Origin of the sequence: Dyadobacter flavalbus (genome assembly GCF_006149045.1) — a bacterium.
In the GTDB taxonomy this organism is placed as follows: domain Bacteria; phylum Bacteroidota; class Bacteroidia; order Cytophagales; family Spirosomataceae; genus Dyadobacter; species Dyadobacter flavalbus.
In genome coordinates, this window is record NZ_VBSN01000038.1 from 1 (window position 1) to 115,343 (window position 115,343).

At 46.5% G+C, this 115,343-nt stretch carries 71 protein-coding genes and 1 tRNA gene (1 of these 72 running past the window's edge); 35 read left to right on the forward strand and 37 right to left on the reverse strand.

Annotated elements, in window-relative coordinates:
- From FEM33_RS27035 to FEM33_RS27040, 3 genes are all read left to right on the forward strand, one after another.
- The gene (locus tag FEM33_RS27035) at positions 1 to 99 is read left to right on the forward strand and encodes an integrase core domain-containing protein (RefSeq protein ID WP_374756432.1); all 99 of its coding nucleotides are present in this window, start codon (positions 1 to 3) and stop codon (positions 97 to 99) included.
- A 53-nt stretch (positions 100 to 152) separates the two neighbouring features.
- Positions 153 to 3,311 (forward strand): response regulator, encoded by a 3,159-nt coding sequence (locus tag FEM33_RS11910; protein WP_139012247.1) that lies wholly within the window; start codon positions 153 to 155, stop codon positions 3,309 to 3,311.
- Positions 3,312 to 3,549: 238 nt separating this feature from the next.
- On the forward strand, positions 3,550 to 3,675 hold the full coding sequence (locus FEM33_RS27040) for a LytTR family DNA-binding domain-containing protein (RefSeq protein WP_374756429.1): 126 nt from the start codon (positions 3,550 to 3,552) through the stop codon (positions 3,673 to 3,675).
- Between the two features lie 592 nt (positions 3,676 to 4,267).
- Here FEM33_RS27040 and FEM33_RS11920 read toward each other — a convergent pair.
- The 3 genes from FEM33_RS11920 to FEM33_RS11930 all read right to left on the reverse strand — a co-directional run bounded on the left by FEM33_RS11920 (position 4,268) and on the right by FEM33_RS11930 (position 13,762).
- Positions 4,268 to 8,110: an ELWxxDGT repeat protein gene (locus tag FEM33_RS11920; RefSeq protein ID WP_139012248.1), complete on the reverse strand. Its 3,843-nt coding sequence runs from the start codon at positions 8,108 to 8,110 to the stop codon at positions 4,268 to 4,270.
- 307 nt (positions 8,111 to 8,417) lie between these two features.
- Positions 8,418 to 11,936, reverse strand: a complete 3,519-nt coding sequence (locus tag FEM33_RS11925) for a CBM96 family carbohydrate-binding protein (RefSeq protein ID WP_139012249.1) — start codon at positions 11,934 to 11,936, stop codon at positions 8,418 to 8,420.
- Between the two features lie 749 nt (positions 11,937 to 12,685).
- The gene (locus tag FEM33_RS11930) at positions 12,686 to 13,762 is read right to left on the reverse strand and encodes a spore photoproduct lyase family protein (protein WP_139012250.1); all 1,077 of its coding nucleotides are present in this window, start codon (positions 13,760 to 13,762) and stop codon (positions 12,686 to 12,688) included.
- 418 nt (positions 13,763 to 14,180) lie between these two features.
- Between FEM33_RS11930 and FEM33_RS11935 the strand changes: the two genes are divergently transcribed.
- Positions 14,181 to 14,591, forward strand: coding sequence for a GlcG/HbpS family heme-binding protein (locus FEM33_RS11935; RefSeq protein ID WP_139012251.1), 411 nt, complete (start codon positions 14,181 to 14,183; stop codon positions 14,589 to 14,591).
- 278 nt (positions 14,592 to 14,869) lie between these two features.
- Complete coding sequence (locus FEM33_RS11940; RefSeq protein ID WP_139012252.1) at positions 14,870 to 15,544, forward strand: DUF1345 domain-containing protein; 675 nt, start codon at positions 14,870 to 14,872, stop codon at positions 15,542 to 15,544.
- Positions 15,545 to 15,753: 209 nt separating this feature from the next.
- Here FEM33_RS11940 and FEM33_RS11945 read toward each other — a convergent pair whose 3' ends face one another.
- Positions 15,754 to 17,493 (reverse strand): M56 family metallopeptidase, encoded by a 1,740-nt coding sequence (locus FEM33_RS11945; protein ID WP_139012253.1) that lies wholly within the window; start codon positions 17,491 to 17,493, stop codon positions 15,754 to 15,756.
- An 11-nt stretch (positions 17,494 to 17,504) separates the two neighbouring features.
- A complete protein-coding gene (locus FEM33_RS11950) occupies positions 17,505 to 17,879 on the reverse strand; it encodes a BlaI/MecI/CopY family transcriptional regulator (protein ID WP_139012254.1) in 375 nt (124 codons plus the stop codon).
- A gap of 414 nt (positions 17,880 to 18,293) precedes the next feature.
- Here FEM33_RS11950 and FEM33_RS11955 point away from each other — a divergent pair, with 414 nt between their 5' ends.
- Positions 18,294 to 21,605, forward strand: a complete 3,312-nt coding sequence (locus FEM33_RS11955; RefSeq protein ID WP_139012255.1) for a glycosyl hydrolase — start codon at positions 18,294 to 18,296, stop codon at positions 21,603 to 21,605.
- A gap of 286 nt (positions 21,606 to 21,891) precedes the next feature.
- Here the strand turns inward: FEM33_RS11955 and FEM33_RS11960 are convergent, their stop codons facing one another.
- Complete coding sequence (locus FEM33_RS11960; protein ID WP_139012256.1) at positions 21,892 to 24,243, reverse strand: ABC transporter permease; 2,352 nt, start codon at positions 24,241 to 24,243, stop codon at positions 21,892 to 21,894.
- 343 nt (positions 24,244 to 24,586) lie between these two features.
- Positions 24,587 to 27,385 (reverse strand): CBM96 family carbohydrate-binding protein, encoded by a 2,799-nt coding sequence (locus tag FEM33_RS11965; RefSeq protein ID WP_139012257.1) that lies wholly within the window; start codon positions 27,383 to 27,385, stop codon positions 24,587 to 24,589.
- A gap of 420 nt (positions 27,386 to 27,805) precedes the next feature.
- Between FEM33_RS11965 and FEM33_RS11970 the strand changes: the two genes are divergently transcribed.
- Positions 27,806 to 28,306 (forward strand): cupin domain-containing protein, encoded by a 501-nt coding sequence (locus FEM33_RS11970; RefSeq protein WP_139012258.1) that lies wholly within the window; start codon positions 27,806 to 27,808, stop codon positions 28,304 to 28,306.
- A gap of 222 nt (positions 28,307 to 28,528) precedes the next feature.
- Positions 28,529 to 30,127 carry a DUF4394 domain-containing protein gene (locus FEM33_RS11975; RefSeq protein ID WP_139012259.1) on the forward strand — a complete coding sequence of 533 codons (1,599 nt, stop codon included), beginning with the start codon at positions 28,529 to 28,531 and terminating at the stop codon, positions 30,125 to 30,127.
- Positions 30,128 to 30,344: 217 nt separating this feature from the next.
- On the opposite strand, the gene FEM33_RS11980 is transcribed toward FEM33_RS11975, so the two are convergent.
- Positions 30,345 to 30,935: an HD domain-containing protein gene (locus tag FEM33_RS11980; protein ID WP_139012260.1), complete on the reverse strand. Its 591-nt coding sequence runs from the start codon at positions 30,933 to 30,935 to the stop codon at positions 30,345 to 30,347.
- 459 nt (positions 30,936 to 31,394) lie between these two features.
- Here FEM33_RS11980 and FEM33_RS11985 point away from each other — a divergent pair, with 459 nt between their 5' ends.
- From FEM33_RS11985 to FEM33_RS11995, 3 genes are all read left to right on the forward strand, one after another.
- Positions 31,395 to 32,417 carry an LLM class flavin-dependent oxidoreductase gene (locus FEM33_RS11985; protein ID WP_139012261.1) on the forward strand — a complete coding sequence of 341 codons (1,023 nt, stop codon included), beginning with the start codon at positions 31,395 to 31,397 and terminating at the stop codon, positions 32,415 to 32,417.
- Between the two features lie 702 nt (positions 32,418 to 33,119).
- Positions 33,120 to 36,137 carry a SusC/RagA family TonB-linked outer membrane protein gene (locus FEM33_RS11990; protein ID WP_139012262.1) on the forward strand — a complete coding sequence of 1,006 codons (3,018 nt, stop codon included), beginning with the start codon at positions 33,120 to 33,122 and terminating at the stop codon, positions 36,135 to 36,137.
- Between the two features lie 14 nt (positions 36,138 to 36,151).
- The gene (locus FEM33_RS11995; RefSeq protein ID WP_139012263.1) at positions 36,152 to 37,651 is read left to right on the forward strand and encodes a RagB/SusD family nutrient uptake outer membrane protein; all 1,500 of its coding nucleotides are present in this window, start codon (positions 36,152 to 36,154) and stop codon (positions 37,649 to 37,651) included.
- A 168-nt stretch (positions 37,652 to 37,819) separates the two neighbouring features.
- On the opposite strand, the gene FEM33_RS12000 is transcribed toward FEM33_RS11995, so the two are convergent.
- Positions 37,820 to 38,494: a hypothetical protein gene (locus FEM33_RS12000; RefSeq protein WP_139012264.1), complete on the reverse strand. Its 675-nt coding sequence runs from the start codon at positions 38,492 to 38,494 to the stop codon at positions 37,820 to 37,822.
- Positions 38,495 to 38,698: 204 nt separating this feature from the next.
- Here FEM33_RS12000 and FEM33_RS12005 point away from each other — a divergent pair, with 204 nt between their 5' ends.
- On the forward strand, positions 38,699 to 40,240 hold the full coding sequence (locus tag FEM33_RS12005) for an alpha-N-arabinofuranosidase (protein WP_139012265.1): 1,542 nt from the start codon (positions 38,699 to 38,701) through the stop codon (positions 40,238 to 40,240).
- A gap of 117 nt (positions 40,241 to 40,357) precedes the next feature.
- Here the strand turns inward: FEM33_RS12005 and FEM33_RS12010 are convergent, their stop codons facing one another.
- Positions 40,358 to 41,332 (reverse strand): bifunctional helix-turn-helix transcriptional regulator/GNAT family N-acetyltransferase, encoded by a 975-nt coding sequence (locus FEM33_RS12010; RefSeq protein ID WP_139012266.1) that lies wholly within the window; start codon positions 41,330 to 41,332, stop codon positions 40,358 to 40,360.
- A 338-nt stretch (positions 41,333 to 41,670) separates the two neighbouring features.
- The gene (locus FEM33_RS12015; protein ID WP_139012267.1) at positions 41,671 to 44,415 is read right to left on the reverse strand and encodes a CBM96 family carbohydrate-binding protein; all 2,745 of its coding nucleotides are present in this window, start codon (positions 44,413 to 44,415) and stop codon (positions 41,671 to 41,673) included.
- 721 nt (positions 44,416 to 45,136) lie between these two features.
- On the opposite strand from FEM33_RS12015, the gene FEM33_RS12020 reads away from it, so the two are divergent.
- Both FEM33_RS12020 and FEM33_RS12025 read left to right on the forward strand, forming a co-directional pair.
- Complete coding sequence (locus FEM33_RS12020) at positions 45,137 to 45,385, forward strand: hypothetical protein (RefSeq protein WP_139012268.1); 249 nt, start codon at positions 45,137 to 45,139, stop codon at positions 45,383 to 45,385.
- Between the two features lie 227 nt (positions 45,386 to 45,612).
- On the forward strand, positions 45,613 to 47,688 hold the full coding sequence (locus tag FEM33_RS12025) for an ATP-binding protein (RefSeq protein WP_139012269.1): 2,076 nt from the start codon (positions 45,613 to 45,615) through the stop codon (positions 47,686 to 47,688).
- Positions 47,689 to 47,954: 266 nt separating this feature from the next.
- On the opposite strand, the gene FEM33_RS12030 is transcribed toward FEM33_RS12025, so the two are convergent.
- The 7 genes from FEM33_RS12030 to FEM33_RS12060 all read right to left on the reverse strand — a co-directional run bounded on the left by FEM33_RS12030 (position 47,955) and on the right by FEM33_RS12060 (position 55,772).
- On the reverse strand, positions 47,955 to 49,304 hold the full coding sequence (locus FEM33_RS12030) for a hypothetical protein (protein ID WP_139012270.1): 1,350 nt from the start codon (positions 49,302 to 49,304) through the stop codon (positions 47,955 to 47,957).
- A 207-nt stretch (positions 49,305 to 49,511) separates the two neighbouring features.
- Complete coding sequence (locus FEM33_RS12035) at positions 49,512 to 50,510, reverse strand: glutaminyl-peptide cyclotransferase (RefSeq protein WP_229214212.1); 999 nt, start codon at positions 50,508 to 50,510, stop codon at positions 49,512 to 49,514.
- 246 nt (positions 50,511 to 50,756) lie between these two features.
- Positions 50,757 to 50,828 (reverse strand) — tRNA-Arg (locus FEM33_RS12040).
- A 103-nt stretch (positions 50,829 to 50,931) separates the two neighbouring features.
- The gene (locus FEM33_RS12045) at positions 50,932 to 51,606 is read right to left on the reverse strand and encodes an NUDIX hydrolase (protein ID WP_139012272.1); all 675 of its coding nucleotides are present in this window, start codon (positions 51,604 to 51,606) and stop codon (positions 50,932 to 50,934) included.
- 17 nt (positions 51,607 to 51,623) lie between these two features.
- Positions 51,624 to 52,307: a hypothetical protein gene (locus tag FEM33_RS12050; protein WP_139012273.1), complete on the reverse strand. Its 684-nt coding sequence runs from the start codon at positions 52,305 to 52,307 to the stop codon at positions 51,624 to 51,626.
- Positions 52,308 to 52,403: 96 nt separating this feature from the next.
- On the reverse strand, positions 52,404 to 54,386 hold the full coding sequence (gene glgB, locus FEM33_RS12055) for a 1,4-alpha-glucan branching protein GlgB (RefSeq protein WP_229214248.1): 1,983 nt from the start codon (positions 54,384 to 54,386) through the stop codon (positions 52,404 to 52,406).
- A 177-nt stretch (positions 54,387 to 54,563) separates the two neighbouring features.
- Positions 54,564 to 55,772, reverse strand: a complete 1,209-nt coding sequence (locus FEM33_RS12060) for a dipeptidase (RefSeq protein ID WP_139012275.1) — start codon at positions 55,770 to 55,772, stop codon at positions 54,564 to 54,566.
- A 236-nt stretch (positions 55,773 to 56,008) separates the two neighbouring features.
- On the opposite strand from FEM33_RS12060, the gene FEM33_RS12065 reads away from it, so the two are divergent.
- Entirely contained in the window at positions 56,009 to 57,019 is a 1,011-nt protein-coding gene (locus FEM33_RS12065; protein ID WP_139012276.1) for an alpha/beta hydrolase, read from the forward strand.
- A 20-nt stretch (positions 57,020 to 57,039) separates the two neighbouring features.
- Here FEM33_RS12065 and FEM33_RS12070 read toward each other — a convergent pair whose 3' ends face one another.
- The 5 genes from FEM33_RS12070 to FEM33_RS12090 form a co-directional block, all read right to left on the reverse strand.
- On the reverse strand, positions 57,040 to 59,079 hold the full coding sequence (locus FEM33_RS12070) for a beta-L-arabinofuranosidase domain-containing protein (RefSeq protein ID WP_139012277.1): 2,040 nt from the start codon (positions 59,077 to 59,079) through the stop codon (positions 57,040 to 57,042).
- 111 nt (positions 59,080 to 59,190) lie between these two features.
- Complete coding sequence (locus FEM33_RS12075; protein WP_139012278.1) at positions 59,191 to 60,138, reverse strand: glycerophosphodiester phosphodiesterase family protein; 948 nt, start codon at positions 60,136 to 60,138, stop codon at positions 59,191 to 59,193.
- 298 nt (positions 60,139 to 60,436) lie between these two features.
- Complete coding sequence (locus FEM33_RS12080) at positions 60,437 to 61,771, reverse strand: APC family permease (protein ID WP_139012279.1); 1,335 nt, start codon at positions 61,769 to 61,771, stop codon at positions 60,437 to 60,439.
- Positions 61,768 to 62,823: a dipeptide epimerase gene (locus FEM33_RS12085; RefSeq protein WP_139012280.1), complete on the reverse strand. Its 1,056-nt coding sequence runs from the start codon at positions 62,821 to 62,823 to the stop codon at positions 61,768 to 61,770. The genes FEM33_RS12080 and FEM33_RS12085 overlap by 4 nt, the downstream gene beginning before the upstream one ends.
- Complete coding sequence (locus FEM33_RS12090) at positions 62,820 to 63,860, reverse strand: N-acetyltransferase DgcN family protein (RefSeq protein WP_139012281.1); 1,041 nt, start codon at positions 63,858 to 63,860, stop codon at positions 62,820 to 62,822. The genes FEM33_RS12085 and FEM33_RS12090 overlap by 4 nt, the downstream gene beginning before the upstream one ends.
- Before the next feature lie 127 nt (positions 63,861 to 63,987).
- On the opposite strand from FEM33_RS12090, the gene FEM33_RS12095 reads away from it, so the two are divergent.
- Positions 63,988 to 64,440: an Lrp/AsnC family transcriptional regulator gene (locus tag FEM33_RS12095; RefSeq protein ID WP_139012282.1), complete on the forward strand. Its 453-nt coding sequence runs from the start codon at positions 63,988 to 63,990 to the stop codon at positions 64,438 to 64,440.
- Between the two features lie 75 nt (positions 64,441 to 64,515).
- Positions 64,516 to 65,592 (forward strand): serine hydrolase domain-containing protein, encoded by a 1,077-nt coding sequence (locus FEM33_RS12100; RefSeq protein ID WP_139012283.1) that lies wholly within the window; start codon positions 64,516 to 64,518, stop codon positions 65,590 to 65,592.
- 112 nt (positions 65,593 to 65,704) lie between these two features.
- Here the strand turns inward: FEM33_RS12100 and FEM33_RS12105 are convergent, their stop codons facing one another.
- Complete coding sequence (locus tag FEM33_RS12105) at positions 65,705 to 65,944, reverse strand: hypothetical protein (protein ID WP_139012284.1); 240 nt, start codon at positions 65,942 to 65,944, stop codon at positions 65,705 to 65,707.
- A 739-nt stretch (positions 65,945 to 66,683) separates the two neighbouring features.
- On the opposite strand from FEM33_RS12105, the gene FEM33_RS12110 reads away from it, so the two are divergent.
- The 3 genes from FEM33_RS12110 to FEM33_RS12120 all read left to right on the forward strand — a co-directional run bounded on the left by FEM33_RS12110 (position 66,684) and on the right by FEM33_RS12120 (position 69,372).
- Entirely contained in the window at positions 66,684 to 67,433 is a 750-nt protein-coding gene (locus tag FEM33_RS12110) for a TIGR04290 family methyltransferase (RefSeq protein WP_139012285.1), read from the forward strand.
- Between the two features lie 11 nt (positions 67,434 to 67,444).
- The gene (locus tag FEM33_RS12115; RefSeq protein ID WP_139012286.1) at positions 67,445 to 68,329 is read left to right on the forward strand and encodes a glycosyl hydrolase; all 885 of its coding nucleotides are present in this window, start codon (positions 67,445 to 67,447) and stop codon (positions 68,327 to 68,329) included.
- Between the two features lie 119 nt (positions 68,330 to 68,448).
- Positions 68,449 to 69,372 carry a glycosyltransferase family protein gene (locus tag FEM33_RS12120; protein ID WP_139012287.1) on the forward strand — a complete coding sequence of 308 codons (924 nt, stop codon included), beginning with the start codon at positions 68,449 to 68,451 and terminating at the stop codon, positions 69,370 to 69,372.
- A 25-nt stretch (positions 69,373 to 69,397) separates the two neighbouring features.
- Here FEM33_RS12120 and FEM33_RS12125 read toward each other — a convergent pair whose 3' ends face one another.
- Both FEM33_RS12125 and FEM33_RS12130 read right to left on the reverse strand, forming a co-directional pair.
- Entirely contained in the window at positions 69,398 to 70,783 is a 1,386-nt protein-coding gene (locus tag FEM33_RS12125; RefSeq protein ID WP_201747739.1) for a Coenzyme F420 hydrogenase/dehydrogenase, beta subunit C-terminal domain, read from the reverse strand.
- Positions 70,767 to 71,867, reverse strand: a complete 1,101-nt coding sequence (locus tag FEM33_RS12130; protein ID WP_139012288.1) for a polysaccharide pyruvyl transferase family protein — start codon at positions 71,865 to 71,867, stop codon at positions 70,767 to 70,769. The genes FEM33_RS12125 and FEM33_RS12130 overlap by 17 nt, the downstream gene beginning before the upstream one ends.
- Before the next feature lie 273 nt (positions 71,868 to 72,140).
- Here FEM33_RS12130 and FEM33_RS12135 point away from each other — a divergent pair, with 273 nt between their 5' ends.
- Positions 72,141 to 72,743 carry a histidine phosphatase family protein gene (locus FEM33_RS12135; RefSeq protein WP_139012289.1) on the forward strand — a complete coding sequence of 201 codons (603 nt, stop codon included), beginning with the start codon at positions 72,141 to 72,143 and terminating at the stop codon, positions 72,741 to 72,743.
- Positions 72,744 to 72,773: 30 nt separating this feature from the next.
- Here FEM33_RS12135 and FEM33_RS12140 read toward each other — a convergent pair whose 3' ends face one another.
- Positions 72,774 to 73,337, reverse strand: a complete 564-nt coding sequence (locus tag FEM33_RS12140) for a DUF1003 domain-containing protein (RefSeq protein WP_201747740.1) — start codon at positions 73,335 to 73,337, stop codon at positions 72,774 to 72,776.
- A gap of 621 nt (positions 73,338 to 73,958) precedes the next feature.
- Here FEM33_RS12140 and FEM33_RS12145 point away from each other — a divergent pair.
- From FEM33_RS12145 to FEM33_RS12205, 13 genes are all read left to right on the forward strand, one after another.
- Positions 73,959 to 75,077 (forward strand): NAD-dependent epimerase/dehydratase family protein, encoded by a 1,119-nt coding sequence (locus FEM33_RS12145; protein WP_139012290.1) that lies wholly within the window; start codon positions 73,959 to 73,961, stop codon positions 75,075 to 75,077.
- A gap of 66 nt (positions 75,078 to 75,143) precedes the next feature.
- Entirely contained in the window at positions 75,144 to 77,168 is a 2,025-nt protein-coding gene (locus FEM33_RS12150; protein ID WP_229214213.1) for a GDP-mannose 4,6-dehydratase, read from the forward strand.
- Between the two features lie 12 nt (positions 77,169 to 77,180).
- The gene (locus FEM33_RS12155) at positions 77,181 to 78,134 is read left to right on the forward strand and encodes an MDR/zinc-dependent alcohol dehydrogenase-like family protein (RefSeq protein ID WP_139012292.1); all 954 of its coding nucleotides are present in this window, start codon (positions 77,181 to 77,183) and stop codon (positions 78,132 to 78,134) included.
- A gap of 10 nt (positions 78,135 to 78,144) precedes the next feature.
- On the forward strand, positions 78,145 to 79,149 hold the full coding sequence (locus tag FEM33_RS12160) for a Gfo/Idh/MocA family protein (protein WP_229214214.1): 1,005 nt from the start codon (positions 78,145 to 78,147) through the stop codon (positions 79,147 to 79,149).
- On the forward strand, positions 79,136 to 80,269 hold the full coding sequence (locus tag FEM33_RS12165; RefSeq protein ID WP_139012293.1) for a glycosyltransferase family 4 protein: 1,134 nt from the start codon (positions 79,136 to 79,138) through the stop codon (positions 80,267 to 80,269). Before FEM33_RS12160 ends, FEM33_RS12165 begins: the two co-directional genes overlap by 14 nt.
- Positions 80,266 to 81,381 (forward strand): CgeB family protein, encoded by a 1,116-nt coding sequence (locus tag FEM33_RS12170; protein WP_139012294.1) that lies wholly within the window; start codon positions 80,266 to 80,268, stop codon positions 81,379 to 81,381. The genes FEM33_RS12165 and FEM33_RS12170 overlap by 4 nt, the downstream gene beginning before the upstream one ends.
- Complete coding sequence (locus FEM33_RS12175) at positions 81,378 to 82,466, forward strand: CgeB family protein (protein ID WP_139012295.1); 1,089 nt, start codon at positions 81,378 to 81,380, stop codon at positions 82,464 to 82,466. The genes FEM33_RS12170 and FEM33_RS12175 overlap by 4 nt, the downstream gene beginning before the upstream one ends.
- Positions 82,463 to 83,557: a CgeB family protein gene (locus tag FEM33_RS12180; protein ID WP_139012296.1), complete on the forward strand. Its 1,095-nt coding sequence runs from the start codon at positions 82,463 to 82,465 to the stop codon at positions 83,555 to 83,557. Before FEM33_RS12175 ends, FEM33_RS12180 begins: the two co-directional genes overlap by 4 nt.
- 127 nt (positions 83,558 to 83,684) lie before the next feature.
- On the forward strand, positions 83,685 to 85,901 hold the full coding sequence (locus tag FEM33_RS12185) for a xanthine dehydrogenase family protein molybdopterin-binding subunit (RefSeq protein WP_139012297.1): 2,217 nt from the start codon (positions 83,685 to 83,687) through the stop codon (positions 85,899 to 85,901).
- A gap of 557 nt (positions 85,902 to 86,458) precedes the next feature.
- On the forward strand, positions 86,459 to 89,650 hold the full coding sequence (locus tag FEM33_RS12190; protein ID WP_139012298.1) for a SusC/RagA family TonB-linked outer membrane protein: 3,192 nt from the start codon (positions 86,459 to 86,461) through the stop codon (positions 89,648 to 89,650).
- A 24-nt stretch (positions 89,651 to 89,674) separates the two neighbouring features.
- Positions 89,675 to 91,516 (forward strand): RagB/SusD family nutrient uptake outer membrane protein, encoded by a 1,842-nt coding sequence (locus FEM33_RS12195; protein ID WP_139012299.1) that lies wholly within the window; start codon positions 89,675 to 89,677, stop codon positions 91,514 to 91,516.
- Between the two features lie 1,012 nt (positions 91,517 to 92,528).
- Positions 92,529 to 95,048 carry a malectin domain-containing carbohydrate-binding protein gene (locus FEM33_RS12200; RefSeq protein ID WP_139012300.1) on the forward strand — a complete coding sequence of 840 codons (2,520 nt, stop codon included), beginning with the start codon at positions 92,529 to 92,531 and terminating at the stop codon, positions 95,046 to 95,048.
- 870 nt (positions 95,049 to 95,918) lie between these two features.
- On the forward strand, positions 95,919 to 100,118 hold the full coding sequence (locus tag FEM33_RS12205) for a M4 family metallopeptidase (RefSeq protein ID WP_139012301.1): 4,200 nt from the start codon (positions 95,919 to 95,921) through the stop codon (positions 100,116 to 100,118).
- Between the two features lie 249 nt (positions 100,119 to 100,367).
- On the opposite strand, the gene FEM33_RS12210 is transcribed toward FEM33_RS12205, so the two are convergent.
- Both FEM33_RS12210 and FEM33_RS12215 read right to left on the reverse strand, forming a co-directional pair.
- Positions 100,368 to 100,862: a DUF6644 family protein gene (locus FEM33_RS12210; RefSeq protein WP_229214215.1), complete on the reverse strand. Its 495-nt coding sequence runs from the start codon at positions 100,860 to 100,862 to the stop codon at positions 100,368 to 100,370.
- Positions 100,859 to 101,212: a DUF6152 family protein gene (locus FEM33_RS12215; RefSeq protein ID WP_139012302.1), complete on the reverse strand. Its 354-nt coding sequence runs from the start codon at positions 101,210 to 101,212 to the stop codon at positions 100,859 to 100,861. Before FEM33_RS12215 ends, FEM33_RS12210 begins: the two co-directional genes overlap by 4 nt.
- A gap of 141 nt (positions 101,213 to 101,353) precedes the next feature.
- Here FEM33_RS12215 and FEM33_RS12220 point away from each other — a divergent pair, with 141 nt between their 5' ends.
- Entirely contained in the window at positions 101,354 to 103,654 is a 2,301-nt protein-coding gene (locus FEM33_RS12220; protein ID WP_139012303.1) for a glycosyl hydrolase family 95 catalytic domain-containing protein, read from the forward strand.
- A 205-nt stretch (positions 103,655 to 103,859) separates the two neighbouring features.
- On the opposite strand, the gene FEM33_RS12225 is transcribed toward FEM33_RS12220, so the two are convergent.
- The 8 genes from FEM33_RS12225 to FEM33_RS12260 form a co-directional block, all read right to left on the reverse strand.
- Complete coding sequence (locus FEM33_RS12225) at positions 103,860 to 105,380, reverse strand: RagB/SusD family nutrient uptake outer membrane protein (RefSeq protein WP_139012304.1); 1,521 nt, start codon at positions 105,378 to 105,380, stop codon at positions 103,860 to 103,862.
- Between the two features lie 25 nt (positions 105,381 to 105,405).
- Positions 105,406 to 108,789, reverse strand: a complete 3,384-nt coding sequence (locus FEM33_RS12230) for a TonB-dependent receptor (protein WP_139012305.1) — start codon at positions 108,787 to 108,789, stop codon at positions 105,406 to 105,408.
- A gap of 60 nt (positions 108,790 to 108,849) precedes the next feature.
- Positions 108,850 to 109,962: a FecR family protein gene (locus FEM33_RS12235; RefSeq protein ID WP_139012306.1), complete on the reverse strand. Its 1,113-nt coding sequence runs from the start codon at positions 109,960 to 109,962 to the stop codon at positions 108,850 to 108,852.
- A gap of 96 nt (positions 109,963 to 110,058) precedes the next feature.
- Positions 110,059 to 110,667, reverse strand: a complete 609-nt coding sequence (locus FEM33_RS12240; RefSeq protein ID WP_139012307.1) for an RNA polymerase sigma factor — start codon at positions 110,665 to 110,667, stop codon at positions 110,059 to 110,061.
- A gap of 239 nt (positions 110,668 to 110,906) precedes the next feature.
- Positions 110,907 to 112,415, reverse strand: a complete 1,509-nt coding sequence (locus FEM33_RS12245) for an outer membrane beta-barrel protein (protein WP_201747741.1) — start codon at positions 112,413 to 112,415, stop codon at positions 110,907 to 110,909.
- 355 nt (positions 112,416 to 112,770) lie between these two features.
- Positions 112,771 to 113,310: an SRPBCC family protein gene (locus FEM33_RS12250; protein WP_139012309.1), complete on the reverse strand. Its 540-nt coding sequence runs from the start codon at positions 113,308 to 113,310 to the stop codon at positions 112,771 to 112,773.
- Positions 113,311 to 113,699: 389 nt separating this feature from the next.
- Positions 113,700 to 114,059, reverse strand: a complete 360-nt coding sequence (locus FEM33_RS12255; protein ID WP_139012310.1) for a hypothetical protein — start codon at positions 114,057 to 114,059, stop codon at positions 113,700 to 113,702.
- Positions 114,060 to 114,888: 829 nt separating this feature from the next.
- A protein-coding gene (locus FEM33_RS12260) for a response regulator (RefSeq protein WP_139012311.1) crosses the window boundary here: on the reverse strand, positions 114,889 to 115,343 show its 3' portion. The gene runs 442 nt beyond the window's last position; only the last 455 of its 897 coding nucleotides appear in the window; its start codon lies off the right edge, out of view; it ends in the stop codon at positions 114,889 to 114,891.

The window sequence follows — 115,343 nt, forward strand, 5'->3', positions numbered from 1 at the left end:
ATTCAAGATTGGGTAGATGACTACAATAATTTCGCTCCCCATTCAGCTCTAAAAATGAAGACACCAAAAGAATATTTTATCTTTAAAATCGCTGCTTAACTAGTCCAGGTTTTAAGCGGAAAGAGCACAAGGAGCTGTTATCTACACAACATATGCTGCTTCAGACCAATGAAGTGGCCCGGATCGGAGGCTGGGAAGTAGATCTTGCAAGCCAGAAAGTATACTGGACTGAGATCACCCGCAAAATTCATGAAATTGATGCGGACTATGAGCCGGATGTAGCAACAGGAATCAGTTTCTTTAAAGAAGGGGAGAACAGGGAAAAGATCCGGCAGGCCGTTCAGGATGCAATAACCCAGGGCAAGAGTTATGATGTGGAATTGCAGTTGATTACAGCTAAGGGCAAAGAAATCTGGGTACGGGCGATTGGAAATGCCGAGATGAAAGAAGGCAAATGCACCCGGCTTTACGGCACTTTTCAGGACATTGATGAAAAGAAAAAAACCGAGTTGCAGATAATTCAGTCCAGAAGCCTGCTGAGCAACGTGCTCCGTGCAGCCTCCGAGGTCAGTATCATTGCATCCGATACCGAAGGCATTATCAATGTATTCAATCAGGGTGCCGAAAAGCTCCTTGGTTACAAGCCGGAAGAGGTAATCGGGAAAGCTGTAGTTGACCTCGTACATGTGGAGCACGAGCTTCGTGAGCGTAGCAGCCAGCTAAGCAGCGAGTACGGAATGCCCCTTGAAGGCTTTCAGGTTCTTATCCATAAAGCGCAGCGGGAAGGGTCCGAAACCAGGGAATGGACTTATAGAACAAAAGAGGGTTTGCTTAGACCAGTCTTGCTCGCCGTAACGCCGATTCTCGGTCATCAACAGCAGATCATGGGGTACCTGGGCGTTGCGATTGATTTAACGGGCAGAAAAGAAGCAGAAAAGGAACTCGCCACAGAAAGGTCCCGGCTTTGGGCCTTCGTTGAGCATACGCCCGCTGCGGTGGCCATGTGCGACACCGGATTCAAATACATTGCCACCAGTCGTAAATGGCAGCAGGAGTACAGCCTGGCAAGCGGCCATAATGGCGGCCTTGACCATGACCAGATCTTTGGTGCCGGAACGGGCAAATGGAAGGACATCTATCAGAAATGTCTTTTGGACGGGATTGTTTCCGATGGGGAGGAGGTATACAGGCCCGATGGCTGGGCGCATGACAAGCATGTGAGCTGGAAGGTGAGGCCCTGGTACGACAAATCAGCTATTGGAGGGATAATGGTTTTTGTGCAGGATGTAACGCTGATAGCCATTCAGAAGCAGGAATTAAACCAGGCGCGGTTGCATGCCGAGCAGGCCAGCATGGCAAAGTCGGAGTTTCTGGCCAACATGAGCCACGAAATCCGGACGCCTTTAAACGGTGTGATCGGGTTTACCGATCTGGTGTTGAAGACAGAACTGAATGAAACCCAGAAAAATTATCTGGACATTGTCAATAAGTCTGCCCATGCCTTGCTGGGCATTATCAATGACATACTGGATTTTTCCAAAATTGAAGCGGGCAAACTGGAACTGCAGAAGGAAAAGTGTGACATCTATGAAATTGCTGCCCAGGCTGCGGCCATTATATCCTTTCCCGTGCAAAGCAAAGGCCTGGAAATGCTTTTGAATATGGATGCCGGCCTGCCGCGGTTTATATGGACCGATGAAGTCCGTCTGAAACAGGTGCTGATCAACCTGTTGAGCAATGCATCCAAATTCACGGATCAGGGTGAAATCGAGCTCCGGATCAATATGCTGGCTTATGATCCGGCAGAAACCGGACAGCTGACCTGCCGTTTTACCGTCCGGGATACGGGGATCGGGATCCGGGCAGAAAAGCAGGACAAGATCTTTGAAGCTTTTTTACAGGAGGACGGCTCTACGACCAAAAAATATGGTGGTACCGGCCTGGGGCTGACCATATCCAACAAGCTGCTGGCCATGATGGGCAGCCGGCTGCAACTCAGCAGTGTTCCCGGAATGGGGAGTACTTTCTATTTTGACCTGACCATGAAGGCTGAGCCAGGTGCGCCTATCATCTGGGAAAATGCAGACCATATCAAAAATGTGCTTATTGTCGATGATAATGCGACCAACCGCATGATCCTGCAACAGATGCTGGCATACCTGAAAATAAACACGTTCCTGGCCAGGGATGGCTATGAAGCATTGGACGCACTTTCCAAAGGAGCGGTTTACGATGCAGTGCTGATGGATTATCACATGCCGGATATGGACGGGCTGGAAACCATCCGGAAGATTCGGGAGGAATTCTCACCGGCTGAGCTTCCGGTTGTTTTGCTGAACAGCTCAGCCGATGATGCGATGGTTATAAAAGGGTGTGAAGAACTACGGGTCAATTACCGCCTGTTAAAGCCTGTCAGCTTAGGGGATATCTCGCTGGCGCTTTCGCGACTTTCCCAGAAGGAAAGTCCAAAGCTTCCGGCCAAAGAACCTGTTCGGGAGATTATTGACATTCCGCTTACGGTATTGATAGCCGAAGACAATCCTGTTAACATGTTCCTGGCTAAAACAGTTATCGGGCAAATTGCTGTAAATGCAAGGATTATCGAGGCGGTAAATGGCGCTGAGGCGCTGGCATTGTGCCTGCAGCAATTGCCGGACCTGATTTTTATGGATATTCAGATGCCGGAGATGAATGGCTACGAAGCGGCCATGCAGATTCGTCAGATTCCAGCAGCAGGGCATATTCCGATCGTTGCACTTACGGCCGGTAACCTGAAAGGGGAGAAGGAAAAATGCATTCAGGCCGGAATGGATGATTTTGTCACCAAGCCTTTTGCTCAGCAAACAATCAGGGATATAATTGGGAAGTACATCCTTAAATCCGGGTTTAAAGAAAACCTCAGCATTTTAACCGAGGAAAATGGCCGTAACCAGCAAACAGCTCAGCCCGATCCGGATCCTGCATCCAGCCGCTTCGATATTCAGCAACTCGATGAAATGTACATGCAGGACTATGCATTTATAGCGGAGTTTTTGTTGTTGACCCGGCAGGCATTGCTAAAAGGATTGACCGAATTGAAAGAGCACCAAATTCGCCGGGACCTGAGCGGGATCAGGGCAGCAGGGCACAAACTGAAAGGTGCAGCAGCATCTGCTTTCATGCCTGTAATCACCAGTCTGGCTGCCCGGCTTGAACACCTGGATCACTATGACCCACAAACAGTACAGGAGCTTTTAGGCGAACTTGAAAATGAAACTGAACGGGTACTGCCGGTGATTGACACGTTATCAAAGCGGACAGCAAGCTATTGATTAGCAGCTTAAATCCAGATTGTTTTAGTAAATAAAGCTTGCATAACCTATTGACAATGGAAACGGGTTTTCAGGCGGAGGCTCGGATACCGGCATGGTTTAAAACTTACCCGTAAACGGATAGGGTTGTTAAATAAGTTGAGCCGTAGCCAGCCAATGGTATTTGAAACAGCGTCTTGCTCGTCCGAAGTCAATGAGTTAATCTTCTACTTTAACCATTGATTGTAAAGCTTTGCTGGTGTGCAAGCCTATTTATGATTTTAAAGAACTCCTGAAAGATTACGGGTTTCTGCACTGTCATTTGTCTCATTTGGTCAATAGAAAATGGATAACCAGCGGGAAGAAAGAATTTGGTGATTTTTGAATGCTTACTGAAGGAGCTCAGTTCCGGTTTCACGGGGTCAAAAAGAACTGATCAAAAAGGCTCTCAATCCGATTTGACAAAATAAGATTGAGAGCCTAAGCCGGACTACACATTGATAGTACATGGATATAAACTTATTCATTTTACGGTATTCTGCCGGAATAGGTTGTCGGAAATACAACATCAAAGACCCGGATTTGCTGCTGGACTACATGACGTAATCTTACTCCTTTGTCCTTTTCTCCCATCTGGTTTAAAGATTACATCCAAGCCGAACGTATTTTATTCATCATGTATTGTCAGAACAAACTAGTTAAGGGTTATTTAAAAGGCTTCTTTTCGAGATATAAGCCGAATAATACATTGTTGAATAACGTATGTTTTGATCATCAGGCATTTGGGAAATATATCATTACAAGATGTTAATATTTACCGCAGTATATGTTAAAAGTTGTATTAACCTTTGCGAACAAAAAACGGTAAACCTGTTCCGGTAACATACGCCTGGTGTATGATAAAAAGAACCGTCCATAACGCACTATGAACGGCTCTTGTGTTTTCATTTCAATGGCTGCTTTTTCCGTTAAGCTAACTACTCCGTTACGAGCAATTTGAGGACTTCTGTTGCAGCTGCTGAATGTATTTTCAAGAGGTATATGCCCGGGTTTATCGCCAGACCGGAAATATCGGCTTCTGCTTTCTGTCCGGCCCTGGCTTTTTGAAGTGTAATAACCGGATCGCTCTGGCCTGTACTGTTTAGCAGATACAGGGAAATATCTTCGCTGTGCCGGCTGGACACGGATATGGTAAACCGGCCTTTGACCGGGTTGGGGTAAACCGCAGATTCCTGCGCATCCTGTGCTGTTTCCAGCGCAATAGCTTCCTGATTCCACCGGGCCACGTTACTGTTTTCAGGAGGCGTCTGAACGATCAGTTGAGGAAGGTTGTCGCTGTTTTCCTTACTGTTAAAAACCACTTGGGTATTTCGTTTGTCGGGATCTTCCAGGAAGAGACTCACCATTGTTTCACCGGCTTGCTGGCGCGCTTTCACGTAACCGGACACATCTATTTCATAGTATTTGTATACCTCATTGACCACTGCATAGCCCAGGGACGGCGTGAATGGTTCCGGCGCGTTGTTATTGGAAATCAATTCTTCTCCCCACCTGTTTTCATCGACTCCATATGCATGAACGGAAACCTCGTTGCTGTTTTCATGGTTATGCCCGTACACCCGCAGTATGGCCGAGGTGATGGCTGCTTTCGGGAGCTGAAACCGAAGATAAGATGAGCGTCTTGTTGAAAGATCATCGGCATCGTTGTTGTTCTTTATTTCCAGGCTGGCAGCATAGCCAAACCTTCGATTTTTGTATGTGCCATTGCGTACATAGGCGTCTGCAACCGGCTTCAAAGCCAGGCTTGTCTGTACAATTTCAATCGCCGATACTCTGGGCATATCCGCTGCGCCGCTCGTGAAGTCGATGCTGAGCATGCCGTCCGTAACCGTAACCGGAACGGATTTCTGAATTGCCCGCATGGCTCCGCCCGCAGCGGCAAAGATGTCGAAGTTGGTCAGTTTGCGGCTGCCTTCCATGGTGACATTGAATTGTCTTTTTCCGGCTCCGCCTGCCCCTTTGCCCGGCACCCCGTACCAGATTTCAGCAAAGTGCAGGATCACATTTACCTTGCCGTTTGGAACCGGAATGTTGTAGCTGAATGATGGCGAGCAGCGGCCTGAGCGGTACAGTTCATCATCGTCTGTATGGAGGATATCCCCGCCTGCAACCGAGCTGGTACGGTCTATGCCTTCATAATGCTGATCCGCACTGAACTTCCTTCCGCCGGAAGCCGTGAAGGTTGCTCCGCCTGCATTGATGAGCATGGAATTTTCGGTGTTTGTCTTGATTTTGAAAAGCTCGGCGCCGTACCGGCCATTATCGGCCGATATCAAAAGCTGGTTATTTAAGGCAGCAATCTCGTAGAACAGCGTGGAGCCCTTCGGGTTTAAATCGTAAGCCAGGCTGGTGGATCCGGCTGTACCCTGGGTTTTCCAGAGTTTAAGCCGGTGGGTTTCATCAAATGCGCTGAAATACAAGGTATTTCCTACACTGGCTGTAAGCTGGATAGATGCCCCATACTCTCCTGAGCCGATCTTTGAAATTTGCTGTGTGCCTTTCACTGTACCATCGCTTTTCCATAACTGTTCCTGTCTTTTAGGTACACAATAGAAGTTTCCATTCACTGCCAGCATGTTATGTGTAAATATGGTGCTGATCCGGTCGTAATCGTAAAATTGAAAACCTGCCACTGAAAAGGTTCCCTGCTCGGTGCCATCCGTTCTCCATAATGCTTCTCCATCGTAATCATCCCCGCCATGAAAGGCCAGGTAGAAAACCAGGTTGTTCACTGTTGTGAGTTTAGAAAATGAAGAGTTGACTTTTGTAATGAACGTTGTCCCTGCTGCAGTGCCATCACTTTTAACCAAGCGGTTTCTCCGGGCAAAGCCTTCGGTATCCGTTACAATATAATAAACCAGGTTACCTGCTACGGTAATGGAAGTATACAGGCCTTCAACATTGTTTCTACTCCGGCTGACTGCCAGATCCTTGACCAGCACGGTTCCTGCTGCCGTACCGTTGCTTTTCCATAGGTCTACACTGTTGATGCCGTCATAGGCACCAAAGAAGACGAGCCCGTTCATCGTTACAGGAAAAAAGGTAGGTGTTTGGGCAAAGGTTCTGACCAGCTGTGTGCCGGCTGTACTGCCGTTGCTTTTCCAAAGCTGCATGCTGCCGCTGCCATTGACGATCCCGAAGAACAGGGTGCCATTTACATTGATCAGCCCTTGCAGCGTGTCTGCTTTGGTGAAGTCTTTTACTTTGATGGTCGTCGTCTGGGTTCCGTTGCTTTTCCAAAGACTGTGCACCTGTGATCCTTTTCCGGTTACAAAGTAAGCGGTTCCATTTACATTCGTGATCTGCTCGGGATAAGAGCTGTTTGCCCCGCTGACAATATCACTGACCAGCATGGTACCGGCTGCGCTGCCATCGGTTTTCCAGAGCTCGCGGCCATGAATGCCGTCATCAGCCGTGAAGTAGGAAACCCCGTTGACCTGGGTAAAACCCAGCGGCATGGATCCCGGTCTGGCAAGCTCGGTCACGGCATGGGTGCCGCCTGTGACTATGGTGCTGTTGAAAAGCTCCGGGCCGCGGCCTGTGTTGCCGTTGAAGTACAGGGTGCCCTGGACGTTCAGCAGCCGGGACGCAGTCAGCTCAGCGAGTAACTTGGTGCCATAAACGTTGCCGTTGCTCTGCCAGAGCTTTTCGCCTGAGCCATCATTGGCAACAAAGGCGGCTTTGCTGCCTACGGCAATAAGTTCCCGGATATCCGAGCCTGCGCTGCCCGGCCGGATGTCTTTGACCAGCTCCGTAGCAGTAGCGTTGCTTTTCCAGAGTTCGGGGCCGTTCACGCCGTCATTCGCCACAAAATAAAGCTGTCCCGCTATGGCAGTCAGCATGGAAGGTTCCGACGAAGCCGCGCCGGGATTAATGTCTTTGACCAGAACCGTTCCGGTTGTGGTTCCATCGGTTTTCCAGAGTTCATTGCCAGTAGTGCCGTTACTGGCAGTGAAATACAGGCTGCTTCCTATTCTGGTAAGGGAAAGCACACCAGATGAAAATGCCTTGACCAATGTAACTCCGGCCGTATTGCTGACCTTGTACAAGCCGGTTCCCTGCGCATTGGAAACACTGAAGTATACATCGCTGCCAATTGCCACAAGCGAAGAGTAAACCTTTATAGCGCCAGTCAGATTATCTTTGAGTTCTACGGTGCCATTTTCGGTACCGTTGGATTTGTAAAGTTTGTGATAAATTCCGTTCTCAATGGTGATAAAAAACACGGTGCCATTGACATCGACTGCCTCCTTTAAAACTTCATTATTCAAGGTGAATTTTTTCAGTAATACCGTCCCGAAAGCAGTTCCATCTGTTTTCCTTAACCCTGTTGTACTAAAAAAATACAAGGTGCCATTCAGATTTGCATACGGCATGGTAGTCAGGTTTTGAAAAAGGATTGTGCCTTTGGAGGTTCCGTCGCTCTTATATAAATTTAATTCATAAAAGCTTGCAACAGGGCGCACCACAAAATAAACCGTGCCGTCAAACGCGCTCAGGCTGCCTACAAACTCGGCACCCGGGAACTCTTTGACCAGCACTGTCCCATTTGCCGAGCCGTCGCTTTTCCATAATCCCTTTTTAACGGGACCATTATCAGCAATCATATAAATCATATTGTCCGCTGCAATAGATTCATGGATCACAAAGCCGCTGTCAGAGCGGGTCACGTTGATATCTTTTACAAGCCCGCTTTCCTGCGCCAGCAGGGCCTGTACACTGATCAGTGAAAAGGCCAGAAAAAGTACAATTTTGTTCATCGTTTTCTATGATTAAATGGTGAGTTAAACGTTACGTATTGTCAAAACAATGGACTTCAAAGTGCCTGCTTTTGCAATCCCAGCACTACGGATTCACAAGCCCATTTCAGGCATCATGCTCCATGGCTAGGCAATTGCATATCGATACGATAGCATAGTGTGTGACTGTAAAATCAGGTGTACAAGCCAGTCTGGCTGAATCGTTTTTGCTGATGGGGAGAAGAAGTAAGTTTTACGTTAGGCTTTGATAAATACTTTTATAAATCGCTGTTAGAGGTTAAACAAGTACTATTTACAATACTTCTTATCAGTTAGAAACAACCACATTGAGTGTTTCCTGATGTGATTCAGACTTGATCTGCAACAGGTATTTTCCAGCTGTCAGCTTCATGGATGAGATATCGATCTGCATCATTGCAGTGTCTTTTGCTGCATTAAGCTGCTGGGTTTTGCCATTTGGATTAATGAGCATGAACTGCGCGGTGCCTTTGTGCTGTTCAGAAAGCTGAACGGAAAACCGGTCCCTGACCGGGTTGGGGTATAGTACCGAGGCATCTTTACGCTTTATTTCAGGTTCGTTCAATGCTGCCATTCTTGCCCCGGAACTGCTTTGAGTGGACAGGATCAGCTCGGGAGGATTTACCTTGTTTTCACGGCTGCTCAGAAACAGACGAATATTATTCTCGGTAGGATCGGTCAGTACAAAAGTGGCTGTTTTGTCTCCGGCAAGCTGCGTTTGCACAAAGCCGGTAACATCCATTTCATGATAACGCGGCAGATGATTAACATAGGCTGAATCCAGAATTTCACCTGTCACCGAGGGTGCATTGGGCCATATGATACCGGTTTCCGTCCAGTTGTCGTTTTCGATGCCTGTTATCGAAAGATTAACATTTTGTTCATTCTGGTCATTATACCCATAAACCCTGAGCTTTGCCGATGTGACGTTGCCTGTGCCGGTAAGGGGGAATTTCAGGTATGTTTTCCGCTGATAGCCTTCCCGGCTGCCTGCTTTGACGCCCAGTTCTTCGCTGGTTCCGAAATTGGTTTTCTCATAAGGAACATTGCGTATATATGCGTCCGCAACAGGGTAAACGGTTTGATCCTGATCTGGTGACTGGATGTATCTGTAAAGTTCCACGCCTGTGTTGCCGTTACTTGCAGCCATCAAAAGGGTACCGCCTATTACGGCCAGCTCTGTATTGACTTCGCTGCCTTTCGGATTTAGACCTATAGTAAAGTGCGTGCCTTCCGGTGTGCCGTCGCTTTGCCAGAGCTCCGTTCCGGTTTGCTGACCGGGCATGGTAAAATAGAAAAGATTTCCGTAGCGGACTGCCGATGCAAAATTGAAATAAAAGGGTTTAGAAACCGTTTCCGCAAGCATGTTGGTGCCTTCCGGTGTTCCGTCTGTCGCCCAGAGCTGATTGCTGAGTTGCCGGCTGAGCAGCACAAACAAAAGCTTGCCGTTTACTTCTCCTTTGATGCGGATGGCCGGCCCGTCTCTTGTGTAATCACCAGGCTCATATGCATCAAAACTGCCGAGCTGATACGTGCCTGCTTCGGTGCCGTCGGTTCGCCATAAGAGTTCCAGGTTATGGTCCGAATCGTGAGCCGTAAGGTATACAAGTCCTGAACCCGTGTACAGATTGAAATTTTTCAGATGCATGCCGGGGAACAGGGTTTTGATCACCTTGGTGCCGGCCTGGGTTCCGTCCGTTCTGACCAGCGGATAGCTACCGGCAGCATTCGTAATGTAGTACAGGTAATTGCCGGCAGCAAGTATGGTTCCGGGCTCTTCAAGAATTTTGCCCATACTTTCGGTAACATGGCTGACGACCCTGGTGCCGTTTGTGGTCCCGTCACTTTTCCAGAGTTCCACGCTGTTGGTTTCATCCCAGGCTCCGAAGTAAAGCTCACCTTTAAATGCAACCGGATTAAAGGTTGCATGCGGCTTGAATGTCCGCAGCAGGATACTTCCTTCCGTTTCGCCATTGGTTTTCCACAGATCTGTATAACGCTGATATTCACCGGTAAGTGGATTGATTCTTTCTTTCAGTGACCCGAAGAATACGGTTTCGTTTACGTTCGTCATTCCGGAAATCTCGCCAAACTGTACGTAATTTTTACCTATAAAGCGGTTTGTTCCTTCCGTAGTCCCGTCCGTTCTCCATAGATTATGGTCATCTTGTTTAATTATAAGCGTTTTGTCGGTCTCAATGAATTCATTGAAATAGTTAGCACCAAATCGATCATTGTCCTTGTAAACCTGCACAGTACCCTCCGTTGTGCCATTGCTTTTCCAGAGTTCGTTCCGGTTTACCACAAAATATAAGCCACCCTTGACAGGGGTCAGTAAACCGGGCGGATTATCACTTCTGTTTGTGTGGATGCTTTTGATCTGGATGGTGCCGTCCGGCGTACCGTTACTCTTCCAAAGGTCAAATTTACCTTCATGAGGAGAAGCTATGAAAAATGCCGTGCCGTTCACGTCGGTGAGTTGCCGCGGGTTGGAGTCTGCTGTAGAGTATTTGTTTCTAATCACTTTTGTACCGGCTGTCGTCAGGTCTGTTTTGTAAAGTTGATTGCCGTTTCCATCTGAGCCTGAAAAGTAGACTTCATTTCCAAGCCGGCCATGGATTCTGACACCAAACGAAGTCAGCTGCTGCGTTCCTGCTTTTGTTCCGTCTGATTTATAGAGTTTACCGGATTCATCCGGAAACACGATCTGGTTTCCAACAGCAGTAAATTCGGAGGGATAGTAACTGCTCTCGCTGAGCTTGGTACTGGATACCTGAATGGTTCCTTCCGCAGTGCCGTTGCTCTTCCACAAGTGTATCCCGTTTGCAGTTCGTGCTTTAAAATAGAGCGTTCCATTCACATTGGTCAGATCCATAGGGAAGGATGAATTACTCGTTCTAGGATAGATATTCTTTACCATAAACGTTCCTTCCGCAGTGCCGTCAGACTTCCAGAGCTCTGTTCCATCCTTTACAACATGTGCTGCAAAGTAGATGGTCTTGCCAATAACCACAGGTGCCTGTTTTATACTCAGACCTTCCTTGACCATTGTGACTGTTTTCCCATCGGATTTGTAAAGGCCGTTACCTTGGCCAAAATACATGACGTCTCCCAGAATCACAGGCTGCGAGTAGCCGCTTGTTAATGTATCCACAGGCTGGGTGCCTGCTTCGGTTCCATCACTTAGCCATAGTACTGAAGTTAAACTTGAATTAATATATATTACAAAAGAAAGCTTTCCGTTGAAGTCAAAAAAATCAAATAGTTGTGGTATATCGTTTAGATGTGGTTCACCGTCCGCATAAATGCCTAAGGCTTTGACCAGCTTTGTTCCGGCAGCAGTTCCATCCGTCTTCCACAACTCTGGACCAAAGCGATTACCGGGGTAAGATATACGTACAGAAAAGTATATAGTCCCTTTTACATCTGCAATCAGGTTGTATATGGAAGAAGGCGTTTTGTGGATAGCATAAGTACCCTCGACCGTGCCGTCACTACGATATAACCAGGTTGTGTCTTTGTAGAATTTGGAAAAAACGACATAGCTGTTTACACTTATAAGGTGCCCGCCACTTAAAGTTTGATCGTCTGTTAACTGGATTGTGCCATCAGTTGTACCATCTGTTCGCCAGAGCTTATAAGTATTTCCCTCATACAAATTCATAAACAGCATATTATTAGCTATAACACTTCGGTCAATACTAATGCTGGTTTGATCCTGGTTAATGTCTTTTAACAGTTCCATGCGCTGGGCAATTAAAACCCCTGGCAGCAAAAACAAAACGGTAAGTAAAAGTCTGGAGTTCATGATGTTACGAATGTAGAGTTATTAACATATTTATCTTTTTTCTATTAATTTACATATTTTCTCATTGATAAGATAATTTAAGTAAAAGTAAAAATATGTGTAACAAACTAGTAACCAGATATTTACTTTAATAAGGATTGTATTTGCTGAGAATTGGCATTTATTATCACAAATCGGAACTTCATTCCTGACTTTTGTCAAAAAAGAGCATAGGAGAAGTTGGAGCGATCAATGATCCCTGATCGTGATTGTACTGGATTTTACAAAGGGCAGAATATTAATGAAGCGTGAAAGCGACGATGACCGATTATCTCCGATTGTGGTTAAAGATATAGTAAAACGCGGCTACTGACTATCTGGATTGGTTTTAGTAGTACCAACAGGAATAACCGAAATGATCCTGAAACGCTATTTCTCATCATGATAGCTATCCAATAAAGGGACTTGCACAAAAATAGCTCTATGTTGGTTTTTAATTTTTTGATTACTAGTGCATTTGTTCATGAATATATTTTGTGAAGTAACTTGTTACTGTTTTATAAATGGCAAATCCGCTCATCGATCAAGATCAGCGGCTTTCCCGTTCATTCTCCTTTTAACCTGACTATTTCGTTACGAGCACTTTAAGCACTTCTGAAAACTCGGTGCAGCGCTTGCATAGCGCTGCGTGTCCGGTAAAAGCATCTTTCCGGTTCTATCCAGCTGATCTGTAATTTACGCTGATCCGGAAATAGATAAATGCCAATTTCCTAAAATGCATAACGTATTTTGCAGTATGGAAGCTGTGTCTTCACAGCATCGACCAGTTCCGTAACCATCTCTCTCTTGACGTTATTTTTATATCGGACATTTCGCTGACCGGTCTGGCTGTACTTGACCTGCTGGATTTCAGGTTTCCAAAGCACTTCTTCCGCTTTGGGGTGCCAGCCAAGATTTACTTCATGCAGGCGGTCATTGTGCGTCAGGCAAATGATTTCCGTTGCGAGCTGTGCCTTGGTTTGTTCATTCAAAACATCATTCATTTCCTCGAACAGCGCATGCCAGTCATCCAGCCAGCCATCATAATAAATTACCGGCGCAAAACTGACATTGACCTCATATCCGGCTTCATGAAAATCGTTCATAACCGCAATGCGCTCGCTGATAGGCGTTGTGCGGACATCCACCAGACGTGACATTTGATGCGGCATCAGACTGAACCGGATGCGCGTCTTCAGTTGCGGGTCGTAACTGAGCATCTCCCGGTTGACAAATTTGGTGGCAAATGTCAGCTTGGCATTGGGCAGCTCTCTGTAAAGACCGATCAGATCTTTCACATTGTCACAAATGGCTGCATCTGCTGAGCAGTCGCCGTTCTCACCGATTTCATACACCCAGTATTCTGGGTCAGTTTCATCGGGTTCCGGCTTTGTTCCCTGACGCTCTGCATGCCTTCGCAGATGCCCCATAATCTGCTCTATATTGACGAAAATAGAAATAGGATTGGCAAAACCTTTACGCCTCGGCACATAGCAGTATGAGCACGACATTGTGCAGCCGTTGGACTGTGAAGGTGCAATCCAGTGTGAGCTGCGCGTATTTGGCCGGCAAACAATCCCTTTCTTCAAACCAAGTATCAGCACATTCTTTTTGTTCCAGAGCCAGTCGTCTACCGAACCTTCAAAGCCGAAAAGTTCGGGTATTTTCCAGTGGGATTCTACCTCAATATGCTCTGCATGCGGATATTTGGTCAGGATTTCCCGTCCGCGTTCGTATTTGGTCACATCCGGTTCCAGATAAATTTGATGAATGCTCAGAAGGTCGTCAATGGTTTTTTGATGAAGCATAAGCAGGTTGTGTTTTACAAATTTGTATACTAAAATTTTGCCAGCTATGTTACTGTAAGAAAATTTGATGCTTGTTTTTCATGCATTTCTTACTGCTATTTTTAAAATGTTCCCGCATTCGGTCTGCCAGTTAGGCATAAGAAAGTATTACCGTTGAATAATAACCGCCGAATCTGTTAGGAAAATAGATTCAGATCAGCTCAGAAATCTTTTTTAATTCCCGAAAAACCAGTTTGCAATAACATTAACTTTTCCAAAGCCATCCTCCACTAACCTTGGTCCGGATTAGGCCCATAAAATTTTTCAGGACCAAAGGCGCTGTTTGGTACGGCAATTTTAGTGTGCAACGAGATTCACCGGCAGGTCCGGATTAAAAAACAGTCGTTCAACGTCTCATTTACAATCAACCACGTTCCAAATGAATATTTCATTACAGCAAGCAGAAAAAGCAATTACGGCTGCCAAAGCGAAGGCCGCAGAAACAGGTACATTGATGAACATTGCCGTTGTTGACGCCGGCGCAAACCTGGTTGCTTTCGTTCGGATGGACAATGCCTGGCTTGGATCGGTCGAAATTGCTCAGATCAAAGCACGCACCGCACGTTATTTTGACATGCCGACCGGAGAGATCGGAAAATTGTCCCAGCCCGGCGGACCGCTCTACAACATTGAACATTCCAACAGGGGATTGATTACTTTTCCGGGAGGATTGCCGATTAAGGACAGTAACGGTACCATTATAGGAGCAATCGGCGTTTCAGGAAGCACGGTGGAGAATGATCATATCGTTGCACAAGCCGGCGTGGATGGTGTGTATGCTGATCAGTAATTGATTTGCCGGGTTTTAACCTGAATGGACAATTTCCTGATCTGAATGATTTTTTTATTCTAGAAATGCAGGAATTTTGTAAAGAAAAGGAGAAATCAGCTCAGCATTTGGAATATCCGGTTACATTAGGGATTACATTACGCTGTCTTGGCAATAACCAGTAAAACGGAATGGACCCAATTGGTTTTTACAATTTGCTGTTTTTCATGTTTCCACTTTCCAAAAAGCGGAAAGCTGATCGCCAATCGCTGCATGGCATAAATTGAACTGCATTTTACATGAAATGGATAAACAGGCTGGATGCGCATCATAAATTATATATTTCTCTCTTTTCCGGATTAATTGCCTCCTTTGTATCAAACGGGAAATTTTCAATGCCCGTGCATATCATGCTGACGTGGCTTGCTTATGCTCTGGTGAGCCTTTTGCTTTCATGGATAACGATCCTGAGTTCACATCCCGCTGAGGTCAAAAAAGAAGTAGATGCGCAGGATTCCAGCAGAACTCTCATTTTTTTATTCACGGTAACTGCCGCATCTGCCAGCATTTTTGCCATACTGATCTTGTTGCAAAGCAGCAGCCAAACTGCATCGCAAGCTGATCTTGACGGCCATATCATGTTATCGCTGGCATGTGTAATTTCTTCCTGGTGGCTGGTTCACACAACTTTTACCATGCGGTATGCCCATCTTTATTACCGTAATCTCAACAACCGGGGCAAAAAAACTGAGGTGTCCGCCGGACTGGATTTTCCGGATGATGACCAGCCTGATTATCTTGATTTTACCTATTTTTCATTCGTTCTGGGAATGACTTTTCAGGTTTCGGATGTTTCGGTCCGGTCCAAAGAAATCAGAAGACTGGTACTGATACATAGCCTGTTGTCTTTTGCATTCAATACAGTCATTATTGCCCTGAGCATCAACATTGTGTCGGGATTGATGCAGAAATAAGTATTGTCATAAAGGTCATGATATCGTCATAAGTGAACTGTCAGAAATTGTCATGAAGTGGTGATTGGTGAATTACTTCTGAGTTGTTTTCAGGCGCTTCATCTTTATTATATTTATTTTGAAATAAGCGTGTTGGGCTAATTGTTGATGCATTGTAGTTTGGCCAGCTGAATTGGTAATTCATGGAACGGTAATGCCATTTCCATATCCTAGTTTTTCTTGGTGGTAATCAGGATCACGCCGTTCCGGCCTTCATTCCCGTATGGCGCAGTGGCGCTCTGGTTTTTCAGTACGTTTATCGACTGGATTTTTTCAGGATCAAGCGTTTTCGTGATAAAGCCGCGTTTTTGTTTTACGCCATCAATTATATACAAGGGTTCGGAAAACAGGGATTCCTTTTCTTTAACCTGCACTTTCATGTCGGTTGGAGAACCCGGACCAGGCTTGTCTGTTTTAACTGCCGCTTTGCTTTCTGTATTGCTTGGATCGGAAATATGCACGATGGTAGCCTGCCGGGCTGCGTCCGGTTTGGCCGGCTTTGTGCTGATCTCGATGACTCCGTTCTTTCCCTTGCTGCTGTAAGCAGCCACTGCCTTTTCATCCTTGATCACACGGACGGAAGCGATTCTGTGAGGAGGGACATGTTTTGCCACATCTTCCTTCTTCATTTCCTGACCATCGACCAGGTACAACGGATTGTTTTTGATGCCTGCGGTCGAAAGTTTTTCAGATGCGTTTTCTTCCAGCATAAAGTGGATCGGCAGGGTGAGTTTTACATTTACCTTGTTTCCGTTTTGCTTGCCGGGCGTCCAGGTCGGAAAGCTTTTGATTACCCGGGCCGCTTCCTCGTCACAGCCGAAGCCGATGCCTTTTTCAACTGCTACATTCTGGATTGCGCCCGTTTCACTAACTATAAAGGAAACAAAGACTTTCCCCTGAACTCCCGCCTTTGCTGCAGCTGTCGGATATTTGACGTTTTTTCCCAGGAACTGGAACATGGCCGTTTCTCCTCCTGGAAACTCCGGTGTTTCGTCCACTTCGGTAAAAACCTTCTCAGGCATCTTTTCTTCGCCTGCATCGGCCGTTTCCGGCTGCTTGTCGTCTTTCTGTTCACATCCTGCCACCAGCACAGCGGTAGCGCCGATCAGCGTAGCAACTGCCAGGTAAGTGCCCAGCAACCATTTCGAGCTTCTGTTTTTGTAAATCATTTGAATCCGGGATTTAATTTGAGATGGTTTGAAAAAGTGGTTTGTCAAGGAAGCGGCTGGCACGTTCAGTGTGTAGCTTACCAGAAACCGTGCATAATTTTCACGGTTGGAAGCTTTGGAATCTGCCAGAAATTCGTGCACTTCCTGTAAATCCCGTTTGTATAACAACAGAATCGGGCTGAACCAGAAAAGTACTTTCATGATTTCGACAAAGAGGATGTCTGCGCTGTGCCACTGCCGGGTGTGGATCATTTCGTGCGACAAAATGTCGTCAAAATGACTTTCGTAATCGTTCCGGTTGATTACAATCCATTTCAGGAAAGAAAAAGAACCGATATGACTGGAATTTATCATCACCACCGAGCAATCATCGAGCTCAATCATTTCACCGGATCTGATGAACCTGCGCAGCTGAAAAATATTCCGGAGCAGGATATAACCCGCCACAGCCAGGCCTGTCAGGTACGTTACCCAAACAGCATCCATCCAGGTGAAAAGCTGCTGCTCCTGCTGTACAAAGGAAATATCGGCCATGGTGGTACTGACCTCATAAATAACCGGAATAGGCGGTGCATCGGCCGGATAGATCACAAAGGGCAATGCAAATGCGGCAACGACGGAGCCGAGCAGATAAATGCGGTTATACTGGAAAAAGGTATGGTTCCGGAGCATCAAACGGTAACAGGCCAAAAGCAGAACCCAGTACAGATTCACTTTGCCGATGTACAATAGCATTTCCATGGCGTGCAGATTTATTGTTCGTTTTTATGCCGGTTGATCAGCTTCATGATTTCGTCCAGATCCTTTGTTTTCAGATCATTGTCTTTCACGAAAAAGGAGACCAGATTGGGCAGTGAATTGTCAAAATAATTGACCATCAATTGTTTTATTTCGTGCCGCTTGTATTCTTCTTCGCTGATAAGCGGAAAGTATTCGTGCGTTTTCCCGTAAGCCGTATATCCGACGACTTCCTTTTTTTCAAGGATGCGGATAATCGTTGAAACCGTGTTATAAGCCGGTTTCGGTTCAGGCATTTCGGCCAGGATGTCTTTAACAAATGCCTTTTTCAATTGCCAGAGAATCCTCATTACTTCTTCTTCGGCGCGCGTCAATGTGCGGATTTCCATGATGTAGAAATGGTATTAAACTTTGATAGGATTGTAAGATCAAATGTAAGACTATTTATTTAGTTTCAAAACTATTTTTTTAGTTATTTGAAATAAACACACTTTTTTCCATTGCAGATGGCTTTTGGCTGTTTGCAAGCAGTCATAAGTTGTTCGCCAATTAGTCGCTATTGTTTGCTAATGGTCATGCGTAGTCATGTGTAGTCATGTGTGGTTTGGCTGTTAATGATGAGTTGGTGATTTGGTGCCGGTAGCCAGTGGCCATTTGCTTTAAGTCAGTGGAATTTAGTCAGCAGCCAACAGCCAATAGCCAGCAACAACAAACATCAATTCGACAGGTAAGTTGACGGAGAAATCTGCTTTTGAATACAGTTCTGATTGCGTCATCAGGTTTATCATCCAAATCGATTTTCCATGAAAAAAGTGACTATCCTGGCCTGGATCTTTTTTCCGGCACTTGCATTTGCACAGCCATCCGTACTGCAGCAAGGTTTTCAGGCACCGCCGAATGCCGCAAGGCCGCGCGTATGGTGGCACTGGATGAACGGGAATATTACGAAAGAAGGAATTACCAAAGATCTGGAATGGATGGACCGTGTGGGCATCGGCGGTTTTCAGAATTTTGACGCCAGTCTTTTTACACCGCAGGTTACACCTAAGAAGCTGGTGTTCATGACGCCGGAATGGAAAGACGCTTTCAGGCACACAACGGATCTTGCCCAAAAACTCCGCCTTGAAATGACCATTGCGGCCTCTCCGGGATGGAGCGTAACGGGTGGTCCGTGGGTTGCAGCCAGTGATGCAATGAAGAAGTACGTATGGACAGAAACCAGATTGACCGGCGGACAGGCGTTTTCAGGAAAACTCTTATTACCGCCCAATACAACAGGAAGCTTTCAGAATGTGCCGATGGGAAACAATATGCTGGATATGCCCGTGGGTGAGAAAAAGACTTTTTATGCGGATGCAGCAGTAATTGCATACCGCTTGCCGGCAACGGAAATACAGTTAGAGGCATTGAATCCGAAAATATCATCAAGCGGCGGCACGTTCAGCCTTGCCGGACTGACGGATGGCGATCTGGCAAAATCGACGTTGTTGCCGCCGATGGAAGTAGGGCAGGACATGTGGATTCAGTATGCCTTTGACAATCCGCAAACTGTTAAGGCTTTCACGATTGCAGGCGCCAGCAGCGGAGGAGAACTGGCGGAATTCAGAGGTGCACCCGATAACCGGACCTTGAAAGTGAGTGATGACGGCGTGAATTTCCGGGATGTCGTGGCGATCAAAGGCAGTACCGTTCCCCAGAATACGATGAGTATTGTGCCGGTTACGGCAAAATATTTCCGGTTTACATTCAAAACACTGGAGCCGCAAGGCAATCCGTTTGCCGAAATGTTTGGAGGAAAGCAGGAGACGCCCAAACCGGAAGGTGTGCAGGTTGCTGAAATTGTGCTTCACAATACTGACCGTGTGGATTTGTTTGAAGAAAAGGCAGGTTTCAGTCCGTGGAAAGAAAATACGCATACACTGGTCAGGAAGGATGCAGAGGCCGTTCCAATGACAGAAATCGTGGATCTGACTTCCAGAATGGCTGCGGACGGAACGCTCAGCTGGACACCGCCCGCAGGAAACTGGATTGTACTGCGCCTGGGATACTCGATGACGGGCAGACAAAATCACCCGGCTTCTCCGGAAGCAACCGGTCTGGAAGTGGATAAGCTGGACAAAGTTGCCGTTGGCAAATACATTGAAACGTATCTGGACATGTACAAGGATGCAACCGGCGGACAACTCGGTGCGCAGGCACTGAGCCACATGGTTCTGGATAGTTACGAAGCAGGTCATATGACGTGGACGAAGGCGATGCCGGAAGAATTCAGAAAACGCCGCGGTTATTCCATTACGCCATGGATTCCCGTACTGACGGGACGTGTGATCCAAAGTGCCGAGGCAAGTGAAAAATTTCTCTGGGATTTCCGGAAAACAATCGGTGAAATGATTGTTGCCAATCACTATGAGGTCATCGGCGACGCACTGCACGCACGCGGAATGAAACGCTATACCGAATCGCACGAAAACGGGCGCATTTTTCTGGCCGACGGGATGGACGTGAAAAGAAAAGCCGATATTCCGATGTCCGCGATGTGGACGCCCGGCAGCCTGGCGGGCGGTGCCGACGAAGAAGTACGCAGTGAAGCCGATATTCGGGAAGCTGCGTCTGTGGCGCATATTTACGGACAGAATCTTGTAGCCGCCGAATCGATGACTTCTGTCGGCAATGCATTCAGCTGGCATCCGGAGAAACTCAAACGGACGGCAGATCTGGAAATGGCTTCGGGACTGAACCGCTTTGTGGTTCATACTTCCGTACATCAGCCGCTGGATGATAAAAAACCCGGGATTTCGCTGGGGCCTTTCGGGCAGTATTTTACAAGGCAGGAAACCTGGGCAGAACAGGCAAAAGTCTGGACGGATTATCTCGCACGAAGCTGTTTTCTGTTGCAGCAGGGAAAACCGGTTGTCGATATTCTGTATTACTATGGTGAAAACAACAACATAACGCAGGTTTTTGCCCAAAAACTACCAGCAATGCCTTCGGGTTATGCGTATGATTTTGCCAATGCAACGGTTATCAAAGAGGCAATGAAAATCGAAAATGGAAAGATAGTGGCTCCAAGCGGTCAGGAATACCGCCTGCTTGTGCTGGATTCTACTGCAAAAGCTATGACTCTGCCCGTACTGAAAAAACTGGGTGAACTGGTCAAAGCGGGCATGAAAGTAGCCGGCACAAAACCGGAATACAGCCCGGGCCTCGGCGACAATGCTGCGGAATTTACAACGATGGTCAATGAAATCTGGAGTAACCCGAATGTTTCAGTAAAGCCGGTAGATGCGGTTTTGAATGAACTTGGAATAAAAAAAGATGTGGACATTTCAGGAGCCGGATCTAAAATCCTTTACGTACACCGCCAGACCGCGGATGCTGACATTTACTGGCTGGATAACAGAAGCGAAAATTCCAGTGAAGCTGAAATCAGCTTTCGGGTAACCGGAAAAGTGCCGCAACTATGGCATCCGGAAACGGGTAAAATGGAGAAAATAACGTATCGTATTCAGGACGGACGGACCGTTATCCCCTTAAAATTTGAATCCTGGGAAGCCTCTTTTGTCATTTTTGAAGGCAAGAGTACGGCAACTTCCTTTACAAAGCCTGCGGTTACGGAATCGGAAGTGGCGGTTGTAAAAGGCAATTGGAAAGTCCGTTTTCAGCAGGGCAGGGGAGCTCCGCCGCAAGCTACCTTCAAAACGCTCGTATCACTTTCGGAAAATGCCGACACTGGAATAAAATACTTTTCCGGTACTGCCGGTTATGAAAACAGGATTATGCTGAAAACAGTCGGCAGGAACAGTTCATACGTGCTTGATCTGGGCGATGTGAAAAACATTGCCGAGGTTACCGTAAACGGAAAAAGGATGGGTACAGTATGGAAAAAGCCTTTCCGGATAGACATTACAAATGCTTTGAAACCGGGTGAAAACCTTTTGCAAATCAGTGTGACAAATTTGTGGGTAAACCGGTTGATCGGCGACGCACAGCCCGGGGTAACGAACAAGGTTACATTTACAACCATCCCTTTCTATAAGGCAGATGCGCCACTGCTTCCATCCGGTCTGATCGGACCGGTGCGCCTGCTGGAAACCAGAGAAGTTGCAGGGAAATAAAAACCGGTACCGCAATGTACGGGGCTTGCACGTTTCCGTCTGATTCAGGCGGAAACGTGCAACCCCTTCAATTTCTTTCCGGATGCTCCGGAACGGATGCGGACTGCGTGCTGAAAACAGACATTTGATGTATAGTATTTAATTGCCTGAAATTAGCCCGGATGATCAGTTTTTATAACCTGTTACTCCTTAGACAGCCATTCAGCTAAAAGCAAACAGCCAACCGCTGAAAGCTTTCAGCCGTCAGCAATTGGCCGGAAAATATCCGATTTCAAGGCCGGATTTGCTAATCTGCTTTCAGGGATTTTACCGGATTTACAATCGCGGCTTTGATGCTTTGGAAACTCACTGTAAATAAAGCGATGCCAATGGCAATGGCGCCGGCAATTACAAAGATTTCCCATGACAAATCGATGCGGTATACAAAACTTTCCAGCCAATGACTGGTTGCATACCAGGCCAGCGGGGTTGAAAGAACGATGGCAAGCAGGACCAGCTTTACCAAATCTCTGGAAAGCAAAGCGACCACATTGCCGACATTTGCGCCCAGTACTTTTCTGATCCCGATTTCTTTCGTGCGCTGCTCAGCGGTAAAAGCGGCAAGTCCGAGCAGGCCGAGACAGGAAATAACAATGGCCAGCAATCCGAAACATTTGATCAGCGTATTGACAACCATTTCGGAACGGTACATTTTTTCATAATCCTGATCGAGGAAGTGATAAGAAAACGGGTAATCGGGATTCAGGCTTTTGGCCACTTTTTCAACATGGCCGAGGGCTTCCCTTGTTTTTCCGGGACGCGCTCTGATCATCAGGTATTCGGTGTTGATGCCTTTGTAATTAACCAAAATCAATGGCTTGATCGCTTCATGGAAAGTGGAAAGGTGAAAGTCTTTCATCAGGCCGATAATCGTTCCTTTTCCCATCCAGAATGTTACCTGTTTTCCGACCGGATCTTTCATTTTCATCATTCGGGCAGCGGCTTCATTGATGATATAATTGGCCGTGTCCGCAGCGAAGTCTTTTGAAAAATCCCTTCCGTCAATCATTTTAATATTCATGGTTTTTGCAAAGTCATATCCGACGAAAGTCGCATTGACCATATTGTCAAGATCCTTGTCGCGCCCTGGCCAGTCAAGGTCACCGGAATTGCTTGTAATGCTGGTTGGTATGGAACCGGTGGACGTAGCTGCCATCACGAACGGGGAATTGATGATTTCCTGCCGTGCGACTTCCAGCTTGTCAATGAGAACGCCTTCAATCGGAATGTACAGCACGTTTTCCCTGTCAAGTCCCAGTCTTTTGGTCTGAATATAGTGCATCTGACGTCCGATGACCAGCATGCCTGTAATCAGGAAAATGGAAAGTACAAACTGGAAAACAACCAGCCCTTTTCTCAGATAAGCGCCCTGTGCGGTAGAAGTAAGCCTGCCTTTAAGGATGCGGATGGGCTGCAGTGCGGACATGTACAATGCCGGGTAACTTCCGGCCACCAGACCGGTAATCAGTAACAAGCCTGTAACCGAAAGCCACAGGGATGGATCAGACATGGAAAGTGTGATCTGTTTCTGAACGACTTCATTGAAAAACGGTAATGCTGCAATTACAAATAGCATTGCAAGGATGCAGGCAAGAATGCTCACGATCAGCGATTCGCCCAGAAACTGCATGGCCAGGTACTTCCGTTCGGCACCGACCACTTTGCGCACGCCTACTTCTTTTGCCCTCTTAACGGAACGTGCCGTGGCCAGGTTCATAAAATTGACGCATGCAATGAGCAGGATAAATATGGCTACAATTGAAAATACCCGCACATACTCGATCCGGCCGCCAGTGGCTTTCAGCCCATCATAATCCGAATACAAGTGAACATCCTGAAAACGCTGAAGCAATGGAAAGCTGAGCAGTTCGGGCGGCGCACTTTTTTTGATAACCTGCCGCATGACTTTTTCGGCATGGACGGGATCGGCACCCGGCGTGAGCAGTGCGTAGGTTTTAAAGCTGGAATTTCCCCACCATTTCATCCAGTCCTGTTCCTGTACCTTGAAATTAATGATCCAGTCGAAACGCTCGGTGGCGTTTTCCGGAATGTCCTCGAATACAGCGCTCACAATAAAATTGGTCTTGTTATCCACTTTCATCGTTTTGCCGACTGCATTTTCCGTACCGAAATACTTTTCTGCCAGCTTGCGCGAGATCGCAATGGAAGTCGGTTGTGCAATGGCGTTGGCGGCGGTCCCGTTGATAAAAGGTGTATCAAAGACCTTGAAAAAATCACTGGTGGCGTAAATCCCGTTTTCTTTGGTGGATTTTTCGCCGGCTTTGATGAGCAGGTCGCGGTTCCAGGTCATTTTGGTAATGGCTGCCACTTCGGGAACCTGCTTCTGAATGGCTTCCTGCCACGGTCCGGGCGTTGCCATGCCGGCACCTGTCTGTCCCTTCCAGTCGAAACCCGACCGCAGGAAATAGATGCGGCTTAAATTGGGATAGAAGCGGTTATAGGAAATTTCATCCCGCACCCACAGCCAGATCAACAGGCTGCAAGACATGCCGAGCGCCAGTCCAAATATATTGATGAATGAAAAGAGCTTGTTCTTAAGCAAACTCCTTACCGCAACTTTAAAGTAATTTTGAAGCATGATCCGGATGTTAAAGAAAGGTTACAGTGATAAAAACAGGTAAGTACATTTTGCATGTTAAAAAATATACCAGTTTTTAAATCGCTGTATTTCAACAAGTTTCTGTTTTGTTATTGTCCGTTAATGAACATTGCAGTTACAAACTGAACATGATGAATCCGTTAAGCTAAAGGAAAGCCGTCCATAATGCCGGATGAACAACTTTCTTGTAGCGGATAAGTATTTGATTGAAATGAATTGCGGTTTTTGATCTTTGTGATTCCATCTAAATAAAAGTCAGGCTGATCAATTCGCTGTAAGCTAATTGCCAACAGTTGCCTGGCTTTAATTGCTTGCAATCTGATTAGTCATTCACCAGAATTTTGATGACCTCGGTTGCAGCTTGGGAATGAATTCTGAGCAGATAGATTCCTGATTTTAATGAAAGTGCAGAAATATCTGCTTCTGCTTTCTGGCCTGCTATTGCCATGTGAGTAGTCATAATCGGATAACTTTGTCCGGCATTGCTTAAAATATCAAGGGAAATACTTCCGCTGTGCTTTGTAGATACCGACACTGTGAACTGCTTTCCGGCCGGGTTGGGATAAACGGACGATTGCTCCGTTTCCGGTTCTGTACTGATTTCCTGTTGATTAAGCCTGGTGTTGTTTTTAATAACAGGCGGAGTCTGAACGATGAGCTGAGGAGGATTTATACTGTTTTCCCTGCTGTTCAAGATCACTCTTGTATTACGGTTATTCGGGTCGGCCAGCATCAGACTTACCAAAGTTTCGCCAGATTGCAGCTGGGCTTTCACATATTTGGTTACATCGACTTCGTAATATCTGTAAACATCATTAACAGCTGCATAGCCCAGTGAAGGCGTAGAAGCAGCCGGTGCATTGCTTTTGACAATCCCGTTTTCCGTCCAGCTGTCATTATCCACACCATAGGCATGCACCGAAATGTCCTTGCTGTTTTCGTGATTATGGCCATAAATCCGCAATTTGGCAGCGTTGATGACAGTAGCTGCCGGCAGCTGGAAGCGGAGGTACGACGTGCGTTTGGCTGAAAGATCGCCGGCAATATTCTTGATGTCCAGATTGGCAGCAGCTCCAAAGTTTGTCATCCGATAGCTTCCATCACGCACATAGGCGTCGGCAAGAGGCTTCAGCGTCAGGCTTGTTCTCACAACTTCAATGGCTGAAATGCGTGGCAGATCGGCTGCACCGCTTGTAAAATCAATGTTCAGCACGCCGTCCGCAATGGTGACCGGAATGGATTTCTGGACAGCAAGCATGGCACCGCCGGCAGCGGCAAAGATGTCGAAGTTGGTAAGTTTTCGGCTGCCTTCCATTGTTACATGGAATTGCCTTTTTCCTGCTCCGCCCGGTCCTCTTCCCGGCACACCGAACCACGTTTCGGCAAAGTGCAGGATTACATTTACCTTGCCGTTGGCCATCGGAATGTTGTAGCTGAACGAAGGTGAACAGCGGCCCGAACGATACAATACGTCATCAGTTGTATGCAGAATGTCGCCGGAAGCAATGGAGCTGGTGCGGTCAATACCGGCAAAGTACTGATCCGCAATAAACTGCCTGCCGCCGGAAGCTGCAAAGGCCTGTCCGCCTGCATTGATCCGGACCGAAGTTTGCGGAAATGGCTGTTGCTCAGCTGCAAGTTTTACTACCCAGTAATCGGAGCCTGTGCCTTTTTTGCTTTCGGCTTTATCAGCGCTTGCACTGGAAAAGGAACTGCCTGCCAGGAAACAGCCGCCGTCCGACGTCTGGAAAACACTTCTTAATTCATCGTTGTCATTACCGCCAATTGTTTTGTCCCAGAGCTTGCTTCCCTTTGCATCAATTTTTACTATCCAGTAATCGTTTTTGCCTTTGTTGTTTTCTGTTTTACTCCGGCCTTGCCGGGCATTGGAATGTCCGCCCAGCAGATAGCCGCCATCGGTTGTCTGGTATGTGCTTCTGAGATAGCTCTCGCCGCTAAAATATCCTCCCTCATCGTAAATTGTACCTCCAATGGTCCGGTCCCACTCTTTGGTGCCATCCGGCGCTAATTTCAATATCCAGTAGTCAAAAAACCGGCTATAATCTTCATCAGGGTGCACTTGTGGTGCTTCACTTTTATCACCACCTGCAAGGCTGTTTGAATAGCCCGCAACCAAATAGCCTCCGTCACTTGTAGTAATGATATTATGTAATTCGTCCACGCCAGTGCCGCCAAATATCTTTTCCCAGATTTTAGTGCCATCTGGAGCGATTCTGATGACCATGTAATCAGCACTGCGGTCAGGCTGGTAATCGTTGGTGGTACCACCCAGAATATAGCCGCCATCGCCGGTTTGCTTTATATAACTATTCTGCTCAAAGCGGGAAGTTCCGTACGTTTTATCCCATTGCTTATCTCCGTTTGCTGCAAGCTTGACGACCCAGAAATCCATACCACCCAGTACCGGACCGGTTTTATCCAAGCCAATATCCGAATTGGATGTTCCTGAAAGAATATATCCGCCGTCCGTGGTTTGAACAATAGCATTCACAGACTCGCTTCTGGAACCGCCCAGTGTTTTATCCCACACCCTGGTGCCGTCCGCAGCTATTTTAATTACCCAGATGTCATACGTACGAAAACCATCACTGTTTAAACCGCCCCTGTAATTTTCACTCTTGTCGCCTCCTGCGTCCGAGCTTGAATACCCGGCCAGTATATAGCCGCCGTCAGCAGTCTGTTGCATTGTTGTGAAATTATCCTCTCCGGGTCCTCCATATGAATGGTCCCATTGCTTTACCCCATCAGCAGACAGTTTGACAATCCAGTAATCCAGATCACCTTTTCCGGGATCTGTTTTGTCCAAACCAGTTTTGACAGAGGAGGTACCTCCCAGAATATAACCGCCGTCAGCAGTCTGCTGACTGGAAGCAAGGCCACTGCTAACAGGACCGCCAATCGTCCTGTCCCACTGAATGGCAGGCTGGGCCATAAGATTGAGTGACGATATAAAAAAGAGTGACAGGGATAACAAAAATACCCGGAATGCATTTTGCGGCCTGTATATACTGCTGTTGTTTTTCATGGATCCAAACCACATGAATTTCGCCCGGATATAGCCTTTCGGAAAGCAGTAGTCAGTTTGTAAAGATAGTTGCATGGAGTTTTGCTGAGTTGTTAAGTAGTATAAAGTATCCGTTTGTAACCTGTAAGTTATAAAGATTTGGTTCAAACTTTATACAAAAGTTACTTGACGCTGACATTACTACACATTGAGTTTCAGGCCCTATAAAGTAGTTGTAAAAAGAGCGTGTAATTTATTTAATGACAATGAAGCATAAAATATGGCGGCTGCCGGGATGCATGACGAATGGTTGTTGTACGGGTCTTGGGAAAAAATTTACATACCGCATTTGTTTCCACCGGATTTTGGTTCCTGCAAACATGGCACTCCTCCGGAGCGGCTTTTTGAAATCCGGTCAATGGCTTTAAAACAGGCAATCAGCAAATGCAAATCATGGTTCCTGATTGTTTGCAGGATAAAATAGGGGCTAATTTGCAGGCCAAAAACAGTAAAAAAATGAAAAACGAAAAAAAACTTCCGATTCTCCTTGATACAGAGCAAGGCAACAGCATTTCCGTAGTTGGCAACACGTACCGGATACTGGCCAGTGGAAAAGACACAGATGGCGCATTTGCAACGATTGAGATGCTTGTTCCGCCCGGCGGCGGTCCGGGCCCGCATGCACATGCCGGTTTTGAAGAGTCTTTCTACGTGGTCGATGGCGAGGTCGAGTTTACGACAGAAGCAGGCAGATACACTGCCGTTAAAGGTTCATTTGTCAATATTCCCAAAGGCGGTATGGTGCACTGTTTTAAAAATAAAACGCAAAATGCCGCCCGGCTTCTATGTACCGTTGTGCCGGCGGGTCTGGAACAGTTTTTCGAAGAGGTCGGACAGCCTGTTGACAATGGCCGGTTCCTGCCGCTGCCTGTCATGGACAAAGCATATATTCAGCATTTGCAGCAAGTTGCGGAACGTTATGGTCAGCAGGTATTTGCTCCTGACTATTTTGACTAACGGCCATTCAAGCCAGGAATATGTTCGATATAGTCAAATCCCGTTTTGTCATTCATCTGTGATTTCCGGATCTGTTTGTATGTAAATTCCGATACAAACTTTTAATTATACCTGAATTAAAATATGATTAAAACAGAATTAAAAAATTATCTGAGTTTTTAATCTGATACACGGTTTCAGACGTAGGTTGAAAAAACAATTGCTCATTTAACCAATCTGCCAATGAAATTTTTTAAGCAACATTTGAAACGAACGGCACTTGCCGCAGGCCTTGCTGCTTCTTTTTCTTTGTTATCATGCGAAGATCACCGGGTACCTCCAACCGAACAGGCCCTGCCGGACAGAATCTTTTATGCGCTATCCGATAATAACCAGCTTCACGAAATCAACGTAAAAAATACCGGTACGCCTCTCAGATCTTTCCCGGTGACAGGAATGGAAAGTGGCGACAAGCTTGCCGGGATTGATTTCAGGCCTGCTAACGGACAGCTTTATGCGATCAGTGTCCAGAGTAATTTGTATCAGATCAATGTAAAATCCGGTGACCAGCAGGGTAAAGCGACTCGCATCGGAACTGCTCCGGTTGCTGTAACCTTAACGGGTAACATCGGTTTTGATTTTAATCCGACTGTTGACAGGATACGTGTCGTGTCCAGTACGGCACAAAACTTGCGTTTGCATCCCGAAACGGCAGTAGTGGTTCCGGGCGATGCGGCACTGAACGGTCCGGCCAATCCGCAGGTCGGGGCGGTGGCGTATACCAACAGCCGTGCGGGCGTGGTTGCGGCTCCGGCCGGCGCAGGTACGACATTGTACGACATTGATCCTGTTACGGACATGTTGTATATTCAGAATCCTCCCAACCCGGGTGCATTGGTGGAAGTAGGTTCACTCGGAACTAATATTCAGGAAGTCGGCGGATTTGACATTTCTCCCGATATAGAGGCTGCGGATGTTTATCCGATCGCTTCCGTCAAAGTCGGTGATGCATGGGAACTGGATTATGTGGACCTGACTTCCGGCAAATTGCAGAAACTCGGAAACTTCCCTGCGGGCGTGAATATCGTCGGTATAGCCATCCCTTCATTGCCGGTAGGATACTCGCTGGACGGTTCAAACAATATCAAAATATTCAACCCGCAATCGGGAAGCGAATATGGGACCAAAGCAGTGACCGGATTGCCGGCGGAAGTCATGTTGCATGGAATTGATTTCAGGCCTGCCAATGGACGCCTGCATGCGTTGGGAAGCAACAGCAGGATTTACGGAATAGATTTGGGCTCCGGTGCTGCCACAGAACTGGCAGCCTTGAAACTGGCTGACAATTCGCCCGTAACACTCAACGGAACGATGTTCGGTGTAGATTTCAACCCTGCGGCGGACCGATTAAGGGTTGTCAGCAACACAGGACAAAACCTGCGGATCAACGTCATGGATGGCGTGACCATTCTGGACGGCCCGCTTAAAATCGGAAGTGCTGCAGGCGCAACGCCGGCGATAACCGCAGTGGCATACACCAACAGTTACCCGGGTGTTGTTGCTGCCAATACGACATTGTTTGATCTGGACAGCAGCTCGGATATCCTCTACAAGCAAAGCCCACCAAATGACGGAATTCTGATCGAGCCCAAGCCACTGAATATGGATGTGGCAGCAGGTATCGGTTTTGATATCGGCAATGTTTCGGGTACGGGATATGCGATCTTTACCGTAAATGGAACTACCAGCTTTTACTCTATTGATCTTGCTACGGGTGTTTCTCAGCTGAAATACAGTTTCAGCACGGCATCAAAGGGCCTTGCATTAGGAAACGGTTTATAGAAAGTTGAAAATTGTTTCTGTTAAAAACAATGGCAGGAACGGTGTATACTTTTTTCGGGGTCAGGCAAATCTTTCAGCCTGACCCCGATTTTTATACAAATTGTCAGATTCAGCTTCGGGCAATTACTGGATTTATCTTCCTGTTCAGAAGGTTGTGCTGATTTTAAAATACTGTCTTTAATTTAACGACATATTCGGCCCGTGCCGGTTCGCAGACCTATTTTTTTAAAATCCCTTTTTCAACACTTTCGTTTATAAGTTGTTCTGCGAATTTCCAGATTGAATCGGAACCGTTTTTTATAACCTGTTTCTTACTGTACACTTTGTCGTAATTCACGCCGAATTCGTTCCATGTGCCGCCTTGATTAGAAGTATTTTGCAAAAGGGGTTCCAGTCGGTCCATTGTCCGGGCGAACTTTGCTTCATTGGTTTGCTGCTCTTCAAATTCTTCCCAGATAGCTATCAATTCAGCGGCTTGATGCTCCGGCAATATTCCGAAAATCCGCTGGGCAGCTTGTCTTTCCTGAACCGTATTTTCATGGTTTTTTTCAGTGTCATAAATAAAAGTATCCCCCGCATCAATCTCCACAATGTCATGGATCAACAGCATCTTGACAACTTTAAGCAGATCAATCTTGAAATTTGCATGATCGGCCAGCACTATGGCCATCAGCGCTAAATGCCAGCTATGCTCGGCATCATTCTCGTTTCTGTTACTGTTGAACAGCCTGGTTTTGCGGAGAATATATTTCAGTTTGTCCACTTCCTTTATAAACTCGATTTGCCTTTGCAGATCAGTAAATTCCATTTTTGTTTTTTGAGGCTAAGATAACAGAACCTGACTAGAAAACCCATCTTCCAAATAGCCTTTTGGCATTGTTTGAAACCGGCATTCTTAAACAACTTCTATGAGTAATAACAAGACAAAACCATAAATATCCAAAAATGACCATCAATGATTATTAATGACCACAAATGACAATTAATGACCACAAATGACTATTAATGACCACCAATGACCAAACATGACTATGAATAACCACAAATGACCAAACATGACTATGAATAACCACAAATGACTACAATTGACCATCCATGACAAAAAATAACCAACCATATCCAAACTTAATTCTTTCCAAGGTTCATCTTTTGAGGATAAGAATGATCAACGAACCGGGGGTATCCTGCAAAATCATGGCTGACAAAGGAACTCACAAGCTGTTTAAATGCTTTTTACTAGCAGCATTCTTATAGATGATATACAACTATGGCAGATAAACTCATTCAGGATATTCCATTTTCCATTCTGGATCTTGCGCCGATCACGGAAGGAAACAATGCAGCCACAACATTCAGGAACAGTCTCCGGCTCGCACAGCGTGTCGAAGAGCTTGGCTATAAACGATACTGGCTTGCAGAGCACCACAATATGGAAAGCGTGGCCAGTTCCGCTACTTCCGTTCTGATCGGCTACATTGCCGGCGGTACCAAAACAATCCGTGTAGGCAGCGGCGGTATTATGTTGCCAAATCATGCGCCGCTGGTCGTTGCCGAACAGTTCGGTACCCTTGCGTCACTATACCCGGACCGCATAGATCTTGGCCTCGGGCGTGCACCGGGAACGGATCAGGTTACAGCCCGTGCGCTCAGACGCAACTACATGGAATCCGCTCAGGATTTTCCGAATGATGTAATGGCATTGCAGACTTACTTTTCGGCAGAGAACCGGAATGCCAAAGTACGTGCTGTTCCCGGGGAAGGACTGGACATTCCGATCTGGATACTGGGTTCGAGTACCGACAGTGCACAGCTCGCGGCCCATCTGGGTTTGCCTTATGCATTTGCGAGTCACTTTGCGCCCAACTATTTTATGAACGCCATTGAACTTTACCGCCGCAATTTCAGGCCGTCGCGCTACCTTGCGCAGCCTTATGTAATGGCTTGTGTGAATGTGATCGCGGCGGACACAAATCAGGAAGCTGAACGGCTGGCCACCTCTTTTTTCCAGCTTGCAACCGGAATCATTACAGGCAGGCGAAGGGCTTTACAGCCGCCTGTTGAAAGTATGGACGGACTCTGGGGCGAATATGAAGAAGCTGCGGTAAGGCAAATGATGAAATACACCTTTATCGGTGACCGGAAAAAAGTAGGCAGCGAGCTGGCCTATTTTCAGAAACATACGCAGCTTGACGAGCTGATGGTTACGAGCCACATTTATGATCCGGAGGCACGTATCCACAGCTACGAAGTCCTGAAAAGCGTGCAAAATGAAAGTATTCTTACAGCATGATGCTGTTTCGGCTGCATCCATTCCGGCCTTTGTTCAGGAAGGATGCAGCCGGATTATTACTTAATAAGCTACTTGAATGTCTTCAAACAGATCTGCTATGCTGCTTTGATTCTCTATTCTGCCGAATCCAAATTGCTGATCTTTAACCTTCCTGTTTCAGCGCATCGAAGCGCTCACAAGGAAACCCGGGCATTGGTAAATAAAAAGTTTCCGGTAAAGTAACGTATATAATCCCACGGCTTTCCGATCGGATGTACCCGACAGCACCCGGCATTATTTCTGCGCTTTTTACATACATGGCTTGCGAGCAACCGTAAGTATTTACCCAAACATTTTCTTTCTGAAAATAAAAGCCAAACTTTTCATCCGGTTCAGGAAACCATCCGGTTACATGCTTTTCATTTCAGGTAAATTTCCATGCGTGTACGTGCACGTTTTTGTATTTACCCTATTTTGCGTAGTAATAAATTTAGAAGTTAAGTCAGGAAAAGTCGAAATAATATTCCTTTGTAATTGATTTTTATAAAATTTTATTACATTACTCAAAGATAATTATTCCTAAACCTTAGTCCGAAATATGCCTATGCCAAAGCCCAAGCTGCAACTGCTTAGTTAAGTTCTGCATGTTCCCTCCGGGGTTCAAATTCCTGTTCTCTAAACTCTTATTAAAACCTAAAACTTAACAGATTCATTTCCTCAGTTATGAAAGACCGATACAATTTTCTATTCAGGCGGACATTGCTTACGGCAACTGTGCTGTCTGCTGTACTGCAAACTTCCTGGGCGCTAAGTCCGGATAAAAAGGCCGGAAAGATGACCAGAAATGTGGTCAGGCAACTGGATTATACCGTAACCGGAAAAGTAATTTCCAGTGAAAAGGAAGCGCTGCCCGGCGTCAGCATTGTGGAAAAAGGAACGAATAAAGGTACAACCACGGATATCGACGGCGCATTCAGTATCAATCTTGTAAACCCGGGTACTACGCTCATTTTCAGCTTTATCGGGTACGTAACCAAAGAAGTGGTTGTAGACGGCGCTACGAATCTCGATATCGTTCTCGAATCAGATGCAAAGGGGCTGGACGAAGTGGTGGTCGTAGGATATTCAGCAAAAAAAGCGCGTTATCTGTCCAGCTCGGTTTCCACAATCAGCAGTCAGAAGCTGCGCGATGTTACTTCCAATGAGTTGCCGAATCTTTTGCAGGGCAAAGCGCCGGGCGTTGTTGTTTCCACCAATTCGGGCGATCCGACAAGTCCGGCCAGGATCGTAATCCGTGGCTCGGGTACGATTTCGGCAAACAGTTCGCCGCTGTACGTGGTCGACGGCAACATTGACGGCAGCTATAACCCGGTGGATGTGGAAAATGTAACGGTTCTGAAAGACGTTGCAGCCACGGGTTTGTACGGTTCACGCGCTGCAAACGGCGTGATTATTGTCAATACGAAAATGGGAAAAGCCGGTAAGACAGAGATCAATTTCAATAATACATTCGGCTGGGCTCAGGCGACAACCGGAAATTTCAGGCTGATGAATGCACAGGAACTGTTTGATTTCCAGAGTACGTTCAATCCGCGTGATCCTTCTGTCTTAAAAACCAACACCAACTGGTGGGACCAGGCATTCCGTACGGGATTTGTAAACAACCACAACGTTTCCGTTTCAGGCGGTTCTGATAAGACTACCTTTTATGTTTCGGGAAATTATTACAAAGAGCAGGGAACGGTCATTGAAAATGATAAAACTGGCTACAACCTCCGTACAAACCTGAGATCGCAGCTGACGAACAGACTCACGGCGGCTGTACTTTTCAATGCGCAGTATACAAGGGATAATTACCAGAACAGCAACACTTTATACGATGCGTACACCAATCTTCCTTTTGATCCGGCCTACGAAAACGGAGCGCCTACAGACGGCCGCTCGTACCCGAACTGGCTGGGCCGCGACCGCGAAAATTTCCTGCATTCCATTCAGTACAATTTTGCCAGGGCCAAAAGCCTGAGAACCAGCCTTGATGTAAACCTGGATTACGACCTGACGGATAAAATCACAATTTCCAGCTACAATCGGGCCAATTTCGGAAACGGATCGGGCGCTACTTACTACGACCGACGCACCAAGCAGGGCGGAGCGAACGGAGGCGAGCTTTACAACAACAATTCCAACAACTATCGCCTGCTGACGTCTAACCGCATCCGTTACTCCGAGGATTTCGGAAAGCACAGTCTCACGGTGCTGGGCGTGGCGGAAGCGGAGACTTCTTTTATAGAATTCAATACCGTTTCGGGCAAAGGGTTGCCGGCTGGGCAGGATGTTTTGTCGGTAGCGACGGATATTCTGGTTTCTCCGACGAGCTACAATGAGCAGGTTGCATTCCGCAAGTTTCTCGGACAGGCAGATTACAATTATGATAACCGCTACTTTCTGGTCGGTTCGCTGGTGAATGAATTTTCTTCTTTGTTTGGTAAAAACAATTCTACTGCCAACTTCTTTCAGCTCGGTGCATCGTGGGTTCTGACGAATGAGGGCTTTCTGAAAAACAACAAGGTCCTTTCGTTTGCCAAACTGCGCCTCAGCCACGGAACGGTCGGAAATGCGGCTATTCCTAACTTTGCATCCCTGGGATTATACACCATTTCACAATCGGCGAGCTATGCAGGCGTGCCGGGCGCACAGCCTTTCCAGAAAGGAAATCCTGATCTGACTTGGGAAAAAATACGTGCATCGAACGTTGGTTTTGACATCAGCCTCTGGAACCGCATTGATCTGGCAGTGGACCTTTACAACAAGAAATCCGAAGATCTGCTTTACCAGAAACCGCTGACTGCAACCACTGGTTACAGCTATGTATGGGTAAATGCAGGTTCTGTCCGGAACCGGGGCGTTGAATTCAGCCTCACTTCCAACAACCTGACAGGAAAGCAGCTGACGTGGGAAACCAACTTCAATATGGCTTTCAACCGCAACAAAATCCTTGAACTGAGCGGCGGTGCGGCTACTTTCCGTCCCGGCAACCGTTTGCCGCTGGCAGCAGGCCACGACATGGGCGAGTTCAATATGCCGGTCTGGGCGGGCGTAAATCCTGAAAACGGTGACCCGCAATGGGAAAAGATCGTGAAGGATGCCAATGGAAATGTGACAAAGGAACTGACCAATTCATACAGCTCGGTTCAAACCGCGCAGTCACGCCAGTTTACAGGAAAATCGGCAAACCCGAAATTTACAGGCGGTCTGACCAACACACTGGGCTACAAAGGATTTACGCTCTCTGCATTCTTCAATTTTGTGTACGGCAACTGGGTTTATAATGAGAGCCGCGCCTACTTTGATAATGACGGCCTGTACGAAAGCTATAATCAGATGATACTGGCCAAAGGCTGGTCCCGGTGGCAAAAAGAGGGCGACGTGGCAACGCACCCGAAACCGATTGTGGGCGGAAACAAGGATTCCAATCAATCTTCGACAAGATACCTGGAAGACGGGAGCTACATCCGCCTGCGCAACGTGCGGCTTGGCTACACCATTCCGGTGGATGCGGTCAGGCGCATCGGGTTTGCGCGTGCCAATATTTTCGTGAGCGCGGATAATCTCTGGACGGGCACCAAGTTCACCGGCCCGGACCCCGAAGCTTCATTCTCTTTTGAAGATACCCCGGGTAATTCCAGCATCAAATATCCGATCAGCCGGAAGCTGCTTTTAGGTGTCAATTTTACCTTGTAATATTCCATACAGATATGAAATTTATAAATTCAAAACTTGTTTTGGCACTTGGACTGGTGTCGATGCTTTCCTGCGAACAGTATTTTGATCCAACAACCAATATAGATGAAACATCGGCGCTTTCAAGCGAGTCGGATGTGCAGACTGTGACAATCGGTACTTATGCATTCCTGAACAAATCGCCTTATGTATACAGCGGCCATATCATGATGGAGTACCCGAGCGACGAAATTGCACAGGGACAGATATCGGGCAACGATTTTACGCGTGTTTACCGGTACACGCATATCAATACTTCTTCGCATGCCACGAATTACTGGAGCCAGTGTTACAAAATCATCGCGGCGGCCAACAAGGTCATCGGCTTTGTATCCAATGACGCCTCTGCCGAACTGAAGCAGCTCAAAGGCGAAAACCTTTACCTGCGTGCGATGGCGCATTTCAACATGGTGCGGATGTTCGGCAGGCCTTACCCGCAGGATAACGGGAACAATCCCGGCATTCCGATTCTCCGTGACGGGCTGAGCGACACCGAAGTGACATCGCTGCCGCGGTCTTCGGTCAAGGAAGTTTATGATTTTGTAATCAGCGACCTGCTGGCGGCAGCCGAACTGATGACGGTCAATAAAAGCAATATCTATGCATCGAAAGAAGTGGCTTATGCCTTGCTATCAAAAGTTTACCTGTTCAAAAATGATAATGCCAATGCATTGAAATATGCGGATCTGGTTATTGACAGCGGCAGATATACGCTTTTGCCGTCTTCCAATTACGCCAATTATTTTAAAATTGTACCGGAAAACAATTCGGAGACCATATTTGCAGTTCGGCACACCAGCGTGCAGATTGCGGAGATCAGCAGTATGTACATCAGTTCGGACCGTTCCGGCACGCCGCTAGCGCAGGGTGTGAGCGGCTGGGCCGAGTTGTATGCTTCCCAAAAGTATATCGACTTTCTGAACCAGCATCCGGAAGACCTGAGAAAATCCTTCATAACACCTTATGTACTGAACGGAGAGCTGCAAACGAACAAAAAGCTTACGCCTGCCACGCCCATGTATTACATCAACAAATACACGCTGCAGGATAACGTAATCAATGCATCTTCGCCTGTATACCTGCGTCTGGCTGATATATACCTGATCCGTGCGGAAGCAAATGCAAAACTCGGCAACACTGCCGCTGCACTGGAAGATGTAAACCGGATACGCACCCGCGCAGGACTGAGCGGGACGGCATTGTACACAACAGGCAATGTGGCGGCAGCGGGCAAAACGATCCTGGATGTGGTTCTGGAAGAACGTTTCCTTGAACTTGCATTCGAAGGCCACCGGATTTATGATCTTTTCAGGAACGGCCGTCCTATGGTCCGCAATTACCCGGGTACGCATTCACAGAACAACACCCCGACAACCGATGTCCGTCAGACCATAATGCCGACTGATCCGCGGGTCGTTTTCTTTATTCCGCAGAACGAAGTTGACCAGAATAAAAATCTGGTTCAGAATCCGTAAACGCGCTTTTTTATTTGAGTAGTACCAGTCCGTTTCAGCAGCATTCATGATGCTGGAACGGACATTTTTTTGGTCATGGTATTTTGCTATCGGTGTCAGCTGTCTGCTTATTTTCAGCAAAATACTTCCATTATTGTTTCGCTAATACAAATTTGGTTCAAAGGAGAATCAACGCCAGGCCAATCCCAGTCCCAAACCTGCATATGAGGCAAATAGATTGGCAAGTAAAGGTGGCGTGTAGCGGAGTTTCAGGATATAAATCCATTTTCCTGTAACCACATGCAAACGAAAACCCGCCAGCGCGGATGGTGTAAACAGCCGTTGTTTGCTGGTTCCGGCGTATAGGTCATTGTCATAGCGATCTACGGCAAAACCGCCCAGACCTGCTTCAAAGTAGCTTTCAATCAGATAATGGCCTGGATGAAGAACGCAGGATTTTCTTTTATAAGGATTCAGTACAAAGCAGTGTGTCAATGCTCCGGAAAGGGTAGGGCTGCGGAATGTGTTTTTATTAACCGCGCCAAGTCCTGCCTGAACATTCCAGAATGACCTTTTGAAATAGCCGAATGCTGCTTCCGCGATGGCTGCACCTTTTGGCGTGATGCCGAATAACTCGGCACCGAAGGCGCCCCGCACACGCGTGTAACAGGGCTGCGCCGCGGCAGTTTGCGCACAGAAAATCAGAATGAAAAAAAAGTTCGGGAACACAGGTCTGAGGCTTTGCCTTTCAACGAGCGAAGCAAGTCCGTAAGTATGTTGGAAGCTGCAATTTTGGCCGTTTACATCTATATTATAATATTTTATGACAATGCGCTTTTCAGTACCAGTAAGCAAGGCGATCATGCTTTTATTTAATCACATCCATTCATTATACTATAATTTATGATCAGAAAGGTTTTGCAATTGCATCCGCCATTGCTATTTTCGCTTTCACCAGTTAAATAAATAGTTCCAGCTATAACAACCCGGATTGCTGGAAATAGCTGCTTTTGCTGGCAAACTAAATTGTGTACTTTTGACACTAGCAACATTTACATCATTTCTCTTATGAAAAAAAAGGCGCTTGCGTGGCTACTGAGCTGGGCAGCACTCACCTGTAGTGCGCAGACAAAAATTATTCTGGACCCGGATCTGACGAATACCAGGATCAGCAAACACATATACGGCCATTTTGCGGAGCACCTTGGCAGAAGCATTTACGGCGGGGTTTATGTAGGAGAAAACAATACCCTAATTCCTCATACTGCCGGCATACGCAACGATATTGTTGCTGCCCTGAAAGAACTGAAAGTGCCGAACCTGCGCTGGCCGGGCGGATGCTTTGCGGACGCGTATCAGTGGAAAGACGGCATTGGTTCCAAAAAAGACAGGCCCAGCATGATCAATGCGTGGTGGGGAGGAACAAAAGAAGACAACAGCTTTGGAACGCATGATTTTCTGGACCTTTGTGAACGCATCGGTGCAGAACCATATCTTGCAGGAAATGTCGGCAGCGGTACGGTAAAAGATCTCTCGGACTGGGTATCCTATGTCAACCATCCCGGAGGAAGCCCTATGGCCGTGCTTCGCCAGCAAAACGGCAGAGAGAAACCCTGGAATGTAAAAATGTGGGGAGTCGGAAATGAAGCATGGGGATGCGGCGGAAACATGACTGCCGAGTACTACGCCAATATTTACCGCCAGTATGCCACTTTTATGAATGACTGGAGCAAAGATGCCAAACTCTTCCGCGTGGCATCCGGGGCCAATGACGGTGATTATCACTGGACGGAAACATTGATGAAAAATATTCCGCTGACCATGCTTTCGGGCGTTGCATTGCATCACTATTCGGTTCTCGACTGGAAAGATAAAGGGCCGTCTGTGGCTTTCAGTGAAGCGCAGTATTTTAAAACCATGCAGGAAGCCTGGAAAATGGAGGAGTTTGTGACCCGCCACAGCACCATCATGGACAAGTATGATCCCGACAAAAAAGTAGCATTGCTGGTCGATGAATGGGGTGGCTGGTACAATGTGGAGGAAGGCACAAATCCCGGGTTTTTGTATCAGCAAAATACAATGCGCGACGCCATGATCGCTGGCCTCACTTTGAACATTTTCAATAACCATGCCGACCGGGTGCGCGGTGCAAACCTGGCCCAGATGGTGAATGTTTTACAGGCGGTAATTCTTACCAAAGATGAGAAAATGCTGTTGACGCCTACTTACCATGTTATGAAAATGTATAACGTTCATCAGGATGCCATGCTGGTTCCGGTTCAGATCCAGGCGCCCGACTATCAGTTTGGAGAAGAAAAGCTCCCCGCGGTTTCGGCATCGTGCTCACGGGATTCGTCCGGCAAGCTGAACATTTCCCTGACCAACATTGATTACAGTCGTTCGAATGAAGTGACCATACAGTTGCGGGGGGAAGCTTATTCCAGAGTTTCCGGCCAGATTCTGTCATCTGCAAAAATGAGCGACCATAATACCTTTGAACAGCCGAACAAAATTGCTGTTGCCGATTTTTCAAATGCCAGGCTGGAAAAGCAGGTTCTGAAACTCACCATTCCGGCCCACTCGGTCATCGTACTTAAAGTAGAAAAATAGCATTTACATCTGCATAGACAAACAGATTGTCAAAGATTCAGGCGCGAAATGAGCACGCGTATCCTTTGACGATTCTGTTAGAATCTGTTTCCGGATTGGCTGGAACGTAACCGGAAATTAATGGATCCGGGAATAGCGCTGGCCAAGATCGGCTTCCATCTGAATATTACAGCGTTCATAGGGCGTCGGATGTCCTGTAATTTTCTTGAAACCCAGCTTTTGATAAAGATTGATGGCCGGCTTCAAAATGGTATTGCTTTCCAGATACACCTTTTTCCCACCCAGCTCCCGGGCTTTGTCAAGTGCCGATTGTCCCAGAAGCCAGCCGATATGCTTGCCTTGCATGGCAGGAGCGACGGCCATTTTGGCAAGCTCAAAATCCTGTTCTCCGTCCTTTATTCTGATCAGTGCACATACGCCGACCGGCTGCCCTTCGTACAAAGCCACAAAAATATGCCCGCCTTTTTTTAAAATGTAGCCTTCGGGATCATCCAGCGATTTGTAATCCGCTTCTTCCATTTTGAAATAGTACGAAATCCATTGTTCATTCAGCGACCGGAATGCCGATGCGTATTCCGGTCCGTAGTCAACGATCTGCACTGCTGTGCTTTCACGCTGCTTCTTCTGTTCTGAAACCCTCCGTAGCAGCGACTTTTGTTGCAGCAGATATTCCCAGTCTTCAATTGCCTTCCAGAGATCATGGCCAGCCTGCGAGGCAATGGATTCAATAGCCGCATCTACATCCAGATACTGATCCTGGATTTTACGCTTGTAATTTTCACCTTTCTCCGTTAGGCTGACCATCGTTCGCCTGCCGTCCTGCGCAACTTTCCTTTCCTGAACAAGCCCGTGTTTGATCATTTCCCGGATGATTTTACTTACGGAAGGATGCGAGTGGCCAATTTCCTCGGCAATTCCCGTTATCGTTTTTTCATTACTTTGCGATAGGGTATAGAACACCGGAAACCACTTGGGCTGCAATTCCATGTCATATAGCTGATAAATGGCGGCAGCGTCTGTTGTAATTTTATCAGTAAGCATCCGCAGCCTGCTGCCGATGGCTTTTTTACCGGCTTCTTCAAAAAACTTCATATGTAAACAATTACGTAACTGATTACGCAAATATAATCAGGTTAAATGAATCAATCAAAAAGCGGAATGCTTTTTGAATATGAAACTGAAAATCCTGTTCAGTTAGCCGGATAACAGGTCGAGTAAATAAAGGGTGATTTAAGATTTTCAAACGGTTTGCCAATTGATCCGGTTTAATTCCTTCAAAGAGCCTCAGTGCAGCTACACCTGTAAGATTGCATCAGAAATTAGCGCCGGGCCGCGGAGTAGGGGAATATGGCGATGCATACTTAAAAGGGCCTAAAAGCATATGCTTGAAGGCCCTTTTAAGTATATAAAAGCTTGTTTGTAACATAGCATCAATTGGCTATCAGTAATTTCAAATGCTCGGTAGCTGTTGCGGAACGGACTTTCAGCAAATAAATGCCCGGATTTAAGGTGTGTCCTGAAATGTCTACTTCGGTCTGATCTGATTTCTTGGTTTGTTCAGCGGGAGCAATGTCGTATGTCCTTCCGAGTTTATTGATCAGCTGCAGCGATACGGCGCCCTCATGCCGTTTTGAAAGTCTGAGGATGAATTGTTTCCTTACCGGATTGGGGTATATGCCGGACTTCTGGTTTTCCATTTCTGAAAACAAGGAAACAGGCCGGACTTCCTGACTGATCCGTGAACCGGCATCAGTCGGCCTGTGTGTGACAATAACCAGTTCAGGTGCCTGGCCCAACGTGTTTTCTTTACTTTGAAATACGAGTTTTTTATTAACGAACGTCCTGTTTTTAAGCATGATGCTTACTAATTTATCACCTGCTACCTGGGACTGTACAAATTCAGTCACGTCAATATCACGGTAACCGGCTGCATTGTTGACGGTTGTGTAGGTCAGCGGTACGGTACCACTTGCCGGGGCGTTGTTCCATGTAATTCCGGTTTCTGTCCAGGCATCATTGTCAACAGCATATGCACTCAGATTGACCTTCATCGTGCTTTCAACATTATAGCCGTAAACACGGATTCTGGCCGAAGAAACCTGAATGAGTCCGGTCAGCGGAAATTTCAGGTAAGTATTTCTGGTAATGTTTTCCTCGCCGGATTTTACAATCAATTCCCCGGACGTCCCGAAGTTTTCATCGGTAAAGCTTGCATGTACATAGGCATCTGCTATGACAGGAATTGTAAGCGTTGAACGGATGTACTCCGAAGCCGGTACAACTTCAATGGCAGCCACCGTAGGCAAGTCGGCTGCGCCACTTGAGAACAAAATGTTTAAGGTCCCGTCCGTAACAGTGAGATAAAATACTTCTTCAACGGCTGCCAGTGCGCCGTTTGCTTTGGCATAAATATCATAGTTTTCCAGCTTTCGGCTGCCTTCCATATCCACATTGAACATTCTTTTTCCTGCGCCGCCCGGTCTGCCTTGCGGAGATCCAAACCAGATTTCAGCAAAATGCAGCACCACGGCATAATCGCCGTTCACAACAGGTATGTTGTAACTGAAAGCTGCCGCGCTCCGTTCGGTCCGGTAAAGCGCATTATTGCTGGTATATTTGATTTCGCCCGACGGAATGGCATATGTACGGTCTGTGCCGCCAAAGTACTGATCGGAACTGAAAGTGCGGCCGTCATCAGCAGTAATGCTTTCCCCGCCGGCATTGATGCGTACCGTAGTCAGCTGTGCAGCCGGTGTGATGGTAAGCACTACGTTCAGGAAGGCGGTACGATAGCCCGGTGCCTGAGCGGTAACAATAGCCGTGTAGCTGCCGGGCGCAAGACCTGCTGTGTTGACGCTGAAAGACAAGGAACCCACTTTGTCGGTTACAGGAATGATCAGCCATTCAGAGTCCATAGACGGTGTCAGCAATACACCGGGATTTCCCGAATCGGAGATTGCCAGTTGAATGGATTGAGGGCTGGGGGCGGCGCCTTCTGCCACTGTAAAAAACAGCGTATCAGCAGAAAAACTGAATACCGGTAAATCACGGCATGAATCGTACAGTTCGTTAAAACTGCTGCACCCCGGCGCATTGCCTTCAATCATCATAAAATCCTCGCCCTGCACTTCCTGAAAATCACACACCGGCTTCAGGTCACATACACTCAGCCTGGGGTTTCCGGCAATAGTTAGGAATCTGGTGACAAAATGTTCATTGCGCTTTCCGATGGATACAAGGTTCTGCAGGCCGTTCAGGTTGGTCAAAGAAGCATTCTGGATCAATGTCAGGTTCTGGCCGATGGAATCGAGTTTTTCCAGACCATCCACATTTTCCAGCAGTGCATTGCTGTTTAATTCCAGTGAGCCCAAAAGCGTGGACAGATTGTTCAATCCCTGCAAGTCGGGCAGGGCAGTGTTATGCAGTACAAGATCTTCTGCCAAGTACGTAAGGTTCTGCAGCGATGCCAAGTTTTTGATAGGCGTATCCCGAATGATCAGACTTCCCAGATAAATGGTTGAACCCGGCAACGCAGCACCAATGCTTTTCAGCTTTTCAAGCCCGTTCAGGTTGGTAAGTTTTAAAGCGCCGAGAATGGAAAATGTCATCCCGGTACGGGTCAGATTGTGCAGCCCCTGCAAACTCGTAAGTGCGTGAAGGCTGACCATGCTGATGCGCCCGTTGATCGATGTGATATTCTGCAGCCCGGCCAGATTCTGAACGTTTATTCCATACAGGTCGATGTCTTTGCCAATGCTGCGAAGGTTTTGCAAGGCAGCCAGACTGGTCAATTTGGCAGCAGGACCAAGGTTCAGACTGCCACCAATTTCCGTCAGGTTTTCCAGTCCGCCAAGGTTCGTCAGCCCGGAATTATACGTGTAGAGGTTGCCTTTGATGGACGTAAGGGTTTCGAGGCCGTGCAGGTTGGCCAGCCCGAAATTATCGGTAATTTCAAGATTTCCCGCGATGGAAGTAATGCCATTCAGGGCTTCCAGACTCGTAACTTGATCTTTGCGGATAATCAGGCTTGCTTTAAGTGCCTTGCATCCCGGATAGCGGTTGGGGAAATTGTCAACAGCACCCTGGCTTTCAAAAACCAGATTACGGTTAGGACATTGTGCCATGGCTGTCCCGACAAGGACAAGCAGGCTGAAAAAAAGGTATAATGTTTTCATAATCGTGAAGAATTACTGGATTTTATCTGTTCGTTTATCAATGTTGAAAGTTGATCGTCAGCTTGTTATACTATCCGGATGGCTCCTTTATTTATCAGATAAATCATTTCTGATTGAACGGTTTTCCCGTACGGAAAGGAAGACTGTACAGATTGCTTTCTTGGTTTTTTCTGAACAGGGGCAGCGTGGTTTCTTTCGGCTGTTAAAGGTATTTCGCCGGATATTTTCACGCACTTCGCTGGCCTTTATCGACGCCACCCGGCTAAGATAAATGCTTTGTAGAAGCGTTTGCTTTTTCCTCCGCGTATGCTGGTTGCTTCACCCGGACGGCTTTTTGTAAGGCTTATTTTTTTTCGGCCTGTTGGGTACTAAAAACACGACACCCGGATTGGCGGACCGGAAAGTACATTTTCAAGTTTATGGCAGATGGCCGTGCTGTATGCCCTGCCAACCAAAGAGGTATTGGTAAGCAGGACAATGCTTGAACTTCAATCAGATTTGCTCCTTACATGACTCTGAGTACATAGAAAAACAGGATCACTTGATGTATTTAAAATGCTCTTGGTAATTTGCCTTTTGTATGTAAAACACCATTCATTCATCCCGGTTTTTGCTCCCAGGTACAGATCAGGCTAGTGCCTTAATTTAGACTTTGTAAAAATTATTGGAATTGAAATTGTAGGAATAATTGTTTTATTGTGTTGACCAAACTATACTCTTTATGACCGTACGTAATACTCCTAATAAATTCAGTGATGAAGAAATGCAACTTATTGAGCAGCATCAAAAAAGAAGTGATGCCTTGACGGAGAAGCACGAAGCAGAAATTTTGAACAGTGAGAAAAATAATGAGAGTGAGGAATTTAAATCTAAAATGCTGTTGCGTCATGCATCCGAATTGATCAATTTGTCGCACGAATTCCTGAATTTATGGATTGATCTTGTTGAAAAGCAGAAGAAACCCGAATAATAGCTTAATGCACCGATAATGAATGATATATATTAAAAGATGATATTTCCTTGCCCTGCTCCGGAGCCTGAAATTTTCGGAAAGTCAATTGATTAAACAGACATGCTGTTTGTCCATTTCCAAAATGTGTATTTCATGCTTCCTGTATTGGAACAATATTTTAATTACTGCTTAAAGGCAACATTTACTGTCCTGAATACAAAAGAATGTAATAGCAGTGAGTAAATATGGGCAGTAAAGAAATTTCACTTGAATCCCCGAAGCAATCCGGTTCTCGTCCTGACGTAAACCTGGCTCTGAAAGCAGCCGGATTGGGTGTATGGGAAATACATCCTGAAAGCAACCGGATTTTATTGGACAAGTCCTGTCAGGCTATGTTTGGCATTTCAGGAAATCCGGAGCTGACATTAACACGGGCCATCCAGTACATTCATTCGGATGATCTGGCGCGTCTGCGGGACGCTTATCAGGATGCCGTTAACAACCATTCGAATGGTGCCTTGGATCAGACTTTCCGGATCATAAAAGCCGGCAGCGGGCAGTTGCGAAGCGTGCGGTTCTGGGGAAGCGGACACATGAACGAATCGGGCAAGTTTCTGCGGATTTCCGGTCTGGCACAGGATGTTACCGCACAGGAATCGCACCGTCAGAAAACGGCAACCGGTAATGCCCGGTCGAAAAACGTCGTGCAGCAAAGTCCGGCGGCTACGCTGGTATTGCAGGGGGATGATTTTGTGATTGATCAGATCAACCAGCCGATGCTGGAACTCATCGGACATGAAGAGGATGTTATGGGCAAGGCTTTGCTGACGGTCATGCCTGAGCTGGACGGGCAATATGCGTGGAATCAGGCCCGGAAAGTATATTTTGAAGGCATCAGCGTTGACCATAATGCGGTATTGGTGAGGCATAAGCGGGCAGGAGAAATGAATGACTATTATTATGATATTTCGTACAGGCCGCTGGTGGAAAACGGTGTGATAACGGGCATGATACAGGTTGCGATCGATGTGACGCGGCAATTTACGGCTCACAAAATGCTGGATGAAAATCGTGCACTTTTGCAGACGGTTATAGATCTCGCCGAGCTGGGTTCTTACAACCTTAATCTTGCCGATAACATGATCTCAAATTCCGCGCGGGTTGCCGATTGGTGCGGCATACCTGCCATTTGCGATCTGGACATTGCTCTCCGGGTAGTGCCGGAAGCGGACCGGGAACGGGTGCTTCAGCATATAACCGCCTCGTTGGACAAGGAGTCCGACGGCTTTTTTCAGGTGGAGTATACGGTAATAAACCAGCTGAACGGACAAAAGCGTATCCTTCGCACCAATGGTCAGGTACGGTGGGATTCATCCGGCAACCCGCTGAGTATTGATGGTTCCGTCATGGACATAACTACGCAGAAAACGCTCCTTTTGAATCTGGAAGAACAGGTGCAGCAGCGTACCGAGGAACTGGCTACCATCAATGAGGAACTGGCTACCATCAATGAAGAACTAACGGCCAATAATATGGAGTATGCGGCAATCAATGAAGAACTGGAAGAAGCCAATTCTTTACTGAAACTCTCCAATGAAAACCTTCAGCAGTTTGCCTATGTGGCCAGCCACGACTTGCAGGAGCCGCTCCGGAAAATCCAGCAGTTTGCCAGCCTGCTAAAAACACGTATGAATGAATCGCAGTCGGATGAGCTGAATTACCTGAACCGCATGGAATCAGCTGCCGGCAGGATGTCTTTCCTGATCAAAGACCTCCTTGATTTCTCCCAGATTACGAGCCGAAGGAAAATTACAAAGCTTGTTGACCTGAACAGAATTCTGGATCAGGTACTGACCGTTCTCGATATGAGTATTGAAGAAACGCAGGCAAAAATTACAATCGGCAATCTGCCTTCAGTTTACGGAGATCCGTCCCAGTTGCTGCAGTTGTTTCAGAATTTACTTTCCAATGCCATCAAGTTTCATAAGCCAGGCGGGCATCCCGTCATTTCCATAATTTCCAGTCCGGTAAAAGATATTGATCTTCCACAACATGTTAAGCCGGCCCGCGCAGCCAGTAGCTACTTTCAGATTGATGTAGCCGATAATGGAATAGGCTTTGATGAAATGTATACAGACCGTATTTTTCAGGTTTTTCAGCGGCTGCACAATCACAATACATATCCCGGCACCGGAATCGGCCTGGCAATTTGCGAGAAAGTTGTAGTAAGTCATGGCGGAGCAATTGTTGCCTGCAGCTCGCCCGGTGACGGGGCTACTTTCAGCATTTATTTTCCTGCAAATGATTCCGGTGAGTTGTAAGTTCTAATGCAAGACCGAACTTCCATCAACTTTTTCAGACCACCATGAACAGAACCGGCGGAATGGTGCAGCTGTGAGCGATAGGCCGTCAGCTGTTTGGCTCATGACTATTCTGAACTGCCAATTTTATGGAATAAAAATTTCGTATATGCTTTTTGCAGGATCTGACAGGCGGTTGTATTCAACGAGGCCATTTTTAACTAGTTTTGGTTGTTTCCTCAAACCGCTTTTACATCCTCAATCCTAACCTCATAAGACAAACGCTGTTAATACACTTCAATAAAATTCCAGTATGTTAATGAGTGTTCTTTGTCTGCATAAATAAACCTTGCTTCATAACTGCCGCCGACGGCATGGGCCGGAATGGTGTATGCTCCGTAATAAATGTAGTAACTACGATCGCCATAACATGCATCCACATTTACTTTGGCTCTGATCACATAGGTATGACCGGCATTTTTCAGTTCCAGATCCGGAAGGGTTTTGTTAGGATCAACAGCTATATACTGGCCTTGTAAAATGAACGGAGAAGCAGCAGCATATACATCCAGACCGGCCTTGATCCTGACTTTTTGCGGTGCTTGATAAAGAACATCATTGCTGGGACATTCTGATTGCTGAGTCCAGATAAGACCAACTGTTTTCACCTTCGAATTGTCTGAAATACTTGCACTCTGGCTGGATATCAGATTATCGCCTTCATAATAGCTGATCAGATAGTTCCCTTCGGCAAGCTGGGAAGGAACTGTGAAGGTTAGTTTGCCGCGGTTCTTGTAGGTTGCCTCAATCCATACCGGATCTGTTTGCGCATCATTGGTAATCTTGACGCGGTAGGTCTCATCTTTCAAAAAGGAACCACCATAAATGGTAAAAAGCCGGTTTCTCGTCAGCGGTATACTTAAAAATTGGCTTGGTATATAGGCATCAAGCGGTGCCCTGGATATTTTTACTGGAACCGGGATTGTATAGTTTTTGCCATTATAAGACAAAGAAAATAGCAGATTACTGGCATTGAGAATATCGCGGTCGCTGATGAAATTAATGAGTGAAGAAGAGACGCTATACTGACCGGTTATCTGGAAACTTTTTTCCGGATCGCTTAAAGTTCCGGTCAGCAGTTCCGGACTTCGGAGATCATCTGAAATGGTTCCGACGCCTGCCTTTATCCTGACCTTGGCTATGATCGAACTTGTATCGCCCATAAAAGGATAAAGCAGTACATCCGAAGTGATTTCTGCATCGATCTTACCTTGATGGTCAACGAGTACGGAGTACCCTTTGGTAAAGCCTGTATCGTCTCTCTGGACATTAAAAACGACTGAAGTTGTCGCTTTATAATGAAATTGCACCTGTTCAGCAGAAAACAGGCTGTCACTTCCATTGATGACCAAGCTGGCGCCTTTATACATATCCAGGTCTAATCTGACCAGATCGTCGGTATAGTCTGCAGGCAGTATGATCTGAATGATTCTTGTCTCATGATCAAACTTGACTTCCCTTGCACCTTTAACCTTTACATTCTTCACAAATTGTTCGATGGCAGGAAGCAAGTCGGCATCTTTTTTGCAGCTTGCAGTAATAAACAAGAGAAAGCAATAGAAGTAAAATCTGCTCATGAGAGGTATAATATGATCCGATGGAAGATGCCGGACTTAAAATAACCCGTTGTAAAGGATTTACCAAAGTATATTGATTAAGCGGTCGTTTGCTTCTGACCTGATTTGGTAAACCGGCTGAACGTCTTGCAGCTACCGCTGGATTAATAAACCTGTATCGCTTGCATGGATAGATTACTCCGAATAGCAGGGTGTGGTTAAGTTTGGTTAAAGTACCGGCCCGCCCGGGTTGCTTTTTAAAAGATCACTTACTTTTAATTGATACAGTACAGGCCAGTTCTTTCCGGTTATATACAATGCCCGTTCTTTTTTGTTGTATGCGATCCCGTTTAAAACGTCGGACTGCGGATTCCCCAGATTTGCAGGAACAAGGCGGTCAAGATGTAGATCTGCAACTACTTTTCCCGATTGTAAGTTAATCTGAACAATGCGGTTCGTTTCCCAGACATTTGCCAGCACAAACCCGTTGACATATTCGAGCTCATTCAGTTTGGATACAGGCCCGTTATCATCGTATACAGCCAGATCACCTTTTGGTTCAAATTCCGGCGTGTAAAAGTACAGGCGATTGGATCCGTCACTGACAATCAGCGTGGAATCTTTATGCGTTAATCCCCAGCCCTGCGTGTAAATAGAAAAGGTTTTGTCGGGTTCAAAATCCAGGGTATACCGAAAGCACTTGCCCGACTTCCACGTCAGCTGATAAATTTTATCGTTAATAACCGTGATACCTTCACCAAAGTATTCATCCGGCAAGTCTTTGGATTGCAAAATGCGCCCGGTAACAGGCTCAACCCGCATGATTCCGGACTTCCCGTTCAGGCCGGTTCCTTCAAACAAAGCGTCACCGGAAAACTCCAGACCTTGTGTAAAGCTGGTTGCGGCATGAGGAAAAGTGTTCAGTAGCCTGTACTGCATCCGGCGGGGCTTGATGTCGGATCGGATTTCAACAAAGAGCGTATCGGAAATCGGAGCTTTCCTGGAATCCAAACCGCTGATTACGAGTGGATATAAACCCACTTTGTCAACATGCAGCGGTACGAGCATGCGAGTGCTGTCCGTTTGAAGGAGTTGTATATTCCGGCCTTCCAGCGTGGCCCGGAGCTGTTCCAGCGGCTTGCTTAAACGGATTGTAACCGTATCATTGCCTGTATGATATGGCTCTGCAATGGATGCAACCGGTAAATCCGGCCGGCTGCCGTCCATGTTGTTCTGTTCTTTCTTTTGCTTGCAGGCATGGATTAAACAGCAGCCTAATAAAATAATGCAGCAGAAGTATAAGCTTATCCTTTTCATCTGTAAGCAGCCATGGATGAATAGCTTTTAGGTGGTTACACAATAAACACTTGACTAACAAAAGATTGTAACATGTTTGGCTTTTGTCAGGAAAAAAACAAAAACCCTGCAAATACTGATTCGCAGGGTTTTGTTTTCATTCGGTATGTCTTTGCGTGCACCCGACGAGATTCGAACTCATATCGTCGGTACCGGAAACCGAAATTCTATCCATTGAACTACGGGTGCTGCTTGGCTTAATGCCGGTAACGGGGTGCAAATATAGTGTCAATTTTGATTTCCAAGCATACAGAAAGATATTTGTTTATAAATTTCTGCATGTGCAATGCTTTCAGAGCTGCTTCAATAAATCCCAGTCGCCCACATCTTTCAGGTATAAGTAGTCCAGCAACAAGCCGTTGACGTTCGTGATGAGACGATGGCCTTCCGCAAAGGGCACCACAAAAGTGTTTATGAATTCATGATCGGAAATCAGCCCTTGTGTGGTGTTATGGTAGGATTTTATCTGATCCGTACTCAGTTCCAGTTCGCAGTAAAACATATACATGGCCTCGTCGCTGGTTCCCGTTGACGGATAATACGGGTTTTCATTGACTTTCACCAACGCCTCTTTTTCCACGACGATTCCGGTTTCTTCAAATACCTCGCGTGCGGCCACCGAAGCTGCGTCACTTTCACTGTCCAGCATACCGGCAGGATGCTCGTACGTCATGGAACCGTCACAAATGCGGCGCTGCTGCACAAGCAACAGGTATTTTTCCCTTGTTTCCTGATCTATAAAACACACCAGAACACTGACAACTTCCCCTTTTAAAAAACAGATCGGAGGAATTTTGTTGCCTTCGGGCGTGGTGGCATCGGTATACAGCAATGAAAACAAAACCTCACAGCTGCCGTTTCTTCTGGTGTACAGCTCGTCAATACGGTGCACATCCATACCGTTGGTTTCAAGCCTTTTTTTCCAAAGGTTATATTTATGGGATTCAACCAGATTTTCTTCTTTCATCAGATGCTATTTATTTCCTAATAACTGATCGGGAACGATAAGGCCGCATAGGGCACGCCGTATGTTGCCGAAAAACGCTTTTGTCCGTTGTCGAGCTTTACGCTGGAAGTGTAGGTGATTCTGCCGTGTACGTAGCCTGCTTTCAATCCGATGCGTTCGGTAAACCAGAAACGTACGAAGAGTTCCGACTGACCGTTCTGCTTGTCGAGTAGCAATGGCAGGGCGTTTTCCAGACTCGGCGTGCTGAATACGTATTGATTATAATATTTGGCGCCTTCCCCTTCAAACAAACTGGATTTGGTATAGAGGCCAGATCGCCTGGCTCCGAAGGCCAGTCCGAAAAGATCGGTATTTGCGCCTATATCAAATTTCCAGAGCCTGATACTGGCACCCGCGAGAAAACTGATTCCATTGGATGTAATCCTACCGAATTTCAGTGTGTCATCCGAAAACCGGCTGCTTTGCGGAACCAGATTGGTTTTGTTGGCATAATGTCCCCATGTGCGGACTCCCCAGCCAATCCGGAACCAGGGGAAATTGTTCAGACTTAATTCCTGATGGAACATGACGGACGGTACCCATGCATTATCCTTGTAGCCGGTTCCCAGGTCAATGCCTGATGTTACCCGTGAAGTACTTTGTGAGAAGCAGGAGAAAGTTGCAGCAAATATAAAAAGTATTATAAGGCGTGTATGTTTCATAAGTGTTGAGATAATGTGTTTTTCAAAGGTAAATAAAAGTGCAAAAAATAAGGCAGAGAACCTGTCTCTGCCTTGATAATTACAAAAGTTAATGATTTAACTTTTACTTTCCATGATGGCCGCTGCTGCCGGATGAATTCTTAAAATAGGATCTTTTTTAACGATCACTGCGCCAAGCGGCGGAAGGTCCAGCAGAATGGAATTGCTCTTGCCATGCCAGCGGTGGCTTTCAGCGGTAACGGCGTGATAATTTATGATTCCGCTTCCTCCGAATGCAACGGCATCCGAATTGTATATCTCTTTCCAGTTGCCTTCCGAAGTAACGCCTACGCGGTATCCTTTTCTTGGAACCTGCGTCATATTCAGGACAATGACGAGTGTATCTTCCGGATCAGCGGCTTTTCTTGCAAAAACCAGCACTGAATTTTCCCGGTCCTGCGTATCGATCCACTCAAAACCGCTGGCTGAAAAAGAATATTCATACATGGCGGGTTCCGACTTGTAAAGACGATTTAATGCTTTTACGCATTCTTTCATGCCGACATGCATTTTCTTTTCCAGCAAGTGCCAGTCCAGACTTTGCTGGAAGTTCCATTCGGAAGTCTGGGCAAATTCACCGCCCATAAATATGAGTTTGGTTCCCGGATGTGTAAACATGTAGGAAAACATCAGTCGCAGATTTGCAAATTTCTGCCATTCGTCGCCGGGCATTTTATTGATCAGCGAATGTTTGCCGTAAACGACTTCATCATGCGAGAACGGCAGCATGAAGTTTTCAGAAAAAGCGTATACGAGACTGAAAGTCAGCTGGTCCTGATGCCATTTGCGGAATGCAGGATCTTTTTCAAAATACTTGATCGTATCGTTCATCCAGCCCATCATCCATTTCATGCCAAATCCAAGTCCGCCGACATAGACGGGTCTGGACACGCCCGGAAAGGAGGTGGATTCTTCGGCTACGATTTGGATATCAGGAAATTCAGTATAGGCGGCCACGTTCATTTCCCTGAACAGCGCAATGGCTTCCAGGTTTTCACGTCCGCCGAATTCGTTGGGAATCCATTCGCCGTGATTTCTTGAATAGTCAAGATATAACATGGAAGCCACGGCATCCACGCGCAGCCCGTCGGTATGGTACCGGTCGAGCCAGAAAATGGCATTGCTGATCAGAAACGATTTTACTTCGTTGCGGCCGTAATTGAAAATATAGCTTTTCCAGTCGGGATGATACCCTTTTCTCGGGTCTTCGTGCTCGTAAAGCGCCGTGCCGTCGAAACGGAAAAGCCCGTGTGCATCGCCCGGAAAATGGGAGGGAACCCAGTCAATATACACACCGATCCCGGCCTGATGCAGCTGATCGATCAGATACATCAGCTCCTGCGGCGTTCCCATCCGCGAGGCACAGGAAAAATAACCCGTGATCTGATAACCCCAGGACGGTGGGTACGGATGTTCCATCACAGGCATGAACTCCACATGCGTAAAGCCCATTTCCTGAACGTAGGCAACAAGCTGCGGCGCTATTTCCTTGTAAGTAAGGTACCGTTCCGGTTCGGAGGGATCGCGCTGCCACGAGCCCAGGTGAACTTCGTAAACGGAAATCGGTGCATTCAGCTTGTTTTTTTCCTGACGGTTTTGCATCCAGTCATTATCCTGCCATTCGTACCAGGTATCCCAAACGATGGACGCTGTACGCGGCGCCACTTCGCACCACAATGCAAAGGGATCTGACTTTTCCTGCTGATGACCGTTTTGTGAAACGACATGATATTTGTAAACTTCACCGACGCCGATGTTGGGAATCCAGCCTTCCCAGATTCCGGAACTGTCCCATCGGGACGACAGCAAGTGACTTTCCTTGTTCCAGCCGTTGAAATTTCCCGTTACGGAGATCCGGGCAGCATTGGGCGCCCATACGGCAAAGTACGTTCCCGTTACACCCTTGACTTCCATGACATGGGAGCCAAGTTTTTCATAAAGCTTGAAATGTTTTCCCTGACGAAAGAGATGTATATCAAAATCTGTAAAACGGCTGATGGTTTCCACTGCATTCAATCCGAGGTACGGATTGTTGTTCATGTCATCTGCAGCAGAATTGTTTGTTGGTTCTGTTTTTTGCTCCCCGGTTTTCCTGGCCATTTTATTAAGGTACAATTAATGATAATGAGTATGTAAGATTACAATTTTATTAAACTATTTCTTAAAATGTATCTATTTTTTTAGTTCTCCGTTTTATAATCCGTTGAATACCCGCACTTACATGGCCCCGGCTGCTTTTTCTACGGCATCCAGAACGCGCATGATATTGCCGCCCCAGATTTTCTCAATGTCTTTGGCCGAATATCCGCGTTTCACCAGTTCTTCCGTAATTCCGCCGATCTGGCTTACATCCTTAAGACCGATTACTTCCCCGCCGCCATCCAGGTCCATACCGATGCCGACATGATCCACACTCGTCAGTTTGATCACATGTTCAATATGGTCCACAGCCTCGCTCAGCGTCGGCATGTCCGATTTGTATTTTTCATTAATGGCCTTCATTTCGTCCCGGAGCGCTTTTTTATCATCATCCGACAAATCCGTCTGACGGATTTTCAGGCGGAGTGCCTTGAGTGACATTTCATGCGGTTGGGAAGGTTTTTTCACAAAGCCCGGAACAAAATTGATCTGGATGACGCCTCCGTTTTTCGCAAGCGCCTTGATCATGTCGTCCGTCATGTTTCTTGGTACGTCGCACAGGGCGCGGCAGGAGGAGTGCGAAGCAATGACGGGTGCTTTGGTCAGTTTGATCACGTCGTAAAATGTAGAATCGGAGACATGGGAAATATCGACCATCATGCCCAGTCTGTTCATTTCCTTGACGACTTCTTCACCCAGTTTGCTCAATCCGTTGTGTTCCGGCCCGTCGCCATCCGTGGAAGAATCGCAGATGTCATTGTTGGAAGAATGTGAAAGCGTTACATAGCGGAGGCCGAGATCGTAGTACTGTTTCAGGTTGGATATGTCTTTTCCGATGGGCCAGCCATTTTCCATACCGATAAATACAGCTCTTTTGCCTTCTTTCTGCAAACGGTAGGCATCCTTGGAAGTCGTTGCAAGACCGGCCACATTCGGGTTCAGTTTTACGGCTTCGTGTATTTTATCAAAAATGGCCAGTGCCTTTTGCTTGGCTTCCAGCGTCGCCTCGTCCGAACGTTTACCCTGTCCGAGATAAACGGCGAAAAACATGCCGTCCATGCCGCCTCTGATCATGCGCGGGAAGTCGATCTGCGAACGGTCTTTTTCATAATCATGTTCCACGGCAATGTCAAAGCCGGGCTTCATCATGTTGATCGGCACATCGGCATGCGTATCGATTGTCAGTGCTTTGGCGTGTATTTTTGCCGCTTTGGGCGACAATGCATTCGGAGCCGTCTGTGCAAGTGAAAGCACGGGAAGTGATAAAAGGAGCAGAAGCTTTTTCATTTAAAATAACAGGAGATGGTGAATGAATGAAGGAATACAAGTTGATTTAAATTGAATGTTTTTTTTGGTAATATCAACTTTACCGGATTAATCCTTTCTTTACTCCAAATTGTCCGTTATATCTTGCTATTTGTTGGTCGGTAAGTCACGAACGCCACTTGCATGAAAATTTCCTCAGGTACTGGAAAACGGCGTTTTCAGTCCTATCTTTATAGCCGTTTTCAGTTCTGCATTACATGAAAAAAGGGATTCTTTTTCTGATCTTGGCCTGGCTTGTTTGTCCTGATGCAGACGCTCAGGTTACTTATTTCGGCGATATTCTTGGCAACGGTTTCAAACAGGCAACCATCGTTTTTCCGCCTGATTACGAAGGCAGCGTAACTTGTACGGTCATCAGGAAACCGGCTCCCGGGCAACAGGCAAAGTCCGTTCTGTACGTGCATGGATTCAACGATTATTTTTTTCAGGAAGAAATGGCCGATCGTTTCATTAAAGAAGGTTACAACTTTTACGCCGTTGATCTTCGGAAATATGGCCGCTCGTGGCTTGCCAACCAGAAACGGAACGATGTACGCGACCTGTCGGAGTATTTTGCAGATATTGATACGGTGCTGCATATCATGCGCAGCGAAGGTTCCGGAAAGATTTTGTTATACGGTCATTCGCTCGGCGGCCTTGTCGCGTCGTTGTATGCAGATGCGCGTTCCGGAAAGGAACTGTTTGATGCCGTTTTGCTCAACAGTCCGTATTTTGATCCGGAAATGCATTCTGTTTTAAAGAAAAAACCCGCTTCGCTGATACTGAACCGGGCTGAAAAGCATCCTGAAACAACCCTGAATTCCGGTTTGAACCCGCTTTACGGAGAAAGTCTGCACAAGGATGCATTCGGGGAATGGAGCTATAACCTCAGCTGGAAGCCGCATGAGGCGCCGCCGGTAAGTTACGGCTGGGTAAAAGCCATGTACGATGCGCAGCAGAAAGTTGCCGGAGGACTGCAGATCGGCAAACCCGTGCTGGTGCTGCATGCCGCCCGGTCGCTGGACGAGAAAAAATGGAGCGAAGCTTTTTTCACGGCAGATGCTGTCCTGAACGTATCCAAAATTGCCGGCATGGCCCGAAACATTCAGGGACAATACAGCATTCAGGCCGTGCAAGGCGGCATGCACGATCTGATTTTGTCACGCAAGGCTGTACGCGACGATGTTTATGAAACGATTTTCAGCTGGGCACGACGGAATATCAAGTAAATTTCAGATGGGTTTTTATCTTATTTCACAACCGGAAAAGCAACAATCCGAACTTTGGTAAAGCCGTAAGGAACAAGCGTGATTTTCTCGATTTCCGGGTTTACATCGCCTTTGTAAATGCCTTCCCGGTCCGTAACAGGCTGCCTGGCCAGGCCATCGACCACTTTCCAGTTCGGTATTTTTTTCGCGGAGGCGGTGATTTCAACAGGCACATGCGCCAGGTTCCAGACAAAATTGCCGGCTACGGGCTTTACATTCCTGACCGTCAGATTGGCCGCCGGATTGTTTACAATGTCCTGTATCAAACCGTAATTCCAGTCGGTTTCAGGAAAAACGCTGTAATAATCGCCTTCCACCTTGTCATTTTCCTTTTTCCATTTTTCACCGATTTTCAGTGCGTACACGAGCGGACCTCTTTCTATGGTTCTTGAATTTTTGCCCCAGTTGGAAGTCGTAACTTCCATAGGCAGCTGCAAGGTGAGTTGGTCGCCGCTTTTCCAGGTACGGTCGATCGTTACGATCTGAGCGCCTTTTTCTCTTCTCAGTTCCTTTCCGTTGATGGAAAGCACGGCTTCCCCGCACCAGTCCGGAATTCGGAGCTGCATCGGAAAAGCAACATCTTTGGGCATTGTGAAATCAAAACGGATGTTTTCTTCAAACGGGTAATTCGTTACTTCATGGATTGTCACTTCGGTTGCGCTTGCCCCGACTTTCAACTTGATTTCATTCGGGCTGTATTCAAGTGCTGCCAAGCCGTTGTCCGGCGTTGCATACCACAAATGACTGGCAAACTTGGTCCAGCTCTGGTGCATGTTGGCAAGACAACACGTGTAGCCGCTGCGCATGCCGAGCACGTTGTTCATCTGCCGGTCAAAAGGCAGGGAAAAATCAAAAACACCACGGCTGATCTGCACCTGATTGGCGATCTGAAAATATTGTTTATGGTTGTAATCATCGGTCGTCTGCGCGGGAAGTGCGTTGAAAGTCATTCTTTCCAGCGCATCCATGTACCGGATATCGCCGGTAACGGCAATAATTTCTTCGAGCGAATACATGGCTTCGGCAATCGTGCAAAGTTCCACGCCCTGCGTCGGCGCGTTGCCGTGCAAATCTTCATCACCGGAGAATATGCCCATAGGTAAGCCGTGCAGATGCATCAGATCGTTGAAACCTGTTTTCAGGTTTTTCAGGTACTTTTCATCCTTTGTCCGCTGGTAATTTACCGAAGGTGCTTTCAGGGCCATACCGACGTTTACAGCATGCCGTTGCATCCATTTGTCCTTGTTTTGCTGTGCGGCGGCATTAATTACCCAGTCGCGGTTACCAAGCCATTCGCTCCATTGAAAAGATTGTGATTCAATCAAGGAAGCCAGTTCAAGTAGCGACGGTTCTTTGGTTATGCCGTAAAGCCACTGCGCCATCATGGCATTGTCGGTTCCGCGGGACTGTGCCCATTCGGTCCATTTTCCGAGCGTACAGGTTTTCAGCGCGGCAAGCTGATACTGAAAATATTTTGACATAAACGGCACAACACGCGGATCGTTCGTGGCCTGATAATACTGTTTGATCACTTTCAGCATCACCATTTTCGGCCACCAGTCTTCTCCGGCAGCACAGTTTTCGGGTGTGATTTGAATATTCTTTTCCCGTTCATCCTTTGTCAGCGGGCCGAAATAACCGGAAGGCCGCTGGTGATCAATCGTCCAGTTGATATATTTTGACACTTTGTCTTTCAATTCCTTGTCGTCCAGCAAATAGGCGAGGGGAACGGCACCGTCCAGCCAGTAAGGCGTTTCTTCCCAGCCGTCGCCTTTACCGCCAAGCCAGCCATTGTCATTTTTGACTTTTGCATAAACTTCGTCCAGATGCCCGGTTGTGCCGTTGCGCATGGTTAACAGCTGGTCTTTAAGCCAGCCTTTGGGTTTGATGGCCGACAAGGGAACTTCTGAATAGGGCTGCGAAGCCAGCGATTGTGCATTCAGGTTTTTTGATCCGGAGAAAACCAGAGCAAAGGATAAGAGAACGGCTTTTGACAACAGGGCAAATTTTTGATCAGACATGATTGATTTTCAGGATACAGGAACGTACTTCTTTTAACAGGCCAGGCAGCCATGCAAAGAAGATGACTGGAAGTCATTTTTACTTGATGTTTCCGCTCTGAAAATAACGGATCAGTTGCTTTCGCTTTTACCAAAAAACCTGGATTTCGGGCTTTTCCTGTTGACAAGGTCTTTTACAGCTTCTGCCGTTTCTATCGGATAATCGGATTCGATGATGGAAGCGCCGTCTTTGGCAATGTTCAAGTATGCGGCTTTTCTTTCCTCTGCACTTTTCAGTTTATCGTAGGAAGATGCCGCTGAAATCATGCACATGGCGCCTTTTTGATGCAGCAGATCGTATAGTTCCTTATTTTCCGGCTTCACCTGCGGCCCGATGTACGCAATAAGCTGTGAAAAAGGAACGCCGGCTTTTACATAATCATCATATTCTTTCCGGTTTCTGATAAATGCCGAAAACATGCTTTTTTTGTTATTTTTCAGATAATAAAGAGCCTGCTCCGGATTGTGGACTGTCAGCATGACAAAAGCATCCGCATGGTGCTTGCGGATAATGGCTGCTGTCATTTCCAGCGGTACATCTTTATGGTCGAGGTTCAGGACGGTTTTGCCACGTGCCCATTCAATGACTTCGGATAAAGTGGGAATGGAATAATCGGTAACATTTCCTTCGGCGTCTTTTAGGCGGAATTTCAGCAGTTCAGCATACGTGTAATCCGAAACCTTGCCGGTTCCGGTCGTTGTACGTTCCAGCGTGGCATCGTGCATAAGCACAATCACGCTGTCTTTGGTCAGTCGCGGATCTATCTCAAAAAATGCCGGTGTATATTTCAGCGTATTTTCAAAAGTAGCCACCGAGTTTTCCGGAAATCCTTTGACCATTCCGCCGCGATGGCCTGCAATGATCAGGATGTCGTTACCTGTAAATTCAAAAAAGTGGTGAAGATCCGTGGCATTGTTTATTTTCAAAACGTTAAGTCCACCCTGTGCAAAAGCGGAATGCAGGCCAACGAAATACAGGTTTAAAACAAAAGCAAGTTTAAAGATCAGGTTCTTTTTCATAAAGCATCAGGTTTGAAGGCCGGTTTGCAAAGGCATGGAACCGGAAATGGCAAGATTTTAAAATGCAATGATGCGGAATATTTGCAATTTGTTAATCGTTTCTGAGGGAATTTAATACAATGACAACATAGCGAGGTGTGGAAAGCTTTTGGCTGTTAGCTTTTAGCCGTTAGGTTTTAGTACCGAGCCATTAAGTTTTAGTCCTAAGCCTTTGGTTTTTTCATGTTGCCAATAGTTTGTTGTTAAAGAACAAAAGCTAAGAGCCAATAGCTAATAGCCAAAAGCCAACAGCCAACAGCTACTCAATTTCCCGCTTCCGGTTGTAATAATAATATACCGGAATTCCCGAGCAGATAAGGAGAAGCCCTGTTAACGTCTGCATCGGCTGATTGATGGTACTGACGATCACAAGTACAAAACAGAAAGTGGAAAAAACAGCCGGGATCCATAGCGGAACCTTGTACGGACGAGGCATTTTGTTTTTACGGAACAGAATGACGCCGAAAGCAGCGGCACCGTAAAACAGAAAGGAAGCAAACACCAGCAGATCCGTCAGCACATCAAAGCTTCCCGACCATACGAGCACAATGGACCAGATGGCCTGCATAAGGATCGAAAAAGAAGGCGTATGATAAACCGGGTGAATTTCAGCAGCTTTCCGGATAAACAAGCCGTCTCTTGCCATGGCAAAAAATATCCTTGCAGAAAGAAGTATGGTTCCGTTGGTGCAGTTGAACGTGGTAAGTACAATCAGTACGGACAACAAAATGGCGCCGTAACTGCCGCCCAGAACACGCGCAGCCTCAACGGCTGCAATCTGGCCCGGACCCAGGCTTTCTATCCGGCCGACCGGCAGCACATACAGGTAAACGGCATTGATCATCAGATAAAGAAGAACAACGATGAGCGTTCCGGCGCCCAGCGCCAGCGGCAGGTTGCGCTGCGGGTTTTTGACTTCTTCGCCTGCAAAACCGATGTTGTTCCAGCCTTCATAACCCCAGAAAGCGCTTAACGAAGCGGCAAACATGGCGGCAAATAATTTCCAGCCGGTCGGGACCTGCGTGTTGGTCGCTGTAAAGTGTGCGAAATTCCCTTTTCCGGATGTTAACGCAAGTACCACAAAAGCCAGAATGGACAACACAATGCCTGCAATAAAATAAGTGCTCAGTTTCTCGCCGAAATGTACGCCGCGGTGATTTACATAGCTCAGGAAAAGGATCAGCAACGAAGCAATGATCTGGATGCTGGCGTTTCCAAGCATATGCAGGCCCGGAATAATTTCATGAATGGATTCTGAAAAAACGTGGGCAAGTGCCGCAATCGTGGCCGTTTTCATGACTGCAAAACTTCCCCAGCCGTACAGAAAAGAGAAAAACTTGCCGTATATCTTACGAAAGTAAATGTATTCGCCCCCGGAACCCGGCATCATGGAGGCCAGTTCGGCATTACTCATGGCACCCATCAGGCTCAGCGCACCGGCGAGCGCCCAGCAAAGCAGCACGAGCGACGGAGAATGCAGTTCAGCTGTCATCGGCGCTACTTTTTTGTAAATCCCGGAACCGACAATGGCGCTGACAACCAGAAATATGGCCGAAACCGGATTTATGGATGGTTTTAAGGAATTGCTGCTCATGAAATGCCCGGTCTGGAAAGAATGGAAAGGGAACCGTCTTCCAGGATGAAACCGCTGTGATCGCTGTCTTCCAGCAGATCAAAACTGCCGTCCAGATCAAGGTAACGGGTGTGGGCACAGGCAAATGCGGCATGAAGGGCTGCGGAAATACTGATGCTGCTTTCGTCATTGCAGCCCCAGAAAAGCGCAATGTCGGCTTGCCGGGCAATGCTTTCTATTTCAAAAGCGGCCGTTATGCCGCCGCATTTCATGAGTTTGATGTTGAAAATTCCGAAAAGCCCGGCCTGCGCAAGCTGCAAGGCTGTTCTCGCATCTTTCAACGATTCATCCGCTGCCAGTTTTTTTCTGATTGGCTCGGGAAACTGCATCAGTTCCATGTTCATGCGCGGATGAAACGGCTGCTCGGTGAGTTCAAGCGGCAGGAATGAAGTTTTATCCAGGAAATAACGGAGGTTTTCTGCGGTGTAGCCTTCATTGGCATCCACCCGGATGGTAAAGTAATCACCAAATGTCTCGAACAAACGGATGATCCGCTCCGCATCTTCTTCGGCATCAATGCCTGTTTTTACTTTCAATACCTTAAAACCCTGCGATTTGTATTCCTGTGCTTCCTGCAATGTGGCCGCAACGTCTTTGATGCCGATTGTAACTGAAGTAAGCATTTTGCTGTGATGGCGGCCGTAGAAATCGACAATCGGCAACCCGATCCATTTTCCGAAAGCATCGTGCAGTGCTATATCAATGGCTGCCATGGTTGCCGGAAACTGCGGATATAATTTTCTGAAATGGCTAATGAGCGCATGAAATTCCCGGATATCTTTTCCGGCAAGTCCGCTTTGCACCTCGTCCGAATGGAGGTTAGCGAGCGTCTGCAGATGGGTTTCGCCGATCACTTCCGGATCAGGATTGGCAGCGCCTTTACCGCAGATACCGTTGGAAAGATGTATTTCCAGAAATATGATTTCAGCCGTGTGGATTGTTTCGCGCGCAATGGTATACGGTTTTTTTAAAGGAATCGACTTTGGGTAGGCGCGTACTGTTTTGATGTTCATTTCAGAAGGGATTTCAGAGCCGGAATCATGCGGTCGCAGCCTTCCTGAATGGGCAGCAGAACCGGAATGCCAAATTTTTCTTCATAAGCGTTGCGGTAGCTTTCCATTTCATCGGTTGTACAGTCTTCGGTGTTCAGTGCAAGTGCAATGACTTTTGAGCCGTATAATCCGATCAGTTCCATTTCGGTTTCCAGCGACGGGATTTTGCCAAAATGCGGTTCCTTGTCAAAAAATTCTCTTTTGGGCGAATGCACCAAAATGACATGCCTTGCACAACCCGACAGCAGAAATTCCGCCCCGCACGGGCCGCTCGGGTTCCGCAATGCGGACTGGCCTTCTATAAAAATGATTTGAGGAGAAGTTTCTGCATGGCACGTGAGAATGGCGTGTTCCAGCTCGCCGGAAACAAAATCGTTCAGCGTGGAATCAAAGATGAAACCGTATTTGCCGCCCTGAAGCCAGCCCGTCTGGCCGGTATAGATCATCTGCGTATCCAGTCCGGCATCCGAACAGGATTTCATGAGCAATCTGGTCGTCGTACGTTTTCCAAGTGCGCAGTCGGTTCCCATAATGGCCACTACGGGTGTTTTCAAATGCAGGATTTCGCCCGTCCAGAAATGCAGATCCGCAAATTTTCTTGGTTTACGGATATCGGTTAGCTGTACATGGTGCAGTCTGGCAAGTTCTGAAATATCCGGCCGCTCGGAAAGGTAATCATGCAGTCCGTTGACAATGGACAGTCCGTTTTCAATGGCCGTTTTTACCATTTGCAGCATAAAATCCGGAAATCGTCCGCCCGTCGTAGCTACACCAATGATGCAATATTGGGCGCCGGTGAGCAAGGCATCTTCAACGCTGGGGAATACAGGAATGTTCCGGTGCTTTCCGTCGAGCACTATTCCCGCATCCATGCCGGCATGCTTGGTGTCAATGACGCCGGTTATTAGAAAACGCTCGCTTTCGCGGATCAGTCCGTGTGCGGTTTTTGCATCTGCCGTAGCAAGCAGGCCGGCAGTAAGTATAATGGCTTTGTCCATTTACAAAATTGATTAACTGATCCAAAATTAGATTAAAATGCTGCAAATCATAGAATATTGGTAATAATATTCCTAAATTGCTGTAAATGGCAGAATATGTTGCCTTTTAACCATACTCAACAGGAATATGACAGACGAACCCGATAAGAAAATTCTGAACCTGCTTCAGAAAAATGCCAAGCTCACGATCAAGGAACTGGCCGAAACGCTGGAAATGAGTACAACGCCCGTTTTTGAACGGATCAAGCGGATGGAAAGGGAAGGCGTGATAAAAGGTTATGTGGCATTGGTGGATCAGGAAAAGGTAGGGCGCGGACAAACCGTTTTTGTCAACATCCGCATGCCGGTTTACACAGCCGAAAACATCGCCGGTTTTGAAGAACACATCCGGGAAATGCCGCAGGTGCTCGAATGCTATCATCTTGCCGGCCCGATTGATTATCAGCTGAAAGTCATCGTGGAAAACATCAAGGAATACGACCGGCTGCTGCTGGAAATTTCCAAGATCAGAAATGTCAATATAGAAAGCAGCGTCATTGTGCTTCATGACGTAAAACAGCAAACCGCCATCACCCTGTAAAACATGAACTTTTTATCTTTTCTGAAAATGACTGAATCTCCTTTTTGCATTTCTGTTTTCAAATGCCTGTCGATTATGATTTTTACATCTGCTTTTCTGGGCGCCTGTAAAAGCAGCAGGCCGAATGCTGCCCGTAACCGGGAAGTGGAGCTGGATAAAATACTGGCGGACGTTCCTGATTTCAGCGGTGTGCTGCTGGTGGCCGACAAAGGCAAAATCCTTTATCACAAGGCAAAAGGATTCAAGAATTTTGAAACCCGGGAGCCGCTTGAAACTTCCGATATCTTTGAACTGGCCTCGCTTTCGAAACAATTTACGGCCATGACGATCATGCAGCTGAAAGATGCCGGCAAGCTGTCTTTTGACGATCCCATTGAACAGTACATTCCCGGTCTGCCTTATTCCGGCATTACCATCCGGCATTTGCTGACGCATACTTCCGGTTTGCCCGATTATCAGGAAATCATGGATCAGCATTGGGATAAATCAAAGATCGCCGGCAATGCGGATAACATTGCTTACCTGATTCAGTACCGTCCGCCGGTGCTTTTTGAGGCAGGCACCCGGTACCTTTACAGCAATACGGGTTACATGCTGCTTGCGAGTATAACGGAAAAAGTTTCCGGTCAGGATTTTATTGAGTATTGTAAAGCAAAGCTGTTTGTGCCGGCGGCTATGAAACAGACGGCGATCCGTACCAATGCGGAAAAGCAACAGTTGCCGAATCTGGCAAAAGGGCATCTTTATGTCAGCGAACATCAGCGTTACGTTGCGGCTGATTCTTTTCCGCAGTTCAATTACGCCATCTGGCTTGGTAACCGCAAAGGTCCGGGACGTGTAAGTTCCACTTCCGCGGACCTGCTGAAATGGGACCGCATGCTTTACACCGGTAAAATGGTAAAGCCGGAAACATTGAAAGAAGCTTTTACGCCAGCGCGATTGAAAAACGATTCAACTTCCAGTTACGGATTTGGCTGGAAAATCAGGGAAGATCAAATCAAGGGTAAAGTCGTATGGCACGACGGCGACAATCCGGGTTATGCAACATATTTCGTTCGTTACATTGATGCAGACAAAACCATTATCCTGCTTTGCAATAATGCGCACGTAAAATTGCCGGACATGCTTGCGCGTGTGGAAAGTCTGTTGTGAAATGTTACTGGTAAAATGTGAAAAGTTGATATTGAAAAGTTTTTTGGGCCGCCACTGGTTAGCGGGCTTTTGCAGTGGCAGCCTTGTTTTGCCAGCCGGGAAATGAAAGTTGTTACAGGAATACGTACCATACAAAGGCCATCAGCACGATCCAGAGCAGCGCAACCGTTCCCCAGAATTTGGTCGTGAATTTTTGTGTCGGATGGTTTTTGGGATGATAATCCGGCCTGCTGGCGGATGCTTCCTCGTAAATTTTATCCAGCCTCATTCTTTCAAACATGCTGACATTTCCGTAATGCGGCTTGATATAACCTCTTTCGCCAGCACGCCTCACTTCGTTTTCTTTAAACATATCTTTAAAAATTTTAGGTTGATAAATTATGTTAAATGCTAATTGATAAGCCATATGCTGATTCTGAAACCGGAAATACGGATGAAATTACAGCTGCGCGCCACTCAGCGGTTGAGGCGAGTAAATGGGGCGGGCTGCAATAAAAGTGCGAAATGCAAGTATCCGGATTCTGCTGTTGAACTGCTGTATAATTGATTTAAAACAAATGCATGAATTGTTGTAAATGAATCAGTAAGTTGGTTCCGAAAAGAGAAAAGTGAGTTGCCTTCTGTTGCGTACAGGCATTTTAGGTCACGGCTGGCTGGCCATTTGCTGTGTGCATTCATAACGTTGAGTTTACCTGTTAAATTTAACTGTTTTGATGCAAATTATCAATCGGTCAATTATCATTTTTTTAATAGAAATTCCGGCCATATTCAAACTGTGTGTTCCGGGTTTTTCTTGCGCCGCCTTACTAAAAAAGTACGCCACAGCAACTGCAAATAACTTTTGTCATAAATATTTTAATTTCAGTCGGGATCACGACCATTTCAGACGGATAACCCCTGCTTTTGCCGGATCTGCATGCTTTTAAAATAAGAAGTGAAGAAAACCAAATCACCGGACCGGGTATAAAATGCCTTGAAATGCCTTGCCGCTAATGTGTACTGGCATGTATTTTATTGAAAGTATTCCGTCAGTTTACATTATACGTACGGGATCAGGATTTTTATTATTAACCAAACCTTCATTTAAACGAATGACAAAAGAACAAATACAGGAAGATGTCCGTAAACTCGGAAAGTGGTTTCATAATATCGATCTGAATGGTGTAAAAACGGCACCGGATCATTTTCTTGGTGATTATCCCAATTTCAAATACAAAAACTTCGCACACGCCATTCCTGAAAACCTCGAAGGAAAAACCGTACTCGACATCGGATGCAATGCGGGATTTTATTCCATTGAAATGAAAAAGCGCGGGGCCGAACGGGTTCTGGGCATTGATTCGGACGAAAAATACCTTGCACAGGCGCGCTATGCAGCTTCTACGCTGGGTTTTGACATCGAATTCAGGAATATGTCCGTCTATGAAGTCGGCAGCCTGGGTGAAAAGTTCGACGTGGTGATTTTCATGGGTGTGCTTTATCATCTTCGTCACCCGCTTCTTGCGCTTGATCTTTTGTATGAAAATGTAGTGAAAGACATGCTGATATTTCAATCCATGCAGCGCGGGAGCAATGAAGTTGAACCCGTTAAGCCGGACTATAACTTTCAGGAAACTGACATTTTCAGCAATCCGAATTTTCCGCAGATGTACTTCATCGAGCACCGTTATTCGCAGGACCCGACCAACTGGTGGATACCCAACCGGGCCGGAGCTGAAGCCATGCTGCGCAGTGCAGGCTTTGAAATCACCATGCATCCGGAACCGGAAGTTTACATTTGCCGTCGCGGCGAACTTACAGACAATCAGGATCGTGCCGTTTATCCAGTTAAAAAAAACTAGTAAAATAATATATGATAGAAGCAGTAAAATTCTGGAACGAGCCGAACAACAAGTCACATTGGGATTTTGAAATTGATAAAGACTGGGTAATTTTTTCAGAAATGGTAAAAACGGCGGCTCAGGCCGTCAGAGCTGAAAATCCGGGGATTACAAGGGTACTCGGCGGCATTTCCCCGATTGATCCGCTGTTCATTACAAAGCTGGAAAGCCGCGGTGCATTGGCCGATATTGATGCCGTTGCCGTACACGGTTTTCCGCTCGACTGGAACCACTGGCAAATTAATCACTGGCCGGATAAAATTGCAGAAATAGAAGCAGTTACCAACCTGCCGATCTGGGTTACGGAAGTTGGTATTTCCACTTTCGGCGCGGAAGAAGTACAGGAATTCGGCCTGCGCCGTACTGCTGAGCTGCTTTCGGGAAGGGTTCAGCGCGTGCACTGGTACAGCCTTTACGATTTGCCGAAAGCATGGGAAGCCACAACCCGGCACCGTGAAGCCGAAGGTTCTTCGTATTACCGCCATTTCTATATGGGATTACTGCGTGAGGACGGGTCTCCGAAACTCGCTCTCAAGCATTTTTCTGACTTTACACCGGAATTCGGCATTTGCCAGTGGTTTCATTTTGAAGATGAAAGGTTGGAGCCAGCCATTCAGTGGTTAAGAAAACTGGGTGTCAAAAAGCTGCGTACGGGTTTAAGCTGGGCCGATTACCTTCGTCCGAACGCGCACCAGTGGTTTGACCATATGATGAAATCGCTTGAAGAATTTGACCTGACGGTGACCTTCTGTTTTACACCGGAAGCGAAAGGAATTCAGCCGCATCATACCAGCCCGCCGCAAAACATTTCAGAGTTCGCGGACTTCTGCGTGGAAATGATGCGCAGATATGCCTAAGCATTGCATTTGTATGGCTTGGATTGTAAAAGATCTGAGCCATCCTTATTTAAAGTTACAATCATACGTTTACTTCTTGTCGGCAGCGGATTTCTTGCAGCTGAATAATCACTTTTTAAATGAGTACCGTAACTGAAAAAGAACCGGCGGATTTGTGGATGCAGCATATGCGTAACGGCGAATTGGAAGAAGTATGGAAGCTGAGCGACCGTGCCGTGGAAGAGCGTGCCGGAAAGCCATGCTGGCACTGGCCGAGGCACTTGCAATACATCTGGGACGGAACGCCGCTCGCGGGCAAACGGGTTCTGGTCCGCTGCTATCACGGCCTTGGCGATACCATCCAATTCATACGTTACATCCCTTTGCTGAAAGAAATTGCCGGTGAGGTTATCGTCTGGGCGCAGGCTCCGTTGCTTCCGCTGCTGAAAACCGTTCCGGGCATTGATCAGCTGTTACCGTTGCACGACAGCAGCCCGGATGCAGAATATGACGTGGATGTGGAAATTATGGAACTGCCACATGTATTCCGGACAACGCTTGAAACGCTGCCTGCGCAGGTGCCGTATTTGCATGCTGATCCAATTTCACTATCCGGTAATTCAGGGAATTTGAAAGTTGGCCTGGTCTGGCGGGCAGGCGACTGGGATGCAAGGCGAAGCGTTCCATTTGATGAACTGATTCCTTTGTTTGGAATTGAAAAAACGGATATTTACATTCTTCAGGCGGGTGCCGAATCAGCTGGCTGGAAACCCGGCTACGGTATTCATCCCGGCGAATTTGATGTGAATACTTATGCGGGTGTTATCAAAAATCTCGATCTGATGATTTCGGTTGATTCCATGCCTGTACATCTGGCCGGCGCTCTGGGCGTTCCCGTCTGGAACCTGCTTCATGCCGATGCGGACTGGCGCTGGATGAAGCATCCGAACGAAAGTGTATGGTACCCGACCATGCGGCTGTTCCGTCAGGAAAAAGCCGGCGAGTGGAAATCCGTAATAGATCGTGTTGCTGCAGAACTTGAAGAGCGGAGCAGCAGTCATTGATGAAAATGGCACTGCTCCGCTTTTGTTAACCTTTTAATTGGATATAGCGTTTTTTTATTTCGCTAAATTTGCCCTGATGGTATGCAAGTCCGTGGTAAACAGCTGCAACAGTCCGTGCCCAGTTCAGATAAACCGATGGTTTTTTTACCTTGCGTGCATAGCTGAAAATCCGGTTGCTCCATAAGGAAATATAATAGCGCGTCCGGTAAATCAGCTTGCGCTGCGGGGTAGGGGATTGCGAGTCCGGAGCCACACGCTTTTTCGTTTTGGAACGTCCCGAAGCCCATGTAAGCCGGTATGCCAGCCCTTCACGGCGCTGACGAAAGCCCGCAGCCTGCGTCTGTGCTACAAATTCACCGCTGACCGATTCCAGCTGAAGGCGTTTTTCAGCAATGGCCTGCTGTATCATTTCTTCGATAGCCAAAGAGCGTACAACGGCGACATTCGTTCCTCTTCCGTCGGATGAATAAGGTTCTACCCAGGCATCGCCAAAGGAGATATCAGCGGTTTCGGCAACAACGTCATCGCAGAAATTACACGCATGGTTCATAAAAAATCCTGCACCCCAGTCTCCATCCGCAAGATGCCACCAATCCTTGTTTACTACGCGCCCGTCACGCAGGGTAAGCATGGCATTGTACAGGTTTGCCGGGCGGTCGGGATGCTTGTACCGGTAATCCACACGCTCGATTTCAGCGGACGGCACATCCATTTGCCAGGCAAAACTTTCGACGAACCGGGCGCTTTTCATATGTCCGCAGAAAAGTCCCAGCGTAAAAGGAATACGTTCACGGATAAGCGGATCTTCACGCCGCAGCAAATGGATTGCTTTTATAAAGCAGGGAATTCCGACGACAGCATACCGGCCCGGCGTCTTGCGGATCAGGTCCAGAACACCGGAAAGTTCTATGGGATAATACCTTGACTTGGCACCTGCTAGGATTTCAGTCTCGCTTCTGGAAATGGTATAATGAAAGTAACGGTTGTTGGTTTGCGGGTCGTTTTCGGCCACAACATGTGCCACGCCATCGATCAGTCCTTTGCGCATCAGCTCTGCCGCAACCCAGCTCACCATGCCGCCGGAACTTCCGAGTGTCCGGAAGTTATTTTCAGCCACATGGCCTACATACGCATTCTGGAAACGGCCCAGTTCGGCGCTTTTTTGTGCTGTATCCGCATAACGTTCAGCGGCAATTTCATTTTCGTTTGCAGCGCCATAGGAAAACGGGCACGTCCGCGTAAATGTTTCGGAACGTCGCTGGTACCAGTCTTTCGGACCATTCGGCTTCAACTGGCCAAGTGCGTCAAACTGCATTTTTACTTTCTCCGAAGTTTCCTGCGCTGCGCAGCTGCCACATCCTATACACAAACCTGAACTGACAATATCCTCAGGACTAAGCAACTGATTCATTCTTTAACTGTTTGATTTTGAGTGCTTCATCAAGGTATCTGTTTGATGAAATGCGAAGGCGTTTTATGGTTTGGGAAATGACCGGACTCAAAGGCTGGCTTAACAGATTGTTAACGACTGCTGCCGGGATTTCGTCACTGATCAGATGTTGTTCACCGCCCAGCTTGGACATAAGGCCCTGAACCTTGAAGCTTCTGTATGAAGAAGATTCACAGACAAACGGTTTTTCATTCCGGATTGCGAACACGCAGCCGTGAAAAAAGTTGGTGGCAACGGCTTCCGAGCGTGCTATAAATTGTGCAAAATCATGCGGGTCAGCATTGATCCATTGTTCATCCGCCCAGTCGTTGCGGTAACCGATGCTTACCAGCGGAAGTTTTCTGCTGTCCGCATACTGCCTGATTTTACGGATAAAAGATACGGTGAAATTGTGGCCATACAATGCGATATATGGGTTTTCCCAGTATTTGCTTTCGCGTTCGTCGGGATTTATTTTAAACTGCAGGCAAGGGTCCAGAACGATCTCGGGTTCCATGCCGATGGCGTTTTTCACAATGGTCCACGAGTTTTCATCTCGCACCGAAATGCTGTCAAAATTCCGAAGCCGTTCAGCCCAGCTTTCTTCCAGGCCGTATGAAGCCGGGTAATTTCCATAGCTTGCCGCGTAGGATATAAGTTGCTGTGTACGAAGGCCGTCTCCGTAAAATAGCGGATTTCCGCCAAACCACGGATGATACAGATTCCAGACTTCATCGCTGCCGACGACTACAATGTCATAATTTTCCATGTCCTCCGGCTTGTCAATGTCAAACCTTTTGGAAAGCGGCAATGACTCAAAAAGCGCGAAAAACTTTTCGATTTTTTCACGGTACACCGGATGGTCTGTTTCCGGAACATGCGTAGGCAGCACGGGTTGCATGGCACATTTCCATTCCGCCAGGTTTATTCTTCTTGAATCATGATCGATAATGGAGGCATGGTGTCCGCGCGCCTGAATCCCTTCGGCAAGGCAGCGTGCCTGCCAGTAACTTCCATAATTGATGCAGCGGTGAAAGGTAAGCACCCCGACTTTTAATACATCCATTCCTTTATTCTCAGATTTAAATTGCATAGGTATAGTTCCTGCCGGGCCTTGGCCGGCCTTATGGTATATAATCAGTTCCTGAAAGCCGAAATGAGTTCATCAGGCCATTCGGGCACAACGTTTACAGCAGAAAGCGGCATGATTATGTTCTGACAATATATTCTTTATTCCTTGTTTCCTGAAATTTTCTTTAAAATAGAATGCCTGATCAATAAGCGCATTTACTTCCTGAAATGCTGAAAAATCGGGTAAACCGAACGATATACTACTTTTATGACCAAAATTCTGCTGATCCGTCATGCAACGAATGACACCGTTGGCGTGCGCCTGAGCGGCCGCAGGGCCGGTGTACACCTGAATGAAGAAGGCCGGAGGCAGGCCCTGAAACTGGCCGGCCAACTGGAAGGAATGAAGATCCATGCCATTTACAGCAGCCCGCTGGAACGTGCCGTCGAGACGGCAGAACCCATTTCAAAAATCCTGGGACTGGAAACGATAATCTGCGAAGATTTTCTGGAAATCAATTTTGGTGAATGGACTTTCAAAACCTTTAAAGAACTGGATGAACTTTCTCAATTCAAGCAGTTTAATTCTTTCAGGAGCTTTACACGCGTTCCCGGCGGAGAGTCCATGCCCGAAGCACAGATGCGTATGATCGCGGGCATCGAAAAACTCTGCAGCCGCCATCCCGATGAAACCGTTGCCATTGTAAGTCATGCCGATATGATCAAATCTGCCGTTGCCTATTACACCGGAACGCACCTCGACCTTTTCCATCGTGTGGAAATCAGTCCGGCTTCGGTCAGTATCATCGAAATCGGTTACGGAACGGCGGCCATCCGGCTGGTTAATTACACGGGCGAACTGGTGATCTGACAGGCTATGTACCTGAATTTCCGGAACAGTTTATTTTTCGGATTCCTTCTTGTCCTGCATTTTGCGGTTGTGGCTTTCCATCGTATCCAGCACTTTTTCCGGCTGAACGTCCTTGGCAAGAAAATCGATTTCGGCATCATTTGCCTCTGCAATGTCCATTTTTTTAGCCATGGCCGTAACCAGCTGGATAAGCCGGGTAATTTCATGTTCCGCCAGCAGATTGACCTGAAGGTTCAGATCAGCCCGTTTGTCTGCCTGAGCGTTCATCCGGTTCTGGCTGATGAGTACGAATGTCGACAGGAAAATGGCCTCCACCGAAGCAAACATGGCAAGTACTACGAAAGAAGGGTCAAAAGGCTTTAACCCGAGCCATTCAAGGTTCCATATGATCCATATGGTGAACATAATCAAGTGAATGTAAACAAATTGCATACTTCCTGTAAAGCCGGTTATGGTATCCGCAATTTTGTCTTTCCACGTTTTCTGTCTTTCTTCTTCCAGGCTGCGTTCCAGCAGCGCATTGATGTTCCTTACTACAATGCCCATTTCCGGCCCAGTTCCCGATGCTGCTTCTTTATGGTTGGTATCATTCATATATTCAGATGTAAGTTGCCTGCTTTGTTTACTTTCATGCCAGAACGCGCCGGGAGCAACAGGTAAATGTTGGTATGTTCTTTTTATTTATGATAGCAGTACAATAAAATTATTTTCAGCTGTCTGTGGCACCTGCCTAAAAGATATAAATGCAAAAAATCTAGGACGGTCATATTGCCCCAAAAGAACACATTCCGGATTCCGGAGTGCAATATCTTATTGTTGCCTTGTGGTAAATTCTCTACACTATCGGTTGGATGGAGGTATGTTCTCTACATACTGAAACTGCATGATGGATCTGCAACCGGAAAATAAGCCATTCTGCTTACCTGAAAATCCGGATTTTGCCGGTAACAGATTTTTTGAAAAAAAATTGTATTTCCGGAAGCATCTATTTACCTATCTTCTTGATCTACATAGCTCGCGGCAACGGTTTTGATTTTTGCAGATTTCCAAAATTGCGGCCGGTCAAAATCCGGAAGTCCGAACCGGGAGGTACAAAGCTGGTATATACGTTAATGAAGTACATATAGTGATCTCCGGCCGCTTTGATGCTTTATTTTGATCATTATACGAATGGAACAGTTTTTTTTATATCTTCCGCTATACTAAACTCAAAATATGGGCAAAACAGTTCTAATAACAGGAGGCGCTGGGTTCATAGGTTCTCATCTAGCAAATGAACTTTTGGATAAGGGATACAATGTGAGGGCGTTAGATAATTTAAATGCACAGGTTCATGGCAAAGACTGCGTCCGGCCGGAATACCTGAATCCGGAAGTGGAACTGATCGTCGGAGATGTCCGTGATCCTGACAAGGTGAAACAAGCGTTGAAAGGAGTGGATGCCGTTTATCATTATGCTGCCATGGTTGGTGTTGGTCAGAGCATGTATCAGGTACGCGAGTATACCGATGTAAACAATACCGGAACCGCTGTTTTGCTGGAAGCACTGATCGAAAATCCTGTTGAAAAACTCGTTGTTGCAAGCAGCATGAGTATTTATGGCGAAGGACTTTACAAAGACAGCAAAGGGAATATCAGCGCGGGCATGGAACGCAAGCTCGGTCAGCTGAAAGCCGGTAACTGGGAAGTGTACGGGGAAGACGGAAATGTCCTGAATCCGTATCCGACTCCCGAAACGAAAAATCCTTCTCTGGCTTCCGTTTATGCATTGTCAAAATATGACCAGGAAAGAATGTGCCTGCTGATCGGCAAAGCATACAATATTCCGACTGTTGCACTTCGCTTCTTCAACGTGTATGGCACAAGCCAGGCACTATCCAATCCGTATACGGGCGTACTCGCCATTTTCGCATCCCGAATGCTGAACGGAAACGCACCGATGATTTTTGAAGACGGACATCAGCAGCGCGACTTTGTAAGCGTGCTGGATATTGCGCAGGCTTCAAGACTGGCGCTCGAAACGCCCGAGGCTGATTATGAATCGTTCAACGTTGGCAGCGGAAATGCTTATACAATCGTTGAAATTGCAGAAAAAATGGCCCGAGTGCTTGGTAAAGAGCATTTAGATTTTGAAATTTCCGGTAAATACCGCGTTGGAGATATACGTCACTGCTTTGCAGATATTTCCAAAGCAAAACGGATTTTGGGCTATCAGCCTAAAATTACCCTGGAAGAAGGACTTGTGGAACTGGCTACATGGCTGGAAGGCCAGACCGCAGAGGACAGGGTAGCGGAAGCGAAAAATGAATTAGTAACAAGAGGACTTACAGTATAGTATTATCTTCTCATATAAACATGTAACGTAAACATGGTGCAGGATATCTCCTTGAATAGAAAAGATATGGAACATGCAAATAGTGTCGGAATAGTACAATGGTTTCATATCAATCAGCACCGGGAAGTAGAGAGGGTAGTGGAAGATTTTCAGAAGTTGGGTGTTACGCATATTCGTACAAACGTTTCCTGGGCAGACTGGCATTTACCTGAAGGAAAAGCATGGTACGACTGGCTTTTTGCTACGCTTGGCGATCAGTTGCAAGTCCTTCCATGTATCCTTTATACACCGCCGTCCATTGCAGTAAAGCCGAAATCGTCTGCACCCCCGCAAAATCCCAAGGACTTTGCTGATTTTGTAGATACAATTATTACAGAATACGGTCAGTATTTTGACTATATAGAACTCTGGAACGAGCCGAACAACATGGCTGAATACGATTTCACGCTGGACCCGCAATGGGATACTTTCTGTGAAATGGTCGGTTCTGCCGCGAACTGGAGCAGGCAGAAAGGAAAGAAAACCGTTCTGGGCGGCATGAGCCCGATTGATGCCAACTGGCTTCGGGAAATGTTCAGAAAGGGTTTGATGGAACATATTGATGTGGTGGGCGTTCATGGTTTTCCGGATGTTTTTGACAGCAACTGGGAAGGGTGGAGTGCCGAAATCAGCAAGGTTCAAAACGTGCTCGATGAACATCAGTCTCCGGCCAAAATCTGGATCACCGAAGCGGGTTTTTCCACGTGGCAGAAAAATGAAAGAAAGCAGGTTAAGGAATTTATTAATGCTCTGGAAGCAGATGCAGAAAGAATGTACTGGTACAGTCTGGAAGACCTGTCTGCTGAACTTCCTGCCGTGGACCGCTTTCATCTGGATGAAAGGGAATATGCGTTTGGCATGAAAAATCCGAACGGCTCGCCGAAACTACTGTATACACTACTTTCTACAAAAGGATTATCCGGTATAAGCAACTACGAATGGATGACGCGTCCGCTGGAAGAAAACAGCTTCACGGAAAACTATACGCTGATTACAGGCGGGGCCGGTTTTGTCGGGATCAACCTTGCAGATAAAATTTTAAGTCAGGGTAAACCGGTTCTGATATTCGATAACCTGTCCAGGGCCGGCGTTGAAAACAACCTTTTCTGGCTGCGTGAAAAATATTCGGAAAACCTGTACGTGATGGTTGCGGATATCCGGGATAAAAATGCGGTAAGACAAGCCGTTCAGAACGCTTCGCATATCTATCATTTTGCTGCACAGGTTGCCGTAACTTCCAGTCTGACCGACCCTTACCACGACTTTGAAGTCAATGCACTGGGTACGCTCAACCTGCTGGAAGCCATCCGGAATACAAGCCATCAGCCGTCCATTATTTTTACTTCTACCAACAAGGTATACGGCGATCTGCACGATCTTGGCATGTTGTCAAATGAATCGCGTTATTATCCGTCCAACCTGATGGTCATGGCAAACGGCATCAGTGAGGAAAGAAATCTTGATTTTCACAGCCCGTACGGCTGTACCAAAGGTGTTGCCGATCAGTACATTCTGGATTATGCACGTACATTCGGGATCAAAAGTGTTGTGTTCCGCATGAGCTGCATTTACGGCCCGCACCAGTTCGGAACCGAAGATCAGGGCTGGGTGGCGCATTTCCTGATTCAGGCCCTGAAAGATAAGCCTATAACCTTGTACGGTGATGGCAAGCAGGTAAGGGATATTTTGTTTGTAGATGATCTTGTCAATGCGTTTTTACTGGCCGAGGAAAATATAAATGCCATTTCCGGAAACGCTTACAACATTGGCGGCGGTCCTGAAAATACGGTGAGCCTTTTGGAACTGATTGAAATGATCAGCATGGTTTCGGGTGAAAGGCCGGAAGTAAGACTGGAAGAATGGCGTTCCAGCGATCAGAAATACTATGTTTCCGACTTTAACAAATTTCAGGCTGTTACCGGCTGGAACCCGGTTGTGAGTCCGCTGGAAGGTGTGGAAAAATTAATTGAATGGTTGCAGGAAAATGCAATCTCTCCCGAACTGAAAAGTACGGGACATTCTGAAATTGCAAGGAAGCAGCCTGTTTTTTAAACCCGTTTTTTAATGATTGCAGCAGTACTGACAAAGCCAGGATTCTTTGAATTGCAAAAAGTGGAAGTTCCTGAGATAAGTGAAGATGAAGTAAGGATCAAGGTGGAGGGCTGCGGGATATGTGCTTCAAGCCTGCCGTTATGGGAAGGCAGAGAATGGTTTTCCTATCCTGTCACTGCCGGTTCTCCCGGACATGAAGGCTGGGGAATTGTAGATGCAGTCGGCGATAAAGTGACAAATCTGGTCAGTGGCGACCGTGTTGCATTTCTTTCCGGCAAGGCTTATGCAGAATACGATACGGCATCAGTAGGTGCCGTTGTAAAACTTCCTTCCGCACTCGGCAATAACCCTTTTCCCGGTGAGCCGCTGGGATGTGCCATGAATATTTTTGAACGAAGCGACATTTCGGCCGGAGACACCGTTGCGATTATAGGAATGGGGTTTCTGGGTGTTTTACTTTGCCAGCTTGCCAAGAAAAAAGGCGCAAAAGTGATAGCGGTTTCCAAGCGCTCATTTTCACTGGATTATGCGAAACAATTCGGAGCAGATGAAGTGATTCCTCTGACGAGCACGTGGGAAGTTGCCAATAAAATCAGCGAGATTACCGGCGGTGAATTCTGCGGCCGGGTCATTGAAGCAACCGGTAAGCAGGAAGCCATTGACATTGCTACGGAAATTGTAGCCGAAGGCGGAAGACTGATTATTGCAGGTTACCATCAGGACGGCCTTCGCCAGGTCAATATGCAGAAATGGAACTGGAAGGGAATCGATGTGATCAATGCACACGAGCGGAAGCCGGAACGTTATCTGCTCGGTATGCAAAAGGCGGTGGATGCTGTACTGAACGGCGATATGGATCCGACTTCTCTGTATACCGACGTACTTCCGTTAGACCAGTTATCCAGAGGATTTGAGATGACATCTGCCCGTCCGGACGGATTCATGAAAGCACTTGTACAAATATAATTTCAGCATATTGGATATAATTTCTAAAACAAAACCGGCGCTGGCCTTTGCCGGCGTAGGCTGGATTGGCCGCAACAGAATGCAGGCAGCCATTGAAAGCGGGACTGCAAACGTAGACATGCTGTCCGATCCTTCTGCTGATTGTATTTCGGAAGCACTGAAAATGGCACCGGGTGCCAGAACAGCCCTGTCGTTTGAAGAAGTGGTTGCCGATCCAAAAATAGATGCAGTCGTTATTGCCACGCCAAGCGCGCTGCACATGCAGCAGGCGGTTCTGGCATTTGAAAACAACAAAGCCGTTTTTTGCCAGAAACCGCTGGGTAGAAATGCGGCAGAAGTCGCAGCTGTCATCGAGGCTGCAAAAAAAGCAAACAAACTTCTTGGAGCTGATTTCTCGTACCGGTATACAACGGCATTTCAGAAAATACTTCCTTTGGTACAATCCGGTGAGCTGGGAAAAATATTTGCTGTTGACCTTAAATTCCATAATGCATACGGTCCGGACAAGCCGTGGTTTTATGACATGAAGCAGTCAGGCGGCGGATGTGTGCTGGATCTTGGCATTCACCTGATCGATCTGATGCTTTATGCGCTGGATTTTCCGGAGGTTACGCAGGTGAACAGCAGCTTGTACAGCAAAGGTGTTTCGGTAAAAGGAAAGAATGAAGTGGAAGATTTTGCCAGCGTTTCAATGGAACTTGCCAATGATATTAATGCGCAGCTTGCATGCAGCTGGAATCTTCAGGCCGGACAGGAAGCCGTAATCGAAGTTTCATTTTATGGTACGAATGGCGGTGTAAGTATGAAAAACCTGAATGGCTCGTTCTATGATTTTGCCGCTTATCGTTTCTGGGGCACAAAGTCGGAAACGCTTGCAGGTCCGCCGGACGCCTGGGGCGGAAGGGCATTGGTAAACTGGATTGATCAATTATCGGTCCGTTCCGAATTCGAAGCTTCTGCTGAACAATATCTGCCTTCTGCCGCTGTACTGGACAAAATATATGGGCGCAGCTGACCATGCTTCTCCGCTGAAAGTCCTGATGACCGCCGACACGGTCGGCGGGGTATGGACGTACACTATGGATCTTTGCAAGGCATTATCCGGGTACAACATCCATTTTCATCTGGTGACGCTAGGCGCCAGGATGCAGGAGTGGCAGCAAAAGGAAGTCGGCGAACTGAATAACATAACCGTTTACGAAACGGATTTCCAGCTGGAATGGATGGAAGATCCGTGGGAAGATATCTCCAATTCAGAAGCGTATCTCCTGGCGCTGCAGGAAGCAGTTCAGGCGGATATCATTCATCTGAACGGCTATGTGTACGGTTCGCTGAACTGGGAAGCGCCTGTTCTGATCGTTGCACACAGTGACGTATATTCATGGTGGAGAGCTGTAAAAAAGCAGGACCCGCCGGCTGAATGCCATACATATTTTACCAAAGTCAGGAACGGACTGCTGCATGCGAACCATATTGTTGCACCGTCGCAGGCCATGATGTCCGAAATAAATGACATATACGGATTACAGCAAAGTCATTCGGTCATTTACAATGCAAGAAACGCTGCGCATTTGTATTCCGCTGAAAAAGATGAAACGGTGATGTGCATGGGCAGAATCTGGGATGAAGCGAAGAATGTACAGTTGCTCATGCAGGCGTCTTCCAATCTGAATCATCCGGTTAAAATAGCCGGCGATAACCAATTTCAGCACAATATGCTGGATTTTTCCAAAAGTAAAGTACGTAATCTCGGCAAGCTGAGTTCGGTGCATATTGCAAAAGAACTTTCCACAGCTAGTGTTTACGCGCTTCCTGCCAAATACGAGCCGTTCGGACTTTCTGTTCTGGAAGCTGCGTTGTCAGGATGTGCGCTGGTGCTGGGAGATATTCCTTCACTCAGGGAAATCTGGCAGGATAATGCTGTTTTTGTTAATACAGATGATGCGGAAGAACTCGCCCGGGCAATCAATCACCTGATGAACGATCCGAATGAGCTTGAAACCATGGCCTTGAAAGCGCAAAACCATGCCAAGCAGTACAGCACGCAGCGTATGGCCTCACAGTATATGGATTTATACCGCCAGTTAATACAGGAATACAATCAACCGGTACCGGAAAAAAATACATTAAAATGAATATAGTCCTTTTTTATCATTCCCTGCTGTCGGACTGGAACCACGGAAATGCCCATTTTTTAAGAGGTGTTGCCACGGAACTTATCAAAAGAGGCAACAGCGTAAAAATATACGAACCGAAAGATGCTTGGAGTCTGCAGAATCTGATGGCAGATTACGGACAGGAAGCGGTAAATGAACTTTACAAATATTATCCGCTATTAAGTAGCATTCAATACGATCCGGCAGCGCTTGATCTGGATGAGGTTCTGAAAGATGCAGACCTTGTCCTTGTGCATGAATGGAACGATCATGCGCTGGTAAAATCCATCGGGGAAAAGAAAAAGAAATATGCATTCAAATTGCTATTCCACGATACGCATCACCGCGCTGTAACTGAAAAAGAAAGCATGGGCGCTTACGATATCAGTCAGTATGACGGTGTGCTGGCGTTCGGCGGCGTAATCCGGGATATTTATCTGAAGGAAAAATGGACGAGCAGAGCCTGGACTTGGCACGAAGCGGCGGATACCAATATATTTCATCCGGTTGCAAATTCAGGATACGAAGGTGATTTTGTCTGGGTAGGAAACTGGGGCGATGAGGAAAGGACCAAAGAACTTTTTGAATTCATCATTGAGCCGGTCAAAGAACTCGGACTGAAAGCAAAAATTTACGGCGTTCGCTATCCCGATCATGCCAGGGAAGCACTTGCAGATGCAGGCATCGAGTATGCCGGATGGCTGCCGAATTTCAAGGCACCCGAAGTTTTTGCTAAATACCGCTTTACGGCACACGTGCCGCGGGGACCTTATGTAAAATCACTGCCCGGAATCCCGACCATACGGCCGTTTGAAGCCATGGCTTGCGGCATTCCGCTGATTTCAGCGCCCTGGAACGATACGGAAAACCTGTTTACGCCGGGCGAGGATTTCGTATTTGCCAAAAACAAGGAAGAAATGAAATACTGGATTGACAAGGTGCTGACGAACGACCATTTTGTAAAAGAAATGACGGAGCATGCACTGGAAACGATTCTTGCTAAACATACATGCGCACACCGAACCGACGAACTGTACGGAATCTGTGAAGAATTAGGCGTAAACAACATTAACCAAAACACTTTATCATGAAGTTTGCATTCTTTGGATCCAGCCTGGTTTCCGCTTACTGGAACGGCGCGGCCACTTATTACCGAGGCATTATCCGGGCTATGAATGAAAGAGGACATACCATTACGTTTTATGAACCGGATGCTTATGACCGTCAGAAAAACCGCGATATGGCCGATCCGGAATGGGCGCGGATTGTTGTTTACCAGCCTTCCGAAACAGATGTTTTCAGGGTGCTCCATGATGCGATGGATGCTGATGTGATTATCAAGACAAGCGGGGTCGGTGTATTCGATGAGTTGCTGGAAATGGAAGTTGTTAAATTGAAAGATGCAGGCAAATTTGTTATTTTCTGGGATGTGGATGCGCCTGCAACGCTGGACAGGGTGCATACGAACGATGGAGATTATTTTAAAGAACTGATCCCGAAATATGATCTGGTGCTTACTTACGGCGGCGGTGATCCGGTCATCAATGCCTATACCGCTCTTGGCGCAAAAAAATGTTACCCGATCTATAATGCACTTGACCCTTCCACGCACCATCCGGTAGAAAAAGACAGCCGGTTTGATGCCGACCTTGTTTTTCTCGGAAACCGGTTGCCGGACCGTGAGAAAAGGGTTGAGGATTTTTTCCTGAAAGTAGCCGCAGACATGCCGGATCAAAGATTCATTCTGGGCGGAAACGGATGGCATGACAAACCCATGACCGGGAATATCAACTACATCGGGCACGTATTTACAAAAGATCATAATGCGCTGAACTGCTCTCCGAAAGCCGTCCTGAACATCAGCCGCGACAGCATGGCCAAATACGGTTTTTCGCCTGCAACCCGCGTTTTTGAAGCAGCCGGAGCCGGTGCCTGCATCATAACCGATTACTGGGAAGGCATCGAGTTCTTTTTTGAGCCGGGCAGGGAAATTCTGGTGGCAAGAAGCGGTGAGGAGGTAAAAGATCTGTTATCGGCCCTTGATCCGGAGAAAGCGCTTCATATTGGTCAGGCGGCCTTGGAAAAAGTACTGGAAAAGCATACCTATACGCACCGTGCAGCAGAACTTGATATTATCCTTCAGTCCGAATTTGTTGATACCAAAGCCGTTTTATGAAAAATAACCTGAATATCGTTTTTCTTGGATTGTCCATTACTTCATCGTGGGGAAACGGACATGCCACGACTTTTCGGGGTCTGATCCGGGAACTGCACAAGAACGGGCATAATGTTACTTTTCTGGAAAGAGACGTCCCGTGGTATGCATCGAACCGCGACCTGAAAGATTTCTCTTACTGCAATACTATTCTTTACAGCGACCAGGATGAACTTCGGGAACAACATTCGGAAATGATCCGGACGGCAGATCTGGTTATTGTCGGGTCTTATGTTCCGGAAGGTGTTGCGGTCGGCCATTTCGTAGTGGAAACGGCGGAGGGAATTACGGCATTTTATGATATTGATACGCCGGTTACACTGGCGAAAATAGAAAAAAATGATTTTGAATACCTGCATCCGGACCTGATCCCGATGTACCATATTTATCTGAGCTTTACAGGCGGACCAACCTTGAAACGGCTTGAAGAACAGTACGGATCACCGATGGCCAGGCCGTTTTACTGCTCCTTTGACCCTGAACTTTACTTTCCTGAAGAACAGGAAAAACAATGGGATCTGGGTTATCTGGGAACTTACAGTACAGACCGGCAGCCGCCATTGACAAAACTGATGCTTCATGCAGCAGAACGTTTTCAAAAAGGCCGGTTTGTGGTAGCCGGGCCGCAGTATCCGGCAGATATTGAATGGCCTTCCAATGTGGAAAGAATTGAGCATTTGCCTCCCTCGGAACACCGCAAGTTCTATAACAGCCAGCGTTTTACGATGAACATAACGCGTGACGATATGATCAGGGCCGGTTATTCGCCAAGTGTCCGCCTTTTTGAAGCAGCAGCCTGCAACACACCGATCATCAGCGATTACTGGGAAGGCATTGAAAGTATATTTGAACCCGGTAAAGAAATCCTGATTTCAAAATCCGGAGAAGAAACAGTGGGTTATCTGACAGAAATCAGCGAAGAGAAAAGACAGCAGATTGCGGCCAGTGCCCGGGAAAAAGTACTTGCGTTTCATACGGCGGCTCACCGCGCCAAAGAACTGGAAACCTATTATTCCGAAGCAACAGCGTTCAGCCGAATGATACAGGAATGAACAGCTGCTGTTCCTGAAAGAAAGGGGAAGTATGATAACTGATGTGACGGCAAATTGCCGGATTGGTATAATTGTTATAAGTTAAGAACTTGAAGCATAACCTGTCAGAATCATACTTTCCTTTTTTATGGACAAGAACAAGCTGCATTACGATCCCGATAAGACAGTAAGCCGGATAGAAGGAAAGGCAAAGGTAACCGGCACGGCACGCTATGCCGCAGAATACAAACCGGAAGGTACGCTGTATGGCGTCCTTGTAACCAGCACCATCAGCAAAGGCAGTATCAAAGACATTGACTCTAAAAAAGCAGAATCTTCGCCGGGCGTAGTCACCGTTCTTACGCATTTGAACCGTCCGGACGTACCCGGCTGGAATAAAGAACAAAAAGCGCAATCCCGGGTGGAAGGACAGGAATTCCGGGTATTTTTTGACAACCGGATTTATTACAATCATCAGCCGGTAGCGCTTGTCATTGCCGACACGCTGGAAAGGGCCGGTTTTGCTGCCGGCCTTGTTAATGTCACTTATCATAAAGAACCGCATCAAACCGATTTTACAGCAAACCGGGATAAAGCCTACAAGCCAAAGCGAACGGAAGATTACAGCCGTGGAAGCGATCTGGCTTTTCAATCCGCAGCCGTTCAAATAAAGGCAGAGTACACCACGCCGCTGCAGGTTCATAATCCGATGGAAATGCATGCGGCAACGGTGGAATGGAAAGCTTCCGGCAAATTGACTGATTACAATAAAACGCAGGCCGTGAAAATGGCCAGAAAGGAAATCGCAACCGCTTTTGATATTCAGGAAGATGCTATTGAAGTACATGCTCCGTTCGTAGGCGGCGCATTCGGTTCATCTTCTAGGGTATGGCCGCAGGAAATGGCTGCACTGCTTGGCGCCAGAAAAGTCGGCCGGCCTGTGAAGGTCATGGCAAAGCGCGACCAGGTTTTCAACATGGTGGGTTACCGTCCTGCTTCAGTACAGCAATTCAGCATTGGAGCCGAAAAGAATGGAACGCTGACTGCCATCAGGCATGAGGTTATTGGAAGCACGTCTGCTTATGAAGAATTTACCGAGCGAATTACGGATCCGACACGATCTTTGTACGCATGCCCCAATCTGCATACGACTTACAAATTGCTGGCGCTGGACATGTCCACACCTTGCTGGACACGTGGCCCCGGTGAAACAAGCGGTTCTTTTGCGCTGGAATGTGCAATGGATGAATTATCCTATGCATTGAAAATGGACCCGGTTGAACTGCGTCTTAAAAACTTTGCCGAGAAAGATCCGGAATCCGGCCTTGACTGGTCAAGCAATTATTTAAAGGCGTGTTTACAGAAAGCAGGTGAAAGTTTTGGCTGGGGTAAACGGAATCCTGTTCCCGGTTCCATGACGTCCGACGGCTGGCAACTGGGTATGGGAATGAGCAGCGGCATCTACAAATCGGACCGTTCACCGGCAACAGCCAGCGCTACCTTGCGTCCGGACGGCAGTCTGGTCGTACAAAGTTCCGTTGCGGATGTTGGCCCCGGCTCGGCCACTGTCATGACACAGATCGCAGCCGATGCCTTCGGCACCCGTATTTCAAAAGTGGAATTTCAATGGGGAAATTCGATGTTCCCCACAGCTCCCGGCCAGTTTGGATCGCACACCACGGCTTCCGTCGGTTCGGCAGTTCATGATGCGGTGAAAGCCTTGCAGAAAAGACTGAAAGAACTGGCGGCAAACACCGAAAACGCTCCGCTATACGGCAGGAACACGGACGATCTTGTGGTGGAAAATGGCATGGTTACTGATAAGGAAAAGCAAGGGAAATGGTCTTTTTCTGAACTTTTGAGCCAGAACAAACTTTCCGAACTGAAAGTAACCACAGAATCCAGAAGCGGAAATGAAAAGGAGCAGTTTTCCGGAAAATCATTTTGTGCCCATTTTGTTGAAGTTCTTGTTCATCCGCTCACCGGCACAGTAAAGGTCAGCCGAGTCGTTACGGCGATTGATGCCGGCAGGATTATCAATCATAAAACCGCAACCAGCCAGGTCTATGGTTCCGTGATTTGGGGCATAGGTGTGTCTTTGCTGGAAGAAGGCATTGTCGATCATCGTTTTGGCCGTTATGTTAACAATGACCTGGCCAGTTATCATTTGCCGGTGAATGCCGATGTTCCTTCCATAGAAGTCATTTTTATAGATAAGCCCGATCCGGTCATTAATCCGATGGGTACAAAAGGACTCGGAGAAATCGGGATTGTCGGATTTTCAGCTGCTGTTGCCAATGCCGTTTATCATGCAACCGGAAAGCGCGTACGTTCCCTGCCGATTACTGCGGATAAATTGATTTAACGGTTAAATCCGGTTCTGCAATCCAGTAGCCGAATACAAACCATGTAGCTGCCAGATGCATCAGATCAACGTCATATGCATCATTAAAAAGAAATAAAAAACAACAACCTCAATTTGCAGGCACAGTTATTGATAGGGCTCGCCCCGAATTGTTGCAAGCAATTGCTTTAATTCATTGTATTACTGTTATTATGAGGTTAATCAAAAATGGAAGCACTTTTAGAGCTTCCATTTTTATTTTGTGCCGGTGTATATTTTTCCCGAATTGTGGCAACCTTGCATTCTTGCGGCTTCACATCCCGTTCTTGAAGAGATCAGAACAGCGTTTATTTCACATCTGGACCGAAATAGTTAGGGCAAAAAACTTATTTTTCATTGACTGTATTTCTTACTTCCAGGTTGCATTCGTGTAATCAAGTTTGCAAGTATTTCTTCACAAGTATTTAATCTTTTTTGCATTTAATAGAACAATTAATAGTAGGGGTGAGAAAGATGATGCTCCGTCTTGGGATATTAATAACAATTTATATTCCATCATTATATTCTCACCTTAATCTATGAACTCAGGATTTACAGTAACCCTATTCCGGGTAACTGCGGGATGCATGCTGACAGCCATGGCTTTTCCGCTTGCTTACGCCGGTCCGGATGTGGTTTTTCATAAACCAAGATCCGAACAGACCGCTGTTGCCGACAAGGCAATTTCGGGTAAAATTTTATCCAAGGAAGACAACACGCCGGTTCCGGGCGTTACCGTGGTTGTAAAAGGAACGACCAACGGAACTACTACGGATGTGGACGGCAAATACCAGATCAATGTTCCTGAAAGCAATGCGGTCCTTGTATTTTCCGCGGTAGGATTTGCTACGCAGGAAAAGCCGATCGGAAATGAAAGCATTATGGATATTATTTTATCCACCGATCAGAAAACGCTGGAAGAAGTTGTGGTGGTGGGGTACGGTACACTCAAAAAACGGGATCTTACCGGAGCCGTTTCGCAGATCAGCGCCACCAAACTGGAAAACGAAAACCCGCAGTCGGTACAGGATGTGCTGAGAGGAAACATTCCAGGCATGAACGTCGGGTTTTCTGCATCGGCAAAAGGCGGCGGCAATGTTTCGGTGAGAGGTACCAACTCGCTGAAAGCCGGAACAAGTCCGCTGGTGGTACTGGACGGAGCCATTTATTACGGCGGTCTTGAAGACATTAACCCGAATGACATTGAAACGGTGGACGTGCTGAAAGATGCGAGTTCGGCGGCGGTTTTCGGAGCGAAGGCGGCAAGCGGCGTTATCCTGGTTACGACCAAAAAAGGAAAAGAAGGCAAGACGATCATCAATGTCAATACCAATTTCGGCGTGGCTGAGGTGGCCAAAAACCAGCCTGTTCTTAGTCCCGACGGATTCATTACATGGCGCCAGGAAGTTATGCGGAATATCAATACGGCAGCGCAGCCCAGCCGTTTTACAAATCCTTCAAAGCTTCCTTCCGATGTTACGCTGGAGCAATGGCTGGCATTCGACGGTTCCGCCGGCGACCCGACAACCGTATGGCTGCAGAGGCTCGGCATGCAGCCGGTTGAAGTGCAGAACTACAAAAACGGCAAAAGTGTGGACTGGTACAGCAAAATGTTCCAGAAAGCACTGCGTCAGGATCACACGGTTAGCCTTTCCGGAAAAACGGACAAGGTTTCGTATTACATGTCATTGGGTTACCTGAACAATGAAGGGATTGTTGTCGGCGACAAATACAGTACCGTACGTGCGAGGCTAAATCTGGAAGGAAAAGTGAACAAGTTTCTTTCGGTCGGGATCAATACGCAGTTTGCAGACCGGGACGAAAGCCAGGTTCCTGTCAATTATGAACTTGCTGCCAACCTTTCGCCCTGGGGATCGGAGTTCAATCCGGACGGAACATACAAATGGCGGCCCAATGAAGAGGCAAGCGGCGGAAACCATCCGTACTATGCACCCAGTTTTACAGACCGTGATAAAGGTTCGGTAACGATCAATGCGGTTGTTTTTGCCAAAATTGCTTTGCCGTTCGGCATCAGTTATCAGGCAAACTTAACGCCGAGATACGAGTATTATCACCGCTATAACGCAGAATCCGCCAAGCATGCGGAGTGGGCAGCAGAAGGCGGAAGGGCTTCACGCCGCGATACCAGAACCATGAGCTGGCAGATTGATAACATTTTCAAATGGAACAAAACCTTTGCAGAAAAGCATAGCATTGATGCCACGTTCCTTGTAAATGCCGAGAAATTCAGAATGTGGGACGACAGCGTTTCCAACAAAGGCTTTGCACCGACCGACGTTTTAGGTTATCATAACATGGCCGCAGGAAACGCACCGATTATGTGGACGAACGATGAGCAAAGTACGGCAGATGCCTTGATGGGCCGTTTGTTCTATTCTTTCAAAGACCGGTATATGGTTACGTTATCCACGCGCCGGGACGGTTACTCTGCATTCGGGCAAAAAAATCCCAGGGCACTTTTTTCATCTGCTGCGTTGGGCTGGGTATTTACAGATGAGCCTTTTTTCAAATCAAGCTGGCTCAGTTACGGTAAATTCAGGGTTTCTTACGGCAGCAACGGAAACCGTGACATTGCCCGTTATGATGCGCTTTCAAACCTCATCACCGGAAAATACCTGCATATCAATCCGGGCGGAACGGTGTATCAGACAAGCCAGTTGTATGTGGGAAGAATGCAGAATGCCAACCTGAAATGGGAACGGACCAATTCCCTGAACTTCGGACTCGATTTTTCACTCTTCAACAATGTCGTGGACGGAAGTGTGGAACTGTACAAATCTTCAACGCGCGATCTGCTTGTGGAAAGAGCTTTGCCCAACGTGCTCGGATTTGATTTTGTACTGGACAATCTTGGTCAGGTTGATAACAAGGGACTGGAAGTCAGCCTGAACTCCAATAACATGAAGCGTGAAAACTTCACATGGCGGTCCACACTGAACTTTCAGATGAACAGAAACAAGATCGTTCATTTATACGGCGACAAAACCGTGACCAAAGATGCGTCAGGCAATGTAATCAGCGAAAGAGAAGCCGACGACATTACAAACCGGTGGTTTATCGGACATGCCATTGACGAAATATGGAATTATAAAGTACTTGGCGTGTGGCAGGCGGAAGAAGCAGATGCAGCGGCCAAATACGGCGTGAAGCCCGGTGATCATAAAATACTGGACGTGAACAATGACGGAAAGTATACGAATGATGACAAGGTATTTCAGGGTTTCACCTCGCCGCGTGCCAGAATTACTTTCCGCAACGAGTTCAAGGTGTTCAAAAATTTCGATGTTTCATTTATGGTTTATTCTTACCTCGGCCAGAAAGGTGAGTTCAATCAGATGAAAAACCGCCAGGGATTTCCGGACCGTTCCAGCTCCTATATTTTCCCGTACTGGACAGCCGAAAACCGCAACAACGAATGGGCGCGGCTGTATTCCAGCGAAGGTTCGGCCACGGGCTATTCCGTATATCAGAGCAAATCCTTTCTTCGCTTCGAAAGTCTGGCCATTGCCTATACAATCCCGAAGAACCTGACGCAGAAGATCAATATCCAGAATCTGCGGGTTTACGGCAACATCCGGAACATAGGCTATTTTTCCAGCTGGAGTTTCTGGGATCCTGAAAACGGTACCAATAACAGCAACAATACAAACATTGCGACTTCGGTACCAAGCCCTCGCATTTTTACAATGGGTATTGACATTACCTTATAAATTCAATTGAAATCCCGAAATCACATGAAATCCATCTATAATAAATCCAGAAGCGTTGTGCAGTTGACATTGCTTGTTTCAGGCATGGCGCTGACGGGCTGTGACAAAAGCTGGCTGAAACCCGAACCGCTGTCTTTTTACAATCCGGACAATACATTCAATGATCCGACGGGACTGCGCGCCACGATTGTGGCCTGCGAGCGGAACATGCGCCAGGAATGGTACGGCGATGCTGCGCCTATGGTTACAGAAGCCATTTTTTCCGACATTGCGGTAGAAGGAACAACCGATAAATCGGGCCCTGCACAGAACCTGAACTTGCTCATAACGCCGGATGCCCAGCTTAACCACGTGGATTACAACAAAATCGGATGGTACTGGTCGGAAGGGTTTAAAGGTGTAAAATACGCCAATGTTGCCATTTCAAGAATAAACCAGCCTACGACATACAAGAGTGAGCAGGAAAAGAATGAAATACTCGGCGCTGCGTACTTTCACAGGGCATACCGGTATTACAGACTTACGCATCAGTTCGGCGATGTACCGCTGATTCTGGATGAAGTCATTAACCCGAAACTGGATTTTCAGTCTACAAAACGAGAAGTCATCCTGAAAAAGATGAAGGAAGATCTGGAATTTGCTGAACAGTGGGTTCCGGTAGTTACAGACAAAGGCAGTGTAAACCGCGGTGCTGTAAGTCATTTGCTGACCAAGATCAATCTTGCACTCGGCCTTTTTGACGATGCCATCAAGTCGGCAAGCAATGTAATAGAAGGCGGAACGCATAAGCTGATGACAAACCGTTTCGGTGTTGATGCCAATGACCAGAACCGCAACGTAATCTGGGACTTGCACCGTCCTGCCAACAAAGCCCTGAATTCCAATGCGGAAGGCCTGATGCTTGTGATCGACCGCGTAAGCATTGAAGGAAATGTGGACGGCGGTACTTTGCTGATGAGAAATACAGTTCCGTTCTGGCATAACAATATCAATACGCCCGCTGGAAATCGCGGAACCATTGATACTTATGGCATTGCCATTGATCTGGTGAATAAAGTAGGCCGGGGTCTCGGCCGTGTACGACCGACATATTATTCGCAGGAAGGTGTTTGGGATGATAAGAAAGATCTACGCCATGCGCCGGGAAACTGGACACGTATGGAAGATCTGGTATACAACAACCCGGCATTGAACACGACGCTTAAAGATCCTTATTACGGCAAAAATCTTCAGTTGCGCAATGCTGCCGGCGCCGTACTGACCATCGATACAATCCGCTGCTGGTTTGACTGGCCTAATTACAAACTGTTTATCGAAGATCCATTGAAAGTGCAGCCGTCAGGCGGAAATACGGACTGGTATGTGTTCAGACTGGCAGAAACTTATCTGTTGAGAGCAGAGGCTTACGCATGGAAAGGCGATCTGGTTAAAGCTGCGGCAGACATCAATGCTGTAAGAACGCGTGCAAACTGCGATCCGGTAGCGCCTGCGAAAGTCAATATCGGAACCATACTGGATGAACGTGCGCGTGAACTTTACTTTGAGGAACCACGGAAAACCGAACTTACGCGCGTGGCCTATATTTTTGCCATGACCGGAAAACCGGCTCCAAACGGTAAAACCTATAACATGAATGATTTTTCTGAAAGCAACTATTTTTACGACCGTGTGATGGAGAAAAGTGATTTCTATAACAAAGGCGTAAAAACCCGTCACGGCGATGAATACACCATGAGTCCGTATCACGTTTTATGGCCTATTCCACAATCGGCGATTGCAGGAAATACGCAGGGAATTATCAATCAGAACAAAGGTTATAACGGTTTCCAGAACAACGTGCCGCCACTGACGGAAATTCCAGAATAATGAATGGATTACAGATTTTAGAAATGATATCATAAACAGAAGGCTCCTGCCGGAGCGGGCATTGCACAACTCAGCCCCGGCAGGGGCTTTCTGTTTGTAGCGAAAGGATAGTTAAAGCTGAATAATCAACTCCGGAAAAGTTTCTGAACCAAGTGATAAGGTGGCTCCTGCCGGAGCCATTTTGATGTTTACCGTATTGTAGTTCTATAAACAGAAGGCTCCTGCCGGAGCGGGCATTGCACAACTCAGCCCCGGCAGGGGCTTTCTGTTTGTAGCGAAAGGATAGTTAAAGCTGGATAATCAACTCCGAAGGAGTTTCCTGAACCGAGTGACAAGGAGGCTCCTGCCGGAGCCATTTTGATGTTTACCGCATTGTAGTTCTATAAACAGAAGGCTCCTGCCGGAGCCGGCATTGCACATCTCAGCCCCGGCAGGGGCTTTCTGTTTGTAGGAAAAGGATAGTTAAAGCTGGATAATCAACTCCGAAGGAGTTTCCTAAACCGAGTCTGGTAAAAATAATAACATCGTATAATAGCATTAAAAACGTATATAGCTTGCGGTACTTGTTTTAGAGCCATTGAATCAGTAATCCATTCACTTATTTATCAATCCATTATATAGTTAAGTATGAATTCTAATTATTGTTAAAAGAAAATTTATACAATTCAATATGTAATTATAACAGTGTACTAAAATTTTGACTAATAAATTCTATATTGCTCATAATAGTAATTGTTTGACTAACAGAAAGTCTGCTAAAACACGGATGCCTGAAATTTGGATGTTTATGTCCGGCTTATTTGTTATTTTGGCCGCCTTGTTATACATTGCTGTTATGAATAGCCATTTTGCAGCATTTTTGTTTTACAGTTGACGAGACAATTTTTTGAATTGAAATCATGGTTTCAGATGCTGAATGGAGATGCTGGAAAAGCGGTTCAGGTATATGTACAATCTTTTATTTACTCACGTATCCAACTTGTACACAGCAAGTTGAGACTAATTCTATCCAATGATAAAAATCTATAATTTCCCTTTCACCATCCCGAAAATGCGTTCTGTCAGATTAGGTCTGATGCTGACCATTTCGTCCGTATTCTGCGGACAAATTGCTACCGCTTCCGCGGGGTCAGGCGCTGTAACAAATGCAGGATCAGGCAATTTTGCTGCGCCGGTTGCTGACGGTGCTTACATGGTTTTAAAAAACATGGATAATTTTCCGGCCAATGACAAACTTGTGTTTTCGCGTATCGAGATTCCATGGAGAAAATCGGATACAACGGAGTACAATGCCAATCATGACAAAGTAAGGCTGCGTATTCAAAGTAAAGGTTCCGAAAGTCTTGTAATCAACAGTCTGGTTTTATCCAACAAGGCCGGGTGGAAAATTGCATCTGTGGGTGGCGATGCAACGCCTTCTTTCCCCAAAACGATCACTACGGGAAATTACCTTGAAGTAGTTGTTCAGTTTATAGCAGAGGGTGCTTCAACAAGGGTTACCATTTTGCAGGACAAGCTGACCATTAACAGCAATGACAATCTGACGCCTGTAAAAGATGTAGCACTGATGGGCTTGTATCAGAAACAGGGCGAAGGACAGAATGAGCCGTATGCCTCTGAAATCATCAAAGCTTTTGATTTTAAATCCAATCCGGGTTATGGACGTGTAGACAATGGGGTGGAAGGAAAAACCATCATGCCCAATTCGGATGAAGTAGCGGCTTCGTACTTTGTGAGAGCTGATCCGAACAAGCCAGTAACTGTATATCAGCTGGCTGCTTACCACGGATGCTGCGGATCGGTTGAAACCATCCGGTATTATACCAAAGGTTCAACTACCATGAACACGTTATTTACGCATCATGTTCTGGACGCGCAATCGCTGTTGCCACGGCTTAGAAATTCTTCATCTACGCTTGCTGTTAAAACCATTGACAATCCGACGGAACCTTTTGGTTTCAGGGTTTCCAATTCAAGGTCAGACAGAATGCTGAATTTCAATGATCTGATCGGACTCCGAATCCTTAAAGCAGTGGATGCAGCCGGCTATGTTATTCCGAATGCATACATCATGAACATGGATTACATTGACAACTCGGCTACGAACTTTGATTATCAGGATAATATCTATTATATCGATAATATCAAACCAGAAACAGGAACTGTTCATTACTCTGATCTGGCCTCGGTTTCAGGTTCTGCGATCCAGTACGATGCCACTACAACCGGAACAACCCAGACGAAGGATGTGACGCTTAAAAACATGGGAAAAACGTATGATGACAATTCCAAAGATCCATCCGTAACCATAAAAAGCGCCCGGATTATCGGACCCAATGCAAGCGAATTTTCCGTAGCATCGCTTAGCACAACTCTTGAACCGCAGGCAACTGCTACTTTGAGCGTGAAATTCAACCCTAAAACACAGGGCATCAAAAATGCGGTGATGGTTGTTTATTATACCAACGCCAATTCTCCGCTGCGCATACCGCTTTATGGCAATGCGCATACCGCAAGCTCCGCTGTTGAAATTGTAAAAAGAATCAAAGGCGGCTCGGACTCGAATGTAACGATTGACGGTCAGGTTTTTGAATCCGACAAGAATTACCGTGTGGGTTCTGTCAGAAATGATGCACAGGTGGTTAAAACGGAAGTAGCCGGTACGGATATGGACGAATTATACCAAACCTATCTGTCGGCCTCAGCTGATCTTCAGCAAACCGGTTACAACATTCCTGTTGCAAACGGCGATTACATGGTTCGTATGCACTTTGTAGAAAACTATTTCTCTGAGCAGGGTTCAAGGGTTTTTGGCGGAACAATGGAAGGCAAGCAGATACTGACAAACCTGGATATTTTCAACGAAGTTGGTTACAGAACTGCCATCGTTAAAGATTTCAATACATCGGTAAGTGACGGTGTGCTAAACATGCGCTTTACACCGACTGCCAACAGACTTGCACTTGCCGGTGTGGAAATATTCAGAATCAATGACAATCCGCTTCCTGTAACGCTGGTGAGCTTTGACGCCAACAAAGTAGAAAATACAACTTTGCTTTCCTGGAAAACCTCTTTTGAAACCAACAGCAGCAATTTTGAAATTCAGCGCAGCAAATCGGGACAGGACTGGGAAATTCTGGGTTCTGTGGATGCAGCGGGTGAATCTCGTGAAAATTACAGCTATTCATTTGTTGACAGCAAGCCGTTGTCAGGCAACAATCTTTACCGCCTGAAAATGATTGATCTGGACGGAACTTCAACGTTCTCCAAATGGATCAATTTGAATTTTGACATTGTGGCAACTGCACAGGTTTTCCCGAATCCTGTTGTTGACAAGCTTAATCTGGACATTACGGACTGGAGCCAGATCAGCGCAGTTCAGTTGTACAACATTACCGGAAAGGCAGTTTATGAAGCGCGCAATACGCCGGTAACTTCCATTGATGTGAAAAATCTGCCATCCGGCATGTACGTGATGCACATCACCCGCAACAACGGAAATGTAGTTACTTACAAGATTGTTAAAAATTAGTAAAAACCGCCTGCATGCTGAACAGGTATGCAGGCCGGTTAAAATATGGTGAAGCTTACTGATAATCCACAAATCGGAAAGTCAAACCACTGAAAAAACATGTTGAAGTCCTTTGCCGAATCCGGCAAGGGACTTTTTTTTGAAGCAGTCTTCGGTCATCGGATCTGATTTGCAAGCCCGGCCTAATTTGAACCTAACAGACGCATAATCAAACGAATGACATCAAAACAGCTTTGTAGAATATCGGTTCGGACGAATCTATAACGTATATAAAATTGCGTTAAATAAGGTGTTGCTGATTGGAATGAGTTAAGCAATAAAATTAGTTCTACACCTTGCGTAACAATTCAACATTTTGGTATTTCGGAAAAGTCCGGTTTTGGTTTGTAAATTCCGTTATCTTATTTTTACCAGTATATTAATATACCGTTACCAGTTGGCCGTCAGGATATGTTTTTTTGTTAGACAATGGTAAAGCGCGAAGCAATGCGTTGCGGAGTAAAACAGGTTGAAAAGAGGCTGTTATATTATTAAAAATCATGGTTGCCTGAAAAAGTCAGTCTGCACGAAATGCAGATCCGAAGAGCAGAAGCCGTTGGATAATATTTAATAGATCGCTGATTTAATTATGTTATGTTTGAAATTCAGCGGCATAGTTTTAATGGCTGTAGTCAGGTTAATGTAAATTTAAGGAAAATGATAGCTCAACATACAATACAATTCAAAAGCCCGGTTTCATGCCCGAATTCAACTCCATTTTTAGTTAACCCACTGCATCGGTAATTACTGCATACACATCACCCAGAATCCATTCCGGACTCTTGCCCGAAATCAAAACTCCATAAGATTACTTAACAATCCAACCCAGATATGAAATTTATTGTTTTACTATTTTCCCTGCTGATTTGTGCAGTGCAATCGTTTGCGCAAAGTGCTGTTCAAAATCAAATCCAGGCATTTGCAGCAAGAACCGGAGCAACAGCTACCATCGACAAAGCAACCGGGTCGCTGAGCTACCTGCGTTTTCCGGTTGGAAAAGCGTACAAGCTTTCCGGCGGCAAACCCGAGCAGAAAGCCATGGCCTTTATCCAGCAAAACTCCGGTATGATGGCTGTCAAGCAAAATACGGATACCTATGTGGTAAAGGAAACCAGAAAGGACAGCTATGGTATGGAGCATGTTGTCCTTCAGCAATTTTACAAAGGCGTTCCGGTTTATGACGGCAAGCTGAAATTCCACTTCAATGTAAATAACGACCTGGCCTCACTGAACGGCAACTTTGTGCCCGTTGTCAAGCTGAACCCCAAGCCCGACATAACCCTGAAAATGGCCGAGACAACTGCGATCAAGCTGGTGACTGCACAGAAACAGGGCAATATCAAGGCACCGCTGCGGGCTGTGAATTCTACATTGTACGTTTTCCAGAAAGGACTTGCGCAGGGGTACGTTGGACCTAAGCATCTGGTGTATCAGGTGGAAGTCCGCAATGATAACGATGTGAGGGAATTCCTGTTCATCGATGCGCATACCGGCGTGCTTGTGGAGCAGTTTGCGGGAACGCATAATATTCACCGTACGCTGTATGAAGTTTCTCCGTCTCCTGCCAATCTTGTTTATGACGAAGGGGACGGCACGCTGGACAAGCTGGATAAATGGCAGCATTCAGAAGTTATTGCTACGGGGCATATATATAATCTGATGAAAAATGCATTCAACTACGTTTCTTATGATAACAAGGACGGAGCGATGGTCATTATCAATAACAATCCGGATATATTTTGTCCTAATTCAAGCTGGAACGGAATTACAACGAACTATTGCTCGGGAACGGCCTCGGATGACGTAGTGGCGCACGAATGGGCACACGCCTATACAGAATACACCAGCGGGCTGATTTACAGCTGGCAGCCGGGCGCAATCAATGAGTCTTATTCCGATATCTGGGGTGAAACCGTTGACTTGCTGAATAACTATATGGATGAAGGCGAAAGCGATTCGCTGCGCATTAACTGCGGAAGTTCGCAGCGCTGGCAGATAGGTGAAAAAGCAACAAGCCTGAGCGGACAGATGCGGGATATGTGGGACCCGACCTGCAGGTCTGATCCCGGAAAGGTTACTGATCCGCAATACTGGTGCGAAGCTACGGATTATGGCGGTGTACACATCAACTCGGGCGTTTTGAACCATGCCTATGCGTTGCTTGCGGACGGAGGTTCTTACAACGGCCAGGTTATTACAGGCCTTGGTCTGACGAAAGCTGCACATATTTTCTGGCATGCACAGGAAAATTATATGACCAGCACCACCGACTTCGCGGCGCTGGCAGATATCCTGGAAGCATCACTGGTTGACCTGATCGGTATTAACCTTCCGAGATTGTCTACAACCAGCACCGGCAAAGGTTTGTCCGGCAGAATCATTACGGCTGCGGATGCTGCACAACTGGCGAGAGTCATTGCAGCTGTCGAGCTGAGGTTTGAAAACAACTGTAATTTCCAGACGATCCTTAAACCCGTTGATGCTATTTGCAACGGCGGTCTGGAAAAAAATGCCTTTTATTATGAGGATTTTGAATCCGGAGCAGACGGCTGGGTTGCTTCCGACAGCGGCAGCAACGGAACATGGACGCCGCGTGAATGGGAACTTGTGGCTGCACCCGGCGGAAGAACAGGCAGGGTAATTTTCGCAGTGGATTACAATGAAGGTGATTGCAATTTCAACCTTCAGAACGGGGTCATATCTTTTGCAAGTCCGAAAATTACAATCCCAAAAGGCTCGACGGCTCCGTTCAGCATGGCTTTTGACCAGTTCATAGCCATTGAACATAACTATGACGGAGGAAATGTAAAATACAGTATTAACGGCAGTAGCTGGACTTTGATTCCAGCATCTGCATTCATCGCCAATGGTTATAATACAACCCTGAGCGTCAGTGAAAATCCTTTGCAGGGACAGCCCGGGTTTTCCGGAACGGACGAAGGTTCGGTTACAGGAAGCTGGGGCCAGAGCCGGATTGACCTTACGGCGCTGGGCGTTGTGGAAGGCGATGTTGTTCAGTTCCGGTGGGATATGGGAACCGACGGATGCGGCGGTCTGGATGGCTGGTATATTGATAATGTACGGGTATATTCCTGTGCGGAACCTTCGCTCCAGTTTGTATCCACTTCTACCGTAATCAGTGAGAGTGAAGCGAATGTCGTGGGTGTTTCCCCGAATGAATGTTTACAATACATTGAAAAGAAAATTACCATAAAACTGAACAAGGCTTCTTCCGCTCCGGTTACGGTGAAGTTGAATGCACCCGGAGGCACTGCGACAAGAGGCAGAACTGCAGATTACAGCATTACACCCGATTCCCTCGTTCTGGATGCCAATAATTTATCCAAGGATATCGTGATCCGGTTTTACAATGATGCCTATATTGAAAGAGATGAAACGGTCATTTTGTCCTATACTTTCGAATCTGCAGACAAAAATGTATACGCAGCCCCGGTAAATCAGGAACATACCATTACCATAAAAGATGATGATATCGTTCCCGGCGATGTCAGCGTAGAGTTGCTGAACGAGAATTTCAATGAGGCGGTCTTGCCGAAAGGCTGGACTGTAGTTGGCGGCGGGACCTACCCGGCAACGTGGGATGTTGTGGACGATCCTTCTGTTGAACTGGACCCGACGGGTTCTCCGTTTCTGTACATCAACAGCGATGTGGCGGGTGATGTTCTGCTGGACAAGATTGTGGAGACACCGGTGATCAACGCCGCCAACATGTCCAGCCTCCAGCTTTCATTTATTGAATATTTTGAAGTATATGATGATGGCTTCGAGGAACAGGCGCTTGTGGATGTTTGGGATGGCAAGGCATGGCGCAATATCCTGACTCAAACTGAAGCAACCGGCACATCCGGTTCCTTCAACGAACCCGCCGTAAGGATTCTGTCCATACCCGTGGCTTATGCCAATCCGAACATGAAAGTGCGCTTCCGTTACATTGCAAATTACGATTACTGGTGGGCAATTGACAATGTGAAAATAAGCGGAGTGATTCCGACGCAGGTGCAGACGGCTGTAACGGCAACGCCCGACGAGCAGTATCTCGGCCCCAATGCAACGGTCTATTTTTACGATCCTGTTTCCAAAAACCTGATGGCAAGGATCAAGAACCTGAGCAGTCATGATTACGGTTGTACATCTGTTGCGATTGATCGTGCGGGTCAGGATGCCACGGAATGGGTTAATGGTTATCACATTACGAACAAGATGTTCAAGGTGACACCGACTTACAACAATCCGTCCGGCGAGTTTGAAATTACACTGTATTACAAAGCCTCCGAATTGCCGAACTTCAACGGACCGGATATAAAGTCGATGGGGAAAAGTCAGGAAAATACGGCTGCAAACCAGGCATTGTCTTCCACTGCGGTGGCTGTGGAAAATACGGGTTTCGGTCTGGATTATGCTTTTACATCCACGTTCAATTCCGGGTTCTCCAGCTTCGGTTTGTCCGACGCGCCTCCGTCCGGGCCGCTTCCCGTTACCTTGTCCCGATTTGAAGGGCGGCATACTGCGGAAGGCAACCTGCTGACGTGGACAACCACTTCCGAAGTGAATAACGATTACTTTGTGGTGGAAAGAAGCCTGGACGGAAGGAATTTTGTGAAGGCTGGAACGGTGAAAGGCAGCGGCAGCACGGCAGTTGAAAAACATTACAAATTGCTGGATACCGGATTTTCAAAAGGCATCAGTTATTACCGTCTGAAACAGGTGGATATGGACGGTGCTGATCATTTCAGCCGGATCATTGCCATTGATGCTGCAGGTTTGTCTGTTCTGAAATTCTACCCGAACCCTGTTCAAAGTGTACTGAACATAGAAATTCCGGAATCTGTAAACAAGCTTCTGAATGTCAAGGTGATCAATACAGCAGGTCATGAAGTGTACAGAAAACACAATGCAAGCAGCAAAAACGGTATCCTGGCTTTACAGATTGATACTTTGCCGACGGGAATTTATCAGGTTATTGTAAGCGGCGAGCATATCCGTTATCACCTTTCCATTCTAAAAATGTAGCAGCTGCCGGCAATTGGCTGTGAGGTTTAAGAAAGGAGAAATCAGAACATTCGGCAATTTTCAGGGCTGATTATTACGATTAACTTTAAGCGATTGAATCAAAAGACTAGCTGATTTTATAATGCAAAAAAGAGCTCTGACAAAGCTCTTTTTTGCATTACAGGCGTTTTGAGAATATTTGGTTCTGCGTGGCAAAAATTTGCACCTTTAACCGTATTTCTGATTAATTTTTTTAGAACTGACCTGAAATCAATACGCAAGTAAACGGCCGCATGCAATGACTGCAATCCATACTGTTATGGAAATGGAGGCAGAAATTTTTGCCGGAAACGGAAGCCGCTTTTCAGGTTCTGAATGAAAGCGGGACGGATAAATCAGTTTATGGAAAACAAGTGCATTAAGCCCGGCAATTACAAGCAGCAGCATTTTTAACCAGAAAGTCGGGTCTTTGCCAAGCGTTTCGGCATTGGTTATAAACAGCAGCAAACCAGACGGAACAATCAGCCACAAACCTCTTTTTGACCACGGAAGCAAATGATTCGCTAAGCCGCTGACAGGAAGATTTTCTGAAAAACCGAGCAGCCGCAGATCAAACAGGAAAGCAGCACCAACCAGTATGGCTATACCCGTAATGTGGACGATTTCCAAAGCCGGATACAACCATAACGATTGCCGTATGTGAACCGCCCACGAAGCACTTTCAAGCCATTGCAGGAATTCCGCAGCAGTCGGCGACAGGGTCAACGCAGTTCATATTTGGTGCCGTCCACAAAAATTCTTTCTGCCCGCATTTCTGCTTTTTTGGATTTGTGCGGATAAGCGACCAGCCTGACGGATTCACCTTTCTGGATCATGTCGGCCGTTAAACCGCGGTCGGTCATGCGGCTGGTGGGCGCCAGATATACGGTCCAGAGTTCCTTTTTATGCTTGACTTTGGCCAGTACATGCGGATTTTCATAAACTGATTCCTCAATAACCGTTTTGAAATCCATTACTTTTTCCTGATCGTAATCGGCCCAGCCATGATGTAATGCTGTAAATGACGCAAAAAGAAGAATGGTCAGCGCAAGTGAAATGCCTTTTAATCTGTTCATGATCCGCAGCGTTTAGTGATGTTTAAAGCTAGTAAAAAATACGCAGATTGTACAGTTCTGAAGTTCTTTATCTGCTTCTGTATAAATAGACTGCGTGGCATTTATGCTTTGTATATACGGTACAATCAAACGCTGTTCAATATGAAAATTCATCATTGCTTTTTAATGGTATGGTTGTGGTTTCTGACGTGTGGCCTCACGCTTTGTGCGCAGCCTGAGACCAGGCACAACCTGCATTTTGACAGTCTGGCCAAAGTCTGGGATGAAGCCATACCGCTCGGCAATGCAACGATCGGTGCATTGATCTGGCAAAAGGACGGCAGGCTGCGGTTTTCACTGGATCGTGCCGATATCTGGGATATGCGCCCGATGGCGGGTTTGCACCGGCCGGAGTTCCGTTACAAATGGGTTCAGGAACAAGTCAGGAAAAAGGATTACAAGCCTGTTCAGCAGTATTTTGATGTTCCTTATGATAAGGAGCCAGCACCTTCCAAGATACCGGCCGGCGCTCTGGAATTCAGTATTCAGGAAACCGGTAGTGTAAAATCCGTAACGCTTTCGCTGGCGGATGCTGTAAGTACCATTGAATGGACGAATGGTCAGAAACTAACCACTTTTGTACATGCAACAAAGCCCGTCGGCTGGTTCCGGTTTGAAAATGTACGTGAAGAAATGGTTCCTGAGCTGGTTGCACCAAAATATCAGGGTGCCGTTCAGGACACCGGCGAGGTGAATTCTGTTGTTGGTGACGACCTGGCCAGACTCGGTTACAAACAAGGTTCCATCCAGCGCAGCAAAAACAGGATTACTTATCTGCAGGAAGGGTGGGGCGGGTTCTATTACGAGATTGCTGTTCAATGGCAAATGGCCGGAAAAAACAGGGTGGAAGGTGTGTGGAGCATATCGTCGCATTTTCCGGATGCAGGCATGCAGCCTGCGGCAGCCATTGTCTGCCGGTCTGCTTTAGATGAAGGTTTTGCAGGCGCATTGTCAAGTCATCAGCTTTGGTGGGACGGTTTCTGGAAAAAGTCGGCAATTCATGTTCCCGATCCTTTGCTTGAGAAACAATGGTATCTGGAACAATACAAGTTCGGTGCAGCGGCTCGCAGAGGCGCACCCCCGATTTCATTACAGGCTGTCTGGACAGCAGACAATGGAAGGATTCCGCCCTGGAAAGGAGATTTTCATCATGACCTGAATACACAACTCAGTTACTGGCCGGCTTACAGCGGCAACCATCTGGAGGAAGCGCTCAGCTATACGGATCATCTCGACCGGAACAAGGAAAATTACAGGCGTTATACCAAACGGTACTTTGGCGTAGACGGGCTGGCTGTTCCGGGTGTAACAACGCTGAACGGAACCGAAATGGGCGGCTGGATTCAGTACTCACTTTCTCCGACCGTTTCTGCGTGGCTTGCGCATCATTACTATTTACAGTGGCGGTACAGTATGGACCGGCGTTTTCTGGAGAACAAGGCATATCCGTGGATCAAAGAAGTTTGCCGTTTTCTGGAAAACATAACTGTGATGAATGCCGCCGGTAAAAGACAGCTTCCAATCAGTTCCAGTCCGGAGATACGGAACAACAGTCTGGAAGCATGGTTTTCGGAAACGACCAATTATGACCTTGCCTTGATGAAATTTGCCTTCAGAGCCGGTGCTGAACTGGCTTTGGAAACAGGCAAAAAGCAGCAGGCAGAGCACTATCAACGGATTTTGCAGGAATTTCCGGAATATGCCGTTACCGGCAATAATGAACTTATGTTTGCACCAACTTTGCCATACAATGAATCGCACCGGCATTTTTCGCACCTGATGGCCATTCATCCGCTGGGATTGATCAAGTGGGAAGACGGTGCACAGGCGCAGGCCATCATTACAAACACCATCCAGCTTCTGGACAAAACGGGTCCCGACTGGTGGTGCGGTTATTCATACGCCTGGCTGGCCAGTATCAAGGCGCGCGCCAAAGACGGAAACGGTGCAAGAAGCGCACTGACCACTTTTGCAAAGGCATTTTGCCTCCCGAACAGCTTTCATGTGAACGGCGATCAGACCAGATCCGGTTTGTCCAAATTCACTTACAGGCCATTTACACTGGAAGGAAATTTTGCATTTGCTGCCGGCATGCAGGAAATGATGCTGCAGAGTTACGCCGGATTCATCGAAATCATGCCAGCCGTTCCGTCGGACTGGAAAGATGCCGCGTTTGAAAACCTGCGTGCCGAAGGTGCATTTCTGATCAGTGCCAGAAAGGTAAACGGCCAGGTTACGGAGGTTAAAATCATTGCTGAAAACGGCGGCAACACAAAGCTTAAACTGCCATTTAAAGAATATAAAATCAGTTCAGCCAAAAACATAACGGCTGCTTCAGATGATGGTTTTATAGAACTGAAGTGTCAAAAAGGAGGCAGCATTACGTTTGTAAATAGCTATTAACCATCAGCGTTTAGCTTTTAGCCGTTAGCTGTTAGCTGTTAGCTGTTGAAAAAGGTTATTCCCGAAAATTAAGAAGTTAATAAACATACTTTAATCAGCTGCCAACAAACAATCAGAAGCCGCTTTCAGTTAAAAATGTTACATTTTACGCATAACATTTTACATTTCACTGAAAGCGGCTTTTATTCAAAAAATCAGACTGTAATCAGTACCCCGGATTTTGCGGGCCCAGATTCGGATTAACCTGCAGTTCAACGCGTGGCAGCGGCATCAGATAATCACGAAGCGGGTCAAAATTCGGATGCGGTTCAAGTGAGTTTGCGCTTTTGAACACGACTTCCCCTAGTTTTCTGCGCTTGATGTCATACCAGCGTTTGTACTCGAATGCAAGTTCAAGCCGTCTTTCTTCCAGAATCAGATTGATCATGTCCGTCTTGTTCAAACCGGCTTTTACATCTTCCGGGAAAGTGGTTTGTTTTCCGGCCCAGTTCCTCGCCCGTGCACGAATCTGATTGATGTATGAAATGGCCTCCGCATTTGGCCCGTTGATTTCAACAGAAGCTTCCGCGGCAATAAGCAGGATTTCCGCATAGCGCATGGCTGCGTAATTATGATCAGAATAGCGGCCTTCCGAACTCGAATTTCCTGCATAACGGGCATATTTGGCAATGTGCGGACGTTTGGTATTCTGAAATTCGGTATACGGAACAAGTTTTCCGCCAACAAGCAACGAATCGTCAAAGCTTACTTCTTTGCGGTAATCCCTTGCATCCCAGGTTTCAAACACTTTCATGGAAGGAACAATCACACTCCATCCGCTTCTCGGTGCATCGCCGCCGCGCACGCCCGTCATAGGCGCCATGATATCATCGTTTGCACCGCCGGCACCGCTCTGAAGTCCCAGAAAATCAACGTCAAAAATATGTTCTTTCATGTTATTGGGCTGCGGCGCGCGGAACAACGTCTGGAAATCGGCTTCAAGCGCATAACCGAATTTATCCTTGTTGTCGATTACATATTTTGCTTCGGTGTAGGCTTTCTGATAATCTGCCACCGTAAGATAAACCGACGCAAGGTAAGAAGCGGCACTTCCTTTGCTGGCACGGCTGCGAACTTCCGAAGGCTGTTTTTCCGGAAGCCATTGTTTGGCAAATTCCAGATCGGCGATAATTTTGGTGTAAACCTCCGCAGCGGGCGTTTTGGAAATGGTCTTGACCGATGCCGGATCATCAATAAAGAAATCGATGTATGGAACATCCCCGAAAACCTGAACGAGATGGAAATAGCTGAAAGCGCGGATAAACCTTGCTTCTGCCATCAGCGGGCTGATTTCCGCTTCATTCAAGCCAAGCTGTTCCGCACCAGCAATGGCCGCATTGCAGGCACTGATTACCTGGTACCATTGCGGCCAGAACTGATTGACCATATTATTGTTGTCGTCCATGTTGAAATCATTCACCTGCTGCCGTTCAGCAGGCGTTCCGCGGTCGCCGATGTCGGCCATATCGCTTCTCAGCATCAGTGCGGATACAAACTGGCGTCCGTAAAGCCGCTCGCTGGCAATCCATCCGTATGCACCGAAAATGGCCGTTTCCACATCTTTTGTAGTCCGGAACAAAGCTTCGGGTGCAAGCAGCCCGACCGGTTTTTCTTCCAGGTCGGCGCAGCCCGGCAGCATGCCGGCGAGTGCGAGTACAAGAAATAATTTATTGGTTAAGATTTTCATTGCGCTAATTTTTTTTAGGATAAGGTTAAAATCCGACATTCAGTCCGATCGTATAGGATTTGGCATTCGGGTAACTTCCGTAATCCAGACCCAGGTTTCTGTTGCTGTCCGTATTTCCGTCGGAGGAGTAATTCACTTCCGGATCATAACCTTCATAATTGGTGAATGTCAGAATGTTCTGCGCACTGGCGTAAATCCGCAGTTTGCTGATTTTCAGTTTGTCGAGAAATGCTTTGGGCAGATTGTAACCGATGGCCAGATTTTTGAGCCGCACATAGCTGCCATCCTGAATCCAGCGCGTGGAAACCCTTCTGGTGCGTCCGGCCATCGCTTTCGGAATATCGGTATTCGTGTTGGTCGGCGTCCAGCGGTTCAGCGCATCGGTTGTAGCATTGTTGATGCCGGAGAGCAGATTGAGTTCCATCAAGGTATAACTCAGCATATCATTTCCCTGCGATGCCTGGAAAAAGATACTCAGATCAAGTCCTTTCCAGCTGAAATCATTGTTCATTCCCCACGTGAATTTCGGATGCGGATTGCCGATAATGGTTCTATCGTCGCTGTTCAGCAGGCCGTCGGGTTCGCCTGTAAGTACGCCCTGTGCATCTTTTTTGCCGTTGATATCCCTGAATTTTTCGCCGCCGGCTGCCACTTCAAAGCCGCCGCCGGGAATAAAGCTGTCGCCTTCCTGATAAACGCCGTCATAAATCCAGCCGTAAAAGCTCCCGACCGGATAACCTTCGCGGAGTACCTGCGTTTGTCCAAGACCAACCATATGGCCCGGAGCGGAGCCGTAAAGTATGTCCGTACCGCCCGGCAGTTTCAGAACCTTGTTGCGGTTCAGTGCAAAGTTGATGTCCGTATTCCATTTGAAATCACCAACCAGATTCCGGGTATTCAGCGTAATTTCCAATCCTTTGTTTTCAACCGATCCGATATTTTGCAGTTGATTGGTGTAACCGGAGTATTGCGGCAGCTGAACGCTGAAAAGCAGGTCTTTTGTAACTCTGCGGTAATAATCGACCATCAGATTCAGTCGGTTGTTCAGCAGGCTGATGTCCGTTCCCACGTCGAACTGCCGGGTTGTTTCCCATGTTAAATCATTGTTGGCAACCGTTGTCGGGCGTACGGCATTAACCGGAACGCCGTTGATGATGGTGTAAACATTCGAAAACCGGGACATGGTCTGGTAGGGCTCAATAGCCTGGTTTCCGGTAAGACCGTAACTTACACGCCATTTCCACTGACTGATCGCCGACATGTTCTGCATGAAAGGTTCACTGGACATTTTCCATGCAAATGCACCTGAAGGGAACGTTGCCCATTTTTTGTTCTTGCTGAAATTGGAAGATCCGTCCTGCCGGATGTTGGCTGTAAAAAGATACCGGTCAAGCAGCGAATAGGTCAGTCTGGCATAATAGGAGGCAAGCTGCCATTCGGTTAAGCCGGAATTAGGGCTCTGCCATACGGAAGAGCCACCCAGGTTCCAGTAGGAAACGGCATCGGTTATGAAAGACTGTCCGGAACCGCCCCAGTTCTCACTGGAAGATGTCTGATAAGAATAGCCGGCCATCACCGAAAAATCATGTACGGTGCCGATTTTCTTGCTGTAAGTAAGGTAATTTTCATTCAGGAGCAAGGTGCTTTTGGAGCCATTCACGGATGCAGCGCCGCCCACATTGCGGCCATCGTTGAGCGTAGTAGGAGTGAAGCTTCCTGCACGGCCGCTGTTGGTGGTGGCACCCAATGTAATCCTGAATTTCAGATCTTTGAAAATGTCATACTCGGCATACAGATTTCCCTGGATCCGGTCATTGATGGATTCGTTCTGAAGCTGCGTGGCAATGGCGTACGGATTATCTATCGGGTCGTTTAGTCTTGCCACCGTAAACCGGCCGAGCGCATTGCGTATCGGCTGATCCGGCTCGAATTTGAAAGCCGAAGAAATAACGCCCGGAGTAAGTCCGCCGGATTGTTCCTGGGTTCGGGACTGTTCTCTTGAAACACGCTGAGCAAACAGGTTCATGCCCATTTTAAGCCTTTTGGCCAGCTGGATGTCAATGTTGCTGGTGACGGAAAAACGATTGTAGCCGGAATTCAGGATAATGCCTTTCTGGTCATAATAAGCGCCTGAAACATAATACTTAACGGCATCGCTGCCGCCGGCGACGGAGAGCTGATGATTCTGGATACCGCCTCTTCTGAAAACTTCTTCCTGCCAGTCGGTATCACCGCCTGCCGAAACGATTTCGGGCCGCACTTCCTTGATGTAATCCAGAAACTGCGAGGCATTCAGGAGTTTAAGCCTGTTGATTTCGTTTTGGGTGGAAAAAGACGTGTTGAATTCAATTCTCGGTTTTCCCGACTGGCCCTTTTTGGTTGTTACCATAATTACGCCGTTTGCTCCTCTGGAACCGTAAATGGCTGTGGCCGAGGCATCTTTAAGGATTTCAATAGACGCAATATCTTCCGGAGGCGGTAAAGCGCCGCCCACAAAGCCATCGACAACATAAATCGGGTCACTGCTGGCGTTGATGGAAGTACCGCCACGGATTCTCACTTTGAATGCCGAGCCGGGTTCCCCGTTATTGGCCTGAATCTGAACGCCTGCCGCACGGCCCTGCAATGCCTGAACCGTTCCAAGCGCGGGATAGGCCGTAAGTTCTTCGGCTTTTACGGAAGAAACCGAACCGGTAACATCGCTTTTCTTGACCGTTCCGTAGCCGACAACCAACACTTCTTCCAGTGATTTCTGGTCAGTTTTCAAGGCAACGTCAATTTCGGTACGGTTGCCGACTTTGATTTCCTGCGGTTCATAACCTACAAAGCTGAAAACCAATACGGTATTGACATCCGGAATGGCGATGGAATAATTTCCGCCGGCATCCGTTGAAGTTCCGGTCTGCGTGCCTTTCACCAGAATATTGACGCCGGGCAGCGGTTCCTTGCTTTCTGCATCATAAATTTTTCCTCTTACGGTAATTTCGGTCAAGGTCGAAAGTACAGGTTTAAGCGAAACTTCTGCGCGGGCTTCCGGAACTGCAGGCGGCGACGGCTTGATCACAATGTTCTTTCCCGAAACTTCATAAACAAGGCCGAGCGGAACAAGAAAATCATTCAGTACTTTGGATAATTCCTCGTTTGTACGCTGAATGGAAACCTTCCGGCCCGATCCGATGAGTTTGGAACTGAATACAAACCGTACGCCCGATTGCTTTTCGATTTGTCCGAGTACTTTTTTAATCTCCTGATCCTGTGCATTCAGGCTGACTCTTTTATTCAGTATTTCCTGTGCAAAAACACCAACGGCACTCGCCGGTGCTGCGAGCCATACTGCCATGACAAGCATGATCATCATCACACGCCTGAGCATCAACAAATGAGGTTTGAACTGTACTTGTACATTCATAGTCTGTAGTCGTTTTTGTTTAGTTAAATAGATTTAGGTAAAGTTTTTAAAAGTTCATTTTCAGGGATTTGCTGCCTGTCCGCAACCATTTCCTTTGATAATGATGCTGGCATCCGTTCGTTCATAGGTGGCATTGATCGCTTTACAGACAAGATCCAGCTTTTCATACAGCGGCAAATCCGTCAGACGTGCTGTAACCGGACAATCGTTCATCATTTCGGAATCATATCTGCTGTCGATTCCATAGGCCCGGCGAAGCGCTGCGAAAACTTCCGAAGCCGGCACGTCATCAAATTCAAAATTGTAGTTGACAGTGCCGTCTGCAATAATCTGCGGGCTGGAAACCAGGCTCTTGATCATTTTTACAGATTCCCTCGAAACCACAATCTGCTGATTGGGTTCAATCACGACGCCCGTCAATTCTTTTGATCGCTGCTTATGAGTCATTTCAGCGTCCCGGCGGGTGAAAACGGCTACCTTTCCGGTCCTGACCGATACGGAAACCTGCTTTTCGCCAGAGTAGGAGCGTACTGAAAAGCTGGTTCCCAGCACTTTGGTGACCACTTCATTGGCATATACAAAAAAAGGTCTGGAAGAATCTCTTGTAATATCAAAGAAAGCTTCTCCGGAAAGGTAAACTTCGCGTGTCAGCCTGCTTTTTGCAGGAAAGCTGATTCTTCCGCCGGGGCTAAGTTTTACTGTACTGCCATCCGGAAGTCTGATCAGCAGTGGATTACGGGTATGATTGATTTTTTCAACAAGCTGTTCTTCAGCATGGGCAACAAGCTGTTTGTAATCCACCTGCCGCTGCTGATTTCTTGTCCATAGAATCCAGCCCAATCCGGCCAGCAGCATAATAACGGCCGCCGACCGCAGCCAGATTTTTGAAAAATAGGAAACAGGCTGATGTAAAATCTCTTCTGCGCTGCTATCCATTTTACTGACAATGCCGCTGATTGCCAGCTTTTTTTCCGTTTCGTCCAAGGGAATACTTACAGGTGCAACGGCTTTCACGATTCCTGCGGCACGAAGTACCAGTTCCGTTTTATCCGGATTGTTTTCCAGCCATAAATGCCAGCTTTCTTCCGTTTCACGTGTCGGATGAAGAACCCACTTACGGAAATATGCATCCCAAATAAAATCTTCAAGCTTGAAGTTATTGTACTGATCCATTTGAAAATATTATCTTTCAAATAGCATTAGACACAGGTCTTGGTTTGATACTGTATTTTTATTTCTTTTTTTTAATTGTTTTTCAGATCAGCCGGTTTATTCGAATCCGGGCAGATAAAGAAGGCTTACAATTATTTTCCAGTGTATTTTGATAGTCCTGAAAGCGGATTGAAGTAAATTGGATACAGATTGTGGATGAATATCCATGATGTCCGCGATTTGATCACGTTCCAAATCGTTGAAAAACCGCAGGAAAATGGCTTCCTGCTGCCTTTTGGGCAATTCGTTTAACAGGAAAGTAATGCGTTCTGCAAGCTGCTGGTCCTGTTCGGACTGGATAAAGAGATGTTCCGCACTACATTCCACGTTGAAGTCCGATATGGATTTTTCAAAATTTTCCGTAGTTTGAAAACGGCTTTGCTGCGCGACACGGTGTATGCGGCGGCGGAGAGAGGCAAGTAAATACGCGCGTGGCGGAATATGTTGATTCAGTACCTTGCGCTTTTCCCAGATTTCCAGAAAAACATCCTGAATGCAGTCTTTCAGCATTTCACGATCCGAACTGAACCGGCATCCATATTGAAAAAGCAGGTTGTAGGTTTTATTAATAAGCTGCTCGTAACAAGCGGCATTTCCTTCCAGCATGTTGCGCCAGAGGTTCATTTCATCTTCTTCCTGTTGACAGTTTGCTTTTAGGATTTTCATGGAACCCTTTCTACAATCGGGAAAGCTGAGTATCTGCTGATTATTCTTGAAAGACCTGCTTTTTACAAATGTATAAAACTATTAACGTTATAGTTTTCTGATAAATAATTATAAAAATATTTCAGTATTATCTGAATGGGATTTGAAATAAACTGTATTCCATGGCTATAAAACAGAAAACCTCCGCACTGAAGCCAGTGCGGAGGTTTTTACAGGTATTTACTGGGCTGGTTTTCTGCTTATAGCTTGAACCCAAGTGTAGCACGCAGCACGTTGTTTTTGATATCATTCTGCTTGAACAACGGGCTCATTCCCCATTCGTGAGAAAAATCGAGTGTTATGAATCCAAATTCAAGGCCAAGTCCGGCATTCAGACCATACGAATAATCTTCGATGTTGTTTTTGGAAAATTGTGCCTGGTTGTTATCGTCTACATCCAGCACATAAGTTCCCACAATACCGCCTTTGATGTTGGCTTTAAAGAAACCTTTATTTGCTTTGGTAAGATAAAGACCGATCATCACCGGAACTTTCAGAGAATGAATTCTAGGGCCGTCCAGCAAAGGCGCACTTGAAATGCTGTCTTCGCTGGTTACACGCAATGATGAGCTGAAATAATGCGCACCCGGCTGAATAAAGAAACGCTTCATATGGATTCTGAAATCAAGTCCTGCGTTCCAGCCTGTGCGTCCGTCAGCAGTGCCTTCCTTGAAATCCGCATTGAAATTAGATGCATGCACACCAACCATCGGAATCACCCACATTCCTGAGTTACGCGCATTCACTTCGCCAAAACGTTCCTTAAAAGTCAGTCTCTCACCCGGTCTGGATTGAATATACTGAGTTTGTTCTGTGTTCTGCGGCAGATTGTTCTGACCGGAATATGCATTGCCACGTCTCTGGTTCTGCCATGCTTTAAAGGCTTCATAATCATCCATATTGTTGTTGCCGTACTGCTGCATCTGCTGACCGGAGCCGCCTGCTGTTCTGGATTTGTCATAATCCGACGGAACAATGATGTTATTGATGATGATTGATGGCTGGCCGGCTTGCTGAGGATAATTCTTGTAAGTCGATTCCAGCACTTTCTGAGCAATTTCATTGGCGTTGGCATTGCTGTTTCCGCCATCAACGGGAACGTTGCGCTGAATAACCTGCTGATTATTCGGATATTGCTGGGCAGGAGCGGGGTTGCTGTAAGCTGGTGCCTGATTGGAACCACCGGACTGATTGTATCCGGCAGACTGGTTAGAGCCATTTCCCTGAAACATTCCGCCAGACTGATTTGATCCGTTTGCCTGACCGGAATAGGTAGTGCCGGAAGCCTGCGATGAAGAAGTTACACCCATTGCCGGTGCAATTCCTGATTTAGATTCTTCTTCGGCAATTTCTTTTCTCAGAGATTCAATTTTCTTGTTGATGTCGTCAACATCTTCGGCTGCTTTTCTGGCATTTTTAGCACTTTTTTCAGCCTGCTTTGCCGATTTGTTTGCCTGATTTGCAAGATCTTTATTCTGTGCATCATTTCTTAATCTGTTTGCCAGATCTTCGTTTTCACCGGCCGCTTTTTGAGCTTCCTGTGCAGCTTCATTTGCTTTGTTGGTTTTTTCTGTTAGCTCGTTTTCGAGTTTGGCAAGTTCAATTCTTTTCTCATTTAATTTCTTGCTGATTTCAATCGCTTCCTTTTGCTGGTTCAGCATGTTGATTGAATCTTTGGAAACACCTTGTGCAGAAGCGGAAATTGCCATTAACATTATTCCATAAGTATATAGAACAGTATGCATTTTCATAATAATATATTTTGGTAAAGTAATTCTTATCATTCATAAAGAATTATGCCTGTAACCAAAATGCATGATCAAGCAGCCTGCCATTTATCAGATTGTGGATTGTAGTCGCATTGATAATTTTTATTAAGAATACAGTGAAATAAATTTATGAGCTCGTTTGGAATGACGAAATGGGAAATAAAAAATGAGTTTAAAAAAAGAATGGCCGCAAATAAAAATCCGGTAACATTTAAATGAATAACGTTACCGGATTTTAATATTTTGCCAGATATCAATTTCTGTATGGAATGCAGATAGTGAATTAAAAATAAAATTAACCTCCGCCTACTTTTACCTGTTCAGGAGCTTCATTGTATCCGCCCGATCGGTCATTCATCTGATCAGCACTGCGCAGATTGTCATTGGCAGGTGCATTTGATCCAAGATGTTGTTTGAGACTTTCCAGACCATTTTCCCAGCCTTCCTGATGTGGTTTGATGGCGTCCGGTCCTGAAAAACCTTCTTGTAAAATATGCAGAACACTGCCGTTTTCCTTGCCTTCAAATGAAATAGTCAGCGTGTAGGAAGCTTCTTCATTTTGCTCGGTCAAATTCCAGTTCCAGGAATAAACCAGTTTTTCATTCGGTTTAACTTCCTTGTAATTTCCTGAAATGATCAAGCCTGCTTCCTGAAATTCATAAGTAACTTCGCCGCCTTCCCGAAGGTCATTTTTAACATCTTTCAATGAATTTCCACTTGGATGCCACCATTGTTTCAGTTGCTCCGGTTCGGTCCAGGCCTGAAAAAGGCTATTTACATCCGCTTCAAATTCCTTGCTTATCTGAATCGTATTTGCGTTTTGATCCGTATCCATTTTTATGATTATTATATTTTATTTTTCCCATCTGCACCCAGTCTGATTTTCAGCTGAGCAGAAGACAATCAGGAAACTATAATAATTGTACCGAAGGCAATTCAGTGAAAAAAATGGACAATTTATTTGATAAAAGATGAGATGTAGTTGTGGATAGCACATAGTAAAAAAAGTCAATCCGTGCTGTATGCAGAACTGGACTGACTTTTTTGATTATGTTAAAAAAATTCCGGCACGTGCCGCTGAAAGGAGAAATGCACGGTTCTGAGCCGTTAGGCCCGTTTATTCTCCTGATTTTACCATGGGTGAAAAGGCCGCGCTGTTCATATTTGTTTACTGCCAGCGGATAATTGCAGCACCAAACAAAACAATTAAATTCTTTTCAGAAATTATCCATGGTAATCGGCCTGCGGCATGGCGTACTCCACTTCTGCTTTCACTTTTTCAAATAAGAGAAATATTCTGTTTGCTACTGCAACACATTCCTGTGGCGACATCTGGTCAATTGTATTTGCAACGGCATTCTGGATAATTCTTCCGCTTTCATCTTTTTTTGGGCCTTTGTGCTTTACAATGTTACAGATGCTTTCCCATTCAGGATATAAATTATCGGAAAAATATCGTGATGGAATAAGTTGAAAATAACCCGCCTGTGCTTTCAGATGCTGTTTGGATAACAGAACGTTTGTCGTCAGACTTTCAACAAGTTTCGAAAGTTCAATGTAAACGAAAATGTTTGACTTTTTCATGATTTTGGTAGTATTATAATTATCTCGGTTGTTTCATTAAGAAAGTTCAGAACAAAAACAGGCACAATGCAATGATGCTGGATTGTTCTGATTTACATCATTTGCTTAGTCAGTTAATCCTGACAAATACAAATAAATGTATCAGGGAAAACGGTAAAATCGTAATTTAAATCAGCTTGAATAAATTCCACATTGTATTTGGTACTATATACAACATTTATAACATATTAATTCATTACAGGGAAGATAGCAGCGGGTTTCAATTTATCCGGTTTGGTATTATCTACTTAAAATAATTCAATATACACGATAAATCAATGAATGCCAAAATATGCAAAAACAAAATACCGGATGATGTCCATTTCTGGGAAATAAACAATTAATTAAAAAATGAATTACACAAATGAAGCTTAACTCAATTCCATATACGTTGTAGAAATATAACTAACATTTGTTCATCTAGTTTTATCCTTTTATAGTAATGTGTTTACAGATAAATTCAGTAGATTTCAATAATTCTGATCACAAATTGTAGGTTAATGCAGACCGTAATACCTTAAAAGCTGGTTTATCCGAAATGATATTCCAGCCAAAAGTAAGTTACATTCTTATTTCAATTTGAACGGTTCACTGATGGGAATGGAAACTCGCCACTTTTCTGTAATGTAAAAAAGCGGCAATGAAAATCTTGCTAATAAATTTTAACAGGTTTCCGGACACCTTTGTGCACGTTGAACTGCACCTTCTGAACCGGGATAAAAGTTATTATTCTTACGGTCCATTACATATTATGAAAGCATCAATTTATACAAAAAGCGGAATCGATGCTTCAGGCCGAAGGCTTTTTAGGTAAGGAAATTACATTCCACCACGCATGAATCAAATGTTGAAAATAGCTGAGCCAATTGTCATAATCTACCGATTTTGTAAGATATGCACTTGCCTGATTTCTGTAACTTTCATCAATATCTTCCCTGTCATCCGAAAAGCTGAACACAACAATGGGAATGTTGTTTATATTATTGAAAAGCAGAAACTCCCGGATTGATTTCAGCAGCTGTAAACCGTCCTTGCGTTCAGGCATGTATAAATCCAGAATGATCAGTTGCGGAGGGACCTGCAGCGTTTTCCAGTGATCATTAAAGAATTCCATTGTGCTTTCCGAGCTGTCCATTTCATAAATCGTAACGTTATGCAGCGTATTTTTTATGGCATGGGACATAAGCACCGTCTGGTCCGGACTATCTTCAATAATCAGAATTGTTTTCTTTTCATTATCCTTGG

What these genes read in the sequence shown, in the direction of transcription:
- FEM33_RS11910 (WP_139012247.1), top strand. Translation starts at nt 153, where the DNA reads ATGCTGCTTCAGACCAATGAAGTGGCCCGGATCGGAGGCTGGGAAGTA.
- FEM33_RS11920 (WP_139012248.1), bottom strand. Translation starts at nt 8,110, where the DNA reads ATGAACAAAATTGTACTTTTTCTGGCCTTTTCACTGATCAGTGTACAG.
- FEM33_RS11925 (WP_139012249.1), bottom strand. Translation starts at nt 11,936, where the DNA reads ATGAACTCCAGACTTTTACTTACCGTTTTGTTTTTGCTGCCAGGGGTT.
- FEM33_RS11930 (WP_139012250.1), bottom strand. Translation starts at nt 13,762, where the DNA reads ATGCTTCATCAAAAAACCATTGACGACCTTCTGAGCATTCATCAAATT.
- FEM33_RS11935 (WP_139012251.1), top strand. Translation starts at nt 14,181, where the DNA reads ATGAATATTTCATTACAGCAAGCAGAAAAAGCAATTACGGCTGCCAAA.
- FEM33_RS11940 (WP_139012252.1), top strand. Translation starts at nt 14,870, where the DNA reads ATGAAATGGATAAACAGGCTGGATGCGCATCATAAATTATATATTTCT.
- FEM33_RS11945 (WP_139012253.1), bottom strand. Translation starts at nt 17,493, where the DNA reads ATGGAAATGCTATTGTACATCGGCAAAGTGAATCTGTACTGGGTTCTG.
- FEM33_RS11950 (WP_139012254.1), bottom strand. Translation starts at nt 17,879, where the DNA reads ATGGAAATCCGCACATTGACGCGCGCCGAAGAAGAAGTAATGAGGATT.
- FEM33_RS11955 (WP_139012255.1), top strand. Translation starts at nt 18,294, where the DNA reads ATGAAAAAAGTGACTATCCTGGCCTGGATCTTTTTTCCGGCACTTGCA.
- FEM33_RS11960 (WP_139012256.1), bottom strand. Translation starts at nt 24,243, where the DNA reads ATGCTTCAAAATTACTTTAAAGTTGCGGTAAGGAGTTTGCTTAAGAAC.
- FEM33_RS11965 (WP_139012257.1), bottom strand. Translation starts at nt 27,385, where the DNA reads ATGCAACTATCTTTACAAACTGACTACTGCTTTCCGAAAGGCTATATC.
- FEM33_RS11970 (WP_139012258.1), top strand. Translation starts at nt 27,806, where the DNA reads ATGAAAAACGAAAAAAAACTTCCGATTCTCCTTGATACAGAGCAAGGC.
- FEM33_RS11975 (WP_139012259.1), top strand. Translation starts at nt 28,529, where the DNA reads ATGAAATTTTTTAAGCAACATTTGAAACGAACGGCACTTGCCGCAGGC.
- FEM33_RS11980 (WP_139012260.1), bottom strand. Translation starts at nt 30,935, where the DNA reads ATGGAATTTACTGATCTGCAAAGGCAAATCGAGTTTATAAAGGAAGTG.
- FEM33_RS11985 (WP_139012261.1), top strand. Translation starts at nt 31,395, where the DNA reads ATGGCAGATAAACTCATTCAGGATATTCCATTTTCCATTCTGGATCTT.
- FEM33_RS11990 (WP_139012262.1), top strand. Translation starts at nt 33,120, where the DNA reads ATGAAAGACCGATACAATTTTCTATTCAGGCGGACATTGCTTACGGCA.
- FEM33_RS11995 (WP_139012263.1), top strand. Translation starts at nt 36,152, where the DNA reads ATGAAATTTATAAATTCAAAACTTGTTTTGGCACTTGGACTGGTGTCG.
- FEM33_RS12000 (WP_139012264.1), bottom strand. Translation starts at nt 38,494, where the DNA reads ATGATCGCCTTGCTTACTGGTACTGAAAAGCGCATTGTCATAAAATAT.
- FEM33_RS12005 (WP_139012265.1), top strand. Translation starts at nt 38,699, where the DNA reads ATGAAAAAAAAGGCGCTTGCGTGGCTACTGAGCTGGGCAGCACTCACC.
- FEM33_RS12010 (WP_139012266.1), bottom strand. Translation starts at nt 41,332, where the DNA reads ATGAAGTTTTTTGAAGAAGCCGGTAAAAAAGCCATCGGCAGCAGGCTG.
- FEM33_RS12015 (WP_139012267.1), bottom strand. Translation starts at nt 44,415, where the DNA reads ATGAAAACATTATACCTTTTTTTCAGCCTGCTTGTCCTTGTCGGGACA.
- FEM33_RS12020 (WP_139012268.1), top strand. Translation starts at nt 45,137, where the DNA reads ATGACCGTACGTAATACTCCTAATAAATTCAGTGATGAAGAAATGCAA.
- FEM33_RS12025 (WP_139012269.1), top strand. Translation starts at nt 45,613, where the DNA reads ATGGGCAGTAAAGAAATTTCACTTGAATCCCCGAAGCAATCCGGTTCT.
- FEM33_RS12030 (WP_139012270.1), bottom strand. Translation starts at nt 49,304, where the DNA reads ATGAGCAGATTTTACTTCTATTGCTTTCTCTTGTTTATTACTGCAAGC.
- FEM33_RS12035 (WP_229214212.1), bottom strand. Translation starts at nt 50,510, where the DNA reads ATGGACGGCAGCCGGCCGGATTTACCGGTTGCATCCATTGCAGAGCCA.
- FEM33_RS12045 (WP_139012272.1), bottom strand. Translation starts at nt 51,606, where the DNA reads ATGAAAGAAGAAAATCTGGTTGAATCCCATAAATATAACCTTTGGAAA.
- FEM33_RS12050 (WP_139012273.1), bottom strand. Translation starts at nt 52,307, where the DNA reads ATGAAACATACACGCCTTATAATACTTTTTATATTTGCTGCAACTTTC.
- glgB (WP_229214248.1), bottom strand. Translation starts at nt 54,386, where the DNA reads ATGAACAACAATCCGTACCTCGGATTGAATGCAGTGGAAACCATCAGC.
- FEM33_RS12060 (WP_139012275.1), bottom strand. Translation starts at nt 55,772, where the DNA reads ATGAAAAAGCTTCTGCTCCTTTTATCACTTCCCGTGCTTTCACTTGCA.
- FEM33_RS12065 (WP_139012276.1), top strand. Translation starts at nt 56,009, where the DNA reads ATGAAAAAAGGGATTCTTTTTCTGATCTTGGCCTGGCTTGTTTGTCCT.
- FEM33_RS12070 (WP_139012277.1), bottom strand. Translation starts at nt 59,079, where the DNA reads ATGTCTGATCAAAAATTTGCCCTGTTGTCAAAAGCCGTTCTCTTATCC.
- FEM33_RS12075 (WP_139012278.1), bottom strand. Translation starts at nt 60,138, where the DNA reads ATGAAAAAGAACCTGATCTTTAAACTTGCTTTTGTTTTAAACCTGTAT.
- FEM33_RS12080 (WP_139012279.1), bottom strand. Translation starts at nt 61,771, where the DNA reads ATGAGCAGCAATTCCTTAAAACCATCCATAAATCCGGTTTCGGCCATA.
- FEM33_RS12085 (WP_139012280.1), bottom strand. Translation starts at nt 62,823, where the DNA reads ATGAACATCAAAACAGTACGCGCCTACCCAAAGTCGATTCCTTTAAAA.
- FEM33_RS12090 (WP_139012281.1), bottom strand. Translation starts at nt 63,860, where the DNA reads ATGGACAAAGCCATTATACTTACTGCCGGCCTGCTTGCTACGGCAGAT.
- FEM33_RS12095 (WP_139012282.1), top strand. Translation starts at nt 63,988, where the DNA reads ATGACAGACGAACCCGATAAGAAAATTCTGAACCTGCTTCAGAAAAAT.
- FEM33_RS12100 (WP_139012283.1), top strand. Translation starts at nt 64,516, where the DNA reads ATGATTTTTACATCTGCTTTTCTGGGCGCCTGTAAAAGCAGCAGGCCG.
- FEM33_RS12105 (WP_139012284.1), bottom strand. Translation starts at nt 65,944, where the DNA reads ATGTTTAAAGAAAACGAAGTGAGGCGTGCTGGCGAAAGAGGTTATATC.
- FEM33_RS12110 (WP_139012285.1), top strand. Translation starts at nt 66,684, where the DNA reads ATGACAAAAGAACAAATACAGGAAGATGTCCGTAAACTCGGAAAGTGG.
- FEM33_RS12115 (WP_139012286.1), top strand. Translation starts at nt 67,445, where the DNA reads ATGATAGAAGCAGTAAAATTCTGGAACGAGCCGAACAACAAGTCACAT.
- FEM33_RS12120 (WP_139012287.1), top strand. Translation starts at nt 68,449, where the DNA reads ATGAGTACCGTAACTGAAAAAGAACCGGCGGATTTGTGGATGCAGCAT.
- FEM33_RS12125 (WP_201747739.1), bottom strand. Translation starts at nt 70,783, where the DNA reads ATGAATCAGTTGCTTAGTCCTGAGGATATTGTCAGTTCAGGTTTGTGT.
- FEM33_RS12130 (WP_139012288.1), bottom strand. Translation starts at nt 71,867, where the DNA reads ATGGATGTATTAAAAGTCGGGGTGCTTACCTTTCACCGCTGCATCAAT.
- FEM33_RS12135 (WP_139012289.1), top strand. Translation starts at nt 72,141, where the DNA reads ATGACCAAAATTCTGCTGATCCGTCATGCAACGAATGACACCGTTGGC.
- FEM33_RS12140 (WP_201747740.1), bottom strand. Translation starts at nt 73,337, where the DNA reads ATGAATGATACCAACCATAAAGAAGCAGCATCGGGAACTGGGCCGGAA.
- FEM33_RS12145 (WP_139012290.1), top strand. Translation starts at nt 73,959, where the DNA reads ATGGGCAAAACAGTTCTAATAACAGGAGGCGCTGGGTTCATAGGTTCT.
- FEM33_RS12150 (WP_229214213.1), top strand. Translation starts at nt 75,144, where the DNA reads ATGGAACATGCAAATAGTGTCGGAATAGTACAATGGTTTCATATCAAT.
- FEM33_RS12155 (WP_139012292.1), top strand. Translation starts at nt 77,181, where the DNA reads ATGATTGCAGCAGTACTGACAAAGCCAGGATTCTTTGAATTGCAAAAA.
- FEM33_RS12165 (WP_139012293.1), top strand. Translation starts at nt 79,136, where the DNA reads ATGGGCGCAGCTGACCATGCTTCTCCGCTGAAAGTCCTGATGACCGCC.
- FEM33_RS12170 (WP_139012294.1), top strand. Translation starts at nt 80,266, where the DNA reads ATGAATATAGTCCTTTTTTATCATTCCCTGCTGTCGGACTGGAACCAC.
- FEM33_RS12175 (WP_139012295.1), top strand. Translation starts at nt 81,378, where the DNA reads ATGAAGTTTGCATTCTTTGGATCCAGCCTGGTTTCCGCTTACTGGAAC.
- FEM33_RS12180 (WP_139012296.1), top strand. Translation starts at nt 82,463, where the DNA reads ATGAAAAATAACCTGAATATCGTTTTTCTTGGATTGTCCATTACTTCA.
- FEM33_RS12185 (WP_139012297.1), top strand. Translation starts at nt 83,685, where the DNA reads ATGGACAAGAACAAGCTGCATTACGATCCCGATAAGACAGTAAGCCGG.
- FEM33_RS12190 (WP_139012298.1), top strand. Translation starts at nt 86,459, where the DNA reads ATGAACTCAGGATTTACAGTAACCCTATTCCGGGTAACTGCGGGATGC.
- FEM33_RS12195 (WP_139012299.1), top strand. Translation starts at nt 89,675, where the DNA reads ATGAAATCCATCTATAATAAATCCAGAAGCGTTGTGCAGTTGACATTG.
- FEM33_RS12200 (WP_139012300.1), top strand. Translation starts at nt 92,529, where the DNA reads ATGATAAAAATCTATAATTTCCCTTTCACCATCCCGAAAATGCGTTCT.
- FEM33_RS12205 (WP_139012301.1), top strand. Translation starts at nt 95,919, where the DNA reads ATGAAATTTATTGTTTTACTATTTTCCCTGCTGATTTGTGCAGTGCAA.
- FEM33_RS12215 (WP_139012302.1), bottom strand. Translation starts at nt 101,212, where the DNA reads ATGAACAGATTAAAAGGCATTTCACTTGCGCTGACCATTCTTCTTTTT.
- FEM33_RS12220 (WP_139012303.1), top strand. Translation starts at nt 101,354, where the DNA reads ATGAAAATTCATCATTGCTTTTTAATGGTATGGTTGTGGTTTCTGACG.
- FEM33_RS12225 (WP_139012304.1), bottom strand. Translation starts at nt 105,380, where the DNA reads ATGAAAATCTTAACCAATAAATTATTTCTTGTACTCGCACTCGCCGGC.
- FEM33_RS12230 (WP_139012305.1), bottom strand. Translation starts at nt 108,789, where the DNA reads ATGAATGTACAAGTACAGTTCAAACCTCATTTGTTGATGCTCAGGCGT.
- FEM33_RS12235 (WP_139012306.1), bottom strand. Translation starts at nt 109,962, where the DNA reads ATGGATCAGTACAATAACTTCAAGCTTGAAGATTTTATTTGGGATGCA.
- FEM33_RS12240 (WP_139012307.1), bottom strand. Translation starts at nt 110,667, where the DNA reads ATGAAAATCCTAAAAGCAAACTGTCAACAGGAAGAAGATGAAATGAAC.
- FEM33_RS12245 (WP_201747741.1), bottom strand. Translation starts at nt 112,415, where the DNA reads ATGGCAATTTCCGCTTCTGCACAAGGTGTTTCCAAAGATTCAATCAAC.
- FEM33_RS12250 (WP_139012309.1), bottom strand. Translation starts at nt 113,310, where the DNA reads ATGGATACGGATCAAAACGCAAATACGATTCAGATAAGCAAGGAATTT.
- FEM33_RS12255 (WP_139012310.1), bottom strand. Translation starts at nt 114,059, where the DNA reads ATGAAAAAGTCAAACATTTTCGTTTACATTGAACTTTCGAAACTTGTT.